This window comes from Glycomyces xiaoerkulensis (genome assembly GCF_002798405.1).
In the GTDB taxonomy this organism is placed as follows: domain Bacteria; phylum Actinomycetota; class Actinomycetes; order Mycobacteriales; family Micromonosporaceae; genus Glycomyces; species Glycomyces xiaoerkulensis.
The window spans coordinates 185894-298721 of the sequence record NZ_PGGV01000027.1; the positions used below are offsets into that span (position 1 = coordinate 185894).

General features: G+C 70.1%; 106 protein-coding genes, 2 tRNA genes and 5 pseudogenes (1 of these 113 only partly in view). 51 read left to right on the forward strand and 62 right to left on the reverse strand.

From position 1 onward, the window contains the following. Positions 1-200, reverse strand: a pseudogene (locus CUT39_RS20735) (MFS transporter); the annotation flags it as partial. 19 nt (positions 201-219) lie between these two features. Next, a complete protein-coding gene (locus tag CUT39_RS09545) occupies positions 220-1422 on the reverse strand; it encodes an acyl-CoA dehydrogenase family protein (RefSeq protein ID WP_100445906.1) in 1203 nt (400 codons plus the stop codon). A gap of 580 nt (positions 1423-2002) precedes the next feature. Here CUT39_RS09545 and CUT39_RS09550 point away from each other — a divergent pair. Genes CUT39_RS09550 through CUT39_RS09565 form a run of 4 tightly spaced genes read left to right on the forward strand, consistent with a single transcriptional unit; the run spans position 2003 to position 6477 of the window. Then, a complete protein-coding gene (locus tag CUT39_RS09550; protein ID WP_198587013.1) occupies positions 2003-2476 on the forward strand; it encodes a flavin reductase family protein in 474 nt (157 codons plus the stop codon). Beyond that, entirely contained in the window at positions 2473-4131 is a 1659-nt protein-coding gene (locus CUT39_RS09555) for an AMP-binding protein (RefSeq protein ID WP_100445910.1), read from the forward strand. Before CUT39_RS09550 ends, CUT39_RS09555 begins: the two co-directional genes overlap by 4 nt. Further along, positions 4131-5636 (forward strand): FAD/NAD(P)-binding protein, encoded by a 1506-nt coding sequence (locus CUT39_RS09560; RefSeq protein WP_100445912.1) that lies wholly within the window; start codon positions 4131-4133, stop codon positions 5634-5636. The genes CUT39_RS09555 and CUT39_RS09560 overlap by 1 nt, the downstream gene beginning before the upstream one ends. Positions 5637-5670: 34 nt before the next feature. Then, positions 5671-6477, forward strand: coding sequence for a class II aldolase/adducin family protein (locus tag CUT39_RS09565; RefSeq protein ID WP_100445914.1), 807 nt, complete (start codon positions 5671-5673; stop codon positions 6475-6477). Between the two features lie 13 nt (positions 6478-6490). Here the strand turns inward: CUT39_RS09565 and CUT39_RS09570 are convergent, their stop codons facing one another. Next, complete coding sequence (locus CUT39_RS09570) at positions 6491-6814, reverse strand: hypothetical protein (protein ID WP_100445916.1); 324 nt, start codon at positions 6812-6814, stop codon at positions 6491-6493. Positions 6815-6967: 153 nt separating this feature from the next. Here CUT39_RS09570 and CUT39_RS09575 point away from each other — a divergent pair, with 153 nt between their 5' ends. The 5 genes from CUT39_RS09575 to CUT39_RS09595 all read left to right on the forward strand — a co-directional run bounded on the left by CUT39_RS09575 (position 6968) and on the right by CUT39_RS09595 (position 13562). Continuing rightward, positions 6968-7711, forward strand: a complete 744-nt coding sequence (locus tag CUT39_RS09575; protein ID WP_232805682.1) for a pyrimidine reductase family protein — start codon at positions 6968-6970, stop codon at positions 7709-7711. After that, complete coding sequence (locus tag CUT39_RS09580) at positions 7704-9413, forward strand: ATP-binding protein (protein ID WP_100445920.1); 1710 nt, start codon at positions 7704-7706, stop codon at positions 9411-9413. The genes CUT39_RS09575 and CUT39_RS09580 overlap by 8 nt, the downstream gene beginning before the upstream one ends. A 10-nt stretch (positions 9414-9423) precedes the next feature. Further along, positions 9424-10581 (forward strand): metallophosphoesterase family protein, encoded by a 1158-nt coding sequence (locus tag CUT39_RS09585; RefSeq protein WP_100445922.1) that lies wholly within the window; start codon positions 9424-9426, stop codon positions 10579-10581. Further along, positions 10581-13013 (forward strand): AAA family ATPase, encoded by a 2433-nt coding sequence (locus CUT39_RS09590; RefSeq protein ID WP_100445924.1) that lies wholly within the window; start codon positions 10581-10583, stop codon positions 13011-13013. Before CUT39_RS09585 ends, CUT39_RS09590 begins: the two co-directional genes overlap by 1 nt. A gap of 156 nt (positions 13014-13169) precedes the next feature. Continuing rightward, positions 13170-13562, forward strand: a complete 393-nt coding sequence (locus CUT39_RS09595; protein WP_157930576.1) for a hypothetical protein — start codon at positions 13170-13172, stop codon at positions 13560-13562. Here CUT39_RS09595 and CUT39_RS09600 read toward each other — a convergent pair. After that, a complete protein-coding gene (locus CUT39_RS09600) occupies positions 13521-14075 on the reverse strand; it encodes a DUF6036 family nucleotidyltransferase (RefSeq protein WP_100445928.1) in 555 nt (184 codons plus the stop codon). The genes CUT39_RS09595 and CUT39_RS09600 overlap by 42 nt on opposite strands. Further along, positions 14072-14686: a helix-turn-helix domain-containing protein gene (locus CUT39_RS09605; RefSeq protein WP_100445930.1), complete on the reverse strand. Its 615-nt coding sequence runs from the start codon at positions 14684-14686 to the stop codon at positions 14072-14074. Before CUT39_RS09605 ends, CUT39_RS09600 begins: the two co-directional genes overlap by 4 nt. 194 nt (positions 14687-14880) lie before the next feature. Between CUT39_RS09605 and CUT39_RS09610 the strand changes: the two genes are divergently transcribed. Continuing rightward, on the forward strand, positions 14881-15786 hold the full coding sequence (locus tag CUT39_RS09610) for a hypothetical protein (protein ID WP_100445932.1): 906 nt from the start codon (positions 14881-14883) through the stop codon (positions 15784-15786). A 146-nt stretch (positions 15787-15932) separates the two neighbouring features. Continuing rightward, complete coding sequence (locus CUT39_RS09615; protein ID WP_157930577.1) at positions 15933-17012, forward strand: GH12 family glycosyl hydrolase domain-containing protein; 1080 nt, start codon at positions 15933-15935, stop codon at positions 17010-17012. A 65-nt stretch (positions 17013-17077) separates the two neighbouring features. Here CUT39_RS09615 and CUT39_RS09620 read toward each other — a convergent pair whose 3' ends face one another. After that, complete coding sequence (locus tag CUT39_RS09620; protein ID WP_157930578.1) at positions 17078-17953, reverse strand: hypothetical protein; 876 nt, start codon at positions 17951-17953, stop codon at positions 17078-17080. Between the two features lie 93 nt (positions 17954-18046). After that, complete coding sequence (locus CUT39_RS09625) at positions 18047-18781, reverse strand: aggregation-promoting factor C-terminal-like domain-containing protein (RefSeq protein ID WP_198587014.1); 735 nt, start codon at positions 18779-18781, stop codon at positions 18047-18049. A 394-nt stretch (positions 18782-19175) separates the two neighbouring features. On the opposite strand from CUT39_RS09625, the gene CUT39_RS09630 reads away from it, so the two are divergent. Together CUT39_RS09630 and CUT39_RS09635 are read left to right on the forward strand one after the other, a co-directional pair. Further along, complete coding sequence (locus CUT39_RS09630; protein WP_100445936.1) at positions 19176-20003, forward strand: Scr1 family TA system antitoxin-like transcriptional regulator; 828 nt, start codon at positions 19176-19178, stop codon at positions 20001-20003. After that, positions 19978-20226, forward strand: a complete 249-nt coding sequence (locus CUT39_RS09635) for a DUF397 domain-containing protein (RefSeq protein WP_100445938.1) — start codon at positions 19978-19980, stop codon at positions 20224-20226. The genes CUT39_RS09630 and CUT39_RS09635 overlap by 26 nt, the downstream gene beginning before the upstream one ends. Positions 20227-20296: 70 nt before the next feature. Here CUT39_RS09635 and CUT39_RS09640 read toward each other — a convergent pair whose 3' ends face one another. The 6 genes from CUT39_RS09640 to CUT39_RS09665 form a co-directional block, all read right to left on the reverse strand. Then, positions 20297-21481 carry a hypothetical protein gene (locus CUT39_RS09640; protein ID WP_100445941.1) on the reverse strand — a complete coding sequence of 395 codons (1185 nt, stop codon included), beginning with the start codon at positions 21479-21481 and terminating at the stop codon, positions 20297-20299. A gap of 204 nt (positions 21482-21685) precedes the next feature. Next, positions 21686-22693 carry an HAAS signaling domain-containing protein gene (locus CUT39_RS09645; RefSeq protein WP_100445943.1) on the reverse strand — a complete coding sequence of 336 codons (1008 nt, stop codon included), beginning with the start codon at positions 22691-22693 and terminating at the stop codon, positions 21686-21688. Beyond that, on the reverse strand, positions 22690-23022 hold the full coding sequence (locus tag CUT39_RS09650) for a PadR family transcriptional regulator (protein WP_100445945.1): 333 nt from the start codon (positions 23020-23022) through the stop codon (positions 22690-22692). Before CUT39_RS09650 ends, CUT39_RS09645 begins: the two co-directional genes overlap by 4 nt. 101 nt (positions 23023-23123) lie before the next feature. After that, the gene (gene gltX / locus CUT39_RS09655) at positions 23124-24590 is read right to left on the reverse strand and encodes a glutamate--tRNA ligase (protein WP_100445947.1); all 1467 of its coding nucleotides are present in this window, start codon (positions 24588-24590) and stop codon (positions 23124-23126) included. Continuing rightward, positions 24583-25359 carry a fumarylacetoacetate hydrolase family protein gene (locus CUT39_RS09660; protein WP_100445949.1) on the reverse strand — a complete coding sequence of 259 codons (777 nt, stop codon included), beginning with the start codon at positions 25357-25359 and terminating at the stop codon, positions 24583-24585. The genes gltX and CUT39_RS09660 overlap by 8 nt, the downstream gene beginning before the upstream one ends. A gap of 73 nt (positions 25360-25432) precedes the next feature. Beyond that, entirely contained in the window at positions 25433-25774 is a 342-nt protein-coding gene (locus CUT39_RS09665; RefSeq protein WP_100445951.1) for a hypothetical protein, read from the reverse strand. 108 nt (positions 25775-25882) lie between these two features. Between CUT39_RS09665 and CUT39_RS09670 the strand changes: the two genes are divergently transcribed. Next, complete coding sequence (locus CUT39_RS09670; protein WP_100445953.1) at positions 25883-27025, forward strand: PQQ-binding-like beta-propeller repeat protein; 1143 nt, start codon at positions 25883-25885, stop codon at positions 27023-27025. Positions 27026-27074: 49 nt separating this feature from the next. Here the strand turns inward: CUT39_RS09670 and cimA are convergent, their stop codons facing one another. From cimA to rimO, 7 genes are all read right to left on the reverse strand, one after another. Continuing rightward, positions 27075-28679: a citramalate synthase gene (cimA, locus tag CUT39_RS09675; protein WP_232805683.1), complete on the reverse strand. Its 1605-nt coding sequence runs from the start codon at positions 28677-28679 to the stop codon at positions 27075-27077. Positions 28680-28899: 220 nt separating this feature from the next. Beyond that, on the reverse strand, positions 28900-29685 hold the full coding sequence (locus tag CUT39_RS20740; protein WP_198587015.1) for an SKG-like transmembrane protein: 786 nt from the start codon (positions 29683-29685) through the stop codon (positions 28900-28902). Between the two features lie 33 nt (positions 29686-29718). Continuing rightward, a complete protein-coding gene (pspM, locus tag CUT39_RS09685; RefSeq protein WP_100445955.1) occupies positions 29719-30504 on the reverse strand; it encodes a phage shock envelope stress response protein PspM in 786 nt (261 codons plus the stop codon). A 14-nt stretch (positions 30505-30518) separates the two neighbouring features. Further along, on the reverse strand, positions 30519-31397 hold the full coding sequence (locus CUT39_RS09690; protein WP_100445957.1) for a PspA/IM30 family protein: 879 nt from the start codon (positions 31395-31397) through the stop codon (positions 30519-30521). A 116-nt stretch (positions 31398-31513) separates the two neighbouring features. Further along, the gene (locus CUT39_RS21475; protein ID WP_100445959.1) at positions 31514-31954 is read right to left on the reverse strand and encodes a helix-turn-helix domain-containing protein; all 441 of its coding nucleotides are present in this window, start codon (positions 31952-31954) and stop codon (positions 31514-31516) included. Positions 31955-32042: 88 nt separating this feature from the next. Continuing rightward, positions 32043-32624: a CDP-diacylglycerol--glycerol-3-phosphate 3-phosphatidyltransferase gene (gene pgsA, locus CUT39_RS09700; protein WP_100445961.1), complete on the reverse strand. Its 582-nt coding sequence runs from the start codon at positions 32622-32624 to the stop codon at positions 32043-32045. After that, positions 32621-34072, reverse strand: a complete 1452-nt coding sequence (gene rimO, locus CUT39_RS09705; RefSeq protein WP_100445963.1) for a 30S ribosomal protein S12 methylthiotransferase RimO — start codon at positions 34070-34072, stop codon at positions 32621-32623. The genes pgsA and rimO overlap by 4 nt, the downstream gene beginning before the upstream one ends. Before the next feature lie 146 nt (positions 34073-34218). Here rimO and CUT39_RS09710 point away from each other — a divergent pair, with 146 nt between their 5' ends. Next, positions 34219-35310, forward strand: coding sequence for a hypothetical protein (locus CUT39_RS09710; protein WP_100445965.1), 1092 nt, complete (start codon positions 34219-34221; stop codon positions 35308-35310). A gap of 13 nt (positions 35311-35323) precedes the next feature. On the opposite strand, the pseudogene CUT39_RS09715 reads toward CUT39_RS09710, so the two are convergent. Continuing rightward, positions 35324-37867, reverse strand: a pseudogene (locus tag CUT39_RS09715) (DNA translocase FtsK); the annotation flags it as partial. A gap of 52 nt (positions 37868-37919) precedes the next feature. Here CUT39_RS09715 and CUT39_RS09720 point away from each other — a divergent pair. Beyond that, complete coding sequence (locus CUT39_RS09720) at positions 37920-38642, forward strand: SDR family oxidoreductase (RefSeq protein ID WP_100445969.1); 723 nt, start codon at positions 37920-37922, stop codon at positions 38640-38642. Here the strand turns inward: CUT39_RS09720 and CUT39_RS20230 are convergent. The 4 genes from CUT39_RS20230 to thyX all read right to left on the reverse strand — a co-directional run bounded on the left by CUT39_RS20230 (position 38590) and on the right by thyX (position 42355). Beyond that, the gene (locus CUT39_RS20230) at positions 38590-38793 is read right to left on the reverse strand and encodes a hypothetical protein (RefSeq protein WP_157930579.1); all 204 of its coding nucleotides are present in this window, start codon (positions 38791-38793) and stop codon (positions 38590-38592) included. The two genes, CUT39_RS09720 and CUT39_RS20230, sit on opposite strands and share 53 nt — an antisense overlap. A 76-nt stretch (positions 38794-38869) precedes the next feature. Beyond that, positions 38870-40561, reverse strand: coding sequence for a ribonuclease J (locus CUT39_RS09725; protein WP_100445971.1), 1692 nt, complete (start codon positions 40559-40561; stop codon positions 38870-38872). Beyond that, on the reverse strand, positions 40558-41412 hold the full coding sequence (gene dapA / locus CUT39_RS09730; protein WP_232805684.1) for a 4-hydroxy-tetrahydrodipicolinate synthase: 855 nt from the start codon (positions 41410-41412) through the stop codon (positions 40558-40560). Before dapA ends, CUT39_RS09725 begins: the two co-directional genes overlap by 4 nt. Positions 41413-41602: 190 nt before the next feature. Beyond that, positions 41603-42355: an FAD-dependent thymidylate synthase gene (thyX, locus tag CUT39_RS09735; protein WP_100445975.1), complete on the reverse strand. Its 753-nt coding sequence runs from the start codon at positions 42353-42355 to the stop codon at positions 41603-41605. A gap of 224 nt (positions 42356-42579) precedes the next feature. Between thyX and CUT39_RS09740 the strand changes: the two genes are divergently transcribed. Then, positions 42580-43071, forward strand: coding sequence for a hypothetical protein (locus CUT39_RS09740; RefSeq protein ID WP_100445977.1), 492 nt, complete (start codon positions 42580-42582; stop codon positions 43069-43071). Positions 43072-43076: 5 nt separating this feature from the next. Beyond that, a complete protein-coding gene (locus tag CUT39_RS09745) occupies positions 43077-43895 on the forward strand; it encodes a DUF4097 family beta strand repeat-containing protein (RefSeq protein ID WP_100445979.1) in 819 nt (272 codons plus the stop codon). On the opposite strand, the gene CUT39_RS20745 is transcribed toward CUT39_RS09745, so the two are convergent. Further along, positions 43886-44380, reverse strand: a complete 495-nt coding sequence (locus CUT39_RS20745) for a DUF2752 domain-containing protein (RefSeq protein WP_198587017.1) — start codon at positions 44378-44380, stop codon at positions 43886-43888. The genes CUT39_RS09745 and CUT39_RS20745 overlap by 10 nt on opposite strands. Positions 44381-44476: 96 nt before the next feature. On the opposite strand from CUT39_RS20745, the gene CUT39_RS09755 reads away from it, so the two are divergent. Beyond that, the gene (locus CUT39_RS09755; RefSeq protein ID WP_100445981.1) at positions 44477-45163 is read left to right on the forward strand and encodes an LppM family (lipo)protein; all 687 of its coding nucleotides are present in this window, start codon (positions 44477-44479) and stop codon (positions 45161-45163) included. Between the two features lie 91 nt (positions 45164-45254). Further along, the gene (locus tag CUT39_RS21170) at positions 45255-46028 is read left to right on the forward strand and encodes a hypothetical protein (RefSeq protein ID WP_232805692.1); all 774 of its coding nucleotides are present in this window, start codon (positions 45255-45257) and stop codon (positions 46026-46028) included. Here CUT39_RS21170 and dapB read toward each other — a convergent pair. The 7 genes and pseudogenes from dapB to CUT39_RS09790 all read right to left on the reverse strand — a co-directional run. Then, positions 46029-46766 (reverse strand): annotated as a pseudogene (dapB, locus tag CUT39_RS21175) (4-hydroxy-tetrahydrodipicolinate reductase); the annotation flags it as partial. It lies immediately after the preceding gene. Beyond that, a complete protein-coding gene (locus CUT39_RS09765; RefSeq protein ID WP_100445985.1) occupies positions 46763-48070 on the reverse strand; it encodes a M16 family metallopeptidase in 1308 nt (435 codons plus the stop codon). The pseudogene dapB and the gene CUT39_RS09765, both read right to left, overlap by 4 nt. Further along, positions 48071-50446, reverse strand: a complete 2376-nt coding sequence (locus CUT39_RS09770; protein ID WP_100445987.1) for a polyribonucleotide nucleotidyltransferase — start codon at positions 50444-50446, stop codon at positions 48071-48073. A gap of 283 nt (positions 50447-50729) precedes the next feature. Further along, on the reverse strand, positions 50730-50999 hold the full coding sequence (rpsO, locus tag CUT39_RS09775) for a 30S ribosomal protein S15 (RefSeq protein ID WP_100445989.1): 270 nt from the start codon (positions 50997-50999) through the stop codon (positions 50730-50732). 84 nt (positions 51000-51083) lie between these two features. Continuing rightward, positions 51084-52007 (reverse strand): bifunctional riboflavin kinase/FAD synthetase, encoded by a 924-nt coding sequence (locus CUT39_RS09780; RefSeq protein WP_100445991.1) that lies wholly within the window; start codon positions 52005-52007, stop codon positions 51084-51086. An 87-nt stretch (positions 52008-52094) separates the two neighbouring features. After that, positions 52095-52277 carry a hypothetical protein gene (locus CUT39_RS09785; protein WP_100445993.1) on the reverse strand — a complete coding sequence of 61 codons (183 nt, stop codon included), beginning with the start codon at positions 52275-52277 and terminating at the stop codon, positions 52095-52097. A gap of 189 nt (positions 52278-52466) precedes the next feature. Continuing rightward, positions 52467-53423 (reverse strand): carbohydrate ABC transporter permease, encoded by a 957-nt coding sequence (locus CUT39_RS09790; RefSeq protein ID WP_100445995.1) that lies wholly within the window; start codon positions 53421-53423, stop codon positions 52467-52469. A gap of 158 nt (positions 53424-53581) precedes the next feature. On the opposite strand from CUT39_RS09790, the pseudogene CUT39_RS09795 reads away from it, so the two are divergent. After that, a pseudogene (locus CUT39_RS09795) lies at positions 53582-54845 on the forward strand (RNA-guided endonuclease InsQ/TnpB family protein). Here CUT39_RS09795 and CUT39_RS09800 read toward each other — a convergent pair. Together CUT39_RS09800 and CUT39_RS09805 are read right to left on the reverse strand one after the other, a co-directional pair. Further along, the gene (locus tag CUT39_RS09800) at positions 54796-55770 is read right to left on the reverse strand and encodes a carbohydrate ABC transporter permease (protein ID WP_198587018.1); all 975 of its coding nucleotides are present in this window, start codon (positions 55768-55770) and stop codon (positions 54796-54798) included. The pseudogene CUT39_RS09795 and the gene CUT39_RS09800 overlap by 50 nt on opposite strands. A gap of 88 nt (positions 55771-55858) precedes the next feature. Then, on the reverse strand, positions 55859-57193 hold the full coding sequence (locus CUT39_RS09805; RefSeq protein ID WP_100445998.1) for an ABC transporter substrate-binding protein: 1335 nt from the start codon (positions 57191-57193) through the stop codon (positions 55859-55861). A 291-nt stretch (positions 57194-57484) separates the two neighbouring features. Between CUT39_RS09805 and CUT39_RS09810 the strand changes: the two genes are divergently transcribed. Further along, entirely contained in the window at positions 57485-58834 is a 1350-nt protein-coding gene (locus CUT39_RS09810) for a GH1 family beta-glucosidase (RefSeq protein ID WP_100446000.1), read from the forward strand. Between the two features lie 3 nt (positions 58835-58837). On the opposite strand, the gene CUT39_RS09815 is transcribed toward CUT39_RS09810, so the two are convergent. Beyond that, complete coding sequence (locus tag CUT39_RS09815; RefSeq protein WP_100446002.1) at positions 58838-59419, reverse strand: thiamine phosphate synthase; 582 nt, start codon at positions 59417-59419, stop codon at positions 58838-58840. A 153-nt stretch (positions 59420-59572) separates the two neighbouring features. Here CUT39_RS09815 and CUT39_RS09820 point away from each other — a divergent pair, with 153 nt between their 5' ends. Together CUT39_RS09820 and CUT39_RS09825 are read left to right on the forward strand one after the other, a co-directional pair. Continuing rightward, entirely contained in the window at positions 59573-60328 is a 756-nt protein-coding gene (locus CUT39_RS09820; protein ID WP_157930580.1) for a maleylpyruvate isomerase family mycothiol-dependent enzyme, read from the forward strand. Positions 60329-60440: 112 nt separating this feature from the next. Then, on the forward strand, positions 60441-61697 hold the full coding sequence (locus CUT39_RS09825; protein WP_100446006.1) for a YibE/F family protein: 1257 nt from the start codon (positions 60441-60443) through the stop codon (positions 61695-61697). A 4-nt stretch (positions 61698-61701) separates the two neighbouring features. Here CUT39_RS09825 and CUT39_RS09830 read toward each other — a convergent pair whose 3' ends face one another. Further along, a complete protein-coding gene (locus CUT39_RS09830) occupies positions 61702-62613 on the reverse strand; it encodes a LysR family transcriptional regulator (protein ID WP_100446008.1) in 912 nt (303 codons plus the stop codon). 98 nt (positions 62614-62711) lie between these two features. On the opposite strand from CUT39_RS09830, the gene CUT39_RS09835 reads away from it, so the two are divergent. Next, positions 62712-63989 carry a pyridoxal phosphate-dependent aminotransferase gene (locus CUT39_RS09835; RefSeq protein WP_100446010.1) on the forward strand — a complete coding sequence of 426 codons (1278 nt, stop codon included), beginning with the start codon at positions 62712-62714 and terminating at the stop codon, positions 63987-63989. A gap of 16 nt (positions 63990-64005) precedes the next feature. Here CUT39_RS09835 and CUT39_RS09840 read toward each other — a convergent pair whose 3' ends face one another. From CUT39_RS09840 to CUT39_RS09850, 3 genes are all read right to left on the reverse strand, one after another. Further along, positions 64006-64374, reverse strand: coding sequence for a hypothetical protein (locus CUT39_RS09840; RefSeq protein WP_100446012.1), 369 nt, complete (start codon positions 64372-64374; stop codon positions 64006-64008). A gap of 73 nt (positions 64375-64447) precedes the next feature. After that, entirely contained in the window at positions 64448-64738 is a 291-nt protein-coding gene (locus CUT39_RS09845) for a 4a-hydroxytetrahydrobiopterin dehydratase (protein ID WP_100446014.1), read from the reverse strand. A 12-nt stretch (positions 64739-64750) separates the two neighbouring features. Further along, entirely contained in the window at positions 64751-65362 is a 612-nt protein-coding gene (locus CUT39_RS09850; protein WP_157930581.1) for a carbonic anhydrase, read from the reverse strand. A 181-nt stretch (positions 65363-65543) separates the two neighbouring features. On the opposite strand from CUT39_RS09850, the gene CUT39_RS09855 reads away from it, so the two are divergent. Beyond that, positions 65544-66218, forward strand: a complete 675-nt coding sequence (locus CUT39_RS09855; protein ID WP_100446018.1) for a winged helix-turn-helix transcriptional regulator — start codon at positions 65544-65546, stop codon at positions 66216-66218. Here CUT39_RS09855 and CUT39_RS09860 read toward each other — a convergent pair. Beyond that, complete coding sequence (locus CUT39_RS09860) at positions 66215-67024, reverse strand: putative hydro-lyase (protein WP_100446020.1); 810 nt, start codon at positions 67022-67024, stop codon at positions 66215-66217. The two genes, CUT39_RS09855 and CUT39_RS09860, sit on opposite strands and share 4 nt — an antisense overlap. A 236-nt stretch (positions 67025-67260) precedes the next feature. On the opposite strand from CUT39_RS09860, the gene CUT39_RS09865 reads away from it, so the two are divergent. Continuing rightward, complete coding sequence (locus CUT39_RS09865) at positions 67261-70308, forward strand: AfsR/SARP family transcriptional regulator (protein WP_100446022.1); 3048 nt, start codon at positions 67261-67263, stop codon at positions 70306-70308. An 87-nt stretch (positions 70309-70395) separates the two neighbouring features. Here the strand turns inward: CUT39_RS09865 and CUT39_RS21765 are convergent. Next, positions 70396-71190: pseudogene (locus tag CUT39_RS21765) on the reverse strand (helix-turn-helix transcriptional regulator); the annotation flags it as partial. A 90-nt stretch (positions 71191-71280) separates the two neighbouring features. Here CUT39_RS21765 and CUT39_RS09875 point away from each other — a divergent pair. Next, on the forward strand, positions 71281-72030 hold the full coding sequence (locus CUT39_RS09875; RefSeq protein WP_100446024.1) for an SDR family oxidoreductase: 750 nt from the start codon (positions 71281-71283) through the stop codon (positions 72028-72030). 99 nt (positions 72031-72129) lie between these two features. Here the strand turns inward: CUT39_RS09875 and CUT39_RS09880 are convergent, their stop codons facing one another. Next, the gene (locus tag CUT39_RS09880; RefSeq protein WP_100446026.1) at positions 72130-73413 is read right to left on the reverse strand and encodes an RNA-guided endonuclease InsQ/TnpB family protein; all 1284 of its coding nucleotides are present in this window, start codon (positions 73411-73413) and stop codon (positions 72130-72132) included. 124 nt (positions 73414-73537) lie between these two features. Next, positions 73538-73612, reverse strand: a tRNA-Ile gene (locus tag CUT39_RS09885). A 343-nt stretch (positions 73613-73955) separates the two neighbouring features. Here CUT39_RS09885 and CUT39_RS09890 point away from each other — a divergent pair. Genes CUT39_RS09890 through CUT39_RS09905 form a run of 4 tightly spaced genes read left to right on the forward strand, consistent with a single transcriptional unit; the run spans position 73956 to position 78104 of the window. Continuing rightward, positions 73956-75332, forward strand: coding sequence for a branched-chain amino acid ABC transporter permease (locus tag CUT39_RS09890; RefSeq protein ID WP_198587019.1), 1377 nt, complete (start codon positions 73956-73958; stop codon positions 75330-75332). 15 nt (positions 75333-75347) lie between these two features. Next, positions 75348-76391 carry a branched-chain amino acid ABC transporter permease gene (locus CUT39_RS09895; RefSeq protein WP_100446028.1) on the forward strand — a complete coding sequence of 348 codons (1044 nt, stop codon included), beginning with the start codon at positions 75348-75350 and terminating at the stop codon, positions 76389-76391. After that, complete coding sequence (locus tag CUT39_RS09900) at positions 76381-77250, forward strand: ABC transporter ATP-binding protein (protein ID WP_100446030.1); 870 nt, start codon at positions 76381-76383, stop codon at positions 77248-77250. Before CUT39_RS09895 ends, CUT39_RS09900 begins: the two co-directional genes overlap by 11 nt. A gap of 11 nt (positions 77251-77261) precedes the next feature. After that, positions 77262-78104, forward strand: a complete 843-nt coding sequence (locus CUT39_RS09905; RefSeq protein ID WP_408611128.1) for an ABC transporter ATP-binding protein — start codon at positions 77262-77264, stop codon at positions 78102-78104. Positions 78105-78245: 141 nt separating this feature from the next. Here CUT39_RS09905 and CUT39_RS09910 read toward each other — a convergent pair whose 3' ends face one another. Next, positions 78246-79493 carry an ABC transporter substrate-binding protein gene (locus CUT39_RS09910; protein ID WP_100446034.1) on the reverse strand — a complete coding sequence of 416 codons (1248 nt, stop codon included), beginning with the start codon at positions 79491-79493 and terminating at the stop codon, positions 78246-78248. A gap of 318 nt (positions 79494-79811) precedes the next feature. Between CUT39_RS09910 and CUT39_RS09915 the strand changes: the two genes are divergently transcribed. Then, on the forward strand, positions 79812-80945 hold the full coding sequence (locus tag CUT39_RS09915; RefSeq protein WP_100446036.1) for a hypothetical protein: 1134 nt from the start codon (positions 79812-79814) through the stop codon (positions 80943-80945). Between the two features lie 43 nt (positions 80946-80988). Then, positions 80989-81918: a carbohydrate kinase family protein gene (locus CUT39_RS09920; protein ID WP_100446038.1), complete on the forward strand. Its 930-nt coding sequence runs from the start codon at positions 80989-80991 to the stop codon at positions 81916-81918. Here the strand turns inward: CUT39_RS09920 and CUT39_RS09925 are convergent. The 3 genes from CUT39_RS09925 to CUT39_RS20240 are packed head-to-tail and all read right to left on the reverse strand — an operon-like array spanning position 81915 to position 82883. After that, positions 81915-82157 (reverse strand): hypothetical protein, encoded by a 243-nt coding sequence (locus tag CUT39_RS09925; protein ID WP_157930582.1) that lies wholly within the window; start codon positions 82155-82157, stop codon positions 81915-81917. The two genes, CUT39_RS09920 and CUT39_RS09925, sit on opposite strands and share 4 nt — an antisense overlap. Positions 82158-82182: 25 nt before the next feature. After that, on the reverse strand, positions 82183-82359 hold the full coding sequence (locus CUT39_RS20235) for a hypothetical protein (protein WP_157930583.1): 177 nt from the start codon (positions 82357-82359) through the stop codon (positions 82183-82185). 41 nt (positions 82360-82400) lie between these two features. Continuing rightward, entirely contained in the window at positions 82401-82883 is a 483-nt protein-coding gene (locus CUT39_RS20240; RefSeq protein WP_157930584.1) for a hypothetical protein, read from the reverse strand. A 439-nt stretch (positions 82884-83322) separates the two neighbouring features. Here CUT39_RS20240 and CUT39_RS21770 point away from each other — a divergent pair, with 439 nt between their 5' ends. Next, positions 83323-84003: a transposase gene (locus CUT39_RS21770; protein ID WP_114149492.1), complete on the forward strand. Its 681-nt coding sequence runs from the start codon at positions 83323-83325 to the stop codon at positions 84001-84003. Between the two features lie 362 nt (positions 84004-84365). Here CUT39_RS21770 and CUT39_RS09930 read toward each other — a convergent pair whose 3' ends face one another. From CUT39_RS09930 to CUT39_RS09945, 4 genes are all read right to left on the reverse strand, one after another. Continuing rightward, a complete protein-coding gene (locus CUT39_RS09930; RefSeq protein ID WP_100446042.1) occupies positions 84366-84620 on the reverse strand; it encodes a response regulator transcription factor in 255 nt (84 codons plus the stop codon). A 384-nt stretch (positions 84621-85004) separates the two neighbouring features. Further along, positions 85005-86171, reverse strand: coding sequence for a hypothetical protein (locus CUT39_RS09935; protein WP_100446044.1), 1167 nt, complete (start codon positions 86169-86171; stop codon positions 85005-85007). Positions 86172-86207: 36 nt separating this feature from the next. Beyond that, on the reverse strand, positions 86208-87032 hold the full coding sequence (locus CUT39_RS09940; protein WP_198587022.1) for a glutaminyl-peptide cyclotransferase: 825 nt from the start codon (positions 87030-87032) through the stop codon (positions 86208-86210). 84 nt (positions 87033-87116) lie between these two features. Beyond that, positions 87117-88007 carry a putative RNA methyltransferase gene (locus CUT39_RS09945; RefSeq protein WP_100446048.1) on the reverse strand — a complete coding sequence of 297 codons (891 nt, stop codon included), beginning with the start codon at positions 88005-88007 and terminating at the stop codon, positions 87117-87119. A 97-nt stretch (positions 88008-88104) separates the two neighbouring features. Here CUT39_RS09945 and CUT39_RS09950 point away from each other — a divergent pair, with 97 nt between their 5' ends. Next, positions 88105-90582 (forward strand): glycoside hydrolase family 3 protein, encoded by a 2478-nt coding sequence (locus tag CUT39_RS09950; protein ID WP_100446050.1) that lies wholly within the window; start codon positions 88105-88107, stop codon positions 90580-90582. 52 nt (positions 90583-90634) lie between these two features. Here CUT39_RS09950 and CUT39_RS09955 read toward each other — a convergent pair whose 3' ends face one another. After that, positions 90635-90964 (reverse strand): hypothetical protein, encoded by a 330-nt coding sequence (locus tag CUT39_RS09955; RefSeq protein ID WP_100446052.1) that lies wholly within the window; start codon positions 90962-90964, stop codon positions 90635-90637. Positions 90965-91213: 249 nt separating this feature from the next. Between CUT39_RS09955 and CUT39_RS09960 the strand changes: the two genes are divergently transcribed. From CUT39_RS09960 to CUT39_RS09990, 8 genes are all read left to right on the forward strand, one after another. Further along, positions 91214-91286 (forward strand) — tRNA-Asn (locus CUT39_RS09960). Between the two features lie 94 nt (positions 91287-91380). Beyond that, positions 91381-92841 (forward strand): class II fumarate hydratase, encoded by a 1461-nt coding sequence (locus CUT39_RS09965; protein WP_100446054.1) that lies wholly within the window; start codon positions 91381-91383, stop codon positions 92839-92841. A gap of 117 nt (positions 92842-92958) precedes the next feature. Continuing rightward, positions 92959-93744 carry a hypothetical protein gene (locus tag CUT39_RS20245; RefSeq protein ID WP_157930586.1) on the forward strand — a complete coding sequence of 262 codons (786 nt, stop codon included), beginning with the start codon at positions 92959-92961 and terminating at the stop codon, positions 93742-93744. 618 nt (positions 93745-94362) lie between these two features. Beyond that, positions 94363-95814 carry a pyridoxal phosphate-dependent decarboxylase family protein gene (locus CUT39_RS09975; protein WP_269799158.1) on the forward strand — a complete coding sequence of 484 codons (1452 nt, stop codon included), beginning with the start codon at positions 94363-94365 and terminating at the stop codon, positions 95812-95814. Then, complete coding sequence (locus tag CUT39_RS09980) at positions 95811-97091, forward strand: lysine N(6)-hydroxylase/L-ornithine N(5)-oxygenase family protein (RefSeq protein ID WP_100446060.1); 1281 nt, start codon at positions 95811-95813, stop codon at positions 97089-97091. The genes CUT39_RS09975 and CUT39_RS09980 overlap by 4 nt, the downstream gene beginning before the upstream one ends. Then, positions 97088-97669 (forward strand): GNAT family N-acetyltransferase, encoded by a 582-nt coding sequence (locus tag CUT39_RS20755; RefSeq protein ID WP_198587023.1) that lies wholly within the window; start codon positions 97088-97090, stop codon positions 97667-97669. The genes CUT39_RS09980 and CUT39_RS20755 overlap by 4 nt, the downstream gene beginning before the upstream one ends. Further along, on the forward strand, positions 97666-99423 hold the full coding sequence (locus CUT39_RS09985) for an IucA/IucC family protein (RefSeq protein WP_198587024.1): 1758 nt from the start codon (positions 97666-97668) through the stop codon (positions 99421-99423). Before CUT39_RS20755 ends, CUT39_RS09985 begins: the two co-directional genes overlap by 4 nt. Before the next feature lie 32 nt (positions 99424-99455). Beyond that, positions 99456-100238, forward strand: coding sequence for an SDR family NAD(P)-dependent oxidoreductase (locus tag CUT39_RS09990; protein ID WP_198587025.1), 783 nt, complete (start codon positions 99456-99458; stop codon positions 100236-100238). Here the strand turns inward: CUT39_RS09990 and CUT39_RS09995 are convergent. Further along, positions 100232-101491, reverse strand: coding sequence for an MFS transporter (locus CUT39_RS09995; protein ID WP_100446064.1), 1260 nt, complete (start codon positions 101489-101491; stop codon positions 100232-100234). The genes CUT39_RS09990 and CUT39_RS09995 overlap by 7 nt on opposite strands. A gap of 25 nt (positions 101492-101516) precedes the next feature. Next, positions 101517-102827: an aminotransferase class I/II-fold pyridoxal phosphate-dependent enzyme gene (locus CUT39_RS10000; RefSeq protein ID WP_100446066.1), complete on the reverse strand. Its 1311-nt coding sequence runs from the start codon at positions 102825-102827 to the stop codon at positions 101517-101519. Between the two features lie 46 nt (positions 102828-102873). On the opposite strand from CUT39_RS10000, the gene CUT39_RS10005 reads away from it, so the two are divergent. After that, positions 102874-103470 carry a pyridoxamine 5'-phosphate oxidase family protein gene (locus tag CUT39_RS10005; protein ID WP_100446068.1) on the forward strand — a complete coding sequence of 199 codons (597 nt, stop codon included), beginning with the start codon at positions 102874-102876 and terminating at the stop codon, positions 103468-103470. A 574-nt stretch (positions 103471-104044) separates the two neighbouring features. Then, a complete protein-coding gene (locus CUT39_RS10010) occupies positions 104045-104920 on the forward strand; it encodes a hypothetical protein (protein WP_100446070.1) in 876 nt (291 codons plus the stop codon). Positions 104921-105129: 209 nt separating this feature from the next. Here the strand turns inward: CUT39_RS10010 and CUT39_RS10015 are convergent, their stop codons facing one another. Genes CUT39_RS10015 through CUT39_RS10025 form a run of 3 tightly spaced genes read right to left on the reverse strand, consistent with a single transcriptional unit; the run spans position 105130 to position 106290 of the window. After that, the gene (locus CUT39_RS10015) at positions 105130-105504 is read right to left on the reverse strand and encodes a hypothetical protein (protein WP_100446072.1); all 375 of its coding nucleotides are present in this window, start codon (positions 105502-105504) and stop codon (positions 105130-105132) included. 43 nt (positions 105505-105547) lie between these two features. Further along, positions 105548-105799 (reverse strand): hypothetical protein, encoded by a 252-nt coding sequence (locus tag CUT39_RS10020; protein ID WP_100446074.1) that lies wholly within the window; start codon positions 105797-105799, stop codon positions 105548-105550. Between the two features lie 41 nt (positions 105800-105840). Beyond that, positions 105841-106290: a MarR family winged helix-turn-helix transcriptional regulator gene (locus CUT39_RS10025; RefSeq protein ID WP_100446076.1), complete on the reverse strand. Its 450-nt coding sequence runs from the start codon at positions 106288-106290 to the stop codon at positions 105841-105843. Between the two features lie 63 nt (positions 106291-106353). On the opposite strand from CUT39_RS10025, the gene CUT39_RS10030 reads away from it, so the two are divergent. Further along, positions 106354-106884, forward strand: a complete 531-nt coding sequence (locus tag CUT39_RS10030; protein WP_100446078.1) for a carbonic anhydrase — start codon at positions 106354-106356, stop codon at positions 106882-106884. Between the two features lie 22 nt (positions 106885-106906). Here CUT39_RS10030 and CUT39_RS10035 read toward each other — a convergent pair whose 3' ends face one another. Genes CUT39_RS10035 through CUT39_RS10050 form a run of 4 tightly spaced genes read right to left on the reverse strand, consistent with a single transcriptional unit; the run spans position 106907 to position 110390 of the window. After that, positions 106907-107776 (reverse strand): ThuA domain-containing protein, encoded by an 870-nt coding sequence (locus CUT39_RS10035; RefSeq protein ID WP_100446080.1) that lies wholly within the window; start codon positions 107774-107776, stop codon positions 106907-106909. Positions 107777-107827: 51 nt separating this feature from the next. Continuing rightward, positions 107828-108625: an ABC transporter permease gene (locus tag CUT39_RS10040; RefSeq protein ID WP_100446082.1), complete on the reverse strand. Its 798-nt coding sequence runs from the start codon at positions 108623-108625 to the stop codon at positions 107828-107830. Between the two features lie 8 nt (positions 108626-108633). After that, positions 108634-109437 (reverse strand): ABC transporter permease, encoded by an 804-nt coding sequence (locus tag CUT39_RS10045; RefSeq protein ID WP_100446084.1) that lies wholly within the window; start codon positions 109435-109437, stop codon positions 108634-108636. Beyond that, on the reverse strand, positions 109434-110390 hold the full coding sequence (locus CUT39_RS10050; RefSeq protein ID WP_100446086.1) for an ABC transporter ATP-binding protein: 957 nt from the start codon (positions 110388-110390) through the stop codon (positions 109434-109436). Before CUT39_RS10050 ends, CUT39_RS10045 begins: the two co-directional genes overlap by 4 nt. 718 nt (positions 110391-111108) lie before the next feature. On the opposite strand from CUT39_RS10050, the gene CUT39_RS10055 reads away from it, so the two are divergent. The 4 genes from CUT39_RS10055 to CUT39_RS10070 all read left to right on the forward strand — a co-directional run. Then, positions 111109-111471: a hypothetical protein gene (locus CUT39_RS10055; RefSeq protein WP_157930587.1), complete on the forward strand. Its 363-nt coding sequence runs from the start codon at positions 111109-111111 to the stop codon at positions 111469-111471. After that, positions 111468-111758: a hypothetical protein gene (locus tag CUT39_RS10060; RefSeq protein WP_100446090.1), complete on the forward strand. Its 291-nt coding sequence runs from the start codon at positions 111468-111470 to the stop codon at positions 111756-111758. Before CUT39_RS10055 ends, CUT39_RS10060 begins: the two co-directional genes overlap by 4 nt. 8 nt (positions 111759-111766) lie before the next feature. Beyond that, positions 111767-112150: a hypothetical protein gene (locus CUT39_RS10065; RefSeq protein WP_157930588.1), complete on the forward strand. Its 384-nt coding sequence runs from the start codon at positions 111767-111769 to the stop codon at positions 112148-112150. 421 nt (positions 112151-112571) lie between these two features. Next, positions 112572-112828, forward strand: partial view of a hypothetical protein gene (locus tag CUT39_RS10070; RefSeq protein WP_100446095.1) — the 5' portion only. The gene runs 103 nt beyond the window's last position; only the first 257 of its 360 coding nucleotides appear in the window; it begins with the start codon at positions 112572-112574; its stop codon lies beyond the right edge, outside the window.

The window sequence follows — 112828 nt, forward strand, 5'->3', positions numbered from 1 at the left end:
CTCATGCCGAGGTCGGCCTGGATGGGCGGCACGGCGATGCCGACCATGATGTTGTCGAGGGCGTCGAGCGAGAACGCCGCGCACACGACCAGGAGCATGAACCACACCTTGAATCCCCAGGTGGGTCTGCCTTCGGGCGCGGCGTCTCGGAGGTCGGCGATGTTCTCTGCGTGGCTGTCGGGCCGCTTGGTGGTGACCATGATGCTCTTTCTTGACGGTTCAGTCGACGATGCCGAGGATGTAGGGGAACTCCGGTTCGGCCCCCAGCAGGAAGGCCCCGGCGGACTGGATGATCGGGTCCTGGACGACGATGTGCTGGCACATCGTGGTGATGTCGCGCAGCCACCGGTCGACCGGGTTGGGGCGGTAGATGGCCGAGGAGGCCAGCAGGTCGTAGATCCGGGTGATGACCTCGCGGGCGGTCCGGAACGCGTAGAGGCGCAGCAGCGGGCCCTCGATGCGCTCGTGGTGCGTCAGCTCGGCGAACTCGCCGACCTGCTCGAGGCGCTCCCACTGGGTCCGGAGTTGGTTGTAGACCGCGTGCCGGACGGCGGCGTACTCCATCTCCATCTCGCCCAAGGCCTTCTGCATGCGGTAGGTGTCGGCCCAGCGCTGCCCGCTGATCGGGATGGTCTTGGAGAGGGCGAGGTCGCGGAAGTGGTCGAGCGCGGCCCGCATCATGCCCAGCGGTACACCGGGCATGTTGCGCACCACCGCGTCGGGGGCGCCGATGGGGCCGTCCGCGCTGCGGGGCGAGGAGAAGCTGAAGGTGCGCTCGGCGGGGACGAACAGGTCGTCGACGAGGTAGTCGCACGAGCCGGAGCCGGCCAGTCCGGTGGTGTCCCAGGTGTCGACGATCTCGACCTGGTCGGCGGGCATGTACATCAGCCGCCAGTGCTTGGGGCCTCCGGTGGGACCGGGCTCGGGTTCGCCGTCGCGGTGGACAAGTGCGCCTCCGACGACCCATTCCGCATGCGTGACACCGGATCCGAAGCGCCACCGGCCGGTGAGGCGGAAGCCGCCCTCGACGCGCTCGGCGCGGCCGGCCGGGAGGATGAGCCCGGCGGTGACCTGGTCCATGTCGGCGAACATCTCCCGGGCGGCGGACTCCTCGAGGTATCCGGAGTAGATGCCGCTGTCCATGCCGATCATGGCGCACCAGCCCGCGGAGGGGTCGCCGTAGGATAGCGCCTCCACGACCTCGGTCTGCTGGTATGAATCGAGTCCGGGGCCGTCCCAGGACGAGGGGAAGGCCATGCGGAAGACTCCGGTGTCCTTCAGCGCGGCGACTACGTCGTCCGGCAACCGGCGTCCCTGTTCGATCCTCTCCGACTGCTCTCGCAGCCACGGTGCGATCTTCCGCGACCGTTCGAGGATCTCGCCGGCGTCCTTCGGGGGTTCCGGATAGCTGGGAGGGGGCATGGTCGACTCCTTCGCGTACGTAATGGGAGCGGTGATCCGGGGAGGGATCCGCCGCAAACGCTAGTCGCGGGCCGTCCCGGCGGTTGTCGTGAATGCACACCGGTGATGGCTCATTTGCGAACGCGTCGGCCGTCCGGCCCTCCGCGCCGCGCCCCGTTGCCGCCGGCGGATCGGAGGACCGCTCTCGAGCCGCATGTGCATTCCTGACAATTGACAATAAATTGGGCAAATGACAGGGTTGCCGCTTACGTGCTTAATTCCCAATGAACCCTGTTCAAGGTCCCGCTTTCACAGGAATATCCAGTTTCCATTCAACCCGGCCGATCTCGCTGCGTTCGTGAATTCAATAATCCGCATTCGCGACTGTGCGTAACCGATCGGTCCCGAAAACTAGACTTCACAGTGCATCGCACACCCAATCGGCCCCGACTCATTCGACAACCCACATCGGATCTCGCGGCATCGCCGCGGAACGCGTCCTCGGGTCTGCGCTCGCCGAGGTATGGCGTTCACCCGACAACCCACACCTCGCACTTCTCATGAGAGGCACCGCATAATGCCGCCCGACCACCGTCGCGTCATGCGCCAATTCGTTACCGGAGTCTGCGTAGCATCCACCTATGTGGACCAAGACAGTGAACGCCGCCACGACGCGGTGACCGTCAACTCGGTCACCTCGCTCTCGCTGGATCCTCCGCTGATCGCTCTGTGCCTGAGGCACGAGTCCCGCTTCCTCGCCCGCATCCGCAGCAGCGCACGCTGGGCGGTCTCCATCCTCTCGGCCGACCACGAGTCGATCGCCGAGGCGTTCGCCCAGGACCAGGACAAGCGGGCCTGGGCGGTCAAGACCATGCTCGGGGAACCGGGTCCGGCCACCGGCGCGCTCATCGTCAAGGGCCCGGGGTGGATGGAATGCGAACTCGACCGGAGCATCGCCGTCGGCGACCACACCATGGTCATCGGCGAAGTCCGGTCCACCGGTGTCGGTGACGCCGACTCACCGCTCATCTTCCTCGAAGGCAGGTTTCGGAGTTTGGAGACCGTCCAGTCATGACCATTCACAATGCACCGAAACGCGGCGCCCACATCCCCGCACTCTCCTGGGGTGCGAACCTCCCGGCACCGGGCGCCGGCAATCTCGCCGAAGTAGCGCTCCGCGCGGCCGAGACCGGGACCGGCGGCATCGTGGTGATGCACGGCCCGGAGCACGAGACCGAACTGTCCTACGAGGAACTGGTCGCGTCCGCATCGCGGGTCCTCGGCGGCGCCCGCGCCGCCGGCGCCGCCCGCGGCGACAAGGTCGTGATCACCGCCGCGGACGCGCGCGAGCAGCTCACGGCGTTCTGGGCCTGCATGCTCGGAGGCATGATCCCGCTCCCGCTGGGGACCGGCGGCCGCGACCCGGCCGATCTCGACCACCTGTGGAGCCCGTCCGACCGAGTGTGGCTGATCGGACCGGAGACCGGCACCGAATCCCAGCACGCCCACCTCCTGGGAGCGGTCTCCGAACTCGCCTCGGCCGCACCCGACCACGTGTACACCCCGGGGACGTGGGACGACCTCGCCGTCCTCCTGCTCGCCCCGCCCGCGGGCGAACGCCCGCGGGCGGTGGCCCTCAGCCACGGCAACCTGGTGAGCCGCACCGTCGCCACCATCGGGGCCAACCGGCTCAGAACGGACGACCGCACCTTCAACTGGGGGCCCCTCGACCAGGCCGGCGGCCTGGTCATGTCGCACCTGCGCGACGTGTACCTGCGCTGCCTCCAGGTCCACGCCCCGGCCCGCTGGATCCTGGGCGACCCGCTGCGGTGGATCGAGCAGATGCACCGGCGCGGCACCACCGTCTCCTGGGCCCCGAACTTCGCGTTCGAACTGGTAAACGACTCCGCCAGCCGCATCAGCGACCGGCGGTGGGACCTGCGGGCGCTCCGCCGGGTGATGAACGGCGGCGAAGGACTCCGCCCCGAGGTCCTGCGGCGCTTCGCGCGCCTGCTGGAGCCGCACGGGCTCGGCGGCGACGTCATCGTCGCCGGCTGGGGCCGAGCGGAGACGGCCTCCACGGTCGTGGACTGGCGCCCGGACCTCGACCAGGCCCGCGCGCACCGGTTCGTCGCCGCCGGAGAGCCCTACGCCAGCGTCGGCGTCCGGATCGTCAACCACTTCGACGAGGTCCTGCCCGAGGGCGAGTCCGGCCTGCTCGAAGTCACCGGAGAGCCGGTGAGCGCCGGCTACTACGGCGACCCCGAGGCCACCAGGCGGTCCTACAGCACCGACGGGTGGCTCCGGACCGGAGAGATCGCCTTCCTCCACCGGGGACGGCTGACCGTGACCGGCCGCGACGGCGACATCGTCATCGTCGACGGCACGGCCCACGACGGCGGCGAGATCGAACGGGCCGTCGAGGCCGCCGCCCCGGTGGAGCCGGGCCACACCGTCGCCTGCGCGGTCGACGGCGCCGACGGACCGGGCCTGGCGGTCTTCTACATCCCCGAGGGGATCGGCGACGCCGCACTGGCCGAAAAGGAGATACGCGAGGCGGTCGCGCACAGCCACGGACTCCGCCTCGCGCACGCCGTTCGGCTGCGCCGGGCCGACTTCCCCGAGACCAGCCTGCCGAGGCTCAAGCGGATGCTGCTGGCGCAGCGATTCGAGGCCGGGGCCTTCGACCGCACCGATGCCGGTGCCGAACCCGCTGGAGCCGTTCACTGATGAAGATCGCCGTCATAGGAGCCGGCGCTTCAGCGGTGAGCCTGCTCGACGCGCTCGCGCAACGCTGGGAATCGCCGGCCGAGATCACCGTGTTCGAACCCGCGCCCGACCTGTGGCGCGGGCGCCCCTACCGGGACGACACTCCGGCGGTGCGGGTCAACGCCCCGCCGGTCGAGATGTCGGTCCGCGACGGGGACCCGGCGCACTTCGAGCGATGGCTGGACCGGCACTTCGGAGGGGAGCGCGACTGCGCGCCCGATCCCTTCTCCGGTGACCGGTTCGTCCCCCGCTCCCGGTTCGGATCGTATCTGGACTCCTCGGCCGCTTCGGCGATCGCGCGCCTGGAGGCCGCGAACTCCGAGGTGACGATCCACCGCAGCACCGTGACCGGCCTGCTGCGCACCACCCACCAGGTCGTGGCCAGGGACAGCGCGGGGCGCTTCCAGCCCTTCGACGCCTGCGTCATGTGCGTCGGCGTGGCCTCCCCGGCCGACCACTACGGCCTCTCCGGCCAGGAGGGGTTCGTCCCCGACCCGTACCCGGCCGCGGCGAAGCTGTCCCGCATCGACCCGAGCCACGACGTGGCGGTGCTCGGCAGCGGCCTGACCGCCGTCGACGCGGTCCTGTCGCTCGTCCACCGCGGACACCGGGGGCGGATCGCGCTGGTGTCCCGGCAGGGCGTGCTGCCGGCCGTGCGCCAGAGCCGGGTCGAGCACCGGCTCCGGCACTTCACCGTGCCGCGCCTGCGCGAACTCGCCCGGCGAGGCCGGATGCGGCTGGAGGCCCTGACCGACCTGATGCGGACCGAGCTGGCCGCCGCCGGCCACGGCACCGCCGCGATCGAACGGGAATTCGGGCGGTTCGGCTCCGAGTCGGCCGCCGACCGGCTCCGCCGCCATCTGGCGGCCGTGGACGACTCCGACATCGGCATGCGGGTCCTCCAGCAGGCCGTGCCCGAGACCGGGCCCGACGTGTGGCCGGCGCTGCCGGCCGGGGAGCGGGACCTGGTGCTGCGCGACTACTACCGGCACCTGATGAGCCTGTGCTGCCCCATGCCGCCGTCGAGCGCCTCCATCCTGCTGAGACTCATGGAGTACGGACAGCTCGAGGTGCTCTCGGGCCTGGCGGGCGTCCGGCCGGAGCGGCGCGGGTTCACCGTGGCCGCCTCCGGTTCGCTGCGCCGGTTCGACACCGTGGTCAACGGCGTCGGCGCCTCGGCCAGCCGGGTCCCGCCCCGGGCCGCGACGCTGGTGGATTCGCTGCTGCGGTCCGGTGCGGCGCAGCGGCACCCGCACGGCGGGCTCGCCATCGACCCGGCCACCAGCCGGGTGGTGAGCGTGCGCGGTCCCGATCCGCGCCTGTACGCGCTGGGCGACCTGGCCGCCGGGACCCTGTTCTTCACCTTCGGCATTCCGTCGCTCGTCGACCGCGCCCGCGACATCGTGGGGGCGCTCGAACGCGAGCGTGCCGCCGCCGACCGGCGGCGCGCCGTCCACGCCATGTAACGCGAAACCCTTCCCCGAGCGTTGAGGAGACGCAATGAATCACCAACCCTCCACCGCGAACTACCTGGCCGACACCGAGACCGGCCTGCCACTGCCGAAGCCGCCCGTGTTCGAGTCGGTCGAGGACGAGCGGCGCCACCGCAAGCAGCGGCTCGCCGCGGCGATGCGCCTGTTCGGAAAGTTCGGCTACTCCGAGGGGATCTCGGGCCACCTTTCGGTGCGCGACCCCGAATACCCCGACCGGTTCTGGGTCAACCCGTTCGGCCAGGCCTTCGAGCGCATCCGCGTGGCCGACCTGGTCTGCGTCGACCCCGACGGCCGGGTGGTCGACGGCGACGGCCTGGTGAACCCCAGTGCGTTCGTGATCCACTACCACATTCACGACCAGCGGCCGGACGCGGTGGCGGTGGCGCACGGGCACACCGTGTACGCGCGGGCGCTCGGCGCCCTGGGGCGGCTGCTCGAGCCGCTCGACCAGGAGTCGGCGGCGTTCTGGAACGACCAGGTCCTGTTCGCCGAGTACGAGGGGCCGGCGGTGGACTTCGACATGGGGCGCCGGATCGCCGAGTGCCTCGAGGACAACCGCTCCATCCTGCTGGCCCACCACGGCCTGATCACCGTGGGCGGTTCCATCGACGAGGCCGCGCACTGGTTCTTCACCTATGAGCAGGCCGCCCGGGTCCAGCTCGCGGCGGCGTCGGCCGGGGAGGTCCGCCCGCTGGACGACAAGCAGGCGCGCCTCGCCCGCGACGGCTTCGGCAACGCCCACCTGGGCTGGTTCAGTTTCCAGCTCCTCTGGGACCAGATCATCGCCGAGCAGCCCGACCTGCTGGAGGAGTGAGCCGGACCGGCCGCTAACGGTCGCCCGACGGCTCGTCGCACCATCGGAACCACGCTTCGCCGTCTTTGATGTGCAGCAGGAAGTCCGATACCGGGCCGTCGGGCGCGACCAGGGTCAGGGTCTCGACTATCCGGTCGTAGACCTCTTCCCAGCCCTCCTGCGCGCCGTCGTCGTGGTGCAGCAATTCGAGGCTGCGGTCGAACAGCGGCTTGACCTCGGCAAAGCCGGGCCTGGGGACGAAGCGCCCCATCAGCCAGGGGAATTCGCCGTCGTTGACGTGTATTTCGCCGAGCACCTCCGAGCCGCGCCGCAGCTCCCAGACGCCGTCGAACGCCATATGTGTTCTCCAGTTCCAACTAGCCTCGGGTCCGATTTTGGGGGATGGCCGCCTCCCGGGCCGCAGAGGGCTTGTCCCCCGGAGGGCGAATTTCGACCAGGTGTTCGCGAGCCGATGCGGCGCCGTGTCGGCTCGGTGGGTTAGGTTGTGGCCGTGCCTGAAGTGTTGTACCGGCGGCTGGACGAACTCAGTGACGCCGAGGTGTACGAGGCGTACGAGCCTCCCGAACCGGACTGGCTGCGCGTCAACTTCGTCGCCAGCGCCGACGGGGCGGCGACCCTGGGCGGCCTGTCCGGGCCGCTGTCGGGAGCCGCCGACAAGCGGGTGTTCAAGGCGCTCCGGGCCCGCTGCGACGTGCTGGTCGCCGGGTCGGGGACGGTGCTGGCCGAACGCTACCGGGAGCTGCGGCTGAGTCGCGAGCGGGTTCGCTGGCGGCTCGAGCGGGGGCTGCCGGAGGTGCCGGTGATGGCGGTGCTCTCGCGGTCGGCCGGGCTGGACCCGGACGCACCGCTGTTCACCGAGGCGCCGCGGCGTCCGATCGTGATCTGCTCGGGGGCCTCCTCGGAGGACCAGATGGCCTCGCTGAGGGAGGTCGCCGATGTCATCGCGGTCGGTGCCGGGGCGATCGACTACCGGGCCGCACTGGCGGCGCTGCGGGAGCGCGGGCTGCGGCAGGTGCTGTGCGAGGGCGGCCCGACGGTGCTGGGCCACCTGATCGCCGAGGACATGGTCGATGAGTTGGACGTGACGGTGTCGCCGATGCTGGTGGGCGCCGGCCCGATCCGGATCGCCGAGGGGCCGGCCTCGGAGGCGGCCCGGCGGATGCGGCTGCACCACGTCTTCGAAGCCGAGGGCAACCTGATCCTGCGGTATCTGCGAGGATCGAGCAATGACTGATGCGGTCGGCCGCGTGCTCGGCACCGAGGACGCCACTCCCCTGTCGTTCTGGGTCGGCGTCGGCACGGAGGCGTACGCCCAGCTCGACGACGTGCTCACCACCGAGCGGGAGGTCCCGGGGGTGGGGACGGTCCGCATCTCGGGGGTGGTGACGTCGGTCAGGTCGCGCCACGAGGGCGCGCAGTTCGACTCCGACGTGTTCGACATCGCCGGCGGGCTGCTGCCGGCGCAGGTGCAGGAAGCCGCCGAGGTCACCGTCACCCGGGTGGAGCCGGAGGTTTTCGTGCCGCCGACTCCCGGCGCGGCGGTCGAGCGCGCCACCGGCGCCGAGCGCGACCGGGCACTGTACTTCGACGGCATGGAACGCCAAGTGCCCCTTGGTATCTCTCGGGACGGCCAGCCGGTGTTCCTGAACGCCGACTTCCTCGACGGGACCCGCGGGGCGCACGTGTCGATCTCGGGGATCAGCGGCGTGGCCACGAAGACGTCGTTCGCGACCTGGATGCTGTACTCGCTGCTGCACTCGGGCGCGATGGGCGCGGAGGCGGCCAACACCAAGGCGCTGATCTTCAACGTCAAGGGCGAGGATCTGCTGCTGCTCGACCACGACAACACCCGGATCGACGACGAGATCCGGGAGTCCTACCGGCGCTTGGGGATGGCGCCGGGGGCGTTCAAGTCGGTCGAGGTGCTGGCGCCGCCGCGGGAGGGCGACGGCAACGGCGTCCCGGACGTGGCGTGCCGGTCGACCGGCGTCGACGCGTTCTACTGGACGCTGGCCGAGTTCTGCCGGGACGGATTGCTGCCGTTCGTGTTCGCCGACGCCGACGACGACCGCCAGCAGTACACGATGGTGGTCCACCAGGTCGCGGCGCGGCTGCGGAAGGAGGCCCGGCCGAAGGACAACGGCGCGGTCGCGCTCGACGGGCAACTGCTGACCACCTACCGGGACCTGATCGACCTCGTCTGCGACCGCCTGTCCGATGAGGAGACCCGCGTCGACTGGGCCGGCTCGGCGATCGGCCTGGGCACGGTGAACGCGTTCATCCGGCGGCTCATCGCCTCCGGCCGCGACATCGGGCGCCTGGTGCGCGGGGACCTGCCCCCGCGCGGCCGCACGGTCGCCTCCGACGCGCAGGCGACCGTGGTCGACCTGCACAACCTGCCCGACCGGGCGCAGCGGTTCGTGGTCGGGGTGGTCCTGCGCACCGAGTTCGACCGCAAGGAGAAGGCCGGGACGGCCCGGCCGCTCCAGTTCGTGGTGCTCGACGAGCTGAACAAGTACGCCCCGCGCGAGGGCACCAGCCCCATCAAGGACATCCTGCTCGAGATCGCCGAGCGCGGCCGTTCGCTGGGGGTGATCCTCATCGGCGCCCAGCAGACCGCCAGCGAGGTCGAGCGGCGCATCGCCTCCAACTCGGCGGTGCGCGTGGTCGGCCGCCTCGACGCGGCCGAGGCCGGTCGGCCGGAGTACGGCTTCCTCACCCAGGCCCAGCGGCAGCGGGTGCTGATGGCCAAGCCGGGCACCATGTTCGTCGGCCAGCCGGAGCTGCCGGTCCCGCTGGTGGTGAACTTCCCGTTCCCGGCGTGGGCGACCCGCCCGGCCGAGGCCGGTTCGGCACCGGCCTCCTCGGCCCGGTCGGTGACGGCCGCGGCCGACCCGTTCGAGCTGGCCGACGACGATGACGACATCCCGTTCTAGGAGCTGAGCCTTGCGGATTCTGCACACCTCCGACTGGCACGTCGGGGTCGCCCTGAAGGGCCGCTCCCGGCTCGACGAGCAGCGCGCGGTCTTCGGCGAGATCGTCGGGATCGCCCGAGACGAGCAGCCCGACCTGGTGATCGTGGCCGGGGACCTCTACGACACCGCCTCCCCCTCGAGCGCGGCGCAGAAACTGCTGTACACGACCCTGTCGGCCCTGCGCGCCACCGGTGCCGAGGTGGTGGCCGTGGCCGGCAACCACGACAACGGCCCGGGCCTGGAGGCGCTGCGCGAATGGGCGGCGGCCGCCGGCATCCACCTGCGCGGCCGCATCGGCAAGGCCCCCGACCACCTCGTATCCGGCGAGACCGCCGACGGCGAGCGGTGGAAGCTGGCGGCGCTGCCGTTCGTCAGCCAGCGCTACGCCGTCCGCGCCGCCGAGCTGTTCGAGCTGGGCGCCGCCGATACCGAATCGGCCTACGCCGACCACCTGCGGCGCATGGTCGCTGCGCTGTCGCAGAACTTCACCGCCGACGCGGTGAACCTGTTCTGCGGGCACCTGACGGTCGTCGGCGGGAAGGTCGGCGGCGGCGAGCGCGAAGTCCACACCGTGGCCGACTACGCGGTCCCGGCCGCGATCTTCCCGGCCTCCACGAGCTATGCCGCCCTGGGGCACCTGCACCGGGCCCAGAAGATCGAAGGGCCCTGCCCGATCCGCTACTCCGGGGGGCCGCTCGCGGTCGACTTCGGCGAGGAGGACCACACGCCGTCGGTCACGATGGTGGAGGTCACCGCCGACACGCCCGCGCGGGACCGCCGGGTGCCGCTGGCCGAGGCGGTGCCGCTCCGGACCGTCCGCGGCACGCTCGCCGAGCTCCGGCAGGCCGAGGTGGACGAGCGGGCGTGGCTGCGGGTGTTCGTGACCGAGCCGGCGCGGGCGGGACTGCGCGGCGAGGTCGCCGAGCTGTTCCCGAACGCGGTCCAGATCCACATCGACCCGGGCAGGGGCCCGGACGACCCGAGGCCGCGCCGGCGGCGGACCGGGCGGAGCGCGGGCGAGCTGTTCGACGCCTACCTGGCCGAGATCGGCTACGAGGACCGGGACGTGGCGGGGCTCTTCGCGGAGCTGTACGAGCAGACCCAGACCGTCGGCTCCGAGGAGGCCTGATGCGCCCGATCCGATTGGACATGCACGGCTTCGGCGCCTACACCGAGCCCTCGACGCTCGACTTCACCGGCGTGGACTTCTTCGCGCTGACCGGCCCGACCGGCGCCGGCAAGTCCACCGTGCTCGACGCCGTGTGCTTCGCGCTGTACGGGCGCACGCCGCGCTGGCGGGTCAACTCCACCCAGAACGCGATCGCGCCCTCGGCCGTGGAGGGCCGGGTGCGGCTGGTGTTCGCCGCCGCCGGGACGCACTACGTCGCCACGCGGGTGCTGCGCCGGGACAAGAACGGCAAGGTCAAGACCTCCGGCGCCGCGCTGGAGCAGTTGCCGGCGGGGGTGGACCCGGCCGACGACACCGAGCTGGTCGAGGGCCTGGGCAAGGCGCTGGCCGGGAGCTCCAGCGAGGTGAGCGCGGCGGCCGAGCGGGTGGTCGGGCTGCCGTTCGAGCAGTTCACCAAGTGCGTGCTGCTCCCCCAGGGCGAGTTCGCCGAGTTCCTGCACGCTTCGGCCGCCGACCGCCGCAAGATCCTGGAGAACCTCCTGGGGCACAGCGTCTACCGTCGGGTCCAGCAGCTCGCGGGCGCCAAGCGCGACGCGGCCGCGACCGCGCGCCGGACCCTCGAAGCGCAGTTGGCGAAGGTCCCGCAGGTGTCCGATGAGGAGCTCGCGGCGGCCGAGCGGCGGGTGGAGGGGCTGGAGAAGCTCACCGAGCCGGTGCGCGACAAGGCCGGCGCGCTCGACGGTCTCGACGGCGCCGCCGAGGCCGCCCGGCGCCGCCTGAGCGAGGCCGAGGCGAACCTGGCCTCCCTGACCTACATCAAGCGGCCCGCCGGGATCGACGACCTCGCCGCCCGGCTGGCCGAGGCGACCGCCAAGGCCGCCGAGAAGGCCACCGAGGTCGAGACCACCGAGGCCGAGGACGAGCGCCTCCGCGCCGAGCTCGACGGCCTCGACTCCGGTCTGATCGAGCGGCGGCTGGCCGCCTGGGAGGAGCTGGCCGAGACCGAATCGGGGCTGAAGACCGGCCGCGAGCTGACCGACGAGCTGCGCCTCCAGTACGACGAGGCCAAGGAGCTCGAGGGCGCGGCGGCCGAGGAGATCGAGGTCTGGCACGCGGCCGTCCACAGGGCCCGGATGGCCGACCTGGCCGGGACGCTGCGCGCCGAGCTGGCCGTCGGCGAGGAGTGCCCGGTCTGCGACCGCCCGGTCGAGGCCGTCCCCGACCGCGACCTGTCCACGGCCCTCGAAGAGTCCCAGCAGGCCTCGTCCCGGGCCACCGCCGAGTACAAGGACGCTCAGAGCGCGGTCGCGAGCCTGTCGGCCAAGCTCGAGTCCTATGAAGAGCGCCTGACCGATCTGGAGCTGAAGCGCCGCCGCCTGGTCAAGAAGCTCGAAGGCGCCCCCGGACCCGAGGCGCTGCGCGCCGAGCGGGACTCCGCCGCCGAGGCCAAGCAGCACCTCAGCGGCACCGCCGCCGCCCTGAAGGCCGCCCGCCGCGCGCTCCGCGAGGCCGAGAAGCGCCGCACCGCCGCCGAGGAGCGGCAGCAGCGGGCCTGGCGCGAATTCGCCCACGCCCGCGACCAGGTCGCGGCTCTCGGTCCGCCCCCGGGCGGCGACGACCTGGGCGATAGCTGGCAGCGGCTGACCGACTGGGCGCAGGAGTCCCTGGACCAGGCCGCCGCCGAACGCGAAGCGGTCCGCGAAGAGCTGCGCGGCCACGACGGTCGCGCGGGCACGCTGCGCGCCGAGCTGATGGCGGCCTTGGGCGAGTTCGACGTGGACGCGCCGCGGACCGGCTCCGGCGGCGACTACGTCGCCGCCCACGCCGCCGCGGTCGAATCGGCGCGCGCGACCTCGTCGAGCATGCGCGAGGCCCGCAGCCGCCGCGTGGAGATCGAATCGGAGACCCGCAGGTTCGCCCACGAAGCCGAGGTCGCCAAGGACCTCGCCCGGCACCTGGAGGCGCGCCGGTTCATGGAGTGGCTGCTGAGCGAGGCGCTCGACGAGCTGGTGGACGGCGCGACGGTGATGCTCCACCGGATCACCGGCGGCCAGTACGACCTGATCTACCGCGATCAGGACTTCTGGGTCGTCGACCACCACGACGCCGACCTGGCCCGGCCCGCCCGGGGCCTGTCCGGCGGGGAGACGTTCGCGGCCTCCCTGTCGCTGGCGCTGGCCCTGTCCGACCAGTTGGCGGGCATGGCCGGGCACGGGGCGTGCCTGGAGTCGATCATCCTCGACGAGGGCTTCGGCACCCTCGACCCCGAGACCCTCGACGCGGTCGCCACCACCCTGGAGGCGCTGACGGTCTCCTCCCAGCGGACGGTCGGCCTGGTCACCCACGTCCCCGACCTGGCCGAGCGGGTCCCGGTCCGCTTCCGCATCACCAAGGACACCAAAGGCTCCCACGTCGAGCGGACCATGGAGTAGGCCCGGCCGGGCACCGCCCCGGCGGCGAACCGACTGGAGGAATCCACGAAAATCCCCCGGATCCGGCGCCCGCGGCCGTTCCCCGGTAGTAAGGGGTCCACAAATCGCGCCGGATTCGTCCCGTTCGCAACTTGACGGGCGGTCGACACTGGACGCATGACCGTACCTTCCCCTGATTCGCCTCGGCAATGGTCGAGCCCGCCGCACGGCCGACCGCCGCGCAACCCCGACCCGGACCCCGACCGCCTCCTCTACCGAGCGATCGGGATCGTCAGCGCAACGGTCCTGTGGATGCTCTGCACGGCGGCCCTGCTCGCATCCGCCGTCGGCGCGGGTTTGTGCTCGATGGCGGGCGCGACCTGCACCGAAGAGGATACCCGCCAATTCGACCTGTTCTCGACGTTGTGGGTGGTCTCGCTGCTGGGCGGACCGTTCCTCATCGCCGTCCTGGCCTTCGCCCTCCGGTTCGGCAAGACCGGCGCCGCGTACGTGCTCGTCGGCGTCGCCCTAGCGGTGGCGGTGCTCGCCGATTCGGCGGCCTCGGCGTAAGGCCAGCAACTCCCGCACCAGGAACTCGGTCTTCGCCGTCAGCAAATGCGGAGGGTATGCCTCCTCCAAGGATTCGAGCGCCTCGTCGACCGAACCGAACCCGGCCATCCGATACAGGGTCAGCAGGTCCTCGGCGTCCCGATCGGCCCTGGCAGCGACCGCCTTCATTGCGAACAGATAGCGCGGCGAGGCCACCCGGACCGAGATCCCCGGTTCATCGAGGAGCACCGTCGCATTCGGATCGGCCCCCGGCAGGAACCCCTTGACCGCATCGTTCAGCCAGTCCTCCGGCAGCCCTCGGCGCTCGCCCACCTTGCGAGCGGCGTCGTAGACCACCTGCTTAGGCTCGAAAATCGCATCGAGGTCCCTGGTAAGACGCCGGGTGCTGTACGCCAGGGCCATCGCCGCGCCGCCGACGAGGAAGATCTCGGCGCGCTCGCCGTCCTGATCGAGGGCCTCACCGAGCTCGGTCAGCAGCTCGATAATGTCCTCACGGCTCAGCAGTTCGTTCATACGCTCTCCAGCGAAGTTCGATCGATCAGCACACCTCTCGCTGCAAGCTCGGGCGGGGAGGAAGCGAACGCCAGAACGGCCAGGCCGGGCGAAGGGCGTTCTATGATGTCCTCGATCACGAACCAGGATCTGCGGAGGAACCGACCCGGAGCGCTCGCCCAGCCGGGCACCGGTAGCCCGACTCCACGGCTCACGTACTCGGCGATACCGGCCAGCATCGCGTCCCAGCGTTTGTCCCCGGTGCTTTCGGGCTCGATCCGGACTGCTCGCCGGACTGCGGCCGCATCCGCTCGCCTGATGTCGTCGACGAACTGGACTACCTGCCTGAAGGCCTCGGCGGAGTCGTGCTCGGCCAAGGATCTCCGAATCTGTGCCGCCGTGAACTCCAGCGACGACATCCGGCTGTGCTCGCTGCGAACGCCGAGCTTGACACCGACCACGTCTGCGAAGCGCTCGAGCGTACTGAGGCGGGGATCGGAGGCGCCGGATTCAAGGCGCGCGATCGCCGATTGCGTGGTGCCGATCCGGGCGGCTACCTCGCTCTGCGATAGCCCGCTCCTGACCCTCGCCGCCCGAAGCCGCTCCACTGCCGTCGATCTTGCCGCTTGCATGGATCGATTATATCGTATTCGCTATACGGCGTTCGCCGCTCCGCGGTCACTCGGCTTGACGCACTGCCTCCAAGATCGGCTACAGGCCTTCACCTCAAGGTGCGCCCGCTGGGGCGCTCGGGGCGCCGACCTGGCCGACCCTCTGGGACCGATCATCTAGGCTGGGACCGACCCGCCCGGAAAGCAGGTGCGCCTTGCAGATCACCGTCGACGCCTGGGACCCGTCCTTCGCCGACAACTCCGAATCGCCGTCCCGGTCCGACTCCGCGACCGTCGACGCCGGGGTCGAGATCCCGGCCGAGCGGTGGGCCCCGGTCGACGCCCCGAGCACCGGCCCGCGGAGAGTCCTCCTGGTCGACGGCGTGCGCCGCATCGACGCGCGGGTGGAATTGACCGACCAGGACGGACGCTGGCCGGGCCTGTGCGTGTCCTGGGCGGCCGGAGCGGTCGCCTGCGACCTCGACGGCAGGGCCTCGGCGGTGACCGAGGCGGCCGTCGAGCGCGGCCTGTTCGCGCCGGTCGACCCCGAGACCGACTTCGGCGGCTACACCCACCACAAGACCGAGGCCGCCGACGCGGGCGAGCTCATCAACGCCAGCCAGACGGCCATGACCCAACTCGAGGCGAAGGTCGCCGCCTCGGTGGCCACGCACGCCGAGCTGTCGGTCCTCGACGGGACCCTGCGCGGCCGGACCCGGCTGCCGAACTCGGTCGGCTACGTCAAAAGCCACCACCGCACCTACCTCCAAGGCACGCTCAACGGCGTGGTGGAGCGGCTCCGGCCCGGGCAGCGGACCCCCGTGTTCCACCTGCTGACGACCTGGCCCCGCTACTCGTGGTACCTGCGCCTGCCGGGCACCCGCTCGCGCGGCTGGGCCGGCGTGGCGCGCCTGGAGGCCGCCGACGGGCTCAGCGAGGAGGCTGCGGTCGCGCTGGCCGACGCCACGGCGTCGGCCCTGCCGCCGCTGGGGTCGGCCGCGCACAAGGACGCCCGGGCCCCGCAGAACCTCACCCCCATCGCCGGGCTGGAGCGGCGCCTGAAGCGGATGCTCGGCGACGCCCGGCTGCTGCTGCGGTCGGTCCGGTCGGCCGCGTACTGACCCGCCTCCGGCGCCGGCCGGTGCCCTCGGCCGGTGGACAGGCGCACCGCGACTTAGTAAAGTGAGGTATATAAATATATTCACTGCGGCAGCGACGGCACGCACCCGGCATCCGCGCGCTGCCGCCCCGAACACGAGGGCAGACCATGAAGCAACGATGGAAGTTCGCCATCGTCGGGGCGTTCTCGGCCCTGGCGCTGGCGCTCGCGGCGAGCCCGATGGGCTTCAGCGCCTCCGCCGACCACAGCTCCCCCACCTGGCAGTCGAGCGACCAGTGGGGCAACACGGAGTACGGCGACTACACGGTCTACAACAACATCTGGGGCTCCGGCGCGGGATCCCAGACGATTTCGGCGGTCGACCAGTCCCACTGGTGGGTCGACGCCGACCACCCGGACACCGGCGGCATCAAGAGCTACCCGAACGCGTCATACACGCTCGGGCAGCAGATCACCCAGATGCCCCAGGTGACCAGCAGCGTCACCTGGGAAGGCCCGGCGGCTACCGGCGGCGTGGCCTACAACGCCGCCTACGACGTGTGGGGCAACGGCCATGAACACGAGATCATGATCTGGCTCGCCTCGGTGGGTCCGGTCGGTCCGCTCGGCAGCTACGAGACCACCGTCGACGTCGGCGGCCACACCTTCGACTACTACCGGGGCAACAACGGCTCCAACGAGGTCTACAGCTTCATCCGGACCTCGAACACCAACTCGGCGACGGTCGACATCACCGGGATCTCGCGGTGGCTGTACGACACCGGCCGCATCCCCGACGTGCGGATCGACCAGATCCAGTTCGGATACGAGATCACCTCCTCGGCCGGCGGGCACCGGTTCAGCACCGAGAGCTACTCGCTGGACATCGGCGGCAGCCAGCCGACCGACCCGCCCTCCGAGCCCGACGACCCGACCACGACGCCCGGAGGCGGAGGCGACGGCGACTGCGCGGCCAGCATCGAGTCGGTCAACGACTGGGGCTCGGCCTGGCAGGGCAGCGTCACGATCCACGCCGGCGACCAGGCCGTCGACGGCTGGGACCTGAGCTGGAACTGGCCCGGCGGACAGGAGGTGAGCAGCGCCTGGAACGTGGACTGGTCGCAGTCGGGATCGGCGTTCACCGCCTCGGACGTCGGCTGGAACGCCCGGATCGAAGCGAACTCGAGCCAGGAGGTCTTCGGCTTCGTCGCCTCAGGTCCGGCGGTGGACCTGGAGATCGGCTGCTGAGCCGCTAGCGCGAGCGCGGGCGTCGGACCGCCGGTTGATCGGCGGTCCGACGCCCGCGGCGCTGGCTAAGAGCTCTCGAAGATCTCCTCCGCGTGCGAAGCTCTGAATGCGCTCACCCTCCACTGGTGCAGCCGCTCCAGGTCGGTGCATTCTGCGACCGTGCTCCGCTGTTCCGGCGTTAGGTCGAGCCCACGAGCATCGCAGATCTCGATCAGCACCTCACGGAATACGTGTAGACGTTCCTCCGCTCGGAGCTCGTCGGTCCAGGCGCTGTGGTACGGCCGAGTCTGGGTCTTCATGCGGTCCTCCAAGAGTTTCAACACATCCCTGTTGACTACGGCGTAGAGCATGTTCACGCAGTCCTTCGCGGCCCCGGTCTCAATGGTACCGAGAACCTGGTCAACAGTGTCGATAGCAGGCTCAGGATCTTCCGGGTCCGGGTTGAGCATCAACCCGAGCATTACTCGTTCCGGTGTGGCTCCGGGATCGTTCGGGTCGGTGATCGGCCGCAGGTCCGATGGACTGACCGTCAGCGGGGTCAGCCACCAGCGGCGGTTGATACGTACACCCTCCCGGAACTTTCTGGCGACCTGGTCGCTACCGCACACCATCAGGAGCTCTACCTCGCATTCGGCGTGATCCTCGAAGGCCCGGGCGACGTACCCCAGCAGCCTGCGGTTCTTATCCTCGCTCCACTTGTTCTGGACCTCGGTGATGACCACCAGCCGGTCGACCTCGCTGAACTCCAGCGTCAGCGCGGTCACTGCATCGGCCCGTCGCTCGGTGGTCGCCTTGGAACCGAGCGCGTTCGTGCTGCGCTCTGCGCCGGTGATGGACAGGTCTCCGTAGTCACGGCGGTCGGCGATGCCGAGCAGTTCCGCCGCGAATCTCGGGTTCGTTTGAATCAGGTTGACGATGTTCTCGTGCGGATCATCCGCCATGAACACCTCCAGGGGAATCGGATCACTCGTTCCAGCGACTAACGACCGATGCCCCCGGAGGTTCCGGGAATGTCCGATAGACGACAGTTCCAGCTAGTACCAGTTATTGGCCTCGGAATGCTGCCAAGCACCGCACGGGGTCCCGTAGCGGCCGGAGATGTAGTCCAGGCCCCAGGCGATCTGGGTGGCCGGGTTGGTCTGCCAGTCATCGCCGTGGGAGGCCATCTTGTCGCCCGGAAGCGACTGCGGGATGCCGTAGGCACCGGAGCTCGGATTCATGGCGGTCTCGTTCCAGTTCGACTCGCGTTCCCAGAGGGACTCGAGGCAGGAGAACTGGTCGAGGCCCCAGCCGACCTCGAGGGTCATGGTGCATCCGATGGCCCGATTGCCCGAGTACGACGAGCAGTCCGAGGCGATGTCCACCGGAGCGGAACCGGAGTCAGAGCCGGAGTCGGAATCGGAACTTGAGCCGGACTCCTCCGCCGGCGCCTCCTCTTCTTCCTCCTCCTCGGGGACCTCGGCGGCCTCGGGCTTGGAGACGCTGTTCAGCGACTCGCCGTCCTTGACCGGGATGATGCTCTCCATGACGGGGACGTTCCGCCACTGGGGTTCGGCCTCGACTCCGGACTCGACGATCTCGGAGGCAAGGATTTCCTTCTCGCTGCGATCGTCGACCTGGGTGATGGCCGCCCCGGCGGTGGTCGCCGTGCTGGCGCCGATGACGACGGCGGCCAGCGAGGCGAACGTGCGGTTGCGGAAAACGCGGCTCTTCCGGCGGAGGAAGCCGGGAGCTGCGTGCTTAGCGTGGGTCAGCTTTGTCGTAAGCACCCGCGTAAGGCTAAAGACGTCTGATAACGCAGCCCTGTCTGTGAGTGATCGAACAAATACGGCACTCCCGAGCGTGCTCCCGAAACACTCGACCGCCCGGTTCATCCGATAGCAGCTCTATCGCGTGCTCTGGTCCCCGTGCCCGAGCCTCGGTCCCGAATCGTCGGCCATTCGGATGATTCAAACCTCCTGAGCAGCCAGTTCTTTTTCTATAGACGTCTACAGAGGGCAATCTCACACTCCAGGAAAACCGCCTTCACGACCCGGTTTCAGTCATTTGACCGAAAGATTTAAGGCAACCGATGGTGCGCAGAATCTTGCGCAGTGTGGCGGCTATCCAGACGAACGGGGGCGTGGGAACCTAAACCTCCCACCACGTGCGACGGAGGTATACATGCCCGCTCCTTCGAAACTCACCCGCTGGCAGGTCGGCATCTACATCCACGACCACCGGACCGAGCTGGGCTTCTCGCAGACCGAACTCGCCGTTCGGCTCGGGGTGAGCGGAGCGACCATCTCCAACTGGGAGCGGGGCGCGTCGATGCCGAGCGCCGGAGAGGTCTGGGGCCTCGCCCGCCACCTGAAGATCCCCGACGAGATCGCCGAGTTCATGGAGACCATCGCCCGGGAGGGCAGCAGCCCGAACATGGAGGCCCACCCGAGGTACAACGCGCTGGGGCTGGCGAAGGCCGAACTTCACTACAACTCGATCTGGAAATGGGAGCCGCTGATCCTGCCCGGCATCGTGCAGACACGCCACTACAACTCGCTGGTGGTGCAGCAAGCGGAGGGAACCACCGATGAGCAAGCGCAGTTCGGCTGGAACTTCAAGCAGCAGCGTCAGAACGCGATCATGTTGAGGCCCACCGAGTACCGAATGACCGTCATCATCGGCGACAGCGCCGTCAGGCACCTCACGGCGATGCCGGAACGTGAGCGCCGGGAACAGGTCGACTACCTCCGAGAATGCAACTCGCGCCCCGGCTGGGAAATCCGGATCATGAATCAGCACAGTGACCTCGGCGGACCCTTCGAAGTTTATGTTTCCAGCCAGAGCACTACCGCTGGTCCGCCATTCGTCTATGTCCAGATCCATGACCTCAGTTGGTGCATCGAGGAGCGCGACCGCGTCAAGGGGTACCATGATCGAGTCAAAACGAACTGGCCGCGCGCAACGGAACTTGAGGTGTACCTCGATGCAGAACGTGACCTCCTGGCGTAAGAGCACCCGCAGCGGCAGCGACGGCAATTCGAGCTGCGTCGAGCTCCGCCGCTCCTGGCGCAAGAGCTCCCGCAGCGGCACGGACGGGAATACCAACTGCGTCGAGATCGCCCCTTGCGCCGAAGCGGGCTTCCACCTCCGCGACTCCAAGCTCGGCGACACCTCCCCCATCCTCGACCTCGCCGAGACCGACCTCGAAGCCCTCCTCACCGCCACCCGCTAGCGACGTTCAAGCGGGCGTCGAAACGGACGACCTGCAGACTTCCCTTCTCCGGCCGTCCGATCCGATGAGGTCAGTAGACGCCCGCGTAGGTGGTGAACGAGATGCGCGCGTGGATGTCCGCCCGGTCGCCGTTGAAGTCGTAGCAGCGCACCGCCACCTCCTCATCGCTGCCGTCCTCGTACCAGTACCCCACTACGCAGTGGCCGTCCGGCCAGGAGTAGGGATCTGCGTTGTTGACCGGATTGACCAGGGCATGTCCTCCGCTGGTGGCCAGGTCGGTGAACGCGATCCGGTACAGACCGGTGCCGTCGTACGAGCCCTGAGTCCCTCCCCAAGGGACGGTCGAGACGTACGAGTCGCCGCTGATGGAGCCGCCGGAGATGGTGTCGGTGTACAGGGTGCCGCTACCGAACCGGCTGGTCGTGTGCCCGAGCAGGCCGACCTCCAGGCCGTAGGTGACGGTGAACTTGGAATCGATCGGCGAACCGTCGTGGTCGACGCAGCGCACCTCCCAGCCGTCGGGCCAGGCGATCTGGCAGTGGGTCGCGGCCGAGTTGTAGGCGGTCACGTGGACCATCGGGAACGCCCGCGAGTCCGGGTTGTCGGGCATGTCGAAGCGGTACCGACCGGTTTCCAACCGCTCGTATGAGATCGGGCCGCCCTGGGAGTCGTACTGGTAGTCGTGGGACAGGGTGCGCTCGCCGTCCGGCGCGTCCCGGTCGGTCCAGAAGTACGCGAACCGGCCTTCGCCGTGGTAGGTGGCGCTGGTGTAGTTGGCCACGAATCGAGCGTCGACCGGTTCGCCGTCGGGTCCGAAGCAGCGGACACCCACATTCAGGTCGTCCACGCCGATGAACAGACCCGGACCCCAGTAGGCCACGGTGCACATGGCGTTGGTCCACGACCCGTAGGCCGATACGTGCACGACCCCGGAGGTCTCGGTGGGGATCGACGCCACGCCTTCGAAGGTCACGGTGTAGACGCCGGTGCCGGAACGGGTCACCTTCACGTCCCCGGCCGGGTTGTAGGAGTAGAGGGAGTGCGGCTCGTAGTCGTCGGTCGAGGACCGGTTGGCCCACACGTAGGCGCTGAGGTGGTCGGAGGTGTGGTTGACCGGCTCGAGGTCGACCTGCTCCGAGGACTCGTCGGACTGGGCGACGGCGGGGCCGGCGGACCGGTCGACCCCGAACAGGCCGACGAGCAGGGCCAGCGCGGCCAGCGCCGCGCCAAGCCGGGACAGATGGGACGTGGGCATGGTGAGCTCCTCTCCGTGGGCCTCCCGCCGGTCCGCCCACGCGTGATGTTCGGTTCCAGGGGGCCGCGGACCGGCTCGGCCGTGCCCGCAGGCGGTGACGTCCGGCTTCAATGGGCAATGAGGACGCCTCGCACCCTCCTACTATGCACTATAGTCGTCGGCGACCACATGCGGGAGCACCCCAGGGCGTCCAGGACGACGCGCCTACGTGGCCTCAGCAGACGGTTCGGCCTCCGGGGTCTCGGTCGGCTCCAGCGTCGGCCCCGCATCGGGTTCGATCTCTGAGGGTTGCTCATCCGGCAGGCACAGCGGGTACTGGTAGCCGTATTCCGGGTGGTGTTCGCGCTGCTCCTCGAACTCCGGGCTCCCCGACTCCTCCTCGAACGGGTCGTCGGGCGGCATCGGGCAGCTTTCAGGGTCGCCGAGCAGCACCGGGTTCCCGTTCTGGTCGAACAGGTACACGCCCCGAAGCAGCTCGCCGTTCTCGGAGTAGACGTAGACGTCCCGCACCTCCCCGTGCAGGTCGGCCGCGCGCGGACGGTGCTCCTCGTAGAAGACCGGTCCGACCTCCGGGCCGCGAAGCAGGTGGTTCGGGAAGTTCGCCAGCGCGATCGCCACCAGTGCCGCTCCGGCGGCCCCGGTCAGCAGTCGGCCCCGGCGGCTCCACCGCTGCGAGCGGACGCCCAGGCGGAGCGAGAGCCAGACGAGCGGCAGGGCGATCAGCCCGATCGTCGGCAGCAGGACGAACGGATTGTTCATGATCGGCATCGTCCCCTCGCGGGCGGTGATGAGGAAGTAGGCGACCAGCATCCCCGCGATGATCCCGCGCAGCACCCACCATCCGGGCTTGAGCTCCCGGCGGAGCTGCCCGGCCCGGCCTGCTCCCGCGCTTCGGGTGAACCGGTCGGCCGCCACCTGCATCCAGGTGATCGGCGAGACCGCCAGGCCCCACACGCCCCGGATGAGGCGCTCAGCCAGCGGCTGCCGCTCGACGCCCGCGGCCTCGCGCAGCTCCCGCGCATACGTCTCGGGGCTGCCGAGCAGTTCGTTCAGGGTCATGCCGGGTTCCATGTCCGCGGCGACCTCGGCCAGGTGCTCTTCCAGGCCGCTCAGGAGGTCTTCGCGGAGACCCGCGGGGAGGTCGGAGAGGTGGCGTTCGACCGCGAGGCGGTATTCGGCGATCCCAGCGGTCCCTTGAGGAGTGTCGGTCATGCTTGCCCCTTCTCGGCGTCGAACAGTCGCCGCATCTTGTCGCTCACGTCCTCCCACGCCTCGCGCATCTCGGCCAGGTACTTGCGGCCGGGCTCGGTCAGGGCGTACCACTTGCGGTGCGGCCCGGAGTCGCTCGGCTGGAGGTAGGTGGACAGGTAGCCGGCCCGGTAGAGCCTGCGCAGCGTCCCGTACACCGACGCGTCGCCCAGCTCGTCGAAACCGGCCGCCCGGAGGCGACGCAGGATCTCGTAGCCGTAGCCGTCCTCGGTCTCCAAGACCCGCAGGACGATGATGTCGAGCAGGCCCTTGAGCAGTTGCGATCGCTCCACGCCTAGCACGGTACCATGCTATGCACAGTAGTGGACACGAGGCCGCCTCCCGAAAGCGAGACGGCCCCGCCCGGGACGGGCGGGGCCGGACGGCGTCGGCCTCAGAGGGTCTCGCGGGCCGCGCGAAGCCGGGCGAGGCTCACGTCCCTGCCCAGCAGCTCCATCGACTCGTACAGCGGCGGGGACACCGTCTTGCCGCTGATCGCGACCCGGACCGGCCCGAAGGCCTTGCGCGGCTTGAGGCCCAGCCCCTCCACGAGCGACTCCTTGAGGGAGGCCTCGATGGCCTCGGTGGTCCAGTCGATCCCTTCGAGCCCGGCGATCGCGGCGTCGAGGACCTCGGCCGCGCCCTCCTTGAAGGTCTTCTTCGCGCTGGCCTCGTCGATCTCGATCTCGGTGCCGCAGAACAGGAACCGGAGCATCTCGGTCGCCTGCCCCAGGGTGGTGCAGCGCTCCTGCACCAGTGGCACGGCCACTGCGAGCACGTTCCGCTGATGGTCGGTCGGCTCGGCCGGGAGCAGGTCGCGGTCCTGGAGCCACGGGATGAGCTGCTCGGTCAGCTCGGCCGGGTCGACCGCGCGGAAGTGGTCGGCGCAGATCGCGTCGAACTTCTTCTCGTCGAACCGGGCCGGGTTGGACTTGACGTCGTGCAGGTCGAAGGCGCCGAGGAACTCCTCGACGGTGAAGGTGTCCCGGTCGCCGCTGATCGCCCAGCCGAGGGTGCCGACGTAGTTGAGCACGCCCTCGGGCAGGTACCCGGCCTCCTTGTACTGCAGCAGGTTCGAGCGCGGGTCGCGCTTGGACATCTTCTTGCCGCGTTCGTCGACGATGAGCGGCAGGTGCGCGTACTCGGGCACCTCGTCGGCGATCCCGAGGTCGATCAGCGCCCGCCACATCACGATCTGGCGGGGCGTGGACGCCAGCAGGTCCTCGCCGCGGGTGACCACGTTGACCTTCATCAGGGCGTCGTCGACCGGGTTGGTCAGCGTGTACAGCGGCGAGCCGTCGCCGCGGGCGATGACGTAGTCGGGGACGGTCCCGGCCGGGGTGGTCACCTCGCCGCGGACGGCGTCGGTGAAGGTGATGTCCTCATCGGGCATCCGCATCCGGTAGACCGGCTTGCGGCCCTCGGCCCGGAAGGCGGCCTTCTGCTCGTCGGTGAGGTCGCGGTCGAAGTTGTCGTAGCCGAGCTTGGGGTCGCGGCCGGCCTCGCGGTGGCGGGCCTCGACCTCCTCGGGGGTGGAGAACGCCTCGTAGGCGTGTCCGGCCTCGACCAGGCGCTTCATGACGTCGGCGTAGAGGTCCCCGCGCTGGGACTGCCGGTAGGGGGCGTGGGGGCCGCCGATGTCGGGGCCCTCGTCCCAGGTCAGGCCGAGCCAGGACAGCGCCTCGAGCAGTTGGCGGTAGGACTCCTCGGTGTCGCGGGCGGCGTCGGTGTCCTCGATGCGGAAGACGAACCGGCCGCCGTGGTGGCGGGCGTGGCCCCACGAGAACAGGCAGGTGCGGACCAGGCCCCAGTGCGGCAGGCCGGTGGGGCTGGGGCAGAAGCGGGTGCGGACGTCACTCACTGGGAACCACCTTGTTGGACAGAGTGCCGATGCCGGCGACCGAGACCGAGACGGTGTCGCCGCCCTGCAGCGGGCCGACGCCGGCCGGGGTGCCGGTGAGGACGACGTCGCCGGGCAGCAGCGTCATCACCTGGGAGATGTAGGAGATCAGCGTCGCCGGGTCGAAGACCATGTCCTTGGTGGAGCCGAGCTGGCGGACCTCGCCGCCGACCTCGCAGCGGATCTCGTTGTCGGTCGGCTCCAGGTCGGTCTCGATCCAGGGGCCGAGCGGGCAGAACGAGTCGAAGCCCTTGGCGCGGGTGAACTGGACGTCCTGGCGCTGCAGGTCGCGGGCGGTGACGTCGTTGGCGCAGGTGTAGCCGAAGACCGCCTGCGAGGCGGCGTCCCTGTCGGCCTCCCGCGCCCCGGGCAGGCCGATGACGACCGCGAGTTCGGCCTCGTGCTCGACCTGGTCGGACACGGCCGGCAGCCGCACGCCCTCGCCGGGGCCGACGACCGAGGTCGAGGGCTTGAGGAAGATCAGCGGCTCGGAGGGCACCTCGTGGCCGTGCTCGGCGGCGTGGTCGGCGTAGTTGCGGCCCACGCACACGATCTTGGACGGCAGGATCGGGGCCAGCAGGCGCACGTCCTCCAGCGCCCACCGCTGGCCGGTCGTCTTCACCTGCGCGAAGGGGTGGCCGTCGACTTCGGCGGCGGTGGCGCCGGGGCCCTCCCCTTCGAGAACCGCGAACGACATGCCGGTGGGGTGAGCGATCCGTGCGATGCGCACACTGCGCCCCTCTCTAGTACTGAACGAAGCTTCCGGCCTCAGCTTAGTTCGGCCCCCGGGGCCGGCGGAGTCACTACCCGACCAGTAGGAACGGCACCACGATCAGCGCGGTGCCGAGCAGCGCGCCGACGACCATGCCCGTGCCCATCCGCCGCAGGCGCCCCGACAGGCCGACGGCGAATCCGATCGCGCAGGTCACCGGGGTGGCGATGAGCGAGGAGATCGCCGACGAGCCCAGGCGGACGTTCAGGGAGACGCCCAGGTCGTCGACCAGGACGAACCCGAGCACCAGCGCCAGGACGAGCTGCATCACCAAGCCGAGGAGGAACCCGGCGACGAACCGGCGCCGCGAATAGACCGCCGAGTCGGCGGCCCGGGCGGCGGCGCGGGCACGGTCGGTGGCATAGGAAGTCACGCCCTCAACTCTAATACGCCACCGCCCGGCCCCCGGTCCCGCGGCCCGGCCGGGGACGCGCCGCGCCGCCTCCCGGACTCGCCGCCGTTCCCGTGCGAGACTGCCGCAATGCGCCGTTCGGTCACACTGCTCGCACTGATCTCCGTGCTCGTCTTCGTCCAGGTCCCCGCCGGTGCCATCGACTCCGACCTGCCGCGGGCCAGCGCCTCGTTCGGCGCCGACGTCCGCAAGGTCGCCTACGACGGCGACGTGCTGTACGTCGGCGGGAGGTTCACCGGCGCCCGCGACGTCGACGGCGACCTCGCCTCCCGCCGCTACCTGGCGGCGGTCGACACCGCCGACGGCTCGCTGCTGCCGTTCGCCCCGGAGCTCGACGGGCCGGTCTACGACGTGGTCACCGCCGGCGGATACCTGTACGTCTCCGGCGACTTCCGGCGGGTCGAGGGCGTTTCGATGCCGCGGGTGGCGCGCTTCGGGCTCGACACGGGGCGACTGGACCCCGAATGGCGCCCGCTGCCGTCGGCGACGGTGTTCGCCGTCGAACCGGCCGGCGACACCGTCTACCTGGGCGGGCGCTTCGCGCGGGTCGCCGGCGCCGACCGGCGCCACCTGGCGGCCGTGTCGGCCGGCGACGGGTCGGTGCTCGGCTCCTTCAAGGCGGCGGTCGGCGACGGTTCGGTGCGCGACATCGAGCACGCGGACGGGCGGCTGTACATCTCCGGCTCGTTCGGCCACGTCGAAGGCGAGGAGCGGCACGGCAAGCTGGCCGCGCTCGATCCGGCCGCCGGGGCGCTCGACCCCTCCTTCGACGCGAGGGTGTACGTGCTGATCCGCCAGATCGCCGTCGACGGCGACCGGGTCTACGCGGCCCTGGACGGCCGCGGCGGCGAGCTCCGCGCCTTCGACCGCGGCGGCGAGGCGCTGTGGCACCAGGGCGTCGACGGCGGGGTGCAGGCGGTGACCGTCTGGGACGGCGCGATCGTGGCCGGCGGCCACTTCGACAGGGCGTGCGTCACCAACCGGTCGGGCCCGACCGGGGAGTGCGTCGACGGGACCAAGGCCGACCGCGGCAAGCTGTTCGCGGTCGACTCGGGCGGGCGGATGCTGCCGTGGAACCCGGGCGCGAACGGGGTGATCGGCGTGTGGGATCTCGAAACGCACCCGCGCGGTTCCAACATCGCCGCCGGCGGCACGTTCACCACCTTCGGGGGCGGGTCGATGTGGCAGCAGCGGCTGGCGATCTTCGACTGACCGGCCCGGCGGCCCCGGAGGATCGCCCCGGGGCCGCTCCACCGCGCGGCTACTGCCGGTTCAGGCCGTAGGCCATGCCCTCGGTGAGGGCGTTCCAGGAGGCTTCGATGAGGTTGGGCGCGACGCCGACGGTCGTCCAGTCGGTCTCGCCGTCGCCCATGGTGACCAGGACGCGCGTCACCGCGTCGGTGCCGGAGGACCCGGCCAGGATGCGGACCTTGAAGTCCGACAGGTCCAACTGGGCCAGCCGCGGGTGGCGCTCGGCCAGGGCTTTACGGAGCGCGGCGTCCAGGGCGTTGACCGGGCCGTTGCCTTCGGCGGTGGAGATGACGCGCTCGCCCTCGACGTCGAGGCGGACGGTGGCCTCGGCGACGGTGGCCCCGTCGGGGTCGTGGTCGACGATGACGCGGTAGGTGTCGAGGGTGAACGGCCGCGGCAGTCCGCCCTCGACCTCGTCGCGCACCAGCAGCTCGAACGAGGCGTCGGCGGCTTCGAACGACCAGCCCTTTGCCTCCAGTTCCTTGACGCGTTTGGTGATCCGCTCCAGCGCGGCCTGGTCGCCGGAGAGGTCGACGCCGATCTCGCGGCTCTTGAGCTCCACCGAGGCCCGGCCGGCCATCTCGGTGACCAGGATGCGCATGTCGTTGCCGACGACCTCGGGCTCGATGTGGTTGTACAGCGCCGGGTCGGCCTTGATCGCGGAGGCGTGGATGCCGGCTTTGTGCGCGAAGGCGGCGTGCCCGGTGTACGGGGCGTGCTCGTCGGGGGCCATGTTGGCGATCTCGGCGACGGCGTGGGAGATGTGGGTGAGCTTCTCCAGGCAGCCGTCGGGCAGGACCTTCAGGCCGAGCTTGGTCTCGAGGTTGCCGATGACGCTGAACAGGTTGGCGTTGCCGGGGCGCTCGCCGTAGCCGTTGGCGGTGCCCTGGACGTGCATGACTCCGGCCTCGACGGCGGCGAGGGTGTTGGCCACGGCGCAGCCGGTGTCGTTCTGGGCGTGCATGCCCAGGCGGATCCGCTCTGGCGGCAGGTCGGCGGCGAGTCTGTCCCGGAGGTCGGTGACCGCGCCGGTGACGTCGGAGGGGATCGAGCCGCCGTTGGTGTCGCACAGGACCACGGCGTCGGCGCCGGCTTCGAGGGCGGTGCGGACGACCAGGGTCGCGTACTCCGGGTCGTGGCGGAAGCCGTCGAAGAAGTGCTCGCAGTCGATGAAGGTCTCGCGGCCGTGCTCGCGCCCGGACCTGACCGAGTCGGTGATCATCGCGAGGTTCTCCTCGGGGCTGGTCCGCAGGGCCTGCCGGACGTGCCGCACGTCCGACTTGGCGACCAGGCACAGGGCGGGGGCGCGGGAGTCGAGGAGCGCCCGGAATCCGGGGTCGTCCTCGGCCCGCGTCCCGGCCCGGCGGGTCATGCCGAAGGCGACGAGTTTGGCGTGCTTGAGGGTGAGCTCCTCGGCGGCGCGGGCGAAGAACTCGGTGTCGGAGGGGAGCGCCCCCGGCCAGCCGCCTTCGATGTAGTCGACGCCGAGCTGGTCGAGCAGCCCGGCGACGGTGAGTTTGTCGGCCACCGAATAGCGGAGGCCCTCCATCTGCGCGCCGTCGCGGAGCGTGGTGTCGAAGACGTGGAACTGTCCGACGGTGTGTGGTTGCGTCACGGTGTGCTCCAGGTTGGTTTCCGTATCGGCTGAACGTTGACTAGGGCCCCACGAAAAAGACCCCCTGCGGTCGCAGGAGGTCTGGCGCTCGGCGGTGGCATCTACAGCCGGTGCTCCGCCGGGCGCCCGCAGCTAATGATGAGCTGGAAGGTCACGAAGGGAAGTATGCCATCCGCCCGAGGAGCGGACCAGCATTTCCCGCCATCTGGGAGGCGGCGTGTCACCATTCGGCACCGAGCAGGCGGCGCCGCCACGCCAGTATCCCGACTCCGGCGCCGATGGCCAGGACCGCGATGCCGACCCCGGCCGCGATCCCGGTGCCGGTCGTCGGCAGCTTGGGCTGGGCCGGCGGCGTCGACTCCTGCGGCGACGTGGAGGTCGGCGGCTGGGTCGTCGGCGGCGCGGTGGTCGGGGGCGCCGTGGTCGGGGGCGCCGTGGTCGGCGGCGCGGTGGTCGGGGGCGCCGTGGTCGGCGGCGTGGTCTTCGGCGGCTTCTGCTTCTTGGAGTCGACCTCGGTGTAGACCCACTCGTGCGCGTGGCCGTCGGGGCCGTCGACGACGACCACCTCGGCGCCGCCGGCGGCCTCGGCGGCGCCCTCGACGCCGAGGTAGTGGCCCTCGGAAGTCGAGAACCGCCAATCCTGCGCCGAGGGGACGTCCTCGTACTCCGCGGTCCACTGCGTGGCCTCGGCGCACTCGGCGAGTCCCACCGGCGCGGCGGCCGCGCCCGCCTCCACCGGCGCCGCGGACAGGCACTCCCCGGTCGGTTCGTGGACGATCATGTGGACGCCGAGGTCCAGGAGGGCCTCGACCGGGACCAGCGACCACTCGTCGCCCTCCTCGGCGAGCACGGCGGACTCGCCGTCCCAGGCCAAGGCCAGGTCGGAATGGTCCTTCAGATGGAGGTGCACCTGCGGTGCGGACGCCTCCTCGGCTTGAGCGGGGACGGCGATGGGCAAGGCTGCGGCGGCCGCGATGAACGCGGCTTTGGCCAACTGGCTTCTCATGGTGGGAATTAGATCAAATTAGGATATTTCACGTTATTCGAGCCGGATCCTGCCGCGGATCTCGCTCGCCGCGTCCCCTGCGGCGCGCAGCCGCTCGGCCGCGTCGGTGAGCGTCTCCAGGGTGTCGTCGGCCGAGTTCGCCGCCAGCGCCTCCCGCAGCCCCACCGAACCGGCCAGGCACTCCCCGGCGGCCGCCACCATGTCCTCATAGGCGCCGACCCCCGACTCCAGCCGCTCCACCAGGCGGTCGCGGTCCTCCTTCAGCGTCTCCAGCTTGGGGCCGCGCGCCAGCCGGATCGACTGCTCCACGTCGCGGACGGTCAGCGCCAGCCGGTACAGCTCCTGGCCCGCCCCGGCGGCACCCGCCAGCGCGGCCCCGGCCTCGGGGTCGCCCTCCAGGCGCTGGGCGAGCTGCTCGGCGGTCACCCCGGCCCGCTCCAGGCGCTGGTACGGCCCCCACGCGGCGCTGCGGCGGAACTTCGAGCGCATGCGCTCGCGGCGCAGCATCTCGGCGGCCTCGCCGAAGAACCCGCGCACCTCCGAGCCGAGCTCGGCCCGTCCGCCGTGCAGTTCGAGGGAGTCGCGCTCGGCGGGCATGGCGCGGGCCAGGCGCCGGTAGTCGAGCCAGCGGACCACCGCCAGGGCGCCCGAGAGTCCGGCCGCGACCACCCAGACGCCGTCGGAGCCGGTGATGCCGTCGAAGGGGACGAAGAACGCCGAGCCCGCCACCGAGCCTCCGGCGGCGGCCGTCCAGAACCGGGCCGAGGACAGCCTGCCGCGCAGGCGCCTGCGGGCGCGCTTGCGGTCCCTGGCGTCCACCGGGGCGTCCCCCCTCAGCTCTTGGTCGAGTCGGCCTCGGCCTCGGAGTCGCCGTCATTGCCGAGGCTGTCGCGGATGTCGGCCAGGCGGGCGTTGGTGACCGACTCCTTGGACTCGACCGCCGGGCTCTCGGTCTTGGGCTCGGAGCCGGCGGCGGAGCCGGAGAGCTGGTCGCCCTCGAGGGAGGCGCGGATCTGGTCCAGACGGGACGAGCCGGCCATGTCGCGGCTGGCGCGGTCGACCTCCAGCAGGCGGCCCTCGACGGTGTTGCTGGCCAGTTCGGCGCGGCCCATGGCGTTGGAGTAGCGCCCCTCGATCTTGTCGCGGACCTCCCCGAAGTCCGGCACGTTCCCGGGAGAGGCCGTCTGCGACATCGACTCGAGCGAGGAGGCGATGGTCTCCTGCATCTTGGCCTGCTCCAGTTGGCCGAGCAGCTTGGTGCGCTCCTGCAGCTTCTGCTGCAGCATCGTCTGGTTGTCCTCGACGGCCTTCTTCGCCTGGTCGGCCGCGGCCAGCGACTGGTCGTGCATCGTCTTCATGTCTTCAAGGGACTGTTCGGTGGAGACAAGCTGACTCGCCAGCACCTCGGCGGTCTGCTCGAACTCGCGGGCCTTCGCCTCGTCGCCTTCGGCGCGCGCCTTGTCCGACAGCACGAGCGCCTGACGCGCCTGCGCCTGCAGCCGCTCCACTTCGGCCATCTGGCGGTTGAGCTTCATTTCCAACTGGCGCTGATTCCCGATCACCGAGGCGGCCTGCCCCACCAGTACCTGGTGCTGCTTCTGCGCTTCCTCGATCGCCTGCTGGATCTGGATCTTGGGGTCGGCGTGCTCGTCGATCTTCGCGCCGAACAGCGCCATCATGTACTTCCAGCCCTTGACGAACGGATTGGCCATTATCGGGGTCCTTCCGGTGATGTAAACGCCGACTTCCCTACAGTGTCGGACATCCTCGCCACGAATGCGCGCCAGGGTGACCGGCTCATTCGCCAAAACTACATCATCGGTCGCGTTCAGGCAGCCGCCCGCAGTACCGAATCGGTCACCTCGCCACGGCGATGGCGAGACCGGACTTGGGCGATGGAAGCGGGCGACGCCGCGGCGACCCGGCGGCGGCGCGTCTGCTCCTCGATCGCGGGCTGCGCCTCGTGCTCGACCTCGCGCGGCAGCGGCAGCACCGCCACCGACCGGCCCTGCGGCGTCAGGGCGTCGCCGGGCTTCTCATGGGACGCGACCTCCCGGGCCACCTCCGCCAGGACCTCGCTCAAGCGCACCTGCAGCGCCCCGCACACCGAGGCCAGCAGCTCACTGGAGGGCTCCTTGTGACCGCGCTCGATCTCCGACAGGTACCCCAGGCTGACGTTGGCCTGCTTGGAGACGTCGCGGAGGGTCCGCCTCTGGGCGCGGCGGCGGCGACGCAGGGTCTCTCCCAGAAGTTCCCGCATCAACATCATCGAACTCTCCTCTGCGCCGCGATCACTCTGCAGCCTTGGCGGAGCCTGCGAGCCATCCATTGGTCAAGGCTAAGTGGCCACTGCAAGCCTAGCGCGTCCGGCCCGCCTCGCTCCCTCTCAATTTAAAGGCCTTCCAGAGGTAATCCATTCCCGTGGCCACGGTGAGGATCACCGCAGCGCCCATCAGCCACGGCCCGACCAGGTCCAGCGGCTCCGGCCACGGCCACAGGTACCAGGCCACCGCCGTGATCTGGAGGACCGTCTTCAGCTTCCCGCCGCTCCCGGCCGCGATGACCGAGTGCCGGAGCACCGCCATCCGCAGCGCGGTGATGCCCAACTCCCGCAGCAGAATCAGCGCGGTGACCCACCACGGCAGCACCCCGTGGAAGCTCAGCAGCACCAGCGAGGTGCCGATGAGGGTCTTGTCGGCGATCGGGTCGGCGAGCTTGCCGAACTCGGTGACCAGGCCGCGCGAGCGGGCCAGCCACCCGTCGACGAAGTCGGTCGCCGAGATGAACACGAACATCGCGCACGCCAGCATCCGCCACCCCGAGTGCTCCATGCCCGAGACGATCACCACGACCGCGAAGACCGGCACCAGGAAGATCCGGGCCACCGTCACGACGTTGGCGATGTTCCACGGCGACACCGGGCGCGGCTCGGACCTCACCGGGGCTCCTCCACGACCTCGGCGACCAGATCCACCCCGTGGGAGTCGACGATCTCGGCGGCGGTGAAATCGCCCACTCGAAGGCGGTCGACCGCGCCGACCAGCTCCACCGAGCCGTCGACCTCGGGGGCCTGGAAGGCGGCGCGGCCCTCGACGCCGTCGGCTCCGGCCGACTCCACCAGCACGGTCGCGCGCTCGCCGACCCGCTCGGCGGCACGCTGGCTGACCAGTTCGTCGACCAGCATGGAGACGCGGGTGAGGCGCCGGTCGACCACGTCGGGGTCGACGTGCCCGTCGAGGCCGGCGGCCTCGGTGCCGTCCTCGTCGGAGTAGGCGAACACCCCCACCGAGTCGAGTCGGGCCTCCGAGAGGAACCCGGTGAGCTCCTCGAGGTCGTCCTCGGTCTCGCCGGGGAAGCCGACGATGACGTTGGTGCGGGCTCCGGCCCGCGGGTCGCGCTCGCGGATCTGGTCGAGCAGGGCCAGGAAGTTGTCGGTGGACCCGAACCGCCGCATCCGCCGCAGCACGGCGGCCGAGGAGTGCTGGAACGACAGGTCGAAGTAGGGCGCGACCTTGCCGATGCGGCACACGGCCTCGATCAGGCCGGGGCGCAGCTCGGCCGGCTGGAGGTAGGACAGGCGGATCCACTCGATGCCGTCGACGGCGGCCAGCCCCTCGAGCAGGCGCTCGAGCGCGTCCGGGTCCGAGAGGTCCTTGCCGTAGGAGGTGGTGTTCTCCGAGACCAGGTTGAGCTCCTTGACGCCGTCGGCGGCGAGCCAGGCGGCCTCGGCGAGGACCTCCTCGGGGGTGCGGGAGACGAACGATCCGCGGAAGGACGGGATCGCGCAGAACGAGCAGCGCCGGTCGCAGCCGGAGGCGATCTTGAGGTTGGCGACCGGACCGGTCGACAGCCGCTTGCGGGTCACGGCCAGGTGCGCGGGGGCCCCGGCGGTGTCGGCGGCGGCCGCGGCCTGGTCGGCCCGGGAGTGCCCGGGGACGACGGCGGCGGCGCTCTGCCGGTCGGCGGGGGTCAGGGGCAGGAGCCGGCGCCGGTCGGTGGGCCGGTGCGAGTCGAGCTCGCGCCCGGAGAGCACGTCGTCGAGGCGCGCGGCCATGTCCGGGTAGTGGTCGAAGCCGAGAACCGCGTCGGCTTCGGGGAGGCTGTCGGCCAGCTCGGTCCCGTAGCGCTCGGCCATGCAGCCGGTGGCGACGACCTTGGCGCCGGTCTCGGCGGCGTCGAGCAGCACGTCGATCGATTCGGCCTTGGCCTGTTCGATGAACCCGCAGGTGTTGACCATGACCACGTCGGCGTGCTCGCCGTCGTCGGTCACACTCCACCCGCCGGCCGCCAGGCGGCCGGCCAGTTCCTCGGAGTCGGTCTCGTTGCGCGCGCAACCGAGCGTGAGGACCGCTACCTTTTTCGCGGCCGATTGAGCTGATGACACCACAAAAGCGTACCTAGCTGTGATCGGCCGACGGCCGGGCGGCGGCGACGACCACGTTTTTCCACGCCCGGGCGGCGTGGACCGCCCCGGCGATCACCCACCTGTATGATGGCTGCTCGCCTTTGGCGCTTATGCCATAAGCTTGCCTCATGTCCCCCATAGGCAACGCCTCTGCCCGCGTCAGACCCTTCCGCCGGTCCGCGCTGCTCGCCCTCGGCGCGGCCGCCGCCCTGACCGTCGCCGCCTGCGGCGAAGCGCCCACCGGAGCCCTGAACACCCGCGCCGGCTACACCGCCGACGGCGCCGAGGTCCCGGTCTCGATCTGCCCCGAAGGCGAATCGCACCTGACCGACGAGGAGGGGACCCTCATCGGCCCCCACTTCGCGCTGCGCGTCGAGTGCGCCGCCTCCTTCGACGAGATCCCCGAGGACTACCAGCTCGAGTACCTGCTCGGAGAGGGCACCGAGCTGTTCCCGCCGCCGGCCGGCCACGAGTTCACGGTCGTCCAGTTCGCCCCGGAGCCGGGCGTCGAGGCCCAGCACCCGGTCAAGGACGACACCGAGCTCGAAGGCACCCTCGCCATCGGCGAGCAGACCTGGGACTTCGACGGCGAGGTCCCGGCCCCCGGCTCGGCGTACTTCGCGGTCGCCCAGGAGGGCGCGCCCATCACCCTGGAGGTCAACGACACCGACCGGACCCAGTCGATGGACCTGCGCGAACGCACCCGGGACGGCCTGATCGAGGCCTACTACCAGGGGTCGCGCCGGACGATCACCACCGACTCGGTGGAGAACACGGTGAGCGCCTACCTGGAGTCCGGCAGCTACCAGTACAGCCTCGACGAGTGGACCTACGTGGTCACCTTCGTGGTCGACCGGTCGGTCTTCACCGAGGACGAGGGCTGGGTCGCCGACGCCGACCGGGCCAGGCTCAGCATCGACTTCGTGTGGTTCCGCGAGACCCAGGAACTGGGGCTGGTCTGGGACATCGACCCCGAGGAGGTCCTGGAGGTCTCCGGCCCGGACGGGGCCCTGGAGGCGGCCGAGGTCGACAGCTACGACGAGGACTGGGACGGCGACCAGGTGGGCCGCTACTACACCCTCACCTACGACGTCCCGGCCGAGGCGCTGGAATTCGACCTCACCTTCCACCCGACCGGGCACATCCAGTGGGAAGAGGAAGGCGTGGACATGCCCGTCGACGGCGACGAGGAGCACGAGGTCTCGGTCGACTTCGGCTGAGGGCGCCCCGTAATCCGCCGCGGATCGAGGCGATCACGTCCCCCAGCTCGTCGGGCTTGACCAGGACGTCGCGGGCCTTGGTGCCCTCGGAGGGGCCGACCACGCCGCGGGTCTCCATCAGGTCCATCAGGCGCCCGGCCTTGGCGAAACCGACCCGCAGCTTGCGCTGCAGCATCGAGGTCGAGCCGAACTGGGTGGTGACCACCTGCTCGACCGCCTGGCACAGCACGTCCATGTCGTCGCCGATCTCGGGGTCGATGTCCTTCTTGCCGCCGGGAGGGGCCGTGACCTCCTCGATGTACTGCGGCTCCATCTGCGATCTCACGTGCTCGACGATGGCCTCGATCTCGGTGTCGGAGACCCAGGCGCCCTGGATGCGCTCGGGCTTGGCCGCGCCCATCGGCAGGAACAGGCCGTCGCCGCGCCCGACCAGCTTCTCGGCGCCGCCCTGGTCGAGGATGACCCGGGAGTCGGCGAGGCTGGAGGTGGAGAACGCCAGCCGCGAGGGCACGTTCGCCTTGATCAGGCCCGTGACCACGTCCACCGACGGCCGCTGCGTGGCGAGCACCAGGTGGATCCCGGCCGCGCGCGCAAGCTGCGTGATCCGGACCACCGACTCTTCCACGTCGCGGGCCGCCACCATCATCAGATCGGCCAGCTCGTCGACGATCACCAGCAGATACGGGTGGGGCCGCAGCTCGCGGTCCGAACCGGGCTCGGCCTGGAGCTCGCCGGAGCGGACCTTGCGGTTGAAGTCCTCCACATGCCGGACCCCGGCGTAGGCCAGGTCCTCGTACCGCATGTCCATCTCCTTGACCACCCACTGCAGCGCGTCCGAGGCCTTCTTCGGGTTCGTCACGATGGGGTGGACCAGGTGCGGGATGCCCTCGTAGTTGGCCAGCTCCACCCTCTTGGGGTCGATCAGCAGCAGCCGCACCTGCTCGGGGGTCGCGCGCACGAGCGTCGACCCCAGCAAGGTGTTTATGAGGCTGGATTTCCCCGAGCCGGTGGCGCCGGCCACAAGAAGGTGAGGAGTATTCGTCAAGTTCGTCAGGATGTAGCCGCCCTCGACGTCCTTGCCCAGACCCACCAGCATCGGATGGTCGTCGGCCTTCGCCTGCGCCGACCGCAGCACGTCGCCGAGCGCGACGTTCTCCCGGTCGGTGTTGGGGATCTCCACGCCCACCGCGCTCTTGCCCGGGATCGGGTTGATGATGCGGATGTCCGGGCTCTTGACCGCGTACGCGATGTTCTTCGACAACTGGATGATCCGCTCGACCTTGACGGCCGGTCCCAGCTCGATCTCGTAGCGGGTCACGGTCGGCCCGCGGGTGAAACCGGTGACGGCCGCGTCCACGTTGAACTGCCCGAAGACCTCCTGGAGGGCGGCGATCACGGCCTCGTTCGACTTCGACCGCTTCTTGGCGGCCGGGCCGGGCGGCAGCAGCTCCATCCCCGGCAGCCGGTAGTCGTCGTCCATGGCCGCCGAGCCCTCCGAGAGCGTCGGCTGCTCCACCTTCTTCGGCGGCGGGGTGTGCTCGGGCGGCTCGCGTTCGGGTTCGGCGATGACGGTGGTATCGCGGCCGCCCGGCGCCGGATCGTTCAGCTCCGGCACCTCCTCGGGCGACAGGCGCGGCAGGACCGTGGTGGCGCGGTGGACGTTCCGGGCCTCCTCCTCCTGGAGGCGCTTGGCGGCCTCGCTCTTGCGGTGCGCCTTCCGCTTGGACCCGCCGCCGGAGTCCTCGAACGACTCCACCTTGCCGGTCGCCAGCTCCCACAACCGCACCAGCTTGGCCGGTACCTGGTTGAGCGGGGTGGCCGTCGCGACCAGGACGCCGAACACCAGCAGCAGCACCAGCAGCGGGAAGGCCACATAGGGCGAGACGCCCAGCGACACCCCGCCGCCGACGATCCAGCCGATCTGGCCCCCGGCGGCCATGCGGTCGCCCATGTCCGACGGCAGCCCCGAGATCAGATGCAGCAGGCCCAGGCTCGACAGCCAGATCGCACCCCAGCCGACCAGCGCCCGGCCGTGGGCCTCCTCGGGCGGTTCCATGCGCATCACCCGCAGCCCCCACAGGACCAGCAGCACCGGCAGCGCGCGCGTGGCCAGGCCCAGCGCCCAGTCCAGACCGAACGCCAGGTGCTCCCCCACCGGCCCGGCCACGTCGAACCACACCGCCATCGCCAGCACGATCGCCACGGCGATGATCAGCAGCCCCAGGCCGTCGCGGCGGTGGGCCGGGTCGATCCGGCGGGCCGTGGCCGCCTCCTTGCCGACCGAGCGGGCCACCCAGCCGGTGGCGCGGGCACTGCCGACCCACAGGCCGCGCAGCGCCATCCCGCTCGCCTCGATCGGACCGGGGATCGCATCGGCGCGGCGCTTCTTGGCCGCCGCCTTCTGCGCCGGGGTCTTCCTGCGCTTGGCGGGCGCCCGCTTGGCCGGCGCGCGCTTCGCGGTCCGCTTGGCCACCTTCTTCTGGGTGGGCTTCCGCTTCGCGGACGAGGTCCGCTTGCGCGCGGTCTTGCGCGCCCTCCCGGAAGTCTTCGCCATCATGGCCCATACGTTACCGCCGCCGCTCCCGTATACACGCTCTAGAGTGAGGCCCATGCCGAGAACGATCTTGGTGACCGGCGCCGGGCGCGGGCTCGGGCGATCACTCGCCGAGCGCCTGAGCGAGCGCGGTGAGGCCGTGATCGCCCACGCGCGGAGCCGGTCCGCGCTGGAGGGGGTGCCGTGCGAGCGGCGCCTCATCGCCGACCTCGAAGCGCCCGAAACGCTGGCCGAGCGGGTGGCCGGGGCGCGGATCGAGCACCTGGACGCGCTGGTCCACAATGCCGGGGTCGCGCACACCGGTCCGGTCGGCGAGCAGCGGCCCGACCGATGGCGGCAGAGCCTGGCGGTGAACCTCGCCGCACCGGCGGAACTGACCCGGCTGCTGCTGCCGGCCCTGCGCGCGGCCCGCGGCCGCGTGGTGTTCGTCAACTCCGGGGCGGGCCTGTCGGCGGGGCCGGGCTGGAGCTCGTACGCGGCGGCCAAGCACGGCCTGCGGGCGCTGGCCGACGCCCTCCGGGCCGAGGAGCGGGCCGCGGGCGTGCGCGTGACGAGCTTCTATCCGTCGCATTTCGACAGCGACATGCAGCGGCGCGTGCGCGAGCAGTTCGGTTCGGACTACGATCCGGACCGGGCCATCAGCCTCGAGTCGGTGACCGACGCCCTGATCGGCCTGCTGGACGCCCCGGAGGACCTGGTCGTCAACGACATCCGCGTGGAGCCGCCTAACCCTCTGCCGATCCGTCCGCGTGCTGATCGTCGGTCTCCTCCGCCTTGAGCGGCCTGCCGCGACGGCCTTCCACTCGAGGCCGTGCGGCGGCGCGGTCCATCAGGTGCTCGATCTCCTGGGCGAGCGTGAGCCCGTCCTGCTCGGCCAGCCGCTGGAGCCGGTCGTGCAGCGACTTGGGAACCTCGATCGTCGTCATCACGGTCGTACCGTGCAGGATGGCCGCCGCGGGCGTGGCTACGCCACGCCCGCGAAACGACCCGCGAAGCAGTGAGCTCTCACACTTCCAGGACGTGGGGGACGATCATCGGGCGGCGGCGGTAGGTGTCGTTGACCCACTTGCCGACCGTCCGGCGCAGGATCTGCTGGAGCTGGTGCGGGTCGGCCACGCCGTCGGAGGCGGCCGCCTCCATGGCGTCGTCGATGAGCGGCAGGACGCCCTCGAACGCCTTCGGGTCCTCCGAGAACCCGCGGGCCGACACGGTCGGGCCGCCGACCACCTTGCCGTTCTCGGAGTCGATCACCACCGTGGCGGCGACGAAACCGCCGTCGCCCAGGACGCGCCGCTCGTTGAGGACCGGCTCGCCCACGTCGCCGACCGACAGGCCGTCGACGTAGACCAGGTTGTTCGGGAGGTGGCCGACCAGCCGGGCGCGCCCGTCGACGAGGTCGACCACGTCGCCGTTCTCGACCACGATCACCTGGTCGGACGGGACGCCGGATTCGACCGCGAGCCGGGCGTGGGCCTGCAGGTGCCGGTACTCGCCGTGGACCGGGATCATGTTCGAGGGCTTGACGCTGTTGAGCACGTACAGCAGCTCCCCGGCGGGCGCGTGCCCGGAGACGTGGACCTTGGCCACGTCCTTGTGGATCACCGAGGCGCCGGTCTGGGCCAGGCGGTTGATGACCCCGTAGACGGCCGTCTCGTTGCCGGGCACGAGCGAGGAGGCGAGGATGACCGTGTCGTCGGAGTCGACGGTGATGTGCCGGTGGTCGCCCGAGGCCATGCGGCCGAGGGCGCTCATCGGCTCGCCCTGGGAGCCGGTCGACATGTAGACGATCTCGTCCTTGGGCAGCCGCACCGCCTCGTCCATGCTCACCAGGAGCCCCTCGGGGATCTTCAGCAGGCTCAGGTCCCGGGCGATGGCCATGTTGCGGACCATGCTGCGGCCCACGAACGCGACCTTGCGGCCGTGGGACCAGGCCGCGTCGAGCACCTGCTGGACCCGGTGGACGTGGCTGGCGAACGAGGCCACGATGACCCGGCCGGTGACGTCCTCGAACAGCTTGTCCAGGACCGGCCCGATCTCGCGCTCGGCGGTGACGAAGCCGGGGATCTCGGCGTTGGTCGAATCCGACAGCAGCAGGTCGACGCCCTGGTCGCCGAGCCTGGCGAAGCCGGCCAGGTCGGTGATCCGCCCGTCGAGCGGGAGCTGGTCCATCTTGAAGTCGCCGGTGTGCAGCACCAGGCCGGCGCCGGTGCGGACGGCCACGGCCATCGCATCGGGGATGGAGTGGTTGACCGCGAGGAACTCCAGCCCGAACGGGCCCAGGTCGATGGTGTCGCCTTCGGCGACGAGGCTGCTGACCGGCTTGATGCGGCGCTCGCGGAGCTTGGCCTCGACCAGGGCCACGGCGAACCTGGAGCCGACCAGCGGGATGTCGTTCTTGTGCTCGAGCAGGAACGGGATGCCGCCGATGTGGTCCTCGTGCCCGTGGGTGATGACGATCGCCTCGATGTCGTCGAGGCGGTCGAGGATGGGCGTGAAGTCCGGCAGGATGAGGTCGACGCCCGGCTGCTCGACGTCGGGGAACAGGACACCGCAGTCGACGATGAGCAGCCGCCCGTCGTACTCGAACAGGGTCATGTTCCGGCCGATGGCGCCGAGGCCGCCGAGGGGCGTGATGCGGAGGCCGCCGGCGGGCAGCTCGCCGGGATCGCGGAGGTCGCCGGATCTGCTGCGGCTCATCGGACCTCCTCCACCTTCGCCAGGTTCTCGGCTATGAAGTCGGCGACCATCGAATCCGCCGGGGTCAGCGGCAGCCGCGGCTCGCCGGCGGGCAGGCCGCGCTGGGCCAGGGCCGACTTGACCGCGACCACCCCCTGGGCCGGACCCTGGAGGGCGCTCAGGGCCGGCAGGAGGGCGTCGTTGATCGAGGAGGCCCGGTCGACGTCGCCCTCGTCGTAGGCGTCGAACATGGCGTTGATCTGCCGGCCGACGAGGTGGGCGATGACCGAGACGACGCCGACCTGGCCGGTCGCGTAGGCGGCGAGGTTGAGCGCGTCGACGCCGCAGTAGAAGGTGAGGCCGGTGGCGACGCGGACCCGCTGGCTGCCCGAGAGGTCGGCGGTGGCGTCCTTGACGGCGATGATCCGCGGGTGCTCGGTGAGCCGCAGGTAGGAGGCGTCGGTGATCGGCACGCTCGAGCGCGGCGGGATGTCGTAGAGCATGCAGGGCAGCTCGGTGGCGTCGGCGATGGTGGTGAAGTGCGCCTCGATGCCCTCCTGGGGCGGCCGCGAGTAGTAGGGGGTGACCAGCAGCAGGCCCTGGGCCCCGGCCTTCTCGGCGTCCTGTGCGAGGCTCACCGAGTGGCGGGTGTCGTTGGTCGAGGCGCCGGCGACGATGTGGGCGCGGTCGCCGACGGTCTCGACGACGGTCTCGATGAGCTGGGCCTTCTCTACGTCGGTGGTGGTGGGCGACTCGCCGGTGGTGCCGTTGAGGACCAGTCCGTCGAGTCCCTGCTCGTCGACCAGGTGGCGGGCCAGTTCGGCGACGCCGGGGACGTCGAGTTCGCCGGACGGCGTGAAGGGCGTGATCATGGCCGTCAGTGTGCGCCCGAAGGGCCGAGTCACATTACGCATTTGCTTTCACCAATACTGCTTGAGGCGGTCCGGGGCCTCGAGGCCCGGTCGCTCGTTCGTTCACTGTCTCAAGTTGCGCCGCCGCCTCGGGCGGCTTCGGTCGTCTTCGCTCCCGCATCGGCGTCCGCGGTGCCGCCGACCGGCGCACCTAGCCTTCGGTGACGTAGGGGCTGTGCGCGACTTCGGTGCCGTCGTCGAGCGAGGCGATCTCGAAGTCCTCGAAGACGTTCGCGGCCTTCTCCTGGAGCCGGCGCAGGCATTCGACGGCCAGCGCGCGGATCTCGACGTCGGCGTGCTCGGAGGCGCGCATGGCGATGAAGTGGCGCCAGGCGCGGTAGTTGCCGGTGACGACGATGCGGGTCTCGGTGGCGTTGGGCAGCACCGATCGCGCCGCCTGGCGCGCCTGCTTCCGGCGGAGGGTCGGGTTGGCCACGTCGGCGAACTTCTTCTCCAGGCCCTCGAGGAGGTCGTCGTAGGCCTGCTGGGAGGCGTCGGCGGCGGCGAGGAACCGCTCGTGGAGCTCGGGGTCGGAGGCGATCGCCTCGGGCTCGACCATCCGGCCTTTGCGCTCGGGGACGTAGCGCTGGCTCAGTTGGGAGTAGGAGAAGTGCCGGTGGCGGATCAGCTCGTGGGTCAGCGACCGGGAGATGCCGGTGATGTAGAAGGTGACGCTGCCGTGTTCGAGGACCGAGAGGTGCCCTACCTTGAGGATGTGGTCGAGGTAGCCGGTGTTGGTGGCGGTCTTGGGGTTGGGCTTCTTCCAGGACTGGTAGCAGGCGCGGCCGGCGAATTCGGCGAGCGCCGAGCCGCCGTCGGCGTCGGTGTCCCAGGGGATGTCGGCCGGGGGCTCGAAGTGCGTCCAGGCGATGAGTCGGACGTCCATCGGTACGATTTCGGGCATGCCCCGGTCCCCCTCGTGATCGGTGTGCTTACTGGTTGTATCCGCTCTATGAGCCTACTCGGGCGGCGAGTGTGGGCCTCACCGCGCCCGTCGGGGCCACGGTGTCATCTGTACCCGAAGACGCAGGGGTTCGACCAGGGTTTTTCGCCTTCGGGCCTGCGGTGGCGGCACGGTGGACGGTGTGCGGAGTTGACAGACGTCAGAAGTGATGTCAACATGGTGTCATGGACTTGACGCCGCATATCGAATCGCTCCGCCGGAGCCTCACCGCCGCCGCCGCGCCGGCCGGTGAAGACGCCGCACGGACCGCCGAACTGTTGACAGAGTCGCTGGACGCGGGGGCGCGGCTCGCGCTGATGGAGGCGCTCTCCGAGGCCGCCGCCGAGATCACCGCCGGGCTCGACCAGGCCGGGTCGTCGGCCTCGGTCGATCTGCGCGTGCGCGGCAAGGAGGTCGACCTCCGGGTCACCGACGTCGAGGCCGCGGAGGCCGCCCCGCCGCCGGCGCCGCCTGTCGACGACGACGTCGCCCGCATCACGCTCCGGCTGCCCGAGTCGCTCAAGGAGGACGTCGAGAAGGCCGCTTCCGGCGACGGCGCCTCGGTGAACGCGTGGCTGGTCCGCGCGATCAACAACGCCGTGCACGCCTCGCGGGCCTCCGGCCAGCAGAGCGGCGCGAAGTACAGCCAACGCATCACCGGTTACGCAAGGGCGTAGGGATTATGAACGAATACACCGAATTCACCCACGAGGGCCCGATCACCGCGTCGATCACGCTGGCCGAGGGCTCGGTCAACGTCACCGGCCACGAATCGGACGTGGTGCTGGTCGAGATCAAGCCGGCCCAGCGCCCCGACAGCGACAACGACGCCGCCGACCTGGCGCGCGTCGACTTCGAGGACGGCCACCTGCGCGTGGTCGCGCCCGAGAAGGCCCAGAACTGGCTGTTCAAGCGGCAGATCGGCGTCCACATCGGCGTCAAGGTGCCAATCGGCTCCGAGATCGCGGTCAGGTCCACTTCGGCTCCGATCAGCCTGCACGGCAAGCTCGGGCCGGTCTCGGTCAACACCGTGGCCGGGTCGGCCACGGTCGAGCACGCCACCTCCGTGCGGGCCAACACCGTGTCGGGTTCGGTCAGCGTCATCGAGGCGACCGAGGACATCCGCGCCAACACCGCTTCGGGTCAGGTCAAGGCCGACCGCGTCGGGGGCGACCTGTCGGCCAAGACCGTCGCCGGGGGGATCGTGGTCGAGAAGGTGGCCGGATCGGTCAGCGTCAACACCCTCTCGGGCGGGATCGACATCGGCGCGCTCAAGTCGGGCACGTGCCGGGCCAACACCGTCTCCGGGCGGATCAGCCTCGGCGTGGTCGGCGGGACCGACGTCTGGATGGACCTGGACGCCAAGGCCGGGACGGTCACCTCGGAACTGGCGCCCGGCGACACCTCGCCGGCGCCCAGCGACGAAGGCACCAGCCTCGAGGTGCGGGCCAGGTCGGTCTCGGGCGACATCTACCTGCACAAGGCGAACGCCTACACATAGAAGTAGGTGAACGGCTCCCACGGCAGGTTGCGGGCGACGAAGAAGACGCCCCAGGCGATCAGGAACGACGTCAGCACCCCCGGGGTGAGGTGGAACCGCGGCAGTCGCCACCTCACCTTCGGGGCGAAGCGCGGCAGGGCCCAGGTCACGAACATCCAGACCAGGAACGGGGCGGCGAACACGGCCATCGCGTGGTGCCGGGCCGCCTCGGGCAGGTCGGCGGTGACCAGGTAGTAGAAGGCGCGGGTGCCGCCGCATCCGGGGCAGTCGAACCCGGTGGTCATCTTGAACAGGCACGTGGTGGGGCCGGTGTCGTCGGTGGGGTCGGCCGCGACGATCGCAGCCGCAGCCAGCGCGAAGCCGCCCAGCACTGCGACCGGGGCGAGCCAGGGCTTGGACAGCGTCCACGAGGTCAGCCGCGCGGCGGCGCCTTCACCGCGTCGGGGCGCGGCGTTCTCCAGGGTGGTCTCATCGACGGCGCACACCCCCTCAGCCTAGCCCGGCCCGGCGCCCTCGGGCCAGGCGTGCCGATTCTCCCGGAATTCACCGGTCCGGTACGTGCGGGCGCTTAGGCTCGGGGCATGCTCGGTCTCGCCAGACGCCTCGCCTCCGCCGTCGCCGCGATCGCCGTACTGGCCGCCTCCGGCGGGTGCATGCGGCTCGAACTGGACCTGGAGGTCAGGCCCGACGAGACGGTGGGCGGCACGTTCACCATCGCCTGGAGCGAGGAGTTCCTCGACGAGGTCCGCTCCGGCGAGGCCTCGGTCAGCGAGTCCGATTTGGAGGCGTTCATGGACGCCGTGCTGGAGGGCGCTCCCGGGGCCGATCGCGAACCGTACCGGTCCGAGGGCTTCGTCGGTCGGACCGCATCCTTCACCGGCCGGCCGCTGAGCGAGTTCGCCGAGTCCACCGGCGAGGAGTGGGGCTTCCTGCGCATCACCCGCGAGGACCGCCGGTACCTGCTGGAGGCCCGCTGGGACCTCCGCCCCTCGGGCTTCCTCGATCCCGGGGAGTTCGAGGACGCCCGGTTCCTGGTGTCGGCGACCTTCCCGGGCCGGGTCGGCGACCACAACGGCGAGCTCGAGGGCCGCACCGTCACCTGGCGAATGACCCCGGGCCAGGACTACGAGCTGCACGCCGAGGCGGTCAAGGCCGACGGATGGGCGTACCTGTGGGCCGGTCTCGCCTCCCTGGCGGCGGTGCTGGCGCTGCTGTGGCTGTGGCAGTGGTTCCGGATCCGCAAGCACTCCACGGGGATGCGACGTTAGCTCAGGCACAAACCGTGGCCGCCTCGCTCGGGGACCGTAGGCTGGGTGCCGGTCCGCGTTCACGGAACCGCAACGGCGACGAGGAGGGCCGGTGACCCAGCACCGCTCGGAGGGCAAGGGCTCCAAGCACAAAGACCCTCGGCTCGATCTCAGCGTCGGCGAGGTGCTGGCCGCCACCGGCGCCACGGTGCTCGGCACGCTGCTGGTCAAGCTCCTCGATCTGTGGGGCACCGTGCTCGGCACCGCGGTCCTGAGCCTGTTCACCTCGGTGGGCGCGGTCCTGCTCCTGCGCACGATGCGGCAGACCAGCGACCGGGTCAAGTTGCAGCTCGCGGCCCTGTCGGCGGCGGCGAGCACGGGCGACGGCCGGGCGCGGGAGACGCTCGGCGAGGCCGACACCGACGAACTGCCGTCGCCCGAAGAGGCGGCCGAAGCGGCCGAGACCATGGAGAAGCGCCACTCCCCCAAGCGCACGCTCATCGCCATCCTGGTCTCCAGCGTGCTGGTGTTCGCGCTGACCATCGGCACGCTCACGCTCCTGGGCGGCATCACCTCCGGCGATCCGAGCCGACTGATCATCGAGCGGAGGATCACGGTCTACGAGACCACCGAAGTCGAGGGCGACCGCGGCGGCACCGAGCCGACCGCACCGGCCGGGCCGGAGACCGAGCCGGACGAGCCGACCGAGTCCGAGCCCGAGACCTCCCCCGCCGAGGAGACGACCGAGCCGACGTCCGAGGAGCCCGACGACGAGACGTCCACCGAGGATGCATCCGAACAGGACGAGGGCATGGACGATCCCGAGGAGCCGACCAGCGCCGAACCGACCGGGACCGGATCGGACTCCCCGGCCGACGGGGAATAAGTCGAGCAGCTCGTCGATGCCGACCGTCAGGCCCGGGCGGCCGGTCACGGCCCGCACCGCCAGCAGCACGCCGGGCATGAACGAGGCGCGGTCCAGCGAGTCGTGGCCGATCGTGAACCGCTCCCCCTGGCCGCCGAAGCGGACCTCCTGACTGGCCACGTACCCGGCCGAGCGGATCGCGTGGACGTGGACGCCGTCGACCTCGCCGCCCCGGGCCCCGGTCGCGTCCTCCACGGTCGCGTCCGGCATCGGGCCCAGACCCGCCTCCCCGCGGGCCGCCGCGATCAGGCGCGCGGTGTGCACCGCCGTGCCGCTCGGGGCGTCCACCTTCCGCGTGTGGTGGGACTCGATCACCTCGGCGGTGGTGAAGTGCTTGGCGGCCCTGGCGGCGAACTGCATCATCAGCACCGCGCCGATCCCGAAGTTCGGGGCGATGATCGACCCCACCTCCGGGTCGTCGCCGAGCATCTCGCGGACCCGGTCGAGCCGGGCCGTGTCGAACCCGGAGGTCCCGACCACGGTGTGCAGGCCGTGGTCGATGCACCAGGCCAGGTTGCCCATGACCACACCGGGGAGCGTGAAGTCGACGACCACCTCGGCGCCGGCCTCGGCCAGGTCCTCGAGCGGCTCGTCGTGGTCGATGGCCGCGACCAGCGACATGTCGTCGGCATCGGCCACGGCCTCGCAGACGGTCCGGCCCATCCGGCCGCGCGCGCCCAGCACCCCGACGTTGATCATGCGAACTCCTCCCGGTCGAACGGCCCCACGGCCGCGGTCGTCATCGGTTGCGACAGGATATCGGCCGCCACGGCCCTGACATCGTCGGACGTGACCGCCTCGTTGCGCGCCAGGTCCCGCTCCAGGGTCTGGAGCTCGCCGTACAGCAGCTCGTCGCGGCCGAGCCACTCCATGCGCGCACCGGAGTCCTCGGCGGCCATGAGCACGCCGACCTGGTACATCTTCTTGCCGCGCCGCAGCTCCTCGTCGCCGACGCCGTCGGTGGCGGCCCGCTCGATCTCGGCCAGGATCAGGTCCCGGACCCGGCGGGACTTGTCGGGACTGCATCCGGCGTAGACGCTGAACAGCCCCGTCTCACCGAAGTAGGCCGAACCGGAGCGGACGGTGTAGGCCAGGCCGCGCTCCTCGCGGATGATGCGGAACAGTCGCGAGGACATGCCGCCGCCGAGGATGTTGTCGAGCACCCCGAGCGCGTACATACGCGGGTCCCGGCGCGACATGGTGCGGCAGCCGACCACCAGGTGGGCCTGCTCGGTGTCGTCGCGGGCGACCACGAGCGGCTCCGGGTCCACCGCCGCCACGTCGTATCCGGGTCCGGACGGCCGCCGCGGCGGCACCTCCGGTCCGGGCCGCATCGGGGCGAACGCCTCCCGCACCAGCTTCAGGGTCTCGTCGTGGTCGATGCCGCCGGCGACGCTGACGACCAGGTTCGAGTCCACGTAGTGCCGGTCGTAGAAGGCCCGGACCTGCTCGGCGGTCAGGGCGCGGACGGACTCGGCCGTGCCGGCGATGTCGCGGCCGAGCCCGCCGTCGCCGAACAGGGCCCGGTTGAAATGCTCGAACACCTGCTCGGCCGGGTCGTCGGCGGAGGCGGCGATCTCCTCCAGGATCACGCCGCGCTCGACTTCGACGTCGTCAGCGGCGATCCGCGAGCCGCACACCGCATCGCCGAGCACGTCGACCGCCAGCGGCAGGTCCTCGGCGAGGACCCGCTCGTAGTAGCAGGTGTGGTCGCGGGCGGTGTAGGCGTTCGACTCGCCGCCGACGGCCTCGATCACCCGCGAGATCTCCTCGGCCGAGCGCTTCTCGGTGCCCTTGAACAGCAGGTGCTCCAGGAAGTGGGAGGCGCCGGACTCGACGGCCGGCTCGTCGCGCGAGCCGACGCCCGCCCACGCGCCGAGCGTGGCCGACCGCATCGACGGGATCGCTTCGGTAACCACACGCAAACCGCTGGGAAGCACGGTGCGATGCACCGTGCTTCCCAGCGGTTCGTTCGCCAGCGTGTGAGTCTGAGGGAGACTCATCTACTCTTCGTTGTCCCCGTCTCCGCTGCGGCGGCGGCGCCGGCGGCGCTGGCCGCCCTCGCCCCCGCGGTCGTCGTCGCGGCGCCCGCCTTCGCGGCGGGGGCCGCGGGAACGGTCGCCCCGTCCGCTTTCGCGGCGCTCGGGCCGGCCCTTCTTGTAGCCCTCGGGCTCCTCGCCCTCCGGGTAGACCTTGTCGAGGTAGATCTTGCCGCGGTTGTCGATGTCGCCGATCTCCACCTCGAGCTTGTCGCCGACCGAGAGCACGTCCTCGACGCGCTCGACGCGCTTGCCGTCGCCGACCTTGGAGATGTGGAGCAGGCCGTCGCGGCCCGGCACCAGCGAGATGAACGCCCCGAAGTCGGTGGTCTTGACCACCGTCCCGAGGAAGCGGTCACCGACGTTCGGCAGGGTCGGGTTGGCGATCGAGTTGATCGTGTCGACCGCGGCCTGGGCGGCCGAGCCCTCCTCGGCGGCGACGTAGATGGTGCCGTCGTCCTCGACGGTGACATCGGCGCCGGTGTCCTCGGTGATCTGGTTGATCGTCTGGCCCTTCGGACCGATGATCGCGCCGATCTTCTCGACCGGGATCTTCAGCGTGGTGATCCGCGGCGCGGTCTCCGACAGCTCCGCCGTCTCCGAGATGGCCTCGGCCATGACGTCGAGGATCGCGTGCCGGGCGTCGTTGGCCTGGCCCAGCGCCCGCACCAGCACCTCCGAGGGCAGCCCGTCGAGCTTGGTGTCGAGCTGGAGGGCCGTGACGAACTCGCGGGTGCCGGCGACCTTGAAGTCCATGTCGCCGTAGGCGTCCTCGGCGCCGAGGATGTCGGTGAGGGTCACGTACTCGGGCCCGGCGTCGGTCTCCTCGCTGATCAGGCCCATCGCGATGCCCGCGACCGGGGCCTTGATCGGCACGCCGGCGCTCATCAGGCTCATGGTCGAGGCGCAGACCGAGCCCATCGAGGTCGAGCCGTTCGAGCCCAGGGCCTCCGAGACCTGCCGGATCGCGTACGGGAACTCCTCGCGGCTGGGCAGGACCGGGATCAGGGCGCGCTCGGCGAGCGCGCCGTGCCCGATCTCGCGGCGCTTGGGCGAACCGACGCGGCCGGTCTCCCCGGTCGAGTACGGCGGGAAGTTGTAGTTGTGCATGTAGCGCTTCTTCGACACCGGCGAGAGGGTGTCGATCGCCTGCTCCATGCGCAGCATGTTCAGCGTGGTCACGCCCAGGATCTGGGTCTCGCCGCGCTCGAACAGGGCCGAGCCGTGCACGCGCGGGAGGACGCCGACCTCGGCGGCCAGCGGCCGGATGTCGACCGGGCTGCGGCCGTCGATGCGGACGCCTTCGGCGATCACGCGGCGGCGCACCAGCCGCTTGGTCAGCGAGCGCAGCGCGGCACCGAGCTCGCCCTCGCGGCCCTCGAAGTCGGCGCCGATCTTCTCGAGCATGACGGCCTTGACGCGGTCGAGCTCGGTGCCGCGCTCGGCCTTGTCGGCGATGGTGAGCGCCTGGTCGAGCTCGGCGCCCACGGCCGACTCGACGGCGGCCAGGGCGTCGTCGAGGTATTCGGGGTAGAGCGGGAACTCCCCGGTGGGCTTGGCGGCGAGGTCGGCCAGCTCCCGCTGGGCGCGGACCAGCTCGGCGATGGCCGGCTTGACCGCCTCCAGGCCCTCGGCGACGGTCTCCTCGGTCGGCTTGGTGGCGCCGCCCTCGACCAGCTCGACGGTGTTGTCGGTGGCCTCGGCCTCGACCATCATGATCGCGACCTCGCCGGAGTCGAGGACCCGGCCGGTGACGATCATGTCGAAGGTGGCGCGGGCGGTCTGCTCGTGGGTGGGGAAGCACACCCACTGGCCGTCGATGAGGACGGCGCGGGTGGACCCGAGCGGGCCGGAGAAGGGCAGGCCGGAGAGCTGGGTGGACATGGAGGCGCCGTTCATGGCGACCACGTCGTACTCGTCGGCGGCGTCGACCGCGAGGATCGTGCCGATGACCTGGACCTCGTTACGCAGCCCGGAGACAAACGACGGCCGCAGGCCGCGGTCGATCAGCCGGCAGGTCAGGATCGCGTTCTCGCTGGGGCGGCCCTCGCGGCGGAAGAACGAGCCGGGGATGCGCCCGGCGGCGTACATCCGCTCCTCGATGTCGACCGTCAGCGGGAAGAAGTCGAGGTGCTCTTTGGGCCCCTTCGACATCGACGTGGTCGACAGGACCATGGTGTCGCCCATCTGGACGACGGCCGATCCCGGGGCGAGCTGGGCGAGGCGCCCGGTGCCGAAGACGATTTCGCGGGTTCCGAAGTCACCGTTGTCGATGACCGCCGTGGTGTGGTGTTCTCCGAGGTTGAAGGCCTCGGGTGTCCGTTCGTTCTGGTCGGACATTGAGTGTCGTACTCCTCATGATCGATGGTTCGGAGCGCGACAGCCATGCTCGGGCCGGTCTTCGATCGAAGCACTCGGTCCACGCCCGGTACGGACGCGGGCGGTCCGGATGCCACTACCGAGGACCGGCGGTCTCTGGCGGCCGCACTGGCCCCGGCGCACGGGGCACTTCGGTTCGAGCGTGGTGCTCTGCGCCCACCCTACGTTACTAGGAGTGCCTGGACGGACGGGCGGGCAAACGCGGAAGGGAGCGGATCGGCCCGCTCCCTTCCGCGAAAGCTGTTCAGCCTCGGATGCCGAGCCGCTCGATGAGCGAACGGTACCGGGTGATGTTCTCGGTGCGGAGGTACTTGAGCAGCCGACGGCGCTTGCCGACCAGCAGCAGCAGGCCACGACGCGAGTGGTGGTCGTGCTTGTGCTCCTGGACGTGGGCGGTCAGGTCCTTGATCCGCGCGGTCAGCAGCGCCACCTGGACCTCGGTCGAGCCCGAGTCGCCCTCGTGGGTGGCGTACTCCCGGATGATCTCCGACTTCTTGGCAGCTTCGAGCGCCATAGCGAACACCTTTCATTCTGCGGTCGGCCCGCGGTGCCGAGCAGGCCGGCCGGTTCGGATAACCGGACCAGGCTAGCAGCGGTTTCAGTCGAGCTCCAAGGCGGCGCGCGTCTGTGCGACGTCGGTCTCGATCTGCTCGGCCAGCGCGTCGACGGCGTCGAAGGCGATCTGCCCGCGCAGGCGCGAGACGAAGTCGAGCCGGACCTCGGCCTCGTAGAGGTCGCCGGAGAAGTCGAGCACGAACGCCTCGACCGTGCGGGCGTTCTCGCCGAAGGTGGGGTTGGTGCCGACGCTGATGGCCGCCGGGTGGCGGCGCGAGTCGTGGTGGAGCCAGCCGGTGTAGACCCCGTCGGCCGGGACCGCCAGCCCCGGGACCGGTTCGATGTTGGCGGTGGGGAAGCCCAGGTCGACCCCGCGCCCGGAGCCGTGGACGACGGCGCCCTCGACGCCGAAGGGGCGCCCGAGGATCTCGGCGGCGCCGACCACGTCGCCCTCGGCCAGGAGCGCGCGCACCCGCGTCGAGGAGTAGGCGGCCCCGTCGGCGGTCAAGGGCTGGGGCAGGGCTTCGAACGACAGCCGCTCGCCCAGTTCGCGGAGGGTGCCGACGTCGCCGGCGGCCTTGTGCCCGAAGCGGAAGTTCTCCCCGACCACGACCGCGACCGCGCCGGTGGTGCGGACGAGGTGCTCGATGAACCGGTCGGGGCCGAGTCTGGAGAGCTCCTCGGTGAACGGCAGCACGCACACGCCGTCCACGCCGAGCTCGCCGAGCAGTTCGACGCGCCGGTCCAGGCTCGTCAGTTTCGGCGGGACCGCCGAAGGGGCGACCACGGCGGTCGGGTGCGGGTCGAAGGTGACCACCACGCTGCGGGCGACGCGCTCGTCGGCGGCCTTGATCGCGGCCTTGACCAGCGCCGCGTGCCCGCGGTGCACGCCGTCGAACACGCCGATCGCGACCGCCGAGGCGGGCCAGCCTTCGGGTGTCGCCTCGAATCCTCGCCAGGTTTCCACGGGCACGATCTTCTCACTGCGGCCCGGCGCCCGCCCGGCGGACGGGCGCGGCGGTGGCCGCCGCCCCAGATCGGGTCCCCGAACGCCTCAGAGCATCATCGAGGAGTCGGCGTTGCCTCCGGATGCGAAGATGAGGAGCATCAGCACTCCGATCACCATCAGAAGGAACATGCCGAGCAGCAGCCAGCCGTTGCCGAGCGTTTCGGCCTCGGCGGGGAGCGGCTCGGATTCGGCGGCCTGCGGAGTCTCTTCTGCGGGGTCTGCGCTCATGACGGCCTCCTGGGTGGTGGTGCGGGCTCGGGAGGTGTCCCTCCATTCCTCGATTCTCGAAGAACTGTCGGATACCCGACCGTCATTCGCGAGAATCCCTCCGAACCCAGGCGCGAATCGGTACCCGAACGAATTACACCGTCGTCGGCACCGCCGCGGCCGGCGACGGGCCGCCGCCGGCCGCGGGCGCTAGCCCTTGACCGAGCCCGCGAGCAGACCGCGCACGAAGTAGCGCTGCAGCAGCAGGAACACCAGCAGCGGGACGATGATCGCGATGAACGCCGCCGCCGGCAGGCGGGTCCAGCCGAAGCCCCAGGTCCCGGCCATGTCGCCGAGGACGGCCGTCAGCGGCCGGGTGGCCTCGCCGCCGCCGAAGGTGCGGCCGACCAGGAAGTCGTTCCACACCCACAGGAACTGGAAGATCCCGATCGAGGCCAGCGCGGGCGTGATGAGCGGCAGCACCACCTTGCGGAAGACCTGGGAGTGGCTGGCCCCGTCGATGCGGGCCGCCTCCATCACGTCGCCCGGCAGTTCCCGCATGAAGTTGTGCAGCAGGAACACCGCCAAAGGCAGTCCGAAGATCGAATGGGCGATCCATACCTGAACGATGGTGTTGACCCCGTCCAGGTCCCAGGAGGGCATGATCGTGAAATCACCGATCGACAGTCCGCGGCTGAAGAACGACAGCAGCGGGATCAGCGCCATCTGGAGCGGCACCACCTGGAGGGCGAAGATCGAGATGTAGAACAGGTTGCGGCCGCGGAACTCGATCCAGGACAGCGCGTAGGCGGCCATGGCCGCGAACGTGACCGGGATGAGCACCCCGGGGATGGTGATGACGACGGTGTTGATCAGGTTGCGGACGAGGCCGCCGCCCTGGCCGGAGCTGTAGAGGACGTAGTTGTAGGTCTCGACGGTGAACTCGGAGGGGTTGGCCGACCACCAGCCGGTGGCGCGGATGTTGTCCTCCGGGCGCAGCGAGGAGATGAACAGGCCGGCGGTCGGGATCGTCCACAGCACGGCGATGACGACCGCCGCCAGGCTGGCGGCCCGGCTCGACAGGAGCCGGCGGATCCGCTGGCCGCGGCTCTCGCCGAGGCCGGAGGGCCGCCGTCCGGTTGCGGGCGATGAAGTCGTAGCGCTCATCTGCATCCTTCCGAGGAAACCCCGGTCTTGAGGCCGGGGAGGAATCGGGCTCCTGCCGAGCAGGTCAGGTACCGGCGAAGGCGACGCCTTCGCCGCCGACCCACCCCGAGACCCTTTTCACACAACCTGCATGTACATTGTGAGGCGTGAGTGTCACTGTGCGTCACCGGGCCTACCGGTTCCGGTGCTACCCGACCCCGGAGCAGGCCGACAACCTGCGCCGCACGTTCGGGTGCGCGCGACTGGTCTACAACAAGGCCCTCGAATACCGACACAAGGCCTACTACCGCCGCGGCGAGAGCATCACCTACAACCAGACCTCGGCCATGCTCACCCGCTGGAAGCAGGCCGACCGGTACGCCTACCTCAACGAGGTCTCCAGCGTCCCGCTCCAGCAGGCCCTGCGGCATCTTCAAAAGGGTTTCGCGGCCTTCTTCAAGCAGCAGACCGGCTACCCGCGTTTCAAGAAGAAGCGCACCGGGGCCGGTTCGGCCGAGTACACCCGCTCGGCGTTCAAATGGAATGCCGGGCAGCTCACGCTCGCCAAGCAGGCCGAGCCGCTCACGATCCGCTGGTCCCGCAGGCTCCCGGTCGGGGCGGTGCCGTTGACGGTCACCGTCTCTTGCGACGCGGCCGGGCGCTGGTTCGTGTCCCTGCTGGTCGAAGAGGACATTCCGGCGCTGCCCGAACGCGCCGAGGCAATCGGGGTCGACGCCGGGATCACCAATCTGCTCACCCTCTCCACGGGCGAGCAGGTATCGAACCCGCGTCACGAGCGGCGCGACCGCGCCCGCATCCGCCGACGGCAGCAAGCACTCTCCCGCAAGCAGAAAGGCTCGAATAACCACCGCAAAGCCCGGATCGAACTCGCCCGCGCCTATGCCCGCATCGCCGACCGGCGGCGCGACTTCCTGCACAAGCTCACCACCCGGCTGGTCAACGAGAACCAAGTGATCGCCGTGGAGGACCTGGGCGTGCGCGGGATGCTCGCAGGCCACACGCTGGCTCGCGCGATCGCCGACGCCGCCTGGGCCGAGTTCCGCCGCATGCTCGAATACAAGGCCGAATGGGCAGGCCGGACCGTGGTCGCGGTCGACCGGTTCCTGCCCACGACCAAGACCTGCTCGGCATGCGGCACCCTGCAAGAGGCCGTGCCGCTGTCGCAGCGGGTTTTCGAGTGCGCCGCCTGCGGCCACACCGAAGACCGCGACCTGAACGCGGCCAAGAACATTCTGGCGGCCGGGCTGGCCGTTACCGCCTGCCGAGACGGTGTAAGACACTGACACCCCCCGGGTGTTGGCGCGACTGTCGATGAAACAGGAAACCCAGTCGGCGACGACTGGAATCCCCTCCCTCCAGGGAGGGGATGAAGTCAACGTGCCTCCTGTTCCTGCCGGCGCACATTGCGCACCTGGTAGATGATGACGGGGATGACCATCAGGAACAGCACCACCGCCATGGTGGCGCCGCGGCCGCTGTTGCCGAGCCGGAACGCCTGGTCCCACATGTTGTGGGCCAGGACGTCGGTGCCGTGGTGGCCGCCGGTCATGGCCCGGACGATGTCGAACAGGCGGAGCGTGGCGAAGAAGACCGTCACGGTCACCACGATGATCGCCGAGCGGATCGAGGGGACGGTGATGTGCCAGAAGATCTCGGTGGGGCTGGCCCCGTCGATGCGGGCGGCCTCGATCATGTCGACCGGCACGCCCTTGAGCGCGGCCGACAGGACCACGGTGGCGAAGCCGACCTCGATCCAGATCAGCACCACCATCAGCAGGAAGTTGTTGAGCGGGAAGGTGTTGAGCCAGTTGACCGGGCCGGCCCCCAACCAGACCAGGACCTGGTTGAGCAGGCCGATCTGGTCGCCGGAGGCCTTGTACTGGTAGACGAACTTCCAGATGATCGAGGCGCCGACGAAGGAGATGCCCATGGGCAGGAACACCAGGGCCTTGTAGGTGCGCTCGCCGCGGCGGCCGTCGATGAGGACGGCGTAGACCAGGCCGACCGCGGTCGACAGCGCCGGCACGATGATGATCCACAGGGCGGTGTTGATCAGGGTCTGCAGGGCGTCGTCGTCCTGGAACATCCAGATGTAGTTGTCCAGGAAGATGAACTCGGTGCCGTCGGAGTTGAAGAACGACATGGCGAGCGTCCGGATCGCCGGGTAGATGAGTCCGACGGCGAGGAACGCCACGGCCGGGAACAGGAAGACGGTGGCGATCAGCCGGCTGCGGTTGCGTCTGGCGGCCAGTTCGGCCAGGCCGTAGAGGGCGAGCAGCACGGCCACGAAGGCCACCAGGCCGATCAGCAGCAGCCCGAACCGATCGGTCAGTTCGGAGATTCTCACTTGAGGTGCACCCCTAGCGTGTCAGGAAGGGCCGAGCGGGCCGGGCCTCGGCCCGATCCCGCTCGGCTCCCCACTCGGGCTCTTCCGGCTACTGCGGCCAGGAGTTCTCGATGTCGTCGGCGATCTGCTGGGCGTCCTTCTCACCGTCGACCCACTCGATCATGCCGGTCCAGAACGAGGAGGCTCCGACCTCGCCGGGCATGAGGTCCGATCCGTCGAACCGGACGGTGACGGCCGGGTCGGTCAGGATCTCGGTGGCGAACTCGTTGATCGGCGTGGTGGCGTTGGCCGGGTCCACCCCCTGGTGGGCGGTGCTCCACGGGCCGGTCTGGAGCCGGGCGTTGTGGTACAGCTCGCTGGCCAGGAACTGGCGGGTGGCCTCGGTGGCCTCGGAGTCGGAGAAGGCGGCGACGAACTCGCCGGCGACGAGCATGGTGTTGTCGCCCTCGTTGGACTCGGGGAAGCGGAAGGCGAACACGTCGCCGCCCTCGGCCACCTCGGTGCCCTCGGGCCACATGGCGCCGTAGAAGGACGCCTGGCGGTGCATGGCGCACTCGCCGTCGAGGATCGGGTAACCGGCCTCCTGGAACGGCGTGGAGCTGATCGTGTCGACGCCGTTGTGGATGTAGTCGTCGTTGACCAGGATGTCGCCGGCCTTCTCGATGGCCGAGACGATGTCCGGGTCGTTGAACGGGACCTCGTGCTCGACCCACTGGTCGTAGAGGTCGATGTCCTCGCGCAGGACGATGTCCTCGATCCAGTCGGTGCCCGGCCAGCCGGTGGCCCCGCCGGATTCGAAGCCGACGCACCACGGGGAGACGCCGCTGTCGGCGATCTGGTCGGACAGTTCGATCATCTCGTCCCAAGTGGTGGGGACCTCGTAGTCGTTGTCGGAGAAGAACGACGGCGAGTACCAGACGAACGACTTCGCGTTGGAGGAGTTCGGCGCGGCGTAGAAGGTGCCGTCGAAGGTGCCGTACCCGCGCCAGTCCTCGGTCCATCCCTCCTCGGCCAGGGTGGTGACCTCATCGGAGGCCGGGACCAGGTCGTCGACGAAGTTCTCCATCAGGCCCGGCTGCGGGAACAGGGCGATGTCGGGGGCGTTGCCGCCTTCGACGCGGACCTGCATGTCGGCCTCGAACTCGCCCGAGCCCTCGTAGTCGATGGTGATGCCGGTGCATTCCTGGAAGAACTCCCAGGCGGCGACCATCTCGTCGGCCTCCTGGTCGCGGATGGAGCCGAGCACGTTGACCGTCTCCCCCTCGAAGGAGCCGAACTGCTCGTACGCTTCGCACTCCTGGGCTTCCTCGGGGACGTCGCCCCTGGTGGACTCGTCGTCCTCCGGTGCGCCGCACGCGACCGCCGCAAGCGCTACCGCGCTGGTGGCAGCCGTCAGGCACATGAGTCGTCGGGTCTTGCTCATTCGGGGTTTCCCTCTCTGTTGCAGATGGTGGTTCGCCCGGCGAGTCCGACTGCCTCCCACGTTCCGGTCGGAGTCGCACCGCGCTCGATCGCGCACCCGCGCTCCGTGCGGAACTGCCTCACCCGCCGTCGGGAACGCTGAAATGGTGCGCTGGATAACATGTCGTGTCAAGGCTAAATTACCGAATCGTTACGCAAGGCGTCTCTATCGAGACGTGTCGGCTCCCGTTTTCATGGGAGCGGTGTCATAGTCGTATCATTCGTTCGACCCACGCCAAGAAAGGTCCCTCGCATGTCACACCTTCACTTCCCGGAGGGGTTCCTCTGGGGAACCGCCACCGCGTCCTACCAGATCGAGGGCGCGGCGACCGAGGACGGGAGGGGGCCGTCCATCTGGGACACCTTCGCCGCCGAGCCGGGGAACACGTGGCGGGGGCAGTCCGGGCGGGTCGCCTGCGACCACTACCACCGGGTCGACGAGGACATCGAGCTGATGCGCTCGATGGGCGTGGACACCTACCGCTTCTCGATCGCCTGGCCGCGCATCCAGCCCGACGGCTCGGGTCCGGCCAATCCGGCCGGGCTCGACTTCTACGACCGGCTGGTGGACAAGCTCACCGACGCCGGCATCAAGCCGATGCCGACGCTGTACCACTGGGACCTGCCGCAGATCCTGGAGGACCGGGGCGGCTGGCCGGTGCGGGAGACGGCCGAGCGGTTCGCCGACTACGCCGCGATCGTCGCCGGCCGCCTGGCCGACCGGGTCGAGACCTGGTGGACGCTCAACGAGCCGTGGTGCGCGGCCTTCCTCGGGTACGGCAACGGCCACCACGCCCCCGGCCGCACCGAGCCGGGCGCGGCGCTCGCGGCCGTCCACCACCTGCTGCTGGGGCACGGACTGGCCACCGAAGCGCTCCGCGCCGCCGGCGCCGAGCAGGTCTCGATCGTGCTCAACCCCATGCAGTGCCGCGGCGACGAGGAGGCCGTCCGCGTCGTCGACGGCGTGGCCAACCGGATCTTCCTCGACCCGCTGTTCAAGGGCGCCTACCCGGACGACGTGATCGAGAACACACGCCACCACGGCGACTGGGGATTCGTGCGCGAGGGCGACCTGGAGGCCATCAACCAGCCGATCGACCTGCTGGGGGTCAACTACTACTCGCCGACGTGGCTGCGCCTGGCGCCCGGCGCGCCCGAGAACGAGGTCAACCCCGGTTCGGCCGGCATCGAGTCGTGGGCGCCGGAGGACCTGCCGGTGACCGACATGGGCTGGGAGGTCGACGCCACCGGACTGTTCGACCTGCTGGTGCGAATCCACAAAGACTACGGCGTGCCGGTCATGGTCACCGAGAACGGCGCCGCCTACCCCACCGGACCCGACGAGCACGGCCGTATCGACGACGTCGAACGCATCGACTACCTCAAGACCCACATCGCCGCGGTGCACGACGCGATCGAGGCGGGCGCGGACGTGCGCGGCTACACCGCCTGGTCGCTGATGGACAACTTCGAGTGGGCCTTCGGCTACGAGAAGCGCTTCGGCCTGGTCTACGTCGACTACGCCACCCAGCGCCGGATCCCCAAGGCCAGCGCCGAGTTCTACACCCGGGTCGTGGCCGACCACGGGCTGGAGCGGCCGTAGCGCCTACGATTCCACCGCCCCCCGGAGCGCGGCCACGACCCGCTCGGGGGACTCGGCGCGCATGACCGCGCCCATGACCGCGACCCCCGCCGCGCCCGCCTCCCGCGCGGCGCGGGCGCGGTCGGGGCCGGTGACCCCGCCGAGGGCGTAGACCGGCACCGCGCACGCCGCGGCACGCTCGGCCAGGCCCTCCAGGCCGACCGCGGGACCGTAGCCGGGTTTGGACTCGGTCGCCCACACCGGCGAGTAGGTGATGTAGTCGAGTCCGGGCTCGACCGGTTCCCCGGCGTGGACCGAGCGTCCGACCAGGGCCGGGCGCGGCCGGGGCATCCCGAAGCCGGCCGACAGGTGCGCGGCCGGGACCGGCCCGGGCGGGTCGGCCACGAGCAGTTCCGCGCCGGCGGCGGCCACCGGCGGCTCCAGCCGGGCCGCCAGGCGTTCGCGCTCGGCCCACGGGAGGTCCTTGTCCCGCAGCACGAGCGCGAAGGGCCCGCCCTCGAGGGCGCGGCGCACCCGGTCGACCAGCGGCCCGGGGCACATCATCCGGTCGGTGACGACCATGAGCCGGTGCTGCGGTCCTGCCATGACCGGCGATCCTAACTGATTTGCACGTTAGGTCCTTACCACCTTGGCCCGCCCGATTTAACACTTCCGTATCGGTTCACGGCTCAAACTTGCGTTATTCACAACACAGATGAAAGACTGCTTTGGATGAATATCGGCGATCAAATCAACGTGATGCGTACCGAGGGGGAGCGGATCGCCATCGCGGGAGGAGAACTCGCGCTCAATGCCGCTGTGCCGACTTGCCCCGGTTGGACCGTAAAAGACCTGCTGATCCATATCGGCACGGTCCATCGCTGGGCGAACGCCATTGTGGCCGGCGCCCTGCCCCACGACCCGCGACAACGCGATTTCCCCCAGGTCGTCGGGCCCGTACCGCTCGACGAACTGCTCGTCGACTGGATCAGGGTGGGAGTCACCCGCCTGGTCGAGACCCTCGAGGCCGCGCCCGACGACCTCCACTGCTGGCAGATGTTCCCCTCCGACTCCTCCCGGCGGTTCTGGGTCCGGCGCCAAGCCCACGAGACCACCATCCACCGGGTCGACATCGAGCAGGCCCGCGGCGACGAGGTCTCCCCGGTCAAGCGCCAGTTCGCGGCCGACGGGATCGACGAGCTGCTGCTGGGATTCCACGGCCGGCCCTCGAGCCGCGTCCGGGCGCTGGAGCCGTCGGTGCTCCACGTCCACGCGATCGATCTGGCGCCGGGCCACGGCGACTGGTACATCCATCCGACCGACTCCGGGCCGCTGGTGACGTTCAACGAGGTCGAATCGCCTCATTGCACCATCGAGGGCCCGGTGGAGCTGCTGTACCTGGCACTGTGGAACCGGCTTCCCTTCGACGATCTCACGGTGAGCGGCGACCCGGCACTGCTGCAACTGTGGCGCAACTACTCGGCGGTCCGCTGGGTCGACCCCGTAGACGTGTAGCCAATAACACAGCGACACTAGAGCGCTACACCCTGGAGTACCTGGTCAAAACGGGCGAAACACCGGCGATCACTGTCGGCGCCCGGCCGATCTTGCCCGTAAGCTCTCTCGGGTGAACCGAGAGCGACTCGAACCGCACGACGCCGTCCCCCGCGCGGCCCTGTGGATCCTCATCCCGGCCGCGCTCGCCACCGCCCTCGGCCTGTTCCTGCTGTGGCCATACGGGCTCGAGCAGGCCGAGGACTCCGGATTCGGCACCGAGGTGACCGGACGGGTGCTCACCGTCCACCAGACCGAATGCGACCCGGCCCAGGCCGAACTGTCCGAGCACCTGCGGGCCGACCGCTGCGGCGAAGTCGCGGTCGGCCTCACCACCGGCCCCGACGCCGGCCGGGAGATCGTCGTCGACCTGCCCACCGGACCGGGCGCGGCCGAACCCGAGGCCGGCCAGGACGTCGTCCTCATCCACACGCCCGACTCGGTGAGCGGGCAGGAATACCACATCATCGACCACGAACGCTCCAGCCCGCTGTGGGCGCTCCTGATCGCGTTCGCCCTGGCCGTGATCGCCTTCGGCCGCTGGAAGGGGATCAGGTCCCTGGCGAGCCTCGGGGTCACCTTCGCGGTCCTGCTGCTGTTCATCGTCCCGGCGATCCTGGACGGCTCCGCCCCCATCCTGGTCGCCATCGTCGGCGCCGCGGCGATCATGCTCGTCTCGCTGTACCTCTCCCACGGATGGAACCGGACCACCACCGTGGCGGTGGTCGGGACCCTCGCCTCCCTGGTCGCCACCGGCCTGCTGGCGCAGGGCGCGGTGCACCTGGCCCATCTCAACGGCGTCCTGGACGAGGAGACCACCACCCTGGCGATGCAGTACCCGATCGACATGTCGGGCCTGCTGCTGGCGGGCATCCTCATCGGCGCGCTCGGCGTCATCGACGACGTGACCGTCTCCCAGGCGGCCACGGTCGACGAACTGTCCAAAGCCAACCCCAAATGGGGCCGGACCCGCCTGTTCTCCTCGGGCATGCGCGTCGGCAGGGACCACCTGACCAGCGTGATCAACACGCTGGTACTGGCCTACGCGGGCGCCTCCCTGCCGCTACTGGTGCTCATCGCCGCCGCCAACCGCCCCCTGGGCCAGGTCCTGACCAGCCAGACGATCGCCACCGAGATCGCCCGCTCGATCGTCGGCACTCTCGGCCTGATCGCGGCGGTGCCGATCACCACCTGGATGGCCGCCTACCTGGCCCGCCGCACCCCCAAGGAACCCAAGCCGCCCAAACGGCCCCGGCCGCGCCCGGCCTCCGACCCGGTCGAGACCTGGGACGAGGAGGACTCGCCCTTCCCACCCTCCCACCTGCGCTAGGCGCCTAAGCGGCGCTCATCAGCTTCCGCGCGGCCTGGTGCAACGCCTGCAGGACCGTCATCACCGCCGGACGGCCGGTCGAGGCCGTCCGGTGCACCGCGTACACGTCCCGCCCCGACAGCGGCTCGGCGACGCGGCGGACCGCCACCCCGCGACGCTCGGCCGCGGCCATCCACGGCGCCACGGTGACCCCCAGGCCCTTGGCCACCAGCGTCAAGATCGTGTCCAGCCCCTCGAACTCCGACACCGGAGCGGTGATGCCCTCGGCGCGCCAGAGCCGATCCAGCGCCATGCGGGACGGCTCCCCCTCCGGCGAGGCGATCCAGGCCTCCTCCGACAGCGCGTGCGCCGACAGCACCGACTCGCCCGCCAGCGCGTGCTTGGCCGGCAGCACCGCCACCAGCGGGTCGCCCACCAGATGGTGGTAGGTCAGCGGCCCCACCGTCGCGGGCCGCCGGATGCCCGACCAGTCGTCGACCAGGGCGATGTCGATCTCCCCCGAACGCACCCGGCTGAGGCTCTCGGTGACCGTGCGCTGCTGCCGCAGCACCATCGTCAGCTCCCGGTGCCGACGCAGCCGGCGGACGATCGGCCCGGCCAGCGCGACCGCGACGGTCGGGAACGCCGCGACCGTGACCCGCCCCCGCGGCACCGCCGCCTCGGCGGCCAGATCCGACTCGGCCGCCTCGATCGCATCGAGGATCGACCCGGCGTGCTCTACCAGGCGCCGGCCGGCGTCGGTCAACTGCGCCGAGCGGGCCGTGCGCTCCAGCAGCGCCACACCCGTCTCCTTCTCCAGGGCCGTCAACTGCTGCGACACCGCCGAGGCGGTCTGCCCGGTCGCGACGGCGGTGGCGGCGATCGAGCCGCGGGCGGCGAACTCGTAGAGCAACCGCAGGCGGCGCACATCAAGCATAAGAACATCTTAGCCTAGGCGAAAGCCACGAATACTTGCATTGATGCTCTGCGGGGACCAGTCTGGGTGCCGTAAACACCGAACACGAAGGAGCACCCGTGACCGTCTCAGCCACCCTCGCCGCAGGCGAGACCATCGCAGCCAGACGCGCCGCCGGACAGGAGGTGCTCGCGCTGGCCTTCGGCGAGGCCGGAATCCCGGTGCACCCCTTGCTGGGGCAGCGGCTCGGCGACGCGGCCGCCGAAACCTCCTACGGACCGGTCTCCGGCATCCGGCCCGCCCGCGAGGCCGCCGCCGGGTACTGGACCCGCCGCGGCCTGACCACCGACTCCGACCAGGTCCTGCTCGGTCCGGGATCGAAACCGCTGCTGCTGGCGGTCCTGGCCGCCACCGGGGGCGACCCGGTGATCCCCATCCCGGCATGGGTCTCCTACGCCGCCCAGGCGTCGCTGCTGGGCCGCCGCCCGCTGCGGGTGCCGGCACCGGCCGGTGAGGGCGGCGTCCCGGACGCCGAGGCGCTCGAGGCGGCCGTGGTCGCCGCACGCCGGGACGGCCTCGACCCGAGGGTCGTGGTCCTGACCCTGCCGGACAACCCGACCGGGCGGCTGGCCTCCGATACCGCCGTCAAGGCCGTCTGCGAGGTCGCCCGCGAACAGGACCTGACCATCCTGGCCGACGAGATCTACCGCGACCTGGTCTTCGAGGAGGGCCCGTTCCCGTCCCCGGCGGCCTGGGCACCCGAGCGGACGGTCACCACCACCGCGCTCAGCAAGAACTACGCCCTGGGCGGCTGGCGCCTCGGCGCCGCCCGCTTCGGGGACTCCGGCGAGGGCGCGCGCCTGCGGGAGGCCGTGCGCGGCATCGCCTCCGAGATGTGGTCGTCGCCGCCGATGCCGATGCAGCACGCCGCGGCCTACGCCTGGTCCGACCCGGTCGAACTGGCCGACCGCCTGGTCGCCTCGCGGCGCCTCCACGGCGCGGTCACCGGGGCCGTCGCCGAGGTCTTCGGCGCCGTCGGCTGCGAGGTCGCCCCGCCTCAGGGCGGGTTCTACGTATGGCCGGACTTCGCACCCCTGCGCGGCGCTCTCGAAGCCGAATGGTCGGTCCGCGGCAGCACCGACCTGGCGCGGGTCCTGCTCGACCGGTTCGGGATCGGCGTGCTGCCGGGGGCGGCGTTCGGGGAGCCGGACCAAGGGCTCGGCGGCGACCGGACGGAGCCGCTGACGCTGCGGGTGGCGGTGCCGGGGATCTACGGCGCGAACGACTCCGAGCGGCTGGCCGCGCTGGTCTCCACCGAGCCGCTGGAGCTGCCGTGGATCGATCGGGCGGTCGCCGGGCTGCGCGGCAAGCTCGAGTCGCTGGTGGGTGTGGCGTGAGGCGCGGCGGGCGTGCTCACAACCAGGTCTCGACCGCCGCGAACGCGGCGTGGACCGCCGTGAACGCGGCGTAGACCACCGCGGCGGCGATGAGCAGCCCGATGGCCAGGAACAGCACGCCCACCACGCGCTGGATCTCGAGTTCGCGTCCGTCCCGGACCGGTCCGCGCCAGCGGCCGTACCGCCAGTGGTCCCGGCCGGCGGTGATGTCCTCCAGGTCCCACAGGAGCGCCTGGAGTTCGGCGACGCTCACCGCCCGGCGGGCCAGTCGGCGGCGCAGCCGGTAGTCGTGCGAGCCGATCCTCCGGCGGCGGCGCGCCGCCGCGAGCCGGCCCAGGGCGATCCGCCTGTCGGCCTTCGAGGCGCGAGAATCAAAGGCGCCCATGACACCTCCCCACCTGCTGTACCTCAATGATGACAGGTCGGCGGCGAAGGCGCACGCCTCGATTCGGCGGCGGTCAGTCCAGCATCTCGGAGATCGCCCGCGCCAGGTCGGTGTCCTTCTCCGACACCTTGTTGCCGGCGGAGTGGGTGGTGGTCGACACGGTCAGCTTGTTGTAGCGGATCGTCAGGTCCGCGTGGTGGTTTCGGCGCTCCTGGAGCCAGCCGACAGCCGCCGCCGCGGAGACGGCGGCCAGGTGGCCGTTGAAGGTCCACGACTGCTCCAGGCGGTCGCCCGCGTGGGTCCAGCCCGGCAGCTCGGACAGCGCCAGCTCGATCTCGGCCTCGGTCAACGCTCTATCGGTCATGATCCGATTGTGTCAGTTCTCCTCGACCAGCGAGACGACTCCCGTGTCGAGATCGTAGACCGCGCCGACGACCAGCACGTCCTCGAGCGAGGTGCGGCGGGACAGGTCCGCGACGGTGCGCCGCACCTGCAGCCGCATGGCGTGCGAGGCGACCTCCCGTTCCGGGCCGGCTTCGGCCAGCGCCTGCGAGGCCGGCTGCCACAACTGCTCGACCAGGTAGTCGCTGCGGGGGTCGTGCGTGTCGGCTTCGACGGCCCGGACGGCCGCGCCGATGGCACCGCAGCGCTCGTGGCCGAGCACCACGACCAGGCCGATGCCGAGCTCGGCGGCGGCGAACTCGAGCGAGCCGACCGCGGCCCGGTCGGGCACGTGCCCGGCGGTCCGGACGACCAGGAGCTGGCCGAAGTCGCAGTCGAAGACCGACTCGGCGGTGACGCGCGAGTCGATGCAGGTGAACACGGCGGCACCGGGCCGCTGGTCGGGGGCGGCGCCCCGGGCCGCGGTGATGTCGCGCCGGTAGCGGGGCTCGCCGGCGACGAACCGGCCGTTGCCCTCGATCAGGCCCACCAGGGTGGAGCCGGCCGGGTGCTTCTCGATCAGTGCGGAGGCGGTTGATTCAGGCACCCCTGAATGGTGCCGAATCGAAGCGGGACCCGCAAGGTGTCCGCGCGCAGCGACACATATGATCCGCGGACCCGTCGTTACCGGAACGTGATCCTCCGGTCCTGCAGCAGGAGTAAATGATCTTGCTTCGATATCGTATGATCGCGGTCGCAGAGCCATCCACGCCGACCTGGAGGAACACGTGCGCACCTACGGCGACGGCTGCCCCGCCGCACACGCCCTCGACCTCATCGGCGAACGCTGGTCGCTCCTGATCGTCCGCGAACTCATACTCGGGCCCAAACGATTCACCGACCTCCGCGCCGGCCTCCACGGCGCCAGCGCCAACGTCATCTCCCAACGCCTCCGCGAACTGGAGACCCACGGCGTGGTCACCAAGCGCCGACTCCCGCCCCCGGCCGCCTCCAAGGTGTACGAACTCAGCGAATGGGGCCGCGAACTCGAAGCGATCATCGTCCCCCTCATCCGCTGGGGCGCACGCTCGGCCGCGATCCCCCTCGACGCGCCGACCGGCACCGACGCCCTCATCCTCGCCATGCGCGGCCTGTTCACGCCCGTCGCCGCCCAGGACTTCGACGCCGCATTCGAACTGTGGATCGGCGACCGGCCGTTCGTCGCCGAAATCCTCGACACCCAACTGCTGCTGGCACCCGGGCGCCCCGAACACCCGCACGCGGTCATCCGCACCGACCCCGAAACCCTCAAACGACTCACCCTCGGCGGACGCAGCCTCGACGTCTCACTGCACGCCGGCCGCATCACCGTCCAAGGCGACCAGGCCATGGCCGAACGATTCCTCGGCATGTTCCGACTGCCCGAACCGGCCTCCGCCTCCCGCCTCGAAGCGGAGGTCTAAAGCGGCGTCGACGCCGGGACCCGCAGCCGGGCGCGGCGGTCGGTGATGAGCATGTACCCCGGAGCATGCGTGATCGCCAGCGGCACCCGGGCCTGCGACACCGCCTCCTGCAGGGTCACCCCGCACGCCCAGAACACCGGCTCGTCCCCGGGAGCGATCTCGACCGGCTCGCCGAAATCCGGCCGGTCCAGGCGGCGGATGCCGAGCCCGCCGGGCGCCCCCACGTGCACCGGCGCCCCCTGGGCGTACGGCATCGCCTCGGTGACCATCGCCGCCCGCGCCACCAGATGCGACGGCACCGGCCGCATCGACACCAACAGCCGGCTCCGGAAGCGCCCGGCCGACAAGCAGGGGCGGGCGGTGCGGTAGATCGGCGCCGGCCGGCCCTGCTCCCAGTGACGCATCGGCACGCCCCGCTCGGCCAGAGCCGACTCGAACGTGAACGCGCAACCGACCAGGAACGTCACCAGATCCCCGCTCCACAGCCCGGCCACCTCCGAGCGCCGGTCCACGACCGACCCGTTCCGCCACACCAGATAAGCGGGCAAGTCGCGACGCAGGTCGGCGCCCTCGGCGAGCACCGAGGTGAACCGGCCGGGACCGACCACGTCCAGCAGCGGGCACGCCCGCTGGTTACGGACGGCGAAGCGACGCAAGGCCACCGCATAGCGGCCGGGCACGCTGATCAGCCCCGCCTGGACGAACCCGCGGGCCCAGCCGGCAGTCGAGGCCACCAGCCCCTCGCGGAAGCCCACTCGGGCCTCGGCCGGAAGGATCCGCGGTTCAGGACGCTGTCCATCGAACATGTCTCCTCCTCAACGATTCGCTGCCCCGAGCATCCGACCCGACGCGACATAAGACTCATCACTTCTTCATAAATCCGAACCGGCCCGCCCCGCAGGGTTCCCAGGCGCCCACCGAATCGACTTACACTGGAAGTTCGTCCCCGCCTGCACCACGTGCCGACGCCGCACCCCGGCCCGCACACCGCAGGCCCCGCAGCCCGGCGCACCGGACGCCCCGCCCGAACCGGAGGTCGCCCATGGAGTTCGGCATCCTCGGACCACTCCAGATCACGCGCAACGGCGCCCCCGTACCCCTCCCCGGCCGCGTCCTCCCCCGCCTCGTCGCCGTACTGCTACTCGACGCCAACCACGTCGTCCCGCCGCCCAAACTCATCGAAGCCATGTGGGAAGACCGCCCGCCCGCCACCACCCGCCGACAGATCCAGAACAAGGTCGCCGACGCCCGAAGCCTCCTGCTCGACCACGACATCGCCGGAATCGAAACCGTCGGCGAAGGCTACCGACTACAAATACGCACCGAACAACTCGACTCACTCCGCTTCCAATCCGGCGTCCGAATCGCCCGCGAACAAGTCGACGCCTCCGAACCCGAAGCCGCCCTCGAAAGCCTCCGCCAAGCCCTCGCACTATGGCGCGGCCCGACCCTGACCGACCTCACCGGACGCGTCATCGAAGCCGAAGCCGCACTCTGGAACGAAGAACGAGCCGCCGCCGAAGAAGACCGCGCCGAACTCGCCCTCACCCTCAACACCGGCGAAGCACTCATCGGCGACCTCCGCCGAGTCCTCGAACAACACCCCTACCGGCAACGCACCGCCGAACTGCTCATGACCGCCCTCTACCGCGACGACCGCATCCCCGAAGCCCTCGACACCTTCGAAACCATGCGAGCGCGACTCAGCGACGAACTCGGCATCGACCCCCGCAAAAACCTCCGCGACCTCCACACCGCAATCCTCCGCAACGACCCCACCCTCAACGGCCCCAAAGAAACCCCAGAGGTCCCCCCACCCGACGACACCCTCCCGCCACCCGCCCAACTCCCCGCCGACAGCGTCCACTTCACCGGCCGCCGACCCCAACTCCAAACCCTCGACCGCCTACTCCAACCCGGCCCCAACATCGCCGTACTCTCCGGCATCGGCGGCACCGGCAAAACCGCACTCGCACTCCACTGGGCCCACCGCACCCGCGACCGATTCGACCACGGCCAGCTCTACGTCAACCTCCGCGGCTTCGACCGCGCCCCACCACTCACCCCCCTCGACGCCCTCGCCGGATTCCTACGAGCACTCCGCGTCCCCAGCGAAACCATCCCCTCCGACACCGACGAAGCCGCAACACTCCTGCGAACACGCCTGGCCGACACCCGCACACTCCTCGTCCTCGACAACGCCCACAGCGCCCAACAGGTCAAACCACTCCTACCGGCCACCTCCGAATGCGCCACCGTCATCACCAGCCGTTACCGACTCGCCGAACTCGCCGCCCTCTACGACGTCATCCAAATCAGCGTCCCCTCCCTCGAACCCGACGACTCGATCCGACTCCTCACCAACATCGCCGGCACCGCCCGACTCGCCGCCGAACCCCAAGCCGCCCGCCACATCGCCAAAGCATGCGCCGGCCTCCCCCTCGCACTCAGAATCGTCGGCACCAACCTCACCGGACAACCCGACCGCACCCTCGCCGACACCGCCACCGAACTCACCGACCACGACCGACTCCCCCAACTCGCCGTCGAAGGCGACCCCACCACCACCGTCGCCGCCGCATTCGACCTGTCATTCCAAACCCTCGGACCCGACGAAGAACAGCTCTACCTCAAACTCGCCTGCCTCCCCGGAGCCGACATCAGCAAAGGACTCGCCACCGCACTCGCCGACGGCCCACCCGCCACAACCGAACGCATCCTCTCCCGACTCGTCACCGCCAACCGCATCGAGGAATACCGCCCCGGCCGCTACCGATTCCACGACCTCGTAGGCGAATACGCCCGCCGAAAGGCCGAAGAAGCCTTCAACCCACCCGAACTCCAGCAACTACGCGAACAGGTCGTCCACTGGTACACCCACGGCGACACCACCCGACTCCCGGTCAACGAATACCGCAACATCATCTCCACCTTCCTCGACTGGAACGGCCACCCCACCGCCTCCCGACTCCTCACCCGCCTGGTCGCCTTCGCCGACGCCGGATACCGCGAAGAACCCAGCGACACCCTCTACGAAATGCCCGAACTCGCCTTCGTCGCCGAACGCGCCATCGAAACCGGACAGCGATCCGACGACCCCATGGACGCCGTACGCGCCTACGCGCTGGCCGACGCCGTCGCCTACGCCTCGGGCGACCTCGACCGATCGATGCGGTACGCCCACAAGCGCCTGGCGGCACTGCGGCGCACCCCCCACGGCGACGCCACCGGCAAAGCCCGGGGCGACCTCGGCACCACCATGACCCAGGCCGGCCGGTACCGCGAAGCGGTCTCGCTGCTGCGCGAGGCCGTCGCCGCCGCCGAACGATCCGGCCGCCGGCAGGTGCAGGTCGAGGTGCTCACCTCACTGGGCTCGGTGCTGCGCCGCATGGGCATCTACGCCGAGTCCGAGACGCTCCTGCTGCGCGCCCGCGACATCGACGCCTCCCTCGAAGGCGGACCCACCTCGGTCTACCCGCTGCTGTCGCTCACCGAGCTCTACATCGACACCCAGCGCGTCACCGCCGCCGAGGAACTGTGCCAGACCATCTCGGAGATGCTGCGCGACCACCCCTCCAAGTACTTCCACGCCCGGCTCTACTTCCGCCAGGCCGCCGTCCACCGGGCCGACCACGACCACGTGCGCGCCGAGGCCGCGCTCACCCGGGGCCTCGAACTGGTCGAGGAGGTCAACTCCTGGCGGCACCAGCTCGTCTACACCTACCGGCTGGCCGAACTGCTCGTCGACACCGGACAGGTCGACCGGGCCCGCGAAGCGCTCGACCGGGTCGACGGCCTCGACCGCTACCAGACCTCCGAGACGCTCGCGGTGCGCGCTCGGGTGCTGTGCAAGCTGCACGCCCGCACCGGCGACCTGCACCGATCGATCAAACTCGGGCGGCAGGCGGCCGACGTGTTCGCGGCCATGCCCGACCCGCTGCGGCAGGCCAGGAGCCTGGTCGCCCTCGCCCGCGCTTACGAGCGGGCCGACCACGCCGAAGCGGCCGCCGACTGCCGCGCCGAAGCCCACGACCTGTTCACCCGGCTCGGAATCGACCCCCACCGAGGCGCCGCGGCTCCAGTCGCCTGACCGATGCGGCCCCGGTGGTAACGGCACGATGACGCCGCTCCCCCGCGCCGCACGGACCGAATCGGCCAGTCCCGCGAAGGCGCGGGCCGACTCCGAATCCGGCTCGGGCACGTACACCATCAACCGCAGTTCACTGCCGGGGATCTCGAGGACCTGGCAGTCGAACTCGACCGGCCCGAGCTCGGGATGCACGACCCGCTTGGTGTAGCCGCGGCGCACCGCCACCTCGTGGTCGGCCCACATCTCCCCGAAATCGGGACTGGCGCGAAGGAGCTCGTCGACCAGCCCGCGCAGCCCGACGTCGCCGGGATTGCGCGCCAGGCTCGCGCGCACGTCGGCGACGCAGGTGCGCAGGAAGGCGCGATGGTCCGGATCGGCCAGCCGCTCCGACACGCCGGGGCCGGTGAAGCTGCTGCGGAGGACGTTGCGGTCGGCCGGCTCCATCTCCGACAGGAAGTACATGAACCGATCGGTCATGCGGTTCCAGGCCAGCATGTCGTAGGCGGCGTTGACCACGTAGGCCGGGAAATCGCCGAGCCCGGCCAGCAGGTTGAGAGCGGTGCGGGGGACCTCTCGGTCCGGAGGGTTCGGCTCGGGCGGCGCCCCGGCGAGATGGAAGAGGTGGGCGCGCTGGTCGCGGTCGAGCATGAGGGCGCGGCCCAGGGCCCCGAGCACCTGGCCGGACGGGTGCGGCCCGCGGGCCTGCTCGAGCCGGATGTAGTACTCCACGGAGATCCCGGCCAGTTGCGCGACCTCCTGGCGCCGCAGCCCCGGAGTCCGGCGCCGCGCGCCCTCGGGCAGCCCGACGTCGCCGGGGCGTATGGCCGCGCGCCGCACCCGCAGGAAGTCGGCGAGCTGCTTTCGGTCCATGCCCTCCAGCATCCCCCGGTCGGGCGCCGTCAACCAGGTACGGCCGGTACCACCATAAGGAGGTCTCTTTTCGATGCCGCGGATCCGGCCCAGGCTCGGGTCATGACCGACAAGATCGCACTCATCACCGGATCCAACAAGGGCATCGGCCTCGAGGTCGCGCGGGGCCTCGGCCGCAAGGGCATGACCGTGCTGGTGGGGGCCCGCTCGGCCGAACGCGGCGAGGCCGCGGCCGAGACCCTCCGCGGCGAGGGCCTCCAGACGGAGTTCCTCGGCCTGGACGTGACCGACCCCGACTCGATCGCGGAGGCCGCGGCGCGGGTCGAAGAGCGATACGGCCGCCTCGACGTCCTGGTGAACAACGCCGGCATCGCCAAGGGCGACGGCGACGGGAACACGAGCGAACTGACGCTGGCGACCGCCAAGGAGGTGTTCGAGGTCAACGTCTTCGGCGTCATGGCGGTGACCAACGCCTTCCTCCCGCTGCTCCGCAAGTCCGAGGCGGCCCGGATCGTGAACGTCTCCAGCGAGGTCGGCTCGATGGCGACCATCACGAGCAGCAACTCGCCGATCCTCGGCCACCAGCCGGGCGCCTACGGGACCTCCAAGGCCGCCCTGAACATGCTCACCGTCTCCTACTCCTTGGAGTTCCGCGGCACGACGACCAAGGTCAACGCGGTCACGCCCGGTTTCACGGCCACCGACCTGAACGGCCACCGCGGCGTCCGGGAGGCTTCCGACGCCGCCCAGGTGGCGATCGACATGGCCCTGATCGGCGAGGACGGACCGTCGGGCGAATTCCGCAGCGACGGCCGGATCGAATACCTGGAGGGCGAGACCGTGCCCTGGTGAGGCAGAGCGAAGAGCTCTTGGCTTCTCCGTCCGGGACGTCGGCGGTCAGAGCAATCCGCTCTTGACATCACCGCTCGGGATAGGAACATTCAGAGAGACTCACTCTCGACCGTTCCGCCCGGAGAACGGTCGAACCTCATCGCTGAGGTCCGCTTCCTGCTTCGCGGCCCGTTGCCTCGGGGGTGAGTGCCCCCGAGGTCTTACATGGGCTCCACAGGCCTTGCCGGCCGCAGGCTCAGGCTCCGCTGTCGCGCGGGCCCGAGCCCGTTGTTCGGCCAACACCGCCAGCCCGGCGGCAAGAATGTTCTTGGCGGCGTTCACGTCCCGGTCGTGCCGGGCGCCGCAGCCTGGACAGGTCCACTTCCGGACGTCCAGGCGAAGTTGTTCGAGCACGAACCCGCAGTCCGAGCACTGCTTGCTGGTCGGCTCCCATCGGTCGATGATCACGAGTTGCTTGCCGGCCCGCGCGCACTTGGCCTTCAGGAGCGCCCGGAACCGCCTCCAGCCCAGCCGCTGGATCAGCGCCCTCATCCGGCGGTTCTTCAGCAGCCCCGGGATGTGGAGGTCCTCCAAGCAGATGGTGTCGTACTCGCGCACCAGCCTGGTGGTGGTCTTCTGGAGCATGTCCTCCCTGGCCTGGCGCTCCTTCCGGTAGGCCCGGGCGGCCTTCTTCCGCTCCTTGTTCCGATTCGCCGAGCCGGGCTTCTTGCGGGCCATCCGTCGCTGGTAGCGCTTGCGATTGGCCTCCTTGCGGCGAAGGTCCGGCGCTTCCAGCGGCTCCGCCTCGTCCGAGAGCGTTCCGAAGGTGTGTACGCCGAGGTCCACTCCGACGGCCTTGCCGGTCGGCTCCGGCGGTTCCGGTTCCTGCGAGTCGGTCATCTCCGCGCACAGCGACGCCCACCAGGATCCGTCGGGCTCGCGAGTGACCGTGACGCTCGAGACGTCGAGCTCCTCGACCGGGACGTCGAACGACCACACCCACCGCACCGGCTCGGCGAGCTTCGCCAGATGCAACCGCCCGTCCCGAATCCGGAAGGCGGTCTTGGCGAACGTGGCGCTGCCGCGGTTCGCACGGGCCTTGAAGCGCGGGAAGTTGGCCCGCTTGGCGAAGAAGTTCTCGAAGGCGCGCTGCTGGTGCCTCAGCGCCTGCTGGAGCGGAACGCTGGACACTTCCCGCAGGAACTCGAAGTCGGGGCGGCGCTTGAGCTCGGTCAGGTGGCCCGAGGCGTCTCGGTAGGACCCGAACGTGCGGTGCTGGGCGTACTGCTCCTTGCGCCAGTTGAGGACCTGGTTCCAGACCACGCGGACGCACCCCAGGGTGCGGCTCAGGAACTGCTCCTGAGTCGCGGTGGGATACAGACGGACACGAAAGCCTCGCAGCACCCCTTCACGGTATGGACTGCAACAGGCGATCCAATCGACCGACACGCGGCAACATGTGTCCGAAACCCGACAGAACACATCGATGAGAACGAAAAAGAGGCCCTGCTGGGCAGGGCCTCGTCCGTGGGGCAGGCGGGACTCGAACCCGCGACCAATGAATTATGAGTTCACGGCTCTAAACCCTCTGAGCTACTGCCCCGGGCGGCAGATATCTTCTCACACCCGCGCCATCAGCGCCGACCGGAGTGCCACTGATACAGGTCATGCGGCACACCGGTTCGCGGGGTCTCGCTCAAGGGCGGGGCGGATGCGGCGCAAGAGGTCCACGGCGACGCGACCGCCCGAGGGCAGCGGTATGCCACCGCGCAACCGAAAATACCGGTTCAACCGATAACATCTGGGCCACATTCGCAACGGTTCCATAACGAGGCATGGAGCAGTGGCCCGGCTCTCCTTAAGATTCGCCTCACCCGCATCTTTGCGTATTTCTCGAACGATGCAACCGTGCGCCTCGATGCCCCAAACCTCCGAGGGAGACCCTTTTGAGACGAGCAGTACTGACGCTGTCGGCCGTCCTGGCCGGCCTGATGCTGGGATTGGGGGTGAGCAGCACCGCCCAAGCCCAGGATGAGATCGGCGTCAAGGGCACACTGAAGGATCAAGAGGACAACTTGATCGCCGGCGCCGAGATCTCGGTCACCGACGAGAACGGCACCGAGGTCGGCACCGCCACCAGCGCCGACGACGGCACCTGGTCCATCCCCCTGGAAGGCCCCGGCACCTACATCGTCGCGCTCGACGAGTCGACGCTTCCGGATGGACTGCTGGTGCGGAACGCGCGTCCGCAACTCGAAGTCGACGTGTCCGACGCGATGCGGACCGTGCTGTTCCCGCTCGACACCGAGCTCGACCCGAACGCCCAGCCCCCGGATGACGAGGAACCGGCCGAGGACGACGACGCCGAAGACGAGCCCACCGGCGCCGACGACGAGGTCGAACCGGAGGACGAGATCGCGCCCGAGATCGAGGGCGCCGCCGACACCACCCGGGCCGTGAGCCTCCTGTTCAGCGGCCTGCACTTCGGCCTGATGATCGCGCTCGCCGCGGTGGGCCTGTCGATGGTCTTCGGAACCACCGGCCTCACCAACTTCTCCCACGGCGACCTGGTGACCTTCGGGGCCGTCATGGCCCTGCTGTTCAACGTGGCCGTCGGCGTGCCGGTATGGGTCGCCGCATTCGGCGCCGTCGCCGCCGGGGCGCTGTTCGGCTGGCTGCAGGACTGGGGCCTGTGGTCGCGGCTCCGCAACCGCGGCACCGGCCTGGTCACCATGATGATCATCTCCATCGGCATGGCACTGCTCATCCGCTTCGGGACCCTGTTCTTCACCGGCGCCGCGCGGCAGCGCTACACCCAGTACGTAGGCCAGGAGCCGTGGGACTTCGGCTGGCTGGTCATCACCCCCAAGGAGGTCTACACGGGTCTGATCGCCCTGGCCATCTGCACGCTGATCGGGCTGGCGATGATGTTCACCCGCCTCGGCAAGGCCACCCGGGCGGTGGCCGACAACCCGTCGCTGGCGGCGTCCACCGGCATCGACGTCGGCAAAGTCATCCGGTTGGTGTGGACGATCGGGGCGGCCCTGGCCGCGCTGGCGGGCGTGTTCCTGTCGATCAACGACGGCGTCAAGTTCGACATGGGCCAGCACCTGCTCCTGCTGGTGTTCGCCGCGGTGATCCTGGGCGGCCTGGGCACCGCGTTCGGCGCCTTCATCGGAGCCATTCTCATCGGGGTGTTCGTGCAGATGTCGACGCTCGTGGTCGCGCCCGAGCTGAAGTACGTCGGCGCCTTGGCCGTGCTCATCCTCATCATGCTCACCAGGCCGCAGGGCATCCTCGGCCGGCGCGAGCGGATCGGCTGAGGTTAGGAGATCTCCATGGATTGGCATTTCATCTTCAGCCAGGCATTGACTCAGGCCATCGGCCCGACGATGCTCATCTACGCCATCGCCGCGATCGGCCTGAACGTGCAGTTCGGCTACACGGGTCTGCTCAACTTCGGGCAGGCCGCCTTCGCCGCGATGGGGGCCTACGGCCTCGCGCTGGCGGTGGTGGCCTTCGGGTTCCCGTTCTGGTGGGGCATCCTGATCGGGCTGGTCGCCGCGGTCGGCATGGCGCTGCTGCTGGGCATCCCGACGCTGCGATTGCGGGCCGATTATCTGGCGATCGTGACGATCGCGGCCGCCGAGATCGTGCGGCGGCTGGCCCGCGCCACGGTGTGGGCCGAGTACACCGGCGGCTCCGACGGCATGCGCGGTTTCAGCGAGCCGTTCTTCGCGATGAGCCCGTACAACCCGGACGCGAACTGGCAGTTCGGTTTCATCTCGATGGAGTCGGGGCGCCTGATCGTCGACTTCGGCATCGTCGACCTCCAGTACTCGAGCCGCGACCTGTGGATCATGACCGTCGGCTGGATCCTGGTCGCGATCATCCTGGTCTTGGTGGGCCTGCTCGTCCACAGCCCGTGGGGCCGGGTGCTCAAGGGCATCCGCGAGGACGAGGAGGCGGTGCGCAGCCTCGGCAAGAACGTGTTCGCCTACAAGATGCAGGCGCTGATCATCGGCGGCCTCATCGGAGCGATCGCCGGGTTCACCTTCGCGCTCAGCCGCGCGAACGTGCAGCCCGACACGTTCAGCACCGACTTCACCTTTTACTTCTACGTGGTCCTGATCCTGGGCGGCGCCGCCAGGCTCTTCGGGCCGATCCTGGGCGCCGCAATATTCTGGGGGTTGTACAACCTCCTCGCCCAAGGGCTCAGCCAGGGCATCCGCGCCGAGGTGATCCCGCCGGGTCTCCTCAACTCCACTCAGGTGGGGCCGCTGGTGTTCTTCCTGCTGGGCCTGGGGATGGTCCTGCTGCTGATCTTCCGTCCGCAGGGCATCCTCGGCGACCGAAGGGAGCTGATGCTCGATGTCAGATAGCGAATCCACCGACAACCGGGCGGCCCGGCGGGCCGCGGTCGCGGCGCTGGGCGATATCGCCCCGGAGCCGGGTGTGGCCAAGCCGGACCCGATCCTCACCGCGAACGGGATCAGGCGCGCTTTCGGCGGCCTGGTGGCGGTCGACGTCGAGCACCTGGAGGTCCAGCGCGGCACCATCACCGCGCTCATCGGCCCGAACGGGGCCGGTAAGACGACGTTCTTCAATCTGCTGACCGGGTTCGACCGGCCGAGCAGGGGCGCGTGGTCGTTCGACGGCCGGAGTGCCAGGCGCAAACGCTCGTATCAGGTGGCGCGGTCGGGCATGGTCCGGACGTTCCAGTTGACGAAGGCGCTCACCAGGATGTCCGTGATCGACAATATGCTCATCGGGGCCGCGAACCAGTTGGGCGAGCGCATGTGGGCCGGGCTGATTCCGGGGCTGTGGCGGCGGCAGGAGGCCGCGAACAGGGAGCGGGCGCTGGCGTTGCTGGAGCGGTTCAATCTGCTGGAGAAGCAGCACGATTTCGCGGGCGAGCTGTCCGGTGGCCAGCGCAAGCTGCTGGAGATGGCGCGGGCGCTGATGCTGGAGCCGCGGATGGTGATGCTGGACGAGCCGATGGCCGGGGTGAATCCGGCGTTGAAGCAGACGTTGCTCGAGCACATCAAGAATCTGCGCGAGGACGGGATGACGGTCTTCTTCGTCGAGCACGACATGGACATGGTCCATGAGATCGCCGACTGGGTGGTCGTGATGGCGGCCGGTCAGGTCATCACGGAGGGCACGCCGGATCAGATCTCGGCCGATCCTCGGGTGATCGACGCTTATCTGGGCGCGCATCACGACGGCGCGGCGCATTGAGGGGGCGCATGATGTCTGACGAGGAATTCAACGAGGAAGAGGGCGTCGCCCCGACCGGTGTCCCGACCGACGAGGTGGACGAGTCGAGCACTGCGGTGTGCTCTCCCGAGGCGCACGTGGCTGCGGCCGAGGGTGCGCTGCTGCGGGCCGACCGGGTCGATGCCGGTTATATCCCGGGTGTGCCGATCCTCAACGGCGCCGACCTGTATGCGCGGGAGGGCGAGCTGGTCGGGATCATCGGTCCGAACGGGGCCGGGAAGTCGACGCTGCTGAAGGCGGTCTTCGGGCTGGTGAGGGTCAGTTCGGGCTCGGTGCGGCTGCGGGGCGAGGAGATCACGAACCTGCGGGCGCACCAGTTGGTGACCCGCGGGGTCGGGTACGTGCCGCAGTCGAACAACGTGTTCCCGACGCTGTCGGTGGAGGAGAATCTCGAGATGGGCGTGTTCTTGCGCCCGAAGACGTTCAAGCGGCGGTTCGAGTTCGTGGCGGGACTGTTCCCGGTGCTCGCCGATCGGCGGAGCCAGCGGGCGGGGTCGCTGTCGGGCGGTGAGCGCCAGATGGTCGCGATGGGCCGGGCGCTGATGATGGAGCCGAGTGTGCTGCTGCTCGACGAGCCGTCGGCGGGGTTGTCGCCGAACATGCAGGATGAGGTGTTCTTCAATACCAAGCAGATCAACTCCGCCGGGGTCACGGTGGTGATGGTCGAGCAGAACGCGAGGCGGTGTCTGCAGATCTGCGATCGCGGGTACGTGCTGGACCAGGGCCGGAGTGCCTATACGGGTCCGGGCGAGAGCCTGATCGACGATCCGAATGTCGTGGAGTTGTATCTGGGGACGCTGGGCCGGGCGGGTTAGGGCCCGGGGAACGCCCGCCGGGCCCGGTCGATCGGGCCCGGCGGGCGTTCTGCTGTGCGCCGTTCGGCGCCGGGGACGGTTCGGGGCGGCTTCCGTGCTGGAAGCCGCCCCGGGGATCGGACGGGTCGGACCCGCTGCGGTCTACTCGAGCGTCTGGAAGTTGTAGTCGATGTTCTCGTAGGTGTTGTCGGCCTGGTATTCGTAGATGCCGATGGTGGCGGCGGTGACGTCGCCGACCTCGGAGAACTCGACCGGGCCCGAGGCGCCGTTGTAGTCGATGTCCTCGCCGTCGGCGAGGAGGTCGACGCATTCGGAGTAGCTGGTGCACTCGGTGCCGTCGCGGCTCACCGCGACCATGTTGTCCCTGATGGTGTCGGAATCGTAGGCGTCGCCGGCGACGGCGGCCAGCGCCACCAGGAGGGTGGCGTCGTAGGACTCGGCGGCGTAGGAGAAGTCCTCGAGGTCGGGGTCGATCTCGAGCACGCGGGATTCGAGGGCGGCGGGGTCGGCGCCGGGGAGGGTGCCCTTGGTGCCTTCGAGCATTCCCTTGGGGAAGTCGTCGCCGTAGTTGGAGAGGTTGCCGTCGACGAAGTACCAGCCCAGGTCCTGCGGGCTGAGGTTGGCTTCGACGAGTTCGGGGCCGAGGCTGGTGATCTCGTTGAAGGTGATCAGGACGACCGCGTCGGCGTCGGCTTCGGCCAGTTGGGAGACCTCGGCGGAGAACTCGGTGGCGTTGGGGTCGTAGATCTCCTTCATGACCACTTCGCCGCCGAATTCGGTGACGTTCTGTTCGACCGAGTCGGCCAGGCCGGTGCCGTAGGAGTCCTGGAGGGCGAGGATGGCTACTTGCTCGTGGCCGTCGGCGATGACCTGGTCGGCGAGGACGCGGCCTTGGAGGACGTCGGAGGGTGCGGTGCGGAAGTAGTAGTCGCCGCGTTCGTAGGTGGTGAACTCCGGGGAGGTGTTGGCCGGGGAGACCTGGACGATGCCTTCTTCGTAGAGCTTGTCGATGAATTGGAGGGAGACGCCGGAGGAGGCGGAGCCGATGATGGCCTGGACGTCTTGGGCGATGAGGGAGTCGGCGGATTGGCTGGCGATGTCGGTCTGGGTGTCGCCGGAGTCTTCGTGGATGATTTCCACGCATTCGCCGAGGACACCGCCGGCTTCGTTGATCTCTTCGATGGCGAGGTCGGCGCCTGCGAACTGGGGCGGTCCGAGGAATGCCAGTGAGCCGGTCTGGGGCAGGATCGAGCCCATGGTCAAGCCGGTGCCTTCGCAATCGCCTGAGGCGCCGGACGAGTCGTCATCGTCGGTGCCGCAGGCGGCGAGGGCGAATGCGGTGGCACCCGCCGTCGCTGTGGCCAGGAGTGCTCGGGGAAAGCGGGACATGTTTTCTCCTAGGTGTGTTCGAGATGTGTTCGGTTGGTAGGAGCGGAGGTTACAGTGATCCGAAATACACCCTATGGCAGTGGGGGGATTGGGCGCCAGCGGCTGTGACCACTCCCGGTCCGATATGTGATGGCTCCGTGACCTTCTTGTCGGGGTCTTTCCTATTGGTTTTCGGGCTGGTGGGCCGGGGGTCTTCGGGGTTGCCGCGGGGGTGGGCCGGGGGTTCGGGCGTGTCGGTGGTGGTTTCCCTCGACGGGGGGAGGCGGTCGGCTCGGTGGAGGGAGGCCCGGAGGGGGTGGGGCCGCGCAGGATCGGGGCATGAGCATTTCTACTGTTTCTTCTCGGTGGCCGGCCGGGGGCCGGGCGGCGGTGGCCGCTTTCGTGTGGTCGCTTACGGCGGTGGCGGTCGGTCTGTGGCAGTTGGCCGACCCGGAGGGCGGGCCTTTCGCCGATCCGGTGAGTCGGCCGGTGTTCGGGGTGCCGGCGGCGCTGCCCGATGGGTCCGGGGCCGTGGCGCTGGCCGCGGCCGGTCTGGCCGGTCTGGTGCTGGCCGGGTGGGGCCGGCGCCTGTGGCCGGTGGCCGCGGCCTTGGCGGTGGTGTTCGGGTTGGGGGTGCCCGGCACGTCGGTGATGCCGCTGGTCGGGTATTCGTGCGCGCTGCTGATGCCGGTGGCGTTGGTGGCGGCGCCGGTGCTGATCGCTCGGGGTCGGCTGGGGCGGACGCTGGCGGCCGCGGGTGTGGTCGCGGTGGTGTCGGGGCTGGTGGTCGCCGGTCCGCTGGCGCCGTCGGTGGTGGCCGGGCTCGGCCGTGAGCTGTGGTCGGGGCTGCTGGCTATTGGGTGGTACCCGCTGGCGGAGTTGTGGTCGGCGGTCGGCGGCGCGTGCTGGGCGGTGCTGGCGGTGCGCCGGTATCGGGCCCGGGGTGCGGCCGCGCCGGCTTGGGCGGCACCGGAGCGGGCCGCGAGGTGGGGCCGGGTGGCCGCTTGTGCGGCGTTCGCTTGTGCGCTGCCGTACGGGTTGACGCGGTTGACGTGGTTGACGCCGTGGCCGTTCCTGATGAGTGCCGAGGCGCTGGAGGCCGAGCCGGGGCTGCGGTTGTGGGGTCTGCTGCTGGGTGCGGCGTGTCTGGCCGGCGGGGTGCTCTGCCTGGGGTTGGCGCGGCGTTGGGGTGAGCGCTGGCCGTACTGGGTGCCGGTGCTGCGGGGTCGGCCGGTGCCTCCGCCGGTGGCGATCGTTCCGGCGTCGGTGGTGGCGTATCTGTTCACGGTGGCGGCGGTGCCGTTCGTGGTGTCGGCGTTCCGGTCGGGTCGGCCGGAGCTGGTGTGGATGTTCCCGTTCTTCGTGTGGGGGCCCGCGCTGGGGGCGGCGACGGTGGCGTATGCGGTCCGGCGGCGGGCCGGGGCCTCGGCCGGGCGGGCCGATAGCCTTGACGGCGAGGCGGTGCGGTTCTAGCGGTCTCGGTTCTACGCATGCACAGTGCAGGGGTGGTGGGTTGATGCTCGATATCCTGGTGGCCGGCGGCGTCGGCGTCGACACGATCGTCCGGGTGCCGCAGATCAAGGCCTTCGGCGGCGACAGCCTGAGTGTGGAGCCGATCCGCGACTACGTCGCCCACACCGGCAACGGGGTCTCGCTCGGTTGCCTGCGCCTGGGGATGCGCACCAGGTTCATCGACTACATCGGTGAGGACGAGCAGGGCGCGATGATTCTGCGCCACTATCGGGACCAGGGCCTGGACTTCCGGCACCTGGTTTCGGAGCGGGGCACGTCGCGCTCGGTCAACCTGGTGGACGATGCCGGTCGCCGCTTCTCCTTCTACGACGGGCGTCACGCGCCCGATCTGCGCCTGCCGCCGGAGTTCTACCGTCCGCATCAGGCCGGGGCCGCGCACCTCCACATCGGGGTCTCCGGCGTCACCCGCTCCATGCTCGGCGACCTGCCGGAGGGCGCCACCGTCTCGACCGATCTGCACGCCTGGGACGGCGAGGCCGAGCACCAGAGGGCCTACGCCCTCGCCGCCGACATCGTGTTCGTGTCCACGGTCAAGCTCGGCGGCGCCCGCGAGCGGGTAATGCGCTGGATCCTCGACAACGGCCGGGCCTCGCTGGTGGTCGCCACCGCCGGCGAGCAAGGCGGCTACTACCTCGAACGCGGCGGCGAGACGGTCCCCTACGCCGCGATCGACCCGGTCGCCGAGCTCGCCGGCGCCGTCCCCGAATGGTCCTCGTGGCGGCCGGTCGACTCCAACGGCGCCGGCGACGCCTTCGTCTCGGGGTTCCTGTGGGCGCGAGGCCGCGGCGACGGCCTGGGGGCGGCGATCGACGCCGGCCGCGTCGCCGGCGCCTTCGCCTGCCGCAAGGAGGGCACGCACTCGGAGTTCATCGACCGGCCGCTGCTGGAGGCGAGCCTGGCGGCGCTGCGCTAACCCGTGTCGCCGGCCCGGCTCCTGGTCATGGCTTTGGCGCGGGCCATGACGTCGTCGAACGGGGACGGCTCGGAGGACTCCGCCGAGACGCTGCCGCCGCGGTCGGGCTGGACGACCAGCATGAAGGCCGTGCCGACCAGCGCGGCGACGATCGGGGCACCCAGGCCGATCTTTTGACGAAGACTCAGTATCGATTTCTCGCGCGCCCCGAGGAGCCCGAAAGGCTCGAGGGAGGCCAACTGGCCACCCCCGAGCCCCAGAAGTTCACTCTTGGTCGACCGGGGAGGAAACCGGTGAGACTGGTTCGGCCGGCGGTGCGTCACCGCTGTCACCTGCTGACCATTGCGCCATGATCACTCCGATCAGGATCACCACCGCCATCACCCCTAGGATTCCGAGGATCACTCCTATTATGACGGTCATGGTAGTGGGTTTCTTCATCGCCGATTCCCTTCTCACCTCATAGCTTCCCCGTAGATTCGCTACGAACCCCCGAGTTTAGTTACGCCGCCGTCTCCCTGGAATTGGTACTCAAGCCACCCGGTATGGTCAGACACACAGCTGCCCCAGATTGGGTTCCACGCAGGGCACAGATGGTAACTAGTCTTGACTTCGTAAACGTTCCATCCATCGCCGAAGTTTGTTGAGTTGTCGCATCCGAGGAACTCGTAGGTCGGATATCCTCCATCGGTGCCCCAGCAATTGGAACTATCGTAGGTCACCCAGTCGCCGTCGCCACACCACGTAACGTCTGTCTGCCCGTAGAGGTCGGGGTCTGTGTCTCCGTACCAGAACGAGTAATCCCAGCATGAGGCGGCTTGGGCGCCGGTGGTTGAGAAGTCGCTGATCCGGGTTGGAGTGAGGATCTCGGTTTCGGAGAGCAACCTCGGGGTTTGGGACCGGTAGTGCTCCATGTCGACGTAGCGGTCGAGTCCCCGTTCCAGGACCTCTTCTGCGGAGAGCACACGAACGCTGTTCGCCGCCCCAGACTCGCCGGTCCAGGTAATGGTGGTTGCCGAGTCATCTGGTCCATCGGGTCCAGCGCTGGCCGTGGCTCCTTGAGCAGGGGCCCAGGCAACCGCGATGCCGAGGAGTACGGCGAATAGGAACCGAATCGGTTTCGATGGACGACTGCGGCTTCTGAGTTGATCAACGCTTGTTGACACTGTTGTCCTTTCCGGCAGGTCAACACGAGGCTGGTATCCTCGACGGAGCCGGGAGTCGTGATGGCACTGCCTTCCTTTTTCTCGGTCTTGATTGCCTGGCGCGATGTGGACCTTCAATCCTCGCGCCAGGCCCTTCCGTTCGACATCCTGATGCCGGTATCTCGATCATCCAGGTCTGCGTGTCCGTTTGGCAAGAGCCACAGTCGATGTTGACGTGATCTCGTCAGGTCATGGCGGGATGTCGTCATCAAGCTCGATTCTTCGTGTCTCGGCCGGTCCCGGCGCGCGTGGCGAGCGTGAGTACGACTGGGCTTGGGCCACGGTCTCGAACTTCGGCGATGTCCCGGTCGGGTTCGCTTGGACCCTGCTGGCCCGCCGCTCCATCGAGGACCCGACCGATATCGCCTACCATCTGTGTTTTCATCCCGACTCGGTCGAGCAGGAGGAGGTCGTGCGGGTCGCCGGGGCCAGGTGGGCGATCGAGGAGTGCTTCCAAGCTGCGAAGAACGAGTGCGGGCTCGACCACTACCAGGTACGGAAATGGAACGGCTGGTACCGGCACATCACCATCGCGATGCTCGCCCACGCCTTCCTCACCGCGACCGCCGCCTCGGACCCAAAAGCCCACGCGGGCTGGGAAACGTCACAGTCCCCGAGATCCGTCGTCTCCTGGCGACAGTGCTCCACCCCGCCCGCACCCTCGAATAAGCCCTGGCCGCCTCCCGGTGGAGACTGCGACACCAAACCCGCGCACGCCAATCGCACTACCAGCAGAAACGCAAGGCCCATAACGGATTACGGCTGCCATGATAGCGGGCCGCTCGCGAGTGCGGCCAGCATCCGATCGATCTTCGAGTCCGGCCAGACTCCTAACCTGGCGCCGTGTGGTAGTGGTAGCGCATCCGCTCTACATCGGTGAATCCAGTCGCGCCCATCGCGATCGCGCACGCGATTCAGACCAACACATCTCGTCCGGTCGACCCATGACGCTACCGGCGAATCGGCCATCCTAGCAGTCAGTGCCCTGGTCAGGCCGCATTTGTCGACGGCCGTCCGTAGCAAAACCACCCGGCCGTCGCCGACCGGGCCTTTCCCCGATACCTCCACGCCCAACTCACGCGCCCAGCCGCTACGATGCACCAAGAAGGTCCCCCGTCTTCTCGCGAGTTCGTGTTCTAGACACTTACGTCTTCGCAGGTGAAGGGGCGCTCTTCATTATCGGAGCCAGCTAAAGAAATTGCAGCTCTGAGTAACCATGGCCAGGTTTGCCTACTTCGTTCGTCACTTGCCGCGCTTCGGAAGATGTTCGTCTCGCAGAATACCTGCAGCATAGGCCTTCGCACCGAGAGCGGTTTGGTTTGAGGCACCGAGCTTCCGTGCGGCTCTCGAGACGTCGCGCTCCACCGTGCTGGGTGACACAAATATGCGATCTGCGATCTGCTCGTAGCTGAGGCCATGGGCCATCAACACCAGGATGTGGTGCTGGCGTCTCGTCATCAGGCATTCAGTGAGGTGGTCGTATGACCTCTCGTCCATCGGCTTGTCCTCGGGGTTCGCCGACGCTCCAGGAGGAGGAGTACATTTCGGGCCAAGGCTATCAAAATCATGCACTCAGCGTGGGACTCCGAGTTCGGAGCGAGCAGAGTTCAACGCTGGATGGTTTCATTGCGGCGGCTTCACAAGTAGATTGCTGTAAGTGAGGTTCATACTACCTGCAGCAATGTCCCCGAAACGGTTTTGGCGACGGCCGACGATGAGATCCTCTGCGCCATAATGGTACCACTCGGGTATACAGTGGCTCTTCTTCACAAGCTCGTTGCGCCAGATGGGTTTCGAATGCAAATCGTGTCACATAGCGTTGCACACTGCCAGTAAATCGGTTTTGACATCCACACCTGAGCTAACTGAACGGCATTGGCGCTAACCCGTGTCGCCGCCCCGGTTCCTGGTCATGGCTTTGGCGCGGGCCATGACGTCGTCGAACGGGGACGGCTCGGAGGACTCCGCCGAGACACTGCCGCCGCGGTCGGGCTGGACGACCAGCATGAAGGCCGTGCCGACCAGCGCGGCGACGATCGGGGCACCCAGGCCGATCTCGGGCGCCGGCCAGATGCCGGTCGCCCCGCCGGTGACGATGAAGTACGCGGCCCAGACCGGGACGGCCCAGCCGGCCGCGAAGGTGATCAGGTCGCGGCGGCGTCGCAGGTCCGGGCGCACCAGCCAGGTGAGGAAGTCGGCCCAGGCGCCCGAGGCGAGGAACAGCCAGGCGTAGCCGTCGTTGGCGAAGCCTTCGGAGGCGGCGGCCATGATCGCCGGGTAGGCGAACGCGACGGTGAAGAACCCCGGCGGGACGCCGAACCGTCCGGTGACGATCAGGACGAGTGCCAGGACCGCGACGGTGGTGAACATGATGGCGGCCACCGGGAACGAGGCGAATTCCGGTCCGCGCAGGGCGAGGGCGGTCTCCAGCGGTGTCTGCGCGAAGGCCACGAGGTAGCCGAGGAACAGCACCACCGCGCCGAAGGCGAACCCGAGCGACAGGGCCGGGGCGGCGAACCGGACGAACGGCGAGACCGGTTCGGGTTCGGCGCCGAGGCCGGCGCGGCGCCAGGCCGACAGCCAGGGGGCGAGGACGACGAGGATGCCGCCGACCGCGAGGCCGAGGTGGGAGGGGCTGAACAGGATGTCGAGGCTCTCCTCCACGCCCAGCAGTTGGTGCCAGAGCATGTCGCCCAGGCCGGAGACGATGAACAGGGGGGCGCCGATCACGGCGGGGCCGTAGCCGTGGGGCACGGCGGCCTTGCCGGTGCGGCCGTCGCCGCGGTGGGCACGGTACATCAGGTAGGCGATCCAGGCGGCGGTGGCGAGGAATCCGGTGTAGAACGCCAGGTGCCACCAGGTGAAGAAGCCCTCGGCCCATTCGCGGGCGTGCGCGTTGGTGTCGAGGACGAGACCGCCGAAGAACCACGCCGACAGCGCGGCGGTGATGAGGTCTTGGCGCCAGGCGGCGAAGGGGCGGGGCTGTCCGGAGTCCTTCAAGAGGTGCATCTGGTACTCCAGAAATCGGTCCAGGGGGGTGATGGCCATGACCTCATCATGGCGCATCGCCACCAGTGGCGCGAATCAGGCTCCCTCGACGAAACGGACCAGGAACAGGTGGGGCCAGAGTTTCCCGGTGATGTAGTACTCGCCTTCGTTTTCGGCGGCGGCGATGCCGTTGAGCACGTCGGCCGGGCCGGCCTCGTCGTCGGTGAGCAGACCGGAGGCGTCCACGACCGCGCCGACCCGACCCGAGTCGGGGTCGATGCGGACGATCCGGTCGGTCTGCCAGACGTTGGCCCAGACTTGGCCGCCGACGCATTCGAGCTCGTTGATCTGGGTGAGCTCCTCGCCGTCGAGCGTGACCGCCACCGTGCCGTGCGCTTCGAACGTCTCGGGGTCCCGGAAGGTGAGCGTGTCCGAGCCGTCGCTCATGACCAGCCGTTCACCGTCGTGGCACAGCCCCCAGCCCTCGCCTTCGTAGTCGACGGTCTCGACCGGCTCGAGCGTGTCGAGGTCGCGCCGGTAGGCGAGGCCCGCCTGCCAGGTGATCTGCCAGACGGCGTCGTCGGTGAGGGTGAGCCCTTCGCCGAACTCGTCGGACGGGAGCTGCTGCACGGACAGGACCTCGCCGGTGCCGGGCTCGACGAGGCGGACGTCCGAGGAGCCGTACTGCCCGGTGCTCTCGTAGAGGACGCCGTCGCGCAGCTCCAGCCCCTGGGTGAAGGCGTCCCGGTCGTGGTCGAAGGTCTCCAGGACCTCCACTGTGAGCCGCTGCGCCTCGTCGCCGCCGGACCGGTCGGGCGATTCGTCGTCGCCGTCGGCTTCGGCGTCGGCGGTGCCGCAGCCGGCCAGGACCGCCAGCGCCGCGAGGGCGGCGGCCGCCGGTGCTCGTCTCTGATCGAACACTGAACTCATCTCCAGGTGGTTTCAGGCGTCGTTCCGTACCGTACTGGGGAAGACAAACCGGGGCAAGCGGCGGTTCTGGGCCCTTCAGGGGGAATGGCCGTCGCCCGGTGGCGGGGCGATCGGGTCGGCTGGACCTGTGGTCTGGTCGCGCCGCCGCCATCGGGTGACGGTCGCTGCCACGGTGGTTTCGACCGGCTCGGGCAGGCGGTCGACGGCGGCGGTGAGGTCGTCCGGGTCGTGGTGGCGGGCGCTGGGTCCCATGGCGGCCAGGTGGAGGGCGTCGGCTCGGGTGAGGCGGATCCGGTAGGTGAGATCTTCGGTGTGCTCGGTGGTGAAGGCCGCCTCGAGCGGGCCGGCGGTGCGGCGGGTTTTGTGGGGGTCGATCTGGAGGAGTCCGAGTGCGTCGACCAGTTCGCGGAGGTGGTCGGGCCGGGGGGTGAGGACGGTGAGGGTGCCGCCGGGCCGGAGGATGCGGGCGAGTTCGGCGGGGTTGCGGGGTGCGAAGACGTTGAGGACCGCGGCGGCGGCGCCGTCGCGTACCGGTAGGCGGGTCCAGGCGTCGGCGAGGACTGCGGTGAGCCGGGGGCTGCGGCGTGCGGCGCGGCGGAGGGCGTATTTGGAGGTGTCGAGGCCGATGCCTTCGCGGTCGGGGGCTTCTTGCAGGGTGCGGGCGAGGTAGTGGCCGGTGCCGCAGCCGGGTTCGACGACGGCGCCGGGCCGGTCGGTGGCCGCGGCGGCGGCGACGGCTTCGAGGAGGGGGTCGTAGTGGCCGGTGTCGAGGAAGGTGTCGCGGGCTTCGACCTGGTCGGCGGTGTCGCCGGTGGTGGCGTTGGATCCGGGGGCGAGGAGGGGGGCGTAGCCGTGTTTGGCGAGGTCGAAGGAGTGTCCGGCGGGGCAGTGGAGGCGCCGGTCGGTCTGGGCGAGCGGGCGGGTGCAGTTGGGGCAGGCGAGTGCTTGCAACGCGGGCAGGGTCATAGGGCGTCTCTCCTGTCGGGGGCTTCGGTTTCGCCTACCGATTACCGGGCAACAATGGCACACTTCCCGGAACGATCTGTTTTTAGGAAGGCATGGCATGAGCAACCCCGCATGGCCGGTTCCCGCTGACCGTCCCGAGTACGACGAGGTGGTGGAGTCCGCGCTCGCTCGGCTCGATCTCGATACGAAGTCCGCACTGCTGGCCGGCATGGACATGTGGCGGCTGGTGGAGGTGCCCGGGATCGGGTTGCGGTCGATGACGTTGTCCGACGGCCCGATCGGGGTGCGGGGGCGGTTCTGGACGGCGGCCGATCCGTCGTTGGCGCTGCCGAGTCCGACTGCGCAGGCGGCGTCGTGGGATCCGGCTTTCGTGCGGCGGATCGGGCACCTGCTGGCGGCCGAGTCGCGGCGGAAGCGGGTGGACGTGCTGCTGGCGCCGACGATCAATCTGCATCGGTCGCCGCTGGGCGGGCGGCATTTCGAGGCGTTCTCGGAGGATCCGCTGCTGTCGGGGCTAATCGGGCGGGCCTATGTGGCGGGTGTGCAGGAGGGCGGTGTCGGGACCACGATGAAGCATTACGTGGCCAATGACGCCGAGACCGACCGGTTCACCGTCGACAATGTGATCGATGAGCGGACGCTGCGGGAGTTGTATCTGCGGCCGTTCGAGATGATCGCCGAGTCGGTGCGCCCGTGGGGGGTGATGACGGCGTACAACTCGGTGAACGGGTCGACCATGACCGCGCACGGGCCGCTGATGGGGGTGCTGCGCGGCGAGTTCGGGTTCGACGGGTTCAATGTGTCGGATTGGACCGCCGCTCGGGACACGGTCGGCGATATCGCGGCGGGTATGGATGTGGCGATGCCGGGGCCGGAGACGGTGTACGGGCCGGCGCTGGCCGAGGCGGTGCGCGAGGGCCGCGCGAGTGAGGCCGATGTGGACGCGGCGGTGCGGCGGGTGCTGCGGCTGGCCGCGCGCGTGGGGGCGCTGGAGGGGGTTCCGGCGGCGGTGGCCGAGCCGGTGCCGGGGCCGGACGATGCGCGCTCGTTCGTGCGCGAGATCGCGCAGCGGTCGTTCGTGCTGGCGAAGAACGAGGTGCCCGAGGGCGATGAGGCGCCGCTGCTGCCGCTGACGGCCGATGTGGTCTCGAGCGTGGCGCTGATCGGTCCGGCCGCCGTGCGGGCGCGGGTGCTGGGCGGGGGTTCGGCGACGGTGTTCCCCGAGCACGTGGTCTCGCCGCTGGAGGGGCTGCGGGCGGCGCTGGGCGACCGGGTGGCCTGCCGGGAGGGGGTGGATCTGTTCGAGCAGATCCTGCCGGCCCGGGAGGGTTTCGAGCTGCGGGTGCGGCCGGTGGCGGTCGACGGGACCGAGGGCGAGTCCGAGCCGCTGGCCGACGGCGATGTGAAGTGGATGGGGTACGTGCCGGGCATGCCGACCGGCGAGTTCGACCACGCGGTCCTGGAGGGCGTGTACACCGCGACCGAGTCCGGCGAGCACGTGTTCGGGACGCGCGGGTCAGGTTCGATCAGGCTGGAGGTGGCCGGGCGGACCCTGTTCGAGGGCGATTACGAGCCGGAGTCGGGCGATCCGTTCGAGTCGTTCTTCGGCCCGGGTCTGGCGCGCGGGGCCGTGCATCTGGAGGAGGGCGAGCGGGTGGCGGTCCGGTTGGAGTACCGGCCGCTGCCGAGCCCGCCGGGGTTCCCGCCGTCGGTGCTGTTCGGGCTCATGCACACCGCGCCGCGGCCGGACGAGGACCGGCTGCTGGCCGAGGCGGTGGAGGCCGCGAGCCGCTCCGAGATCGCGGTGGTGGTGGTCTCGACCACGGAATTGACCGAGTCGGAGGGCTGGGACCGGGCGGATCTGCGGCTGCCGGGGCGGCAGGACGAGCTGGTGTCGGCCGTGGCGGCGGTGAATCCGAACACGGTGGTGGTGGTGAATTCGGGGTCGCCGGTGGAGATGCCGTGGCGGGACGAGGTGGCGTCGATCCTGCTGACCTGGTTCCCGGGGCAGGAGGGCGGTCACGCGCTCGCGGACGTGCTGCTGGGGGCCGAACCGGGCGGGCGGCTGCCGACGACGTGGCCGAAGTCGCTCGACCAGGCGCCGGTGTCGCAGGTGGTGCCGGACGCCGAGGGCCGGCTGCGGTACGACGAGGGCGTGTTCATCGGCTACCGGGCGTGGGAGCGGCACGGTCTGGAGCCGGCGTTCTGGTTCGGGCACGGGCTGTCGTACACGACCTGGGAGTACGAGGCGTTGAGCGTCGAGGGCGACACGGTGCGGGTGCGGGTCCGCAACGACGGTGAGCGCGCCGGCCGCGAGGTGGTGCAGGTGTACCTGGCGCCGGAGGCGGAGGCGGTGGTGCCCGGCGGCATCGAGGCGCATCGCCTGGCCGGGTTCGCGGCGGTCGAGGCCGGGCCGGGCGAGGTGGCCGAGGCGGTGGTCGAGCTGGAGGGCCGTTCGTTCGAGTACTGGGACGCCGAGGCGGCCGGCTGGAGGCCGGTGCCGGGCACGTGGACGGTGCGGGCGGGCCGGTCGGTCGGCGATCTGCGGCTGAGCGGTCCGATCAAGCGGGCGTGAGAACGGGCGGGCGGGGCCGGTGGCCCCGCCCGCCCGTTCTCACTCGTTCGAGTTAGAAGCCCGCCGCGTCCTCGCGCATTTCGCGGTCGCTGCGGGTGGGCGTGGTGACACCGGCCGAATCCCACGGCTCCGCCTTGGGGGACTCCTCGTCCCCGGAGAATCCCTTGACGATCTCACCGAACCTGGTGTCCTTCATTCGGTCCTGCGCCGCGGTGGCGGCCTTCTCGGCCTGCGTCCTCACCGAAGTCGCCACCTGCTGGACACGGTCGTTTCCGGTGACCTGTCTGGACCAGTCCAGAATCTGGTCGTACCGTTCCCGGCCGGCCTTCGTACCCAGGACATAGCCGATCGCGAGCCCGGCCACGAAATACCATTTGCGCATGGTTGCCTCCCCCGGCTGTGCAGCCGTAAATCTGCGATTTCGCATACAGAGGCTATTCTGCCGCATGTCGGCGCCCATTGACAGACCTTGGGGGAAACGTACTCGCCGAGTCCGCTGCGAAGGAGCCGATCGTTCCTCCCCGGTCACCCGGAGCACGGATACAGGCCACAGCCACCCCGGTGGCATCCGGACCCCGGGCTCCTGTAGTCTCGTATCCGGTCCGCGCGGCGTCGAGCCGCCCAGATCCCTTCCCCGATAGCTCAAGCGGCAGAGCGAACGGCTGTTAACCGTTAGGTTGTTGGTTCGAGTCCAACTCGGGGAGCAGCACATCAGGCCGCCGCCTCCAGCCGAGGCGGCGGTTTTCTCGTTGCCGGGCTCCGCCCGCGCCGTTCCCGGCGCGGCCCTATCGTGGCGCTATGGCCACTGAGAAGCCCGAACTCCGCTCGGTGCCGATCGGCACCGGCGCGACCGGCACCCGCCTCGAACGCGACTCGATGGGACCGGTCGAGGTGCCCGCCGAGCACTACTGGGGCGCCCAGACGCAGCGGTCGCTGATCCACTTCTCGATCGGCGACGACCGAATGCCGACCGCGGTCGCCCGCGCCTACGGGTACGTCAAGAAGGCCGCCGCCCTGCTCAACGCCGAGGACGGCCGGATCGACCGGACGCTCGCGGCGGCGATCGCCGCCGCGGCCGACGAGGTGATCTCCGGCGAGCTCGACACCGAGTTCCCGCTGTACGTGTGGCAGACCGGGTCGGGCACGCACACGAACATGAACGTCAACGAGGTCATCGCCAACCGTGCCTGCCAGCTCCTGGGCGGCGAGCTCGGGACCAAGACCCCCGTCCACCCGAACGACCACGTCAACATGGGGCAGTCCTCGAACGACGGCTTCCCCACCGCGATGCACATCGCCACGCTCCAGGCCGTCCGCGACCGGACCCTGCCGCAGCTCGACGCGCTCGCCGACGCCGTCAGGGACAAGGCCGAGCAGTGGGTCGAGGTGGTCAAGATCGGCCGCACGCACCTGCAGGACGCCACGCCCCTCACCGTCGGGCAGGAGTGGTCGGGCTGGGAGGCGCAACTGCGCGGCGCGCGGCAGAGGCTGGACCGGTCCCTGGAGGCGGTGTGCGACCTCGCGGCCGGCGGCACCGCCGTCGGCACCGGGATCAACGCGCCCGACCGCTTCGGCGAGCGGATCGCGGCCGCGCTGGCGGAGCTGACCGGACTGCCGCTGGCCACCGCCCCCAACAAGTTCGCCGCCCAGGCCTCGCTGGACGGGATGGTCGCCGTCAGCGCCGGACTGCGCGGCGCGGCGGTGGCGCTGATGAAGATCGCCGGCGACATCCGCTGGCTCGCCTCGGGCCCGCGGGCGGGCCTGCACGAGCTGAAGCTGCCGGCCAACGAACCGGGGTCGTCGATCATGCCCGGCAAGGTCAACCCCACCCAGCAGGAGGCGATGACGATGGTGTGCCTCCAGGTGATCGGCGAGGATTCCATCGTCGCCTCGGCCGGCTCGCTCGGCGACTTCGAACTCAACACCATGCGCCCGGTCGTGATCGACAACGTCCTCCACTCGGCCCGGATCCTCGCCGACGCCTGCCGGCAATTCCGCCTCCACAGCGTCGAGGGCATCGAGCTCGACACCGGGCGGGTCGCCGACTACGTCGGCCGCTCGCTGATGCTGGTGACCGCGTTGAGCCCCCACATCGGCTACGACAGGGCCTCGGCGATCGCCCACAAGGCCGACGCCGAGGGCACGACCCTGCGCGAGGCGGCGATCGAGCTCGGCGTCGACGCGGCCGAATTCGACCGCATCGCCGACCCGGCGGCCATGGTCGGGCACCCGCGCCGGGACCTCGGCCTCGAGCCCTGAACGCGAGTATCGATCCGGCAAGCTCACGGGCGGCGCCCGTCCCTTTGCAGCCGGTGTGCCCCCTGACCCGAGGAGGGTACGCGTCTTGGACCGTAAGGGACATAATGGCTGCAAAGGGTGCGGCTCCGCCGCAGAGCTTTCCCGACCGGGCTCGACGCCGAACTTCCGTTCCCGCTCGAGCCGCCGCTGCATCGCGATGTAGTTGATGCGCTTCCGGGTCCGGTCCAGACGGTCGCGGCCCGGCGACCACGAGCCCTGCCGCAGCTCCCAGACCAACTGATCGAGCATCTGCGCCGGGTCGGCGATCACCGCCTCGGAGCGGAACACGTTCATCCGCCAACCCGCCCTGGCGATCCGGGCGCGGCGGCGGCGATCGTGGTCCCGGTCGGCCCGGTCGCTGTGGTGGTCGCGCCCGTCGTACTCGGCTGCGACCCGGTAGTCCTCGAATCCGAGATCGAGGTAGGCGGTCGATCCGTCCGGGAAGCGGACCGGGGCCTGCGGCCGGGGATCGGGGAGCTCGGCGTCGACGATCATGCATCGGCACCACGACTCCATCGGCGAGGCCGAGCGCGGGTCGGCCATCGCCACGATGTCCCTGAGCCGTCGCAGGTGGCCGTCCCGCCACCGGCGCGAATCGGCGATGGAGCGGACGTGATCGAGGTCGGCGCGGAGGCGCAGTATCTGATCGGCCGCCGCGAGCGCTTCGAGCCGGGGCAGCATCCGCGCACAGTCGACCAGGGTCCGCTCGAGCGTGGTCACCGGGACGCCGTCGACGACGGTGACCTGATCGGCCGGGATCGGCCAGCGGTGTGCTCTGATTCCGGGCGGCATCGCCGCTGCGGCGGCGTGGTCGGCCACCGCGACGTCGGCCGGCCACCCAGCCGGGTCGATGCCCGGCGGTAGCGTGTCGACGCCGTGGAGCCATGCCGCGGCCCGAGCGACCGCCACCGGCCTCGATCGGGCCAGGCGGGCCGCCTCGCGGACCCGATCGGGCAGCGATGCCTCGCAGGCCGGGCTCGGCACGGCGCCCCAGCGGTCTTCGGTCGAAGGCCAGTACGGCGGGAGGTCACTCATGCGACAAGGGTGAACACGACCGGTGACATCTTCCATCCGGCAAGCTCACGGGCGGAGCCCGTCCCTTTGCAGCCGGTGGCCCCCTGGCCCGAGGGCGGTACGCGACTTAGGCCACAGGGGACCTCACGGCTGCAAAGGGTGCGGCTCCGCCGCAGAGCTTGCCCGACCGGGGCAGGAGGCTGTGGACGGGGGCTGCGGTCACGGCGAGACTCCTTGCGGGGGAGAAAAGAGTGGGAGATCCTGGTATGCGTTGACTGACCGTCTCGCTCCACATTGCGGGCGGCGGCATGACCGGGCGGGATACCGATCTTGGACGGTTGCGTCCCGACAGTGCAGAACCTCACCCTTTGGGATCGCCCCTGTACGAGACCCGGCAATTAGGTTAGGCTAACCTGCGTCACACACCGGAGTCCGCGAACGGCCCCGGCAACGAAAGGACGTACCTCAGTGGTGACCAGCACCCCGCCGACCCTGCTGAACCGCGCGACCGCCGACACCTACCGGCACCTCATCTCCCAAGTGTCCGGGCGCATCGCAGAGCGATTCGCCACGGTCGACCGCCCCGCCACCGGCATCGCCCCGTCCGAGCTGCGGCCGCAGATCGAGGCGGTCGACCTCGACCGGCCGCTGCCGGGCCTCGACGACGCGCTGGACGAGATCGACGCGCTCTACCTGCGCGACGCGGTCTGGTTCCACCACCCGCGCTACCTCGCCCACCTCAACTGCCCGGTCGCGCTCCCGGCCGTGGCCGCCGAGACCATCCTCGCCTCGGTCAACACCTCAGTGGACACCTGGGACCAGAGCGCCGGCGGCACCCTCATCGAGCAGCACCTCATCGGCTGGACCGCCCGGCGCATCGGCTACGGCCCCGACGCCGACGGCGTCTTCACCTCCGGCGGCACCCAGTCGAACCTGCAGGCGCTCCTACTGGCGCGCGACGAAGCGGTCGAATACGTGGTCAAGAACAGCCAGCACCCGCCGCGCGGGGCCGAGGTACTCCCCCGCCTGCGACTGTTCGCCTCCGCCCACAGCCACTTCAGCGTGGTCAAGGCCGCCCGCCTGCTCGGCCTCGGCGAGGACGCCGTCATCACCGTCCCGGCCGACGCCGACCGCCGCATGAACCCGCGAGCCCTCGACGCGGCCCTCGAAACCTGCCGCGGCGAAGGACTCGTCCCGGCCGCGGTCGTCGCCACCGCCGGCACCACCGACTTCGGATCGATCGACCCGCTCGAGGCCGTCGCCGAGGTGTGCGAGTCGCACCGGGTCTGGCTCCACGTCGACGCCGCCTACGGCTGCGGCCTCCTGGTCTCCCCCACCCGGCGCGACCGGCTCGACGGGGTCGAACGCGCCGACTCGGTCACCGTCGACTACCACAAGGCGTTCTTCCAGCCGGTCAGCTCCTCGGCGGTGGTCGTGCGCGACCGCGGCTCCCTGCGGCACGTCGCCCACCACGCCGACTACCTCAACCCGGCCGAGGCGTTGCACCCCAACCAGGTCGACAAGAGCCTCCAGACCACCCGGCGCCTGGACGCGCTGAAGCTGTGGATGACGCTGCGATCGATCGGTCCGGACGCGATCGGAGCCATGTTCGACCGGGTCTGCGCGCTGGCCGGCGAGATCTGGGCGCACCTGGAGGCCGACCCGAGGTTCACGACCGCGGCCGGCCCCTCGGAACTGTCCACGGTGCTGTTCCGCGTCGAGGGCGTCGCCGACGAGGTCCAGCCGCTCGCCCGCGAGGCGGTCGCCGCCTCCGGCGAGGGCATGGTGGCCGCTACCCGCGTCGACGGGCGCTGGGCGCTCAAGCTCACACTGCTCAACCCCGACACCGGGCCGGCCGAGGTGGTGCCGGTCCTGGAGGCGCTCGCGGCGCGGGCCGCGGCGATCGGGGAGGCGGCGTGATCCGCGACTTCATCGGCATCGGCCTGGGGCCGTTCAACCTCGGCCTGGCCTGCCTGACCGATCCGATCGCCGAGCTCGACGGGGTCTTCCTGGAGCGCAAACCCGACGTTGACTGGCATCCGGGCATGCTGATCGAGGGCACCACCATGCAGGTGCCGTTCATGGCCGACCTGGTGACCCTGGCCGACCCCACCTCGCCGTACTCGTTCCTGAACTACCTCAAGCAGCGCGGCCGGATCTACCCGTTCTACATCCGCGAATCGTTCTTCCAGCTCCGCGGCGAGTTCCAGGACTACCTGCGCTGGGCGGCCTCGCAGCTCGACAACCTCGAATTCGAGCGGGAGGCGACCGGCGTCGAATGGGACGGCGAGGCCTACGCGGTGCGCAGCCGCGGACCAGGCGGCGAGCGCGTCGACCGCGCCCGCCGCCTGGTGGTGGGGACCGGCACGCCGCCGTGGGTGCCGCCGGCCTGCCGGGACCTGACCGGCCCGGCCGTCTGCCACGCCTCGTCCTACCTGGAGCACCGTGACCGGCTGCGGGAGTGCGGCAGCGTCACCGTCGTCGGCTCGGGCCAGAGCGCCGCCGAGGTCTACCGGGACCTGCTGGCCGACATCGACACCGGCGGGTACGAGCTGAACTGGGTGACCCGCTCGCCGAGGTTCTTCCCGCTCGAGTACACCAAGCTCACCCTGGAGATGACCAGCCCCGACTACGTCGACTACTTCCACTCCCTGCCCGCGGCCAGGCGCGAGGAGCTCAACGCGAGCCAGAAGGGACTGTACAAGGGCATCAACTCCGACGACATCGACGAGATCTACGACCTGCTGTACCGCAAACGGTTCGAGCTCGGTTCGGTTCCCACCCGCCTGTTCACCAACTGCAGCGTCGAGAAGGCCTCCGGCGACGACCGGATCACCCTGGGGCTCAAGCAGCACGAGCAGGACCGCGACTTCGAGCTGCGGACCGAGGGCCTGGTGCTCGCAACCGGCTACCGGCACCGCGTCCCCGGCTTCCTCGACGGCGTGGCCGACCGGCTCCGCTTCGACGGGGCCGGCCGCCTCGATGCCCGCCGCGACTACAGCGTCGACGCCGCCGGGCGCGGCGAGGTGTTCGTGCAGAACGCCGAGCTGCCCACCCACGGCTTCGTCACCCCCGACCTCGGCATGGCCGCGTACCGCAACTCGTGGATCATCCGCGCCATGACCGGCCGCGAGGTCTATCCGATCGAGCGGAGCACCACGTTCCAGGAATTCGCCGCCCCTGAGGAGGCCCCATGATCGACGCCCCCGAGTCCTTCCACTGCATCGACGAGCGCCTCGGCGACTTCGGCATGCGCCTGGTCGACCCGGCCACCGACGCGCCGCTGCTCCACGAGTGGGTGACGCATCCGAAGTCGACGTACTGGATGATGCAGCAGGCGAGCGTCGCCGACGTGTGGGCCGAGCACGAGGCCATCGCCGCCAGCGACCACCACCGGGCCTACCTCGGGCTGTTCGGGTACCGGGCCCGGTTCCTGGCCGAGGTGTACGACCCGGCCCACTCCGAGCTCGCCGCGGCCTACGACGTCGCCGAAGGCGACCTCGGCATGCACGTCCTCACCGCCCCGGCCCAGCGGCCCATCCCCGGGTTCACCAGGGGCGTGATCACCGCGGTCATGCGCCTGCTGTTCGAGGGCTGCGCGGCGAAGCGGGTCGTGGTCGAGCCCGACGTGGAGAACGAGGCGATCCACCGCCTCAACGAGTACGTCGGCTTCCGCCCCGAGCGGACCGTCCCGCTGGCCGGCAAGCGGGGGCTGCTGAGCTTCTGCACCCGGACGGACTTCGAACGGTCCGAAGCGAAGGGAGCGACCCGATGAACGCGATCGAGCACCTCCGCCCGGCGCACTGGCGCCGGGCCACGGCGAACCTCCTGGCCAAGGCCATCGGCGAGTTCGCCCACGAGCGGCTCCTGACGCCGGCGCGCCGCGGGGAGGGCTGGGAGCTGTCCGCCGCCGACGAGCGCTACCGGTTCCGGGCCGCGCGGCTCGCGCTCGACCACTGGGCGGTCGAACCCGGCTCGCTGCGCCGCGAGGACGCCGACGGCGGCGGACTGCCGCTGGACGCCGCCGCGTTCTTCATCGCCTTCGCCGACGAGCTGGGGCTGAGTGAGGAGGTCCTGCCGGTCTACCTCGAGGAGGTCGCCAGCACGCTCGACCGGGGCGCCTATCAGCTCGCGACGCCGCAGCCGACCGCGGAGGAACTGGTCGACGCCGACTTCCAGCGGATCGAGGCGGCCATGACCGGCGGGCACCCGTGCTTCGTGGCCGGGTCGGGCCGCCTGGGATTCACCGCCGACGACCACCGCGCCTTCGCCCCCGAGTCCGGCGCGGCCGTGCGGCTGCTGTGGCTGGCGGCGCCCCGCCGGTACGCGATGTTCACCGCCGCACCGGGCCTCGACCACCGCTGGCTGGTCGAGACCCAGCTCGACGACGCCTCCCGCGAACGGTTCGCGGCCGCCCTGGCCGAGCGCGGCCTCGGCTTCGACGACGTCCACCTGATCCCGGTCCATCCGTGGCAGTGGCGCAACAAGATCGCCACCACCTTCGCCGCCGAGGTCGCCGAGGGGCGTCTCATCCCCCTCGGCGAGGGCGGCGACGACCACCAGGCGCAGCAGTCGATCCGGACCTTCTTCAACCGGACCCGGCCCGGGGCCGACTACGTCAAGACCGCGCTGTCGGTGCTGAACATGGGCTTCATGCGCGGACTGTCCACCGAGTACATGGAGGTGACGCCCGCGATCAGCGAGTTCACAGCCGACCTGGTCGGCGGCGACCCGGTGCTGCGGAAGTCGCGGGTGACGGTCCTGCGCGAGCGCGCCGCGGTCGGCTACCGCCACCCGGCCTACTCCGCGGCCGCACCCAAGGGCTCGCCGTACCGCAAGATGCTGGCGGCGCTGTGGCGCGAGAGCCCGGTGCCCGACCTGGACGAGGGGGAGCGCGCCGCCACGATGGCCTCGCTGCTCCACGTCGACGCCGCGGGGCGCCCGTTCGCCTCGGCGCTGATCGGGCGCTCGGGGCTGGCGCCGGAGGCGTGGCTGGAGCGCTACCTGGAGGCCTACCTGGTGCCCCTGGCGCACTGCCTGTACCGGTACGGCCTGGTGTTCATGCCGCACGGCGAGAACGTGATCCTGGCGCTGCGCGACGGCGCGGTGGAGCGGGTGTACCTCAAGGACATCGGCGAGGAGATCGGCCTGATCGAGCCGCTCGCGGTGCCGGTGCCGCCGGAGGCCGAGCGCGTGTGCGGCCAGGTGCCCGACGACGTGGCGGCCCTGTCGATCCTCACCGACGTGGTCGACTCCTTCCTGCGCTTCCTGGCGGCGATCCTGCACACCGACGGCGTGCTCGACCAGGACGACTTCTGGCGCACCGCCGCGGCGGTGCTGCGGCGCTACCAGGACGAGCACCCGGAGCTGTCGGCGGCGTTCGAGCGGTACGACCTGTTCGCCGAGCGGTTCCGGCGCTCCTGCCTCAACCGGCTCCAGTTGCGGGACAACCGGCAGATGGTGGACCTGGAGAACCAGGAGGAGAGCCTGATCTACCAGGGCGAGTTGGACAACCCGCTCGCCCGGTAGGCGGGGTGACGGCACTTTGCATGATGGAGTATGTGACTCCTGATTACGATTTCTTCGACCGCCCCGTCCTGATCACCGGAGCCAGCCACGGTCTCGGCCTGGCGACGGCCACGCTGCTCGCCTCGGTCCGGGCGCCGCTGGCGCTGTGCGCCCGGAACGCCGCCCCGCTGAACGAGGTAGCCGACGAGCTCCGCAAGGACTACGGCGTGACGGTCTTCTCCCGGGCGGTGGACGTGACCGACGAGTTGGCCGCCGCCGAGTTCGTCGCCGACGCCGCCAAGCGCCTCGGCGACCTCGCCGGGGTCGTGGCGAACGCCGGCGGCGGCCGCGGCACCCACCTCGAGGACACCTCCCCGGAGGATTGGCAGTACACCTGGAGCGTGAACGTGGTCGGGGCGATGACGCCGCTGCGGGCGGCGACCCCGCAGCTCGAACGGACCGGCGGCGCGGCGGTCCTGGTCTCCTCGATCTCGGGCGCCAAGCCCGCGCCCGGTCTCGCTTACGGGGCCACCAAGGCCGCGCTCGACCACGCCGCCGCGATCCTCGCCCGGGACCTCGGCGCCCGGGGCGTCCGGGTCAACGCCGTCGCCCCGGGCTCGATGCTGGTGCCCGGCCGCAGGTGGGACCGGATGCGCACCGACAGCCCGGAGGAGTACGAGGCGTTCCGGCGGGAGTTCCCCGGCGGCGAGCTGGTGGACCCGGACGACGTGGCCGCGGTGGTGGCCTTCCTGCTCTCGGACGGGGCCCGCGCGGTCAACGGCGCGGTCGTCCCGGTCGACGCCGGCCAGAACGCCCCCACCGCCTTCGGCTACTGAGCGGCCACCGGCCTGCGCCTGAGCAGGAACGGCACCACGGCCAGGGCGGCGGCCGCGCACGCCAGGTTGAGCATCCCGTACCCCAGGTACTCCACGATCGGGCCGGAGGCGATCCCGGAGAGCATGGCGGCCAGGCCCATCACCATGTCCGAGAAGCCCTGTGTGGAGGGCCGCTCGGCCGGACTCACCGCGCCGGTGACCAGGGTCGCGGCCGAGACGGTCATGGCCGACCAGCCGATCCCGAGCAGGACCAGGCCGACCGTGATCCGGACGTGGTCGGTCACCGCCGCCGAACCGGCGGTCGCGCAGGCGGCCACCAGGGTGGCGACGCCGAAGGCCAGGACCGCCCGGGGGCCGAAGCGGTCGGCGAGCCGGCCGAACACCGGTGAGAAGGCGTACATGGCACCGATGTGGAGGCCGATGACGACGCCGACCACGGAGAGCGCCTCGCTCAGGTCGGGTACGCCGTCGCGGATGTGCAGGGCGGTCATGGCCATGACCCCGACCATCACGAAGTGGCCCAGGGCGGCGGCGACGACGCCGGTGCGGACGTCGATGTTGCGGCGGGCCATGCGCATCCCGTCGGCGACCGAACGTTTCGGAGCCTGGGCCTCGCCGCTGATCTCGCGGGCGGCCAGCAGCGGGTCGGGCCGCAGCAGCGCCGAGATGAACGCGGCGGTCACCAGGCAGAGCGCACCGATGGCCACCATTGAGCCGGCGTAGTCGCGGCCGCCGAACCAGTCGACCCAGGCCGCATTGGCGAAGGCGGCCAGCATCGGGCCGGTGACGCTGCCGAGCGTGGTGGCCCACAGGATCAGCGACAGGTGCGAGCCGCGCCGGTTCGGCGGCGACAGGTCGGCGGCGGCGTACCGCGACTGCAGGCCCGCGTAGGAGGCGCTGCCGAGCAGGAAGTAGCCGCCGACGGCCAGCGTCGCGCTGCCGATGTGGATGGCGGCGACCACGACCGCGGCGCCGGCGACCGCGCAGAGGTAGCCGAAGGCCAGGCCGCCGCGGCGGCCGAGCCGCTCGGTGATGCGGACGGCGGGGATGACGACCAGGGCCGAGCCGCCGACGAACAGGCTCTGGCCGAGCCCGGCGTAGGTGCTGGAGCCGGTCATGTCCTGGATGAGGAGGGCGCCGACGGCGACTCCGATGCCCACGGCGAGACCGCCGAGGACCTGGGAGCCGAACAGGACGCCGAGCGTGCGCCGCTGCAGCGCGGACGTGTCCGGGGGTGTCGAGGTGGCGGTCATCGGGGGGAGTTCCTTTCCGGAGTTCTCAGACCGGCGGGGCCGCCGGTCCGGTCGCCGAGGCGATGACCTCGGCGATGCGTGGGGCCAGCGCCGGGTCGAGCCGCCCGGTGCTGATGCGGATGCCCTGGAGGCCGCGCTGGGTGTAGGCGCGGCCGGGCGCGACGGCGTAGCCGGCGTCGCGCAGGGCGATGACGGCGGCGGTCTCGTCGGAGACCGGTACCCACAGGTTGAGTCCGGTGTGGCCGAAGGCGGTGATGCCTTGGGCGGCCAGGGCCTCGCGCATCGCCGCCTGGCGTTCGATGTAGATCCGGCGGGCGCGTTCGACGGCCGCGGCGGCGTCGGGGTCTTCCCATGCGGCGATGACGAAGTGCTGCAGGATGTTCGAGACCCAGCCGTGGGCGAGGGCCATGCGGCCCTGGAGGCGGGCCTTGGTGTCGCCGTCGGCGGCGACGAGGGCGCAGCGCAGGTCGGGGCCGTAGGGCTTGGAGGTGGAGCGGACGAACAGCCAGCGCTGGGCGGCGGTGGCGACCGGGTGCAGCGGCACCTGCGAGAGTTCGGCCCAGTGGTCGTCCTCGATGACGAACACGCCGGGGTGGGCGCCGATGACCTCGCGGAGGGCGTCGGCGCGGGCGGCGTCGACGGCGGCGCCGGTGGGATTCTGGCCGCGGCCGGTGACGATGAAGGCGCGGGCGCCGGCGGCGAGGGCGCGGTCGAGTTCGGCCGGGTCGGGGCCGTCGCCGTCGACGGCGACGGGGGTGATCCGGTAGCCGCAGGCGAGCACCAGGTCGCGGATGTTGGACCAGACCGGTTCTTCGAGGGCGACGGTGTCGCCGGGGGCGAGGCGGGCGGCGAGGCCGCGTTCGACGGCGTCGAGGGCGCCGGAGGTGACGGTGAGTTCGCCGTGGACGCCGTCGGCGGCCAGGCGGTCGCGGCCGAGGTCGAGCAGGGCGGGGCAGGGTCCGCCGTCGCGGTAGCCGACGTGGCCGAGGGTGACGCGGTGGGCGAGTGCTTGGAGGTCGGGCAGGAGCCGGGGGTCGGGTTCGCCGTTGGCGAGGTCGATCGCGCCGGGCGGGACGGCGAGGGTGCCGGAGGGGGTGAAGGCGGAGCGTTCGCGGACGAAGGTGCCGGCGCGGCCGCCGGTTTCGACGACGCCGCGCTGGCGGAGCCGGCGGTAGGCGGCGGCGACGGTGCCGGCGGCGACGCCGAGTTCGGCGGCGAGCTTTCGGACGGTGGGGAGCGCGCTGCCGGCTTTGAGGTGGCCGTCGCGTACGCCCACTTCGATGCTCGCCGCTATTTCGTTGGCGGAGGCCCCGGTGATTTGATACTGTACCGTCATAACGAGATTATTGTATCAATACAAAATCGCGAATGGGAGTCCCCCGATGAGCGCTCAGTTCCCCCGGACCGACCGCACCACACCCCGGCGGGCGCGCGACCGCGTCACCTACGAGAAGGCCGCCGCGTTCCAGATCCTCGACGAGGCCCTGTACTGCGACGTCGCGTTCGCGGCCCCGGACGGCGCACCGCGCGTGCTACCCATCTTCCATGCGCGACTTGGCAACACGCTCTACCTCCACGGTTCGACCGGGAGCGGGCTGGGGCTGGCCGGGCGCGACGGGGTCGAGGTGAGCCTGACGGCCACGATCGTCGACGGCCTGGTCTACGCCAAGTCCTGGGCGCACCACTCCATGAACTACCGCAGCGTCGTCGCCCACGGCCCGGCGCTGCCGGTCCGCGACGACCACGAGCGCTGGATCGCGATGCGGACGCTGATCGAGCGGATGTCGCCGGGGCGGGCGAACCGCTCGCGGGAGCCGAGCGCCAGAGAGGACGCGTCGGTGGCGATCCTGGGGATGACGCTGAGCGAGGTCTCGGTCAAGCAGCGGTCGGGACCGCCGAAGGAGGAGCCCGAGGACGAGGAGCTGCCCTACCGCAACGGCGTGGCCGAGGTCGCGACCGTCGTCACCGGGCGGCTCTGAGCGCTCGGTCCCGTGCGGTCTGAGGCCCCGCGCCCGGGGCGGCGTGAAAGCGGCTTACAGCCCCGGTGACGATCGCCCATTCGGTCCCGTCAATCCAGCGGCCCTTCGCGGACGACTTCGCGGAGACCCGACCAGGTCAAACACTACAGATCCCGGGTCTACAGCCTCAGCGTTGACATCATCACCGACGGCTCAACCGAGCGGCATTGACAGCACTACTGTGACACCGCCGGTAGACCAAGGGGCACTGACGGATCGAGGACCAACAGGCTCTATCTTGGCCCATGGGTGCCTCCGACACCGTACCCTTGCGAGCCCTCCAGGAAGGAGAGGCGGACCCCTTGGCCAGCAACCTGTGCGACGACAACGATGCCACCGTACATCAATCCCAATGCTCGCCATTGGACAGCGTACAACCCATTCTCAGGAAAGTTACAAGTCAACATAGTGCAGGTGAAGTGTGATGCACAGGCCTTCTCGCGTTAATCCATTCGCTCTTGCAGCTTCAGCATCGGTCATTGCCGTTTCACTGACCGGATGTACTGACACTTCGCGGGATTACACGAATGAAGAGATGCTCGCAACCTATATGGGCAACATCGATGCGCTTGCCGAGGTTGAGAACGAGGTTGATCGGCTGATCAATATATGCTTGACCGACCTCGGCTTGAAAGACGAGTATCTACCTGATGTCGCCACTCCCAACGAGAGCAACGACGTGAACGACTACCTGACGGTACTCAAGGAGCGCGTCTCCCTGGAAGAGGCTGAGGAATTCGGTTACTCGAAGCGCTACCCCGACTTCTATCTTGTTGAGAATTTCGAACACGAGCTGGACGAAGCAGATACCACTCATTCCGAAATCGAGCAGCTCGTGAACAATGTCGCTAGAAGCGGTGACTATGCGCTTGAACTCCTGGACAGTGGAGAGGTGTCCGATGAAGCGGTGGCAACGAGTGGTTTTCACCCGGATGGCCTACGAGAATTTGTCGGGGAGCACTCCAGCGGATGCAACGGTCTAGTGAGAGAGAAGCTCTTCGATGGTCGGCAGCCTGAATGGAACGCCGCGCAGGCGGCAGCCGCAAACGGGATCAACCCTCAGGAGGACCCGGAATTCAAGCGGCTGGAGGAAGACTGGGCTGCCTGCATGGAGGAGGCCGGATACAGCGACGTCAATTACTATTCCATTTTCGACCTTCAGCAGGAGCACATCTTCGGAACGATCACGACGGATGAATTCGACCAACGGCAGAAGGACCTTGCCGTCTCGGATGCACTCTGCACAGAAGAACTGGATCTCAACGAGCAACACAAGGAGATCGCGACTCGACTGCTCCGCGAATCGATTGAGGCGAACGAGGATGAATTCTTCGCCTTCCAAGAGCTCGCCGAGGAGTTCAGTTCCCGGGCACAGGACATGATTCAGCAAGACACCGTGCTTGGCGAGTAGGTGGACTACAGATCCGGTCGCAAACTATGCCACGGAGGGTGGCACGGAATCGTATTGCTCCGGCCGTTCCTGACATGCTGGCCTTCTGGTGTCTGGTGAGGGTAGCCGAACGGTCCGTATCAACCTGGGTCCGGACGCCGCCCGCAGGCGATCGGTGGGAGCACGGGCTGCGAACCGGCCGCTACGCGGCCGCCGCCGCGGCGTCCGCGTCAGAGGTCCCGGTCGGCCGAGGTCGCGAAACCGTCGAACAGGTCCGCGGCGTACTGCCCGCCGACCTGCTCGGCCTCGTCGCGAGGCGCCGTGGAGTAGTACTGCACCTCCGCGTAGAAGGCCAAGTCCCGGTGGAAGCCCAGGAACTCCGAGTCGTACATCCGCACCTCCACCTGTTCGGCGCCTTCGCAGCCGGTGGCCTCGCACTCCATCGGCCCCGAGACCAGTTCGGAGTAGTGGCAAAATTCGCCCCAATCCCGCTCGTCGGAATCGAGCGGCTCGGGGATCTCGGGGTACTCGTCCCGCTCGGGCGCATCGGGGCCGATGAGCCTGACGCTCAACTTCCATTCGACCGCGTCCCGGCCCGCGGCCATCGCGGCATAGACATCCCGCGGTTCGGCCTCGCAGATGTACGGGTCACCTGGTCGAGCCGGTGCCCCAGGCAGCGTCGATCCGGTACTCGTCCGGGTCGGTTCGGTCGGGGAGGAGTTCGGCCGCCAGGGTTTCGCAGTAATTCACCGGGACCGCCGGCTCGGTCGCGGTCCCGCTTCCGCTCGGTTCGTCCGGGCCGTCGGAGCCGTCCGTACCCGGCGCGCAGCCGACCGCGGCCGTCCCCGCGAGGCCGATGGCGACCAGGACCCTCCGCTGCGGCCGTCCGATGTTCACCATCAGTCCGCTGACTGGAATTCGAGGGTTATGCGCCGCCGGCGTCAGCCGTCACCGGCTTTGGAGAGCTGTGCGAGCCAGCCGTCGAGGACCGCCGGCGAGTCCGATCCCAGCAGCTCGAGCACGGCCTCCTGGGTCCGGTTCCAGGCGTCCCCGGCTCCGGCGAGGACTTCGGCACCGGCGTCGGTGAGTTCGGCGGCCTTGGAGTACCCGGAGGGGGCGGACTCCACCCTGATCCAGCCCTGGCCCTCCATGCGGGAGAGGTTCCGGCTGATCGTCGACCGCTCGACCGCGAGCGCGTCGGCGATCGCGCCGGGTTTCAGGCGGCCGCCGATCTGCAGGGCCGCGAGGATCTCGAGCTGCGGGAGGGTCAGGCCGAGCGGTCGCAGCGCGAGATCGAACCGCCGGGACACGAGCCGGTGGAGCCGCCCGATGCGCACGCCGAGGCAGCCTTGGCGCATCGCCTGCGCCAGCTCTTCCGCATCTTGTTGCATATACAACTTCCTTGCACTAGTGTATGTACAACATTATCGCTCACCGAGAATCCGGAGCCACTCATGCCACCGATCGACGCCCTGCTCACCCGGAACCGCGAATTCGCCGCCTCCGGCGCCCACGCCGACGTCGAAATCATCCCCCGGCAGCAGGCCATGATCATCACCTGCCTCGACTTCCGCGTCGACCCGGCGGCCTTCCTCGGCGTCGGCCACGGCGACGCCATGGTCCTGCGCAACACCGGCGGCCGGGTCGCCCGGGAGACCATCGAGGAGGTCGCCTACATCGCCCACCTCTTCGAGCACATCGGCGGCGACCAGGCGCCGCCGTTCGAAGTCGCGGTCGTCCACCACACCGACTGCGGCACCCGGTTTCTAGCCGACGACGCCTTCCGGGAGAGCTTCGCCGACCTCGTCGGCGCCGAGCCCGCGCGCCTGGCCGAGCGGGCCGTCACCGACCCCGCCGCCACCGTGCGCGCCGACGTCGAACGCCTCCGCACCTCCGAACTCCTGCCTTCCCTGGTGACGGTGTCGGGACACGTGTACGACCTGGCCACCGGACTGGTCGAGACGATCGCGGACGCTTCGGCGTAGCGCCCCGCCCGCCGCGGCCGCGCTAGGCCGGTTCGGGGGCGGCTCCCCGGTCGGGGTCCTCGGGCGGTTCGGCGCTGTCCAGGCGCCACACCGCGATCGAGCCGCCGCCGGCGACGGCCGCCACGAACACCACGAACGTCAGGGTGTAGGGCCAGGTCGGGGCGGCGTCGCCGGTGTACTGGACCATCTCGCGGCTCTCGCCGGCGGCCCACCAGATCGCCTGGCGGATCAGTTGCAGGAAGTCCCGCTCGCCCCAGGTGTCGTGGGCCCCGCCGGGCACGGAGTAGAACACGTTGTGGTCCGGGCCGGTCCAGGCGGCCGGGTCCTCGGAGTCCATCTGCGCCAGCACCTGGGCGTCGGACTCCGAAGGCTGGGGGTCGAAGTAGTACCAGCGCTCGGTCAGCTCCAGGTCCTCGTCGATGCCCGAGGTGATGGGCGATTCGGACGCGATGCTGAGGTTCTGCTTCGAGGCCGGGTCGGTGGGCGGGTCGATCGCCGAGGCGCCGAGCGTCTCGTCCCACCACGGCCAGTCGGGCTCGGTCACGGCCGCCGAGTGGGTGCCGACCAGGCCGCCGCCGCCTTCCACGAACGACCGGAGCGTCTCCTGCCGGTCGGGGCCGAGGATGTCGCCGGAGGTGTTGAGGAACATGACCACGTCGATGCCCGACAGGTCGTCCAGGTCGCCCGGTCCGCCCTCGACCAGCTCGAAGTTCCAGCGCCGGGCCTCCATGCCCAGGCGCTCGACCGCGTAGTCGGCCACTTCGGCGTCCCCGGTGCCGGCGGTGACCACCAGCACGCGCGGGCCGTCGGCGGCATGGGCGGCCGCCGCCGGCGCGAACACGGTCGCGAAGGCCAGCAGGACGATCAGGCAGCGTCGCAGCGGGTTGCTCACCCGACCACCCTATCGGGGGAGCCGCTCCGGCGCGCCTCCAGGCCGGGGCGCTTACTTGTACAGGGCCTTGGCCAGGCGGCGCTGGGCGATCCAGGTCCCGGCCAGCGCCAGCGCGCACAGGTAGAGGACGTTGACCGCCATCATGGGGCCGAGCTCGCCGAGGCTGATCCCGCGGACCAGCTCGATGCCGTGGTAGAGCGGCATCGCGTATACCAGCGGCTGCGCGAAGCCCGGGTAGGACTCCACGGGGGTGAAGGTGCCGCCGAACAGGAACATGGCGAACACGATGGCCATCATCCAGTCGAAGTCGGGCCAGTTGCGGAAGACGGTGGCGAGGGTGAGACCGATGCCGGAGAAGGCCAGGCCGATGAAGACCGCGGCCGGGACGGCCAGGACCGACCACACCGACTCGAGCAGGCCGAACGCGCCCATGGCGATCACGAACATGGCGACGTAGACGCCGCCGCGGATCAGGGCCCACCAGACTTCGCCGAGGGCGATGTCCCAGGGCCGCATGGGGGTGGCGAGTACGCCGTCGTAGACCTTCATCCACTTGAATTTGGCGAAGACGTTGATGGAGGTCTCCAGGAGCGTGCCCATCATGGCGGCGTTGGCCAGGATCGCCGGGGCGACGTAGGCGGTGTAGGAGATGGTGCGGCCGCCGGGGAGGGTGATGTCGCCGACCAGGGCCCCGACGCCGAAGCCGAAGGCGAACAGGAACAGCAGCGATTCGACGCCGCCGGAGGCGACCAGGACCCAGGCGCGGCGCATCGCGACCCAGTTGCGGGACAGCATGGCGCGGGAGGGTCCGAGCCGGGTGCGGAAGAGGCCGTAGGCGATGACGGACACGGGTGCTCCTAGAACGACAGTCGGCGGACGATGACGCGCCTGGCCGCGAGCCAGCCGCCGACGGCGAGGACGGCGAGGTAGGCCAGGTGCGCCGCGGGCGGGAGCGCGGTGCCGAACCCGGCGGTGGCGGCACGGGCCAGTTCGGTGCCGTGCCACAGCGGCGAGGCCCACACCAGCGGCTGGAGGAAGCCGGGCATCTGCTCGGCCGGGAAGAACACGCCGGAGAAGAGCATGACCGGCATGATCGCGAAGCGGAACACGGCGTTGAGCATGGCGTCGTTCTTGAGGCTGGAGCACCAGGCGAACAACCAGGGTGCGAACGCGGCCGAGACGGCGGCCGCGGCCGGGACCGCCAGGGCGGCCCAGGCGGAGGTGTAGACCCCGAATCCGGCCAGGACGAGCGCGACGACGGTGCAGGCGGTCAGGGGCCGGAAGGCGACGGCGTAGAGCAGGTGGCCGTTGAGGATGTCGACCGGGCGCAGCGGAGTGGCGCGCTGGGCGAGGTAGGCGCCGCCCCATTCCTTGTAGCCGCCGAAGACGGGGTAGACCATGTCGCCGCCGAGCATCATGACCGCGACCGCGCACACCAGGCCGGGGGCGATGAACTCGGCGTAGGTGATGCCGCCGGTGGCGCCGGATTCGATGTAGGAGCCGACGCCGATGCCGATGCTGATCATGTAGAGGAGCGGCAGCACGACCGAGGAGAACACGGTGCCGTGCCAGGTGTGGCGGTAGAGGGTCAGTTGCAGTTGGAAGGCGCGCCAGGCCGCGGCGGCGGGGCCGGGGGCGGCGGTGGCGGCGGTGCCGCTCATCCGTCGTCCTCTCCGAGGGCGCGGCCGGTGAGGCGGAGGAAGACGTCTTCGAGGGTGGCGCGGCGGGCGAGCACCGAGGTGGGGCTGACGTCGCGGGCCTCCAGGGCGGCGGTGGTGTCGTCGCCGTCGTCGGTGTAGACGAGGATGCGGTCGGGCAGCGCCTCGACCTGGGAGCCGATGCCGTCGAGGGTGCGGGCGATGTCGGCCAGGTCGGTGGTGTGGAGGCCGCCGTAGCGGAGTTCGACCACTTCCTTGGTGACGTGGGTGTCGATCAGCTCGCGGGGAGAGCCGGAGGCGATGATCCGGCCCTCGTCCATGATCACGAGGCGGTCGCAGAGCTGCTCGGCCTCGTCCATGTAGTGGGTGGTCAGGACGATGGAGACGCCGCGCTGCTTAAGCTGGAAGAGCCGTTCCCACAGCAGGTGGCGGGCCTGCGGGTCGAGGCCGGTGGTGGGTTCGTCGAGCAGGGCCAGGTCGGGTTCGTTGATCAGGGACCTGGCGATGGCGAGGCGGCGCTGCATGCCGCCGGAGAGGTCGTCGACCTTGTCGCGGGAGCGGGCGGTGAGCTGCACGAATTCGAGCAGTTCGGCGGCCCGGCGGGCGGCGGTGCGGCGTTTGATGCCGAAGTAGCCGGCGTAGACGGTGAGGTTCTCGAACACGGTGAGCATGTTGTCGAGGGTGTTGTCCTGGGGAACGACGCCGAGGCGGGCCCGGATCGCGGGGCCGTCGGTGTGCGGGTCGAGGCCGAACAGGTCGAGGGCGCCGTCGCTCGGTTCGGAGACGCAGCCGATCATCCGCATGGTGGTGGACTTGCCGGCGCCGTTGGCGCCGAGGAAGCCGAAGGCCTCCCCGCGGCGTATCTCGAAGTCGACGCCGCGCACCGCCTCGAAGTCCCCGTAGCGTTTGCGGAGCCCGTGGGCGCGCACCAATATCTCGTTCTCGTCTACCGGCATGGAGCCGAGCCTAGATCGTCGGCACCGCGATCGACCAACCGTTTGCGGCCTCGTTGCGACCGCGCTGGACGTCGTAGGGCGTTCCGGGTGATCGCGGCCGGGTTCGACTTCTTTGCCTGGGCAGTAGGGGCTGGCGCGAGGGAAGTTGACACAGTGTGAGACGTCACCGCCGACATCGTCCTCGGCTTCGTCCAGGGCCGAGTGTTGGGCGGGAGCTCTGTGAACACGTCGCGGGACCGAGGGCTTCGCTCTCCCGGCCCCGTGTTGCGTCTGGGCAATTTTCGCACGGCTGGGCGTGTCGTCCTTGACTCGGATCTGGCCCCGATGCCACAGTTTCGACACGCGCCCCTGCGCGAAAACTGAATAGTCAGTCGGCGGCCCGCCCTTCTATCGCCAAACAGTCCGGCGGGCCGCCCCCAAACCAACGGAAGGAATACCTCCCTTGGTCTCTGTCAGCCTACGCCAAAAACCGGCCCGCGCAACAGAGCGAAATGCCGCCTCGATCGAGTGGACCGCTGCTCGTCCCACGTCTGCTACCCCGACTTGGGCGCGCCCCGCCAAGCCCGACGCACCGCGCCCTCGGGCCCCATGGGAGCCCTGGAGGCTTCCGGCCGGGAGGCCCGTGCCGCATTCGGCGCGTCGTCCGCCTCGGCCCGTACCCGAGCCCGAACCGTCCTATGCCTGGCGCATCTCATTCGAGCAGCCCGAACCCGAGCCGGTGCCAGCGCCGACGTCCCCGAAGACCGCTTCGGTGGCGTCCGGCGAGGCCGAACGTCGCACAGGCGGCAGACGGCTGCTGCAACTGCTCGGTCTTGCCTACCTCATGCTCGCCGCTCTCGCCTCCGGCCTGGCATGGACCGCCTACTTCACCGACAGAGACGACCTGGAAGACCAGGACTGCGACGGGGAGTCCGAACCGCGGACCACCACGCCCCCGACCGAGCCGCCCGAGCCGGATCCGAACGCGCCCGGCCTCCACACCCGCCCCGACGGGTCCCGATACCTGATCGTCCCCATCCCGCCCGGGCTCGACGGACGGCGACGACCGGCCGCAGCGATCGCCCCGGGCCGTGCCGCATGAGGACGCACACCGATACCGACACGGCCGGGCTCCCCGTCCTCGGCGTCGAAAGCGTCGACGGCCGCCTCGTCCAGTACTCCTGGCCCATCGGCCAGGACCGCCTCCGGCTGCTGCTGTGCGCACAAAACCCGCCCGGACTCGGGTCCGTGGTCGGACTCGACGGCGACTCGCCTCGCCTGGTGCTGTCCGAACCGGCCCACGCCGACTGGGCCGGAACCCATTCCGGCCCCCTCATCGCCGCGGGCGTCCGCATCTGGCTCGACACGTTCCGCGACTGCAAAGAATGAACGAGTTCATGACCGAACCCGACAAGGCCGCCCGGCACTTGGGGGCACCGACCGGCGACAAGATCGCCGAAGTCGTCATCGACGGCCACGCCCTGGAGCTGTTCCTCAGCGATGGCGGGGCCGACAAGCTCTACGTCTGCGACGTGCGCCGGAAGTTCCAACCGGTCGGGGCGGTGGTGCGCCTGGCCACGACCGGCCCGGTGTACGTCCCCGTGGCCGGCCAGGGCGACTGGGCCGAGCACGGCGACCGCGCCGACCGGATCGTGCAACTGGCCGTCGCCTGCTACTGGAACTGCACCGACCACGGCGCCATCCGCGAGGCCAGGCCCAAAGGCCGCGCCGCCCAATGGCGCGTGCGCTTCACACCGCGCCGGACCGGTCGGGACGACTGAGCATGGTGGTCCGTACGGGCGCGGGACGGCGCCGTGCAGTGAGCGGGCAAGCTCATGGGCGGAGCCCATCCCTTTGCAGCTTGGGGTCCCCTAAGGCCGCCGGGGCGAGGGTCGGACCCTCATCCTCGTGCCTCCTGCGGCAGGTCGGCGACGGGCGGACCCCCCAGGGGTCCCCTATGGCCGGTGGGGCGACGGCTGGAGCCTCATCCTTTTGTCCCCCATGGCTTGTGGGGCTGCTTCCAGCCTCACGCCGCCTCCGAGTCGGGGATTCCCATCGGGGCCACCATTCGGCAACGGACGTCGCGGCACCGCACCACCACCACGGGCCAAGGGACCCCGGCTGCAAAGGGTGCGGCTCCGCCGCAGAGCTTGCCATTTCATACGAAACCGGAAAACAACAGAAAGGACAGAACCCACCTACATGGGCACCGACACCAACCCACGGGCCCCGGCCCTCCAGCCGCGGGCCTACGCCCCGATCCGGCGGGAAGGGCGCAACTGGGACGCCGCCGTCGTCGCCGGGCGTCCGCTCCGCTTCTGGGCCGACCTGGCCGCCGGGCGGGTCGTCGTCTGCACCGACGAGCTCGAACCCCGGGACGTCGGCCTCGCGCTCGACATCGACGCCGACGACCGCCGCGGCTGGATGCTGGTCAACCCCCAGCAGGCACACTGGGCCGC

Bases quoted from the DNA above. Each gene is read 5' to 3' on its own strand.
- CUT39_RS10020 (WP_100446074.1), bottom strand. From the start codon at position 105,799: ATGGTGAACATCGGACGGCCGCAGCGGAGGGTCCTGGTCGCCATCGGC.
- CUT39_RS09860 (WP_100446020.1), bottom strand. From the start codon at position 67,024: ATGTTCGATGGACAGCGTCCTGAACCGCGGATCCTTCCGGCCGAGGCC.
- CUT39_RS10015 (WP_100446072.1), bottom strand. From the start codon at position 105,504: ATGGCCGCGGGCCGGGACGCGGTCGAATGGAAGTTGAGCGTCAGGCTC.
- CUT39_RS09590 (WP_100445924.1), top strand. From the start codon at position 10,581: ATGCGCCCGATCCGATTGGACATGCACGGCTTCGGCGCCTACACCGAG.
- CUT39_RS09790 (WP_100445995.1), bottom strand. From the start codon at position 53,423: ATGAGCGCTACGACTTCATCGCCCGCAACCGGACGGCGGCCCTCCGGC.
- CUT39_RS09600 (WP_100445928.1), bottom strand. From the start codon at position 14,075: ATGAACGAACTGCTGAGCCGTGAGGACATTATCGAGCTGCTGACCGAG.
- CUT39_RS09550 (WP_198587013.1), top strand. From the start codon at position 2,003: ATGCGCCAATTCGTTACCGGAGTCTGCGTAGCATCCACCTATGTGGAC.
- CUT39_RS09595 (WP_157930576.1), top strand. From the start codon at position 13,170: ATGACCGTACCTTCCCCTGATTCGCCTCGGCAATGGTCGAGCCCGCCG.
- CUT39_RS10025 (WP_100446076.1), bottom strand. From the start codon at position 106,290: ATGCAACAAGATGCGGAAGAGCTGGCGCAGGCGATGCGCCAAGGCTGC.
- CUT39_RS10045 (WP_100446084.1), bottom strand. From the start codon at position 109,437: ATGAGCGGCACCGCCGCCACCGCCGCCCCCGGCCCCGCCGCCGCGGCC.
- CUT39_RS10065 (WP_157930588.1), top strand. From the start codon at position 111,767: ATGACCGAACCCGACAAGGCCGCCCGGCACTTGGGGGCACCGACCGGC.
- CUT39_RS10050 (WP_100446086.1), bottom strand. From the start codon at position 110,390: ATGCCGGTAGACGAGAACGAGATATTGGTGCGCGCCCACGGGCTCCGC.
- CUT39_RS09995 (WP_100446064.1), bottom strand. From the start codon at position 101,491: ATGACCGCCACCTCGACACCCCCGGACACGTCCGCGCTGCAGCGGCGC.
- CUT39_RS09555 (WP_100445910.1), top strand. From the start codon at position 2,473: ATGACCATTCACAATGCACCGAAACGCGGCGCCCACATCCCCGCACTC.
- CUT39_RS09910 (WP_100446034.1), bottom strand. From the start codon at position 79,493: ATGTCCCGCTTTCCCCGAGCACTCCTGGCCACAGCGACGGCGGGTGCC.
- CUT39_RS09985 (WP_198587024.1), top strand. From the start codon at position 97,666: ATGAACGCGATCGAGCACCTCCGCCCGGCGCACTGGCGCCGGGCCACG.
- CUT39_RS20235 (WP_157930583.1), bottom strand. From the start codon at position 82,359: ATGAAGAAACCCACTACCATGACCGTCATAATAGGAGTGATCCTCGGA.
- CUT39_RS09830 (WP_100446008.1), bottom strand. From the start codon at position 62,613: ATGCTTGATGTGCGCCGCCTGCGGTTGCTCTACGAGTTCGCCGCCCGC.
- CUT39_RS09875 (WP_100446024.1), top strand. From the start codon at position 71,281: ATGACCGACAAGATCGCACTCATCACCGGATCCAACAAGGGCATCGGC.
- CUT39_RS09745 (WP_100445979.1), top strand. From the start codon at position 43,077: ATGAACGAATACACCGAATTCACCCACGAGGGCCCGATCACCGCGTCG.
- CUT39_RS10010 (WP_100446070.1), top strand. From the start codon at position 104,045: ATGCTCGCAACCTATATGGGCAACATCGATGCGCTTGCCGAGGTTGAG.
- CUT39_RS20755 (WP_198587023.1), top strand. From the start codon at position 97,088: ATGATCGACGCCCCCGAGTCCTTCCACTGCATCGACGAGCGCCTCGGC.
- CUT39_RS09670 (WP_100445953.1), top strand. From the start codon at position 25,883: ATGCGCCGTTCGGTCACACTGCTCGCACTGATCTCCGTGCTCGTCTTC.
- CUT39_RS10030 (WP_100446078.1), top strand. From the start codon at position 106,354: ATGCCACCGATCGACGCCCTGCTCACCCGGAACCGCGAATTCGCCGCC.
- CUT39_RS09615 (WP_157930577.1), top strand. From the start codon at position 15,933: ATGAAGCAACGATGGAAGTTCGCCATCGTCGGGGCGTTCTCGGCCCTG.
- CUT39_RS10000 (WP_100446066.1), bottom strand. From the start codon at position 102,827: ATGACGGTACAGTATCAAATCACCGGGGCCTCCGCCAACGAAATAGCG.
- CUT39_RS09765 (WP_100445985.1), bottom strand. From the start codon at position 48,070: ATGAGTCTCCCTCAGACTCACACGCTGGCGAACGAACCGCTGGGAAGC.
- CUT39_RS09865 (WP_100446022.1), top strand. From the start codon at position 67,261: ATGGAGTTCGGCATCCTCGGACCACTCCAGATCACGCGCAACGGCGCC.
- CUT39_RS10060 (WP_100446090.1), top strand. From the start codon at position 111,468: ATGAGGACGCACACCGATACCGACACGGCCGGGCTCCCCGTCCTCGGC.
- CUT39_RS09640 (WP_100445941.1), bottom strand. From the start codon at position 21,481: ATGCCCACGTCCCATCTGTCCCGGCTTGGCGCGGCGCTGGCCGCGCTG.
- CUT39_RS09710 (WP_100445965.1), top strand. From the start codon at position 34,219: ATGTCCCCCATAGGCAACGCCTCTGCCCGCGTCAGACCCTTCCGCCGG.
- CUT39_RS09895 (WP_100446028.1), top strand. From the start codon at position 75,348: ATGGATTGGCATTTCATCTTCAGCCAGGCATTGACTCAGGCCATCGGC.
- CUT39_RS09570 (WP_100445916.1), bottom strand. From the start codon at position 6,814: ATGGCGTTCGACGGCGTCTGGGAGCTGCGGCGCGGCTCGGAGGTGCTC.
- CUT39_RS10005 (WP_100446068.1), top strand. From the start codon at position 102,874: ATGAGCGCTCAGTTCCCCCGGACCGACCGCACCACACCCCGGCGGGCG.
- CUT39_RS09630 (WP_100445936.1), top strand. From the start codon at position 19,176: ATGCCCGCTCCTTCGAAACTCACCCGCTGGCAGGTCGGCATCTACATC.
- CUT39_RS09620 (WP_157930578.1), bottom strand. From the start codon at position 17,953: ATGGCGGATGATCCGCACGAGAACATCGTCAACCTGATTCAAACGAAC.
- CUT39_RS09935 (WP_100446044.1), bottom strand. From the start codon at position 86,171: ATGGCCATCACCCCCCTGGACCGATTTCTGGAGTACCAGATGCACCTC.
- thyX (WP_100445975.1), bottom strand. From the start codon at position 42,355: ATGCCCGAAATCGTACCGATGGACGTCCGACTCATCGCCTGGACGCAC.
- CUT39_RS09920 (WP_100446038.1), top strand. From the start codon at position 80,989: ATGCTCGATATCCTGGTGGCCGGCGGCGTCGGCGTCGACACGATCGTC.
- CUT39_RS21770 (WP_114149492.1), top strand. From the start codon at position 83,323: ATGTCGTCATCAAGCTCGATTCTTCGTGTCTCGGCCGGTCCCGGCGCG.
- CUT39_RS09785 (WP_100445993.1), bottom strand. From the start codon at position 52,277: ATGAGCGCAGACCCCGCAGAAGAGACTCCGCAGGCCGCCGAATCCGAG.
- CUT39_RS09930 (WP_100446042.1), bottom strand. From the start codon at position 84,620: ATGGACGAGAGGTCATACGACCACCTCACTGAATGCCTGATGACGAGA.
- CUT39_RS09755 (WP_100445981.1), top strand. From the start codon at position 44,477: ATGCTCGGTCTCGCCAGACGCCTCGCCTCCGCCGTCGCCGCGATCGCC.
- CUT39_RS09955 (WP_100446052.1), bottom strand. From the start codon at position 90,964: ATGCGCAAATGGTATTTCGTGGCCGGGCTCGCGATCGGCTATGTCCTG.
- CUT39_RS09820 (WP_157930580.1), top strand. From the start codon at position 59,573: ATGCGTACCGAGGGGGAGCGGATCGCCATCGCGGGAGGAGAACTCGCG.
- CUT39_RS09635 (WP_100445938.1), top strand. From the start codon at position 19,978: ATGCAGAACGTGACCTCCTGGCGTAAGAGCACCCGCAGCGGCAGCGAC.
- CUT39_RS09845 (WP_100446014.1), bottom strand. From the start codon at position 64,738: ATGACCGATAGAGCGTTGACCGAGGCCGAGATCGAGCTGGCGCTGTCC.
- CUT39_RS09815 (WP_100446002.1), bottom strand. From the start codon at position 59,419: ATGGCAGGACCGCAGCACCGGCTCATGGTCGTCACCGACCGGATGATG.
- CUT39_RS20740 (WP_198587015.1), bottom strand. From the start codon at position 29,685: ATGAGAAGCCAGTTGGCCAAAGCCGCGTTCATCGCGGCCGCCGCAGCC.
- CUT39_RS09720 (WP_100445969.1), top strand. From the start codon at position 37,920: ATGCCGAGAACGATCTTGGTGACCGGCGCCGGGCGCGGGCTCGGGCGA.
- CUT39_RS09545 (WP_100445906.1), bottom strand. From the start codon at position 1,422: ATGCCCCCTCCCAGCTATCCGGAACCCCCGAAGGACGCCGGCGAGATC.
- CUT39_RS09900 (WP_100446030.1), top strand. From the start codon at position 76,381: ATGTCAGATAGCGAATCCACCGACAACCGGGCGGCCCGGCGGGCCGCG.
- CUT39_RS09740 (WP_100445977.1), top strand. From the start codon at position 42,580: ATGGACTTGACGCCGCATATCGAATCGCTCCGCCGGAGCCTCACCGCC.
- CUT39_RS09605 (WP_100445930.1), bottom strand. From the start codon at position 14,686: ATGCAAGCGGCAAGATCGACGGCAGTGGAGCGGCTTCGGGCGGCGAGG.
- dapA (WP_232805684.1), bottom strand. From the start codon at position 41,412: ATGATCACGCCCTTCACGCCGTCCGGCGAACTCGACGTCCCCGGCGTC.
- CUT39_RS09810 (WP_100446000.1), top strand. From the start codon at position 57,485: ATGTCACACCTTCACTTCCCGGAGGGGTTCCTCTGGGGAACCGCCACC.
- CUT39_RS09770 (WP_100445987.1), bottom strand. From the start codon at position 50,446: ATGTCCGACCAGAACGAACGGACACCCGAGGCCTTCAACCTCGGAGAA.
- CUT39_RS09645 (WP_100445943.1), bottom strand. From the start codon at position 22,693: ATGACCGACACTCCTCAAGGGACCGCTGGGATCGCCGAATACCGCCTC.
- CUT39_RS09905 (WP_408611128.1), top strand. From the start codon at position 77,262: ATGTCTGACGAGGAATTCAACGAGGAAGAGGGCGTCGCCCCGACCGGT.
- CUT39_RS09560 (WP_100445912.1), top strand. From the start codon at position 4,131: ATGAAGATCGCCGTCATAGGAGCCGGCGCTTCAGCGGTGAGCCTGCTC.
- CUT39_RS09840 (WP_100446012.1), bottom strand. From the start codon at position 64,374: ATGGGCGCCTTTGATTCTCGCGCCTCGAAGGCCGACAGGCGGATCGCC.
- rpsO (WP_100445989.1), bottom strand. From the start codon at position 50,999: ATGGCGCTCGAAGCTGCCAAGAAGTCGGAGATCATCCGGGAGTACGCC.
- CUT39_RS09805 (WP_100445998.1), bottom strand. From the start codon at position 57,193: ATGAGCAAGACCCGACGACTCATGTGCCTGACGGCTGCCACCAGCGCG.
- CUT39_RS09690 (WP_100445957.1), bottom strand. From the start codon at position 31,397: ATGGCCAATCCGTTCGTCAAGGGCTGGAAGTACATGATGGCGCTGTTC.
- CUT39_RS09725 (WP_100445971.1), bottom strand. From the start codon at position 40,561: ATGAGCCGCAGCAGATCCGGCGACCTCCGCGATCCCGGCGAGCTGCCC.
- CUT39_RS09580 (WP_100445920.1), top strand. From the start codon at position 7,704: ATGACTGATGCGGTCGGCCGCGTGCTCGGCACCGAGGACGCCACTCCC.
- CUT39_RS09965 (WP_100446054.1), top strand. From the start codon at position 91,381: ATGGCCACTGAGAAGCCCGAACTCCGCTCGGTGCCGATCGGCACCGGC.
- CUT39_RS21475 (WP_100445959.1), bottom strand. From the start codon at position 31,954: ATGATGTTGATGCGGGAACTTCTGGGAGAGACCCTGCGTCGCCGCCGC.
- CUT39_RS09950 (WP_100446050.1), top strand. From the start codon at position 88,105: ATGAGCAACCCCGCATGGCCGGTTCCCGCTGACCGTCCCGAGTACGAC.
- CUT39_RS09565 (WP_100445914.1), top strand. From the start codon at position 5,671: ATGAATCACCAACCCTCCACCGCGAACTACCTGGCCGACACCGAGACC.
- CUT39_RS09945 (WP_100446048.1), bottom strand. From the start codon at position 88,007: ATGACCCTGCCCGCGTTGCAAGCACTCGCCTGCCCCAACTGCACCCGC.
- CUT39_RS09915 (WP_100446036.1), top strand. From the start codon at position 79,812: ATGAGCATTTCTACTGTTTCTTCTCGGTGGCCGGCCGGGGGCCGGGCG.